Raw genomic sequence first — 115,343 nt, 5'->3', positions numbered from 1 at the left:
CAAATACCAGTTCTTCGCGTCCATGTCCAACGAGATCCAGTTTGAATACAATTATCAATCGGATCTGCTGGCCATCTCAGACTGGGGCGCCAAAAAGCTGGGTCTAAATACGCTGATCCAGCGCCCGCAGAGCAGCCAGGAGCTGGCCCAGGTCTTCTCAAGGGAAGATCTGCGGGACTTCCAGCGCCGTCTGCTGGCCGCCACACCGGAAAACCCCATCGCCAGCAATTCATACTGCCTGAACGTAATGGGCAGGAAGCGCTGGTACAAGGCCGTGTACCGGCCTCTCTGGGAAGGTGACGAAACCTGTAATATCGTGGGCGTCATAGGCAAGTTTGTGGATGATCACGAGGAGCAGATGCGGCTGGAACACCTGAAGAGAATGGCGGAACAGGATTCTCTGACCAAGCTGAACAATCACGAATCCGCCGGCAGGCAGATCCGTCAGGCGCTGACCGACAAGGATAAGCGCTACGCCATCATGCTGTTTGATCTGGACAATTTCAAGGAAGCCAACGACCGTTACGGGCACATGTTCGGCGATCAGGTCCTGAAACACGCGGCGGAACTTCTGCGAAAAAACGTCCGGGAAAGCGATATCGCCGCCCGGGTGGGCGGCGACGAATTCCTTTTGTTCATGGCGTACACGGGGGATATCGAGTCTCTGATCCGGCGGATCTTTACTTCCTTCCATGTAAAATTTCAATCCTTCTTTATCGAAGTGAGCATTGGGATCGCGCTGGTTCCTGAAAACGGATCAGATTACGAGACCCTGTTCCACGCGGCGGACCAGGCCCTGTACGCGGCTAAGAAAAACGGCAAAAACCGCTATTGCTTCTACGACGACTCCATGCGGGATCTGCTTTCCGTCCTGTCGCCCACAGATTGTTGATAAGAGGAAAAACTTGTGATTTCTTCCTGGATCTGATGGGCATTTTTCTGCCCGGCATATGATACCTTTGAAATTCTGCAGGATTTATGTTAAAATAGGTCGGCTCGTTTATGGGACCCATTCCCCCCTGCAGGCGCCGCCGGCCTGTCCGCAGCAGTCTGTCTGCCGGATCGGGCCGCAGCAGAGGTATTATGAGACGGAGGTATTATGAGGCAGTTTTTGATCAGGCGTTTTATAAAAGACTATGAAGATGTAAAGAATCCCGCAGTCCGGGAGAGCTACGGCAGGCTGGCCGGGATCGTGGGCATCGTATCAAACGTGCTGCTCTGCGGGCTTAAAATAGCCGCCGGGCTTCTATTCAGCAGCATTGCCATTCTCGCCGACGGCATCAACAATCTGGCCGACGCTTCGTCCTCACTGATCACGCTCATCGGTTTCCGTCTGGCGTCCAAACCGGCGGACGAAGACCATCCTTACGGACACGCCAGGATCGAATATATAACCGGTCTCATCGTCTCACTGCTCATCATCATCCTTGGCCTGCAGCTCCTATCCACTTCTGTGGAAAAGATCCTGCACCCGGATCCGCTGGAATTCAGCATTCTCTCCGTAGCTGTACTGATCACGGCCATCGCCGTAAAGATCTGGCAGGCGAATTTCAATATTAAAATGGGCGAAGCCATCGACTCCGCCGCACTCAAAGCTACCGGCCAGGACAGCAGAAACGACGTGATCTCCACCAGCGTCGTACTGCTGGGCATTCTGATCGGAAAGCTGGCCGGCATCCAGCTGGACGGGATCCTCGGCACCCTTGTGGCCCTGTTTATCGTGTATTCCGGATTTCAGCTCATCAAAGAGACCTCGGATCCCCTTTTGGGGCAGGCGCCGGAGCCCGCCCTGGTGGAGGCGATCCAGGCTCACGTCAAAGCGCATCCTGGAGTTTTAGGGATCCACGATCTGGTCATCCACGATTACGGTCCCGGCCGTATCTTCGCGTCGGTCCACGTGGAAGTGGACGCCCACAGAAACCTGATGGAAAGTCACGATATGATCGACAATATAGAGCGGAGCGTTGGCCGGGAGCTGCACATCCAGCTCACCATCCATATGGACCCGCTGGATACAAAGGATCCTCTCACAGGCAGGGTCAGGGATGAGCTCCTGGAAATCACTTCCGGCATGGAGGATATCCTGAGCACACACGATCTGCGCGTGGTCTCCGGATGCACCCATCACAACGTCATCTTTGATGTGGTAGTGTCGCGGGACTGCCGCATGACCGATTCTGAGATCAAGACGCGGCTGACCGAGGCGCTGAAGGCACGTAATCCCAAATACTGTACCGTCATCACCGTGGAGCATAATTTTGTCGGAGAAGCCGCTCTGAACAACGTGAAGATGCAGTAAGAATACGCCGCTTTACGGCCACGGATCGTCCGGGTCCATCCCGAAGACCTGTACCACCTCCAGAAGCGGACTGTTTGCCAGCTGCTTCGGTGTTACGACCCACCCTCCGTCGGGATCCAGATCGTAGCCAAACTGCGCGTAAGCCCTCCAGATCAGATGCGCGCACTGCGTTCCCGTGCAGGCTGCGGCCGCAGACCTGCCGGAACTGTCCAGTACCCGCTGCTTTTCACCAAAAAAACCGGCGGTGAGCCGATAGGGCACGCCCAGCAGATTTTGCTCCGCCCATTCCGCTACCTGCGCCCGTTCCTCTCTGCCGGCGCCAGCCAGACGCATAACAAGTATATTGGGATACTTTTCCCATTTCCTGAATCGCCGGATGCCGGTATCTTTTCCAATGACGATGGCCTCCAGTGTCTCTCTGTCTTCCGCGTCGATCACCAGCGCTGCGTGACCGTTTCTCCACCCAAAAACGTGGGAGGATTTCGTGATGAGAATATCTCCGTCCTGGACGCCGGTGAGATCTGTGGTCAGCACCACGCTGCCCTTTTCGTCCACCGTCTCTTCGCGGCAGCAGACTGCGTTGTCCCTGACACAGATGTAACGGGGTTCTTCAAAAAAGGTGTCCTGCAGGTTTTTCAGCTTTGCGGGCCCATCCGGCCCAGAGAGTACCTGATCCACTGCCTGCCGTCCCAGACCGGTCTGATGATACAGAAAATCGTAGTCTCTTTCGCTGAAAACGTAACTGGTCTCCAGCTTTTCTTCTTTGTCCCTCTCTGTCTCCTTCTCCCCGCAGTCAGGCCCCGTCCACGTCTCCCGAGCCTGTGCCGTCTCTGCTTCCATCCGGTTCACAGCAGCCTGCACCGCGCCTTTTTCCAACACCGGTCCCAGCGCTCTGCGGCTGTAATCCGGCGCCGTGTGCGCAAGCTTCTCCGTCAGGTGATCTGAAAGCATCAGTCCTCCCGCCGCAGCCAGGAGGATCGCCAGCAGTCCAGCCGTTATTTTCCAATAAAAAACTCCAGTCTTACTTTTATTCATAAGACTAGAGTTCCCCTCAACAGATCATATTATTCGATCGCTGCATGTCCGCCCGTCCGCTCACCTGTTCATTGCAGCGAAAAATCCTCGTCCGTGATCTCTCCCTCCGCCACGATGTTGGTAGGGCCCGTCAGGTAAAGCGCTCTCACACGATCTGGCGCTCCATCCGGTTTCTCCCCATCCAGCTCCACTGTAATGCGCAGTTCGCCGCCGGGCACCCGGACCCGAACGTCCCTGCCGCTGACGCGGCCCAGAAGCGTGAGCACCGTAACCACGCTGCCGGTGCCTGTGCCGCAGGCCAGAGTGAAATCCTCCACGCCGCGTTCGAAGGTCTTTTCCCACAATTCCTCCGGTCCGGTCTGCACAAAGAAATTTACATTGGCTCCCTTAGGAAAATCCTTATAATACCGCAGCGCCCTGCCAAGCTCCCGTAGCCGCTCTTCTTCCATGAGCTGGAATTCCGGCAGCTCCACTATGGCGTGTGGAATGCCCGGATCACCCAATTCCACATAGTAATATTCATATTTTCTGCCGTCGATCTCAGCAACATGGTCCAGTTCGATCTTTGTGGGATCGTTCAGCCGGATCTGATACATGCGCGGATCGATGCGCCTGCCCGTCACCATTCCGGCCTTCGTCTCGATCCTCTGGATCTCTCCCGCCAGCCCCTTCTCATATCCATAGCGCGCGATACATCTGGCCCCATTGCCGCACATTTCGCTCTCGCTGCCGTCGGCGTTATAAAAACGCATGCGATAGTCGCCGCCCTGCACGGGATGATCCACCGCCATGAGGCCGTCCGCTCCCAGAGAGAACCGTCTCCTGCAGAGCTGCCGGGCAACAGCGCCCAGCTTTTCTGCAGGGATCTTTTCCTCCATGTTGTTGAGAATGATAAAGTCGTTTCCAGCTCCCTGGAATTTCGAAAACTTCATTTCTTTCTCCATTCCCCCGTCTGCCGCAGCAAAACTGCACCACACGGGTTTTCAATCGATTCCCATCCGCTTTCCTTGCCTGTTCTCCGTTCCCATTCTCCGTCACAGGATCTCGTTTCTCATCATGTCCTCGTAGGTCTGCCGTTTTACCACCAGCCGGTCCTTTCCGTCCCTTACGAAAACTACTGCCGGAATGGGATTTCGGTTGTAGTTGGAGGCCATGGAAAAGCCGTAAGCTCCCGTGGAGAAAACAGCGAAAAGATCCCCGCTTTCCGGCCGCGCCACAGCGATATCCCGGATGAGAATGTCTCCCGACTCGCAGCATTTGCCGCAGACTGTCACCACTTCCTCCTTCGGCTCATCGGCTTTGTTGGCCACCACGCCGTCGTAGACCGCCTGATACAGCGCCGGTCTGATATTGTCCGTCATACCGCCGTCCACAGAGACGTACTTGCGAACATCCCGGATCTCTTTTATGCTGCCGATGGTATAGAGGGTCATGCCCGCCTCCGCCACCACGCTTCTGCCCGGCTCTATGACCACGGCAGGCCGCTTTACGCCCATTTCTTCAAAAAACGCCTCGATGCGCGCCATCATTGGCTGCAGAAAGTATGACGCCGGCTTTCTCTCTTCCGTTGTATAGGTGACGCCAAAGCCTCCGCCCAGATTTAATTCCGTCACATCAAAGCCGAACCGCTCTTTTACGTTTTTAACCACGTCCAGCATAATATCGAGGGCCTGCAGGTGGGACGTATTGTCAAACAGCTGGGAGCCCACGTGGAAGTGGAAACCCATGAAATTGATATGGGGCGCCTCGATGGCCTGCTTTACCTGAGGATAGATCACGTCTTCGTCCAGCGGAATGCCGAATTTGGAGTCCTTCTTCCCCGTTACCATATAATCGTGGGAATCGGATCTTACTCCCGGCGTGATGCGAAACAGCACATTGGCGGTCTTTCCCCTGGCAGCGCAGATCGATTCCAGCAGGGAGAGCTCCTGCAGGCTGTCCACGATAAACCGGCCCACTCCATAATCCACCGCCAGCTCCAGCTCCGACGGCTGTTTATTGTTCCCGTTGAATTCCACCCGTTCCGGGGGAAACCCCGCTTTCATCGCCGTGTAGATCTCACCTCCGGAGACCACGTCCGTGCAGATCCCCTGTTCCATGCAGAGTTTCAACATAGCCGCCGTGCAGAAAGCCTTTGACGCATAGGCCACGCGCGTATTTTCATACTTTGAGGTAAAGTCGCGTTTCAATTCTTCCAGACGGCCGATCAGTTCGTTTTCTGAATACACATACAGCGGCGTTCCGTATTTCTTCGCCAGATCCACAGTACTGCAGCCGTCAACATACAGCACATTGTTCTTCACTTCTCTTATCATCTCGTATTTCTCCTCTCCCTACCGCTGAGGCGCGGCAAAGGAAATGCTGCGGTTCACTGTATCCATCGTACAAACTGCGCCCAGAGGCAGCGTCATCATGGGGTAGTCATGACCGGACTGTATGTTGGCGAGCACAGGTATATCCAGTCCCTCCAGCGCCTCGCGGAAACAGTCCAGTTCCGTATATTCCGGCGCTTCCTTATTCGTACAGTCTGTAAACTGTCCGATCAACAGACCGGCGCACTCCTTGAATTTTCCGGAATTTCGCAGTTGATAGACCATGCGGTCCACCCGGTTCATGGTCTCCCCCACCTCTTCGATGAAAAAGATCTTACCTTTCGTGTCAACCTCATAGGGCGTTCCGATGGAAGCGGTCAAAAGCGACAGATTGCCCCCGGTGAGGATGCCTTCCGCCTTTCCGCCTTTCGAGCTGCCTTCCTTCAGCACAGAAATGTGGAAGCCTTTGGGATTTTGGAATTCATAGGGTCCTTCCGCGTTCAGCGCGTGGAAAAAGCTGTTTTTTGTCTCCTCGTCAAACTCATCCACCATATTGGACGATACCATGGGACCGTGGAAGGTGACGAAGCCGCATTGCTGTGTGAAAGCCAGATGCATGCTTGTCACATCGCTGTACCCCACAAAAATTTTCGGATTCTCTCTGATCAGTTCCAGGTCCAGATATTCCATGGCGCGGCTTCCCGCGTCTCCGCCGCGGACGCAAAACACAGCGTCCACCTGGGGATCCGCGAACATGGCATTGATCCATCGGCCCCGAACATCTCCCTTCCCCGCCATATATCCGGCATAGTTTCCGGTCAGGTTATCTGCCATTTTTACTTTGTAACCCATCCCCTCGATCACGGCCCTGCACTGCTTCGCCCGTTCCTGTGAGATGGCGGAGCTGGGGGCGATCAGTCCTATGGTCGCTCCCGCCTCTAATTTCTTTGGATATTTCATTCCATATTCCCTTTCCCATAATCTCGATTGCAATATGTCTTCCTGTCTCGTCCGCTCCCGCTGTCTGAAGGATCAGCCCCAGATAATATTTGTCACAAAACAGGCGGCCAGAAGGGAGGCCAGGTCAGCCAGCAGACCGGCCACCACGGCATGTCTTACCTTGGTCACGCCAACGCATCCGAAGTAAACGGCAATGCAGTAAAACGTGGTCTCAGTGGACCCCATGGCCACGGAGGCCATCCTGCCCACCAGAGAATCGGGCCCGTAATTGGTGAGCAGATCAGCCAGCAGCCCCTGTGCGGCTCCGCCTGAAAAAGACCGCATAATGCCCATAGGCAAAATTTCCGCCGGCATTCCGATCAGGTTCGTAACGGGGCTCAGAATGCCCACGACCCACTCCATTGCGCCGGACGCCCTGAACATGCCGATACCGCAGAGCATGCAGCATAAAAACGGAAGGATGGTCGCGGCAACAGTCAGCCCTTCTTTCGCACCGTCCACAAAAACCGCGTAGACCTTGACCTTTTTAATGATAGCATACACCGGAATGGCAAACACAACAAACGGAATCGCATAAAGAGCCAGGAAATCCATCACTTTTATAAACATATTATTTCTCCTTCTTAATTTACGCTACTTTTCTTCAGTATTCACCCTTTTTTATTTCGAAGGTTTTTTCATTATTCAGAGACCGGTCCGTCAATACTGATTCCCTTTTTCGCCGGAAGTCCCTATTGCCTGTAAAAATTCCCGTTATCACTGCGATCGCCACAAGACCGACCCAGATATAATTCATCATAAAGCGTTCCCTCCTTACAATATAATAGTATATGATTTCCCACCGTCATTTTAATTTCTGACCTGACAAGCTGCTCTCCGCCCCTTTCCTCCTTTCTGCCTGTCCTATTCGGCGCTGCCAGTCCAGATACGAATGACACCTTTGTAATCTACTAACAGCAAAAAACGTGCCAACCTTTCCCAACTGTAAAATCGACATAATTCTCCTTTTGAGTTTGAGAGCATCCTTGTTGATCGTCCTGATTTTCAGACTGATTTTCCTATAATCCGGATCAATTGGGCTTTTCACCTAAAACAACATTGAAAGACCGCCCGCTTCTTTTGGTATGGGTGTTGCAAGTATTATGACAGAAACCGCTGGATCAAAGTGAAAGACGACGAGGCGGACCGCCCGCTGCGGACCGTTCGCCGGATATACAGGAGAGACCTATGAAAACAATAGATATTATTGGAAAAGAGACGCTGAAAGCGCAGGTAGACGCCGTTCTCGGCGAGATCATCGCTATCCGCAGAGATCTTCACGCCCATCCGGAACTGTCTCAGCAGGAAGTTCGTACTTCTGCAAAAATCAGCGAATATCTGACAGAGTGGCAGATCCCGCACAGGACGGAGGTGGCCGGTCACGGCATAGTGGGACTGATCGGGGGAAAGATCTCCCGCCGATCCGGCGGCCCTGTGATCGCTGTCCGTGCGGATATGGACGCCCTGCCGATCCAGGAAAAAAACGACGTCCCCTACCGCTCGTTGAACGAGGGCGTCATGCACGCCTGCGGCCACGATATCCATACCGCCGTGCTGTTGGGCGCCGCAAAGATACTGAAGGGAATGGAGGATGAGCTGCCAGGTACAGTAAAGCTGCTCTTTCAGCCAGCCGAAGAGACAGTGGGAGGAGCCCTGCCCATGATCAGGGCCGGCTGTCTGAAAGACCCCGACGTAAACGCGGTGATCGGGCTCCACGTGGATCCGGATATCCCAGCGGGACATCTGGAATTTTGTCGGGGCAGCATGAACGCCGCTTCCAACGAGTTTACCATAACGGTCACCGGCGTTTCCTGCCATGGAGCCCATCCCCACAACGGAGTAGACGCCATCCTGGCAGCATCTCAGGTCGTGAACGCCCTGCAGAGCGTGGCAGCCCGCAGCGTTGCCGCCACAGACGCCGCCGTGGTGACCGTGGGACTGTTCCAGGCGGGCACCGCCCCCAACGTGCTGGCCGGCAAGGCTGTTCTGAAGGGTATCGTGCGTACCCTGGACCCTGCCACCCGGTCCCTGGCCGTCCGGCGCGTGGCAGAGATCGCGGAGGCCACTGCCGCTGCTTACGGCGCTGCCGCCCAGGTCGATTTTACCGAGAGCTATCCCGCTCTCATCAACGACGATCAGGTGGAGACCATCCTGGAGGGCGCAGCAGCATCTTTCTTCAATAGAGAACAGATCCATTTTCAGCCCAAGCCAAGCATGGGCGCCGAGGATTTTTCCTATTTCTGCAGCGCGGTAAAAGGCGCGTATTTCAACATCGGCACCAGGTCTTTGCCGGAGGGCCCTTCCGCGCCTCTTCACAGCGAATATTACTGTCCCGACGAGCGCTGCATCTCCGCCGGCGTCCTCATGGAGATCGCCGGCGTTCTGGCTCTGATGGAAAAACTGGATTAAAACTGGATCAACGGTATCCTGCCCCGGCAGGACCGCTGGCGTCTGAGAGTAAAACCGGAATATCCGGTATAGAAAGAGGGGAAATCTGCAGTTATGCTGTTGAGAGATACGGTGATCAAGGTCGATCTGGACGACATCGCTTACAATATGGACCTGATCCGGAAGATGGCCGGAAGCGCGGCCGTCATGCCTGTGATCAAGGCCAACGGCTACGGGCACGGCGCCGTGCCCATCGCGGCCACGCTCATGAAACACGGCGCCTCATATCTGGCCGTAGCGACGCTGACCGAGGCTCTGGAGCTGCGGGAAGCCTGGCCTGACTATCCGCTTTTTATTCTGGGCCATACGCCCGACCGCCTGCTGCCGCTGGCGGCGGAGAACCGCATCGTTTCGACGATCTTCTCCATAGAACAGGGCCGGATCCTGTCAGATCTGGCTTGTAAGACCGGCCGTTCCGTTAAAGCGCACCTGAAGGTGGACACCGGTTTTCACCGGCTGGGAGCAACGGATCTCCGCCAGATGGCCGCTGTCTGCCGCCTGCCCGGTCTCGACGTCGAAGGGATCTTCTCTCACCTGGCGCTGGCAGGAAGCGAGGAAAATGAAAAGCAGTACCGGCAGTTCTGCGCGGTGATCCAGGGACTGGAGAAAGAAGGGATCACCTTCCGCTATCATCATCTTGCCGACAGCATCTCCGCCGTGGACGATCCGAAATACCGCATGGATATGATCCGTCCCGGCGCTCTCGTCTTCGGTCTCAGGGGTTTCCACAAGGGCTTTCTCCCCGTCAGGCAGGCCCTTACCTTTGAGACGCGTATTTCGCAGATCCACCGCATCAGAAAAGGGGAAGGCGTGGGCTACGACTATCTCTGGACCGCTCCCGCTGATACCAGGATCGGCACGCTGCCCTTCGGCTACGCCGATGGATATCCCCGCAGCATGAGAGGAAAGGGCTACGTTACCATACGCGGCGTCAAATGTCCGGTGGTGGGCGTCATCTGCATGGACCAATGTATGGTCGATCTGGCCGGCGTGCCCGAAGCCCGGGAGGGCGACCGGGCCGTTATTTACGGAAATGGCCGGAACAACACCATGAGCATAGCGGAAGCCGCGGAGCTTGCTGGCACCAATAAAAATGAGATCGTCTCCCGCCTGGCGGCGCGGCCGCCGCGGGTCTATATTGCCGGAGGATCCGCTCACTCCATTCCCAGCAGCGTCAGCGCGTTTCGCACTTGAAGCTTCACGCCTGCAGCCAGGCACCGCTCGTCGATGTCAAACCGCGAGTTGTGCAGATCCACCGTTTTTTTGTCCCCCGGAGCAGCGCACCCCAGATGAAAAAAACAGGATGGACGGGCAGCCGCGAAGTAAGAAAAGTCTTCAGTCCCCATATCCGGCGCCTGCTCCAGGATCACGTTTTCTACGCCCAGTACGGTTCGGGCGTTGCGCAGTACCACATCTGTGACCTGGTCGTTATTAATGAGCGGACCATAGCTCTCTTCCACGATCAGCTCGGCCCGGGCCCCCATGGCGTCCGCCACCTGTTCGCAGACCGCTCTGATCTTATCCCGGGCAAAGCGCCGGGTCTCATGGTCCAGCGTGCGCAGGATCCCCTGCATCTCCACGCGGTCGGCGATCTGGTTGCGCACGCTGCCGCCGTGAATCGTCCCGAAGGTGCAGACCGCCGCGCCGGTGGGACAGATATTTCTGCTCACCAGAGTCTGCAGCGTATTCAGAATATTTGCCGATACGACGATCGCGTCCACACCCTCGTCCGGGTGAGCGCCGTGGGCTGATCTGCCGTACACTCTTACGGTCAGCATATCGGAAGCAGCATACATCTTTCCGTAGCGGATTCCCACCTGTCCTGCGCTGCAGCCGGGATCCACGTGCAGTCCCAGCACAAAATCCACATGAGGGTCCTCAAGACAGCCGGCTTCGATCATGCGCGCTGCGCCGCCTGTGGTCTCCTCCGCCGGCTGAAAGAAAAATTTCACCCTTCCCGCCCATTCATTTTCCATTGCCTTCAATATCCTTGCCGTGCCCAGCAGGATCGCCGTGTGAGCGTCGTGACCGCAAGCGTGCATGACGCCCGGGTTTACGGAACAATAAGGCGCAGTTTTATTTTCTTCCTCAATGGGCAGCGCGTCCATATCAGCCCGGATCCCTACTGTTTTCCTCGCCGGTCCGCGGGTCCCCGTCACCACGCCCACGACGCCGGTATCCGCCACGCCCTTCTCACAGGGGATCCCCCACTCTTCCAGCCGCCGGCAGATCTGTGCGCCGGTCCGATATTCTTCCCCGGAGAGTTCAGGATTCCTGTGCAGATCCCTTCTTATTTCCGACAACTCCCGTTCCAGATCCAATTCGCTTATCCATTCTTCCGGACTCTTCATGGTTTCTCCCTCGCCTTCTTTCCTGCCCTCTTCCGGAGATCCTTCCCGGTTTCCAAACCGTTTTTCCTGATTATCGGACACGTCTCTCTATACCGTCGGTCCGGCGTCTGAAACAGCCCCCCGCTTAATGGCATAAATGTTGCAAGCTAATATATTGATATGAGATAACCGGCCCATTGTTACAGCAGACCATGCTTCTTGCATTTTTCATAAAACACCGACTTGGAAAGGCCCAGCTCCTCCATGACCTGGCGTTTATCCCCGTTGTATTTCTGCAGCGCCGCACGCAGAATACGACATTCCTCAGCCGCCAGCCGGTCCTTCAGCGTTACGTTTTTCACCGGATCCATATCGATATCGATATGCTCTGAATAGATGAGCTCAGAGTCGCACAGCGTGATGGCCCGCTCAATGACGTTCTCCAGCTCCCGCACATTTCCCGGCCAGTCATAGGACAGCAGCCTGCGCAGCGCCTCTCCCGAAAACTGTTTGGCCCCTACGTCGTACTCCGCGCAGGCACGCTGCAGGATCTGGTTGATAAGCGGATAGAGATCGGGTTTCCGTTCCCGCAGCGGCGGGATGTGTATGGGAAACACGTTGATCCGGTAGTAGAGATCCTGACGGAAGGTCCCCTTTTCCACCTCTTCCTTCAGGTTTCGGTTCGTGGCCGCGATCACGCGGACGTCCACCTTCAGCGGCCTGGACGAGCCTACGCGGTAGATCGTCTTATTCTGCAGCACATGAAGCAGTTTGACCTGAATAGCCAGCGGTATCTCGCCGATCTCGTCCAGAAATATGGTCCCTCCGTTGGCCGCTTCAAAATACCCGGCCTTTCCACCTGTGGACGCCCCGGTGAAAGCGCCGCCCACATAGCCAAATAATTCGCTCTCAAAAAGGGTGGGTGCAATGGCGTTGCAGTTCACCTCGACGAAAGGTCCGCCGCCGCCCCGCAGGTCGTGGATCTCCCGGGCCAGCTGTGATTTCCCGGTGCCGCTCTCCCCCGTGATGATAACGTTGAATTTGGTCCGGGACGCCTTGTAGGCCAGATATTTGACCTCGCTGATGAGAGGACCGCTGCCTACGAAACCTTTGAAGGCGTCCTGGGGATAATTTTTGCCGTAAGCCGGCCGGGGCGCATTGTACTTGCGCTCCACTTCCTCTGCCAGACGGTTTCTGTCCTCCAGCAGCGCCTCCATCCGCGTGGCGTTCTGTATCATGAGAAAAACGCCGTCCACGGTGCCGTCTTCTTCCTTCCTCACGGGAAACAGGGAACAGATCACCGGCCTGCGGTTGATCTCATAGATCGCGTCGTCCACAGAGTCTTCCTCTCCCCACAGGATGCGGAAGACTCTCTCGGTGAGCTCGCCCTCTTCAAAAATATCGGACAGCGGCCTTCCGATGACAGAAAACCCGTCGCCGGGTTCTGATTCCTTCGCCAGAAAGGCCTTGCCGCGAAGCAGATAGGCCGCGTCTTCTTTCCGGACGCTGTATCCCTGCATCTGAAAAAATTTGATGGCGCCGGTGCTTCCGTCAATTGCGACCATATGCCCCACCGTGCTAAAATAATTCATGACAAATTCCCGGTCGTTGACGGAAATAGACGCGCGCCGTTCGGCAGGATCTACCGCCGCGCGGATGCGGAAGCCCAGGTAATTGGTCTCCAGCACAATTGGCCGGCGAAGCTGGTGACTGGGCATATATTTATAGACAGGCTCCATCCTGCTGTTGCGGTAGACTCCCACGCACAGCAGCACGCCTCCCCTGCCGATGTTCTTGTCATGGATATTGAGCAGCTGCAGATCCTCCGCGCTCAGGTCGCCGTCGTCGCCTCCCACGCTGTTGTCCGCGATGATCACAATATCGCCGTCCCGCAGCGTACCGGCTCCATGAGTATTGCTCCGATCAAAATCAATACCGGTGATCTCCCTGGCCTTCCGGTTATATATACTGATCTTTCCCTGTACGTCCACACCGATCAGTCCCCGGGAAAAATCATTTACCATATGTACAATGGTGTTCGTGTTCAATTCCATACGTATTACCTCCGCCTTCCGCCGACGCACTTTTATGATAACACAGTCCTTTAAAAATTTGAAAGGAGAAATCACATGTATAAAATCAGATATTACTATTCTTCTCTGTCCAAACAATTCTTCCTTATCTTTGTGATCTGGGCGCTTCTGGTCCGGTTGCTGCTGTTCTTTGCCGGCGGTTTCTATAAAGATGCTTACGTGGTCGCCACTGTGGCCGTCTATGCGCTGGCGCTGGCTCTCTGCATCTTTTTTTTCACAGGCTGGAAGTTTTTTTATTACGAATTTGACCAGACTTCGCTGACCGGCTTCAACCTTTTAACGAAAAAAAAGACTGAGCTGGATCTCGTCCCCGTTCAGCGGGCGCTTTTCTCCAAATCCGGCATCAGTCTCTTCTATGAAGGGGACCAGGGCCCCCGATATTTTATACCCTTCCGCCGTCTCGGCGTCATTTCTCCCGTAGGCGTGGAAAATTTCATGAACCTGATGAAAAACCGCGGGGTCCATGTGGAACAGCAGTACCAGGTCCTTCCCGGCCACGGAAAAGGCGCTGCCTGGATCGGAAGATGTTACACGCTGCTGGCGATCCTTGTAGCTCTCAGTTCCGTTCAATCGACGTTTCTGGTGGTCTTGATCCTGGCAGCTCCCAAATAGCCTGCCCTTATCTAGCGGCCCGCCCCGGAACACTCCCGGAACACCCGCAGGAAATTGCCAGAAGCGATCTTCTCTACATCGTCATCCGAAAAATGCTTTTCCAACGCCTCCAGAAGTCTGGGATATCCGGTGCCGTCGCTCATCTCCAGCTCACAGTCGATCCCGTCGAAATCGGATCCCATGGCCACGGCCTCCACACCGGCCTTATTTGCCATGTAAACGGCGTGCTCCACGATGCGGTCGATCGTCGTAAAGTCGCTGCCCTCCGTGAGGAATCTGGAGTAGAAGTTCACTCCGGCCACGCCTCCCGTCTCCCCGATCACCCGCAGCTGATCGTCCGTGAGATTGCGGCTGTGGTCGCACAGCGCTCTGGCGCAGGAGTGAGACGCGGCAAAAGGCTTTTTGCTGTACTTCGCAACGTCGTAAAATCCTCCTTCGGACAGGTGAGAGATATCGACGATGATCCCTCTCTCGTTCATCTTCTCCACCGCTTCGATGCCGAAGGGCTTCAGCCCCTTTGCGTGAAGCTGCGGATCGATGCTGTTGGGGTAGCCCAGAGAATTCTCGTAATTCCAGATCAGAGTGGCCATGCGCACCCCCTGGTCAGCCAGCTCGTCCACTCTCTCGATCTTTCCGTCCAGCAATACGCAGTCTTCCAGCGTCAGTATGGCGGAAAGTTTTCCTTCCTTTTCATTGCGGGCCACGTCGTCCGCCGTGTATGCGGGCAGGATCATATCCCTGTTCGCTTCCAACTCCCGCCTGTAGAGCTCATACATTTCCTGAAACAGCTCATAAGGCCCAATGGTGACTCCATCCTGTACAGCCGACTCTCCCGTGGTAAGAAATATGGCGAAACACTGTCCCGTCATACCCGCCTCTTTCATTTTTTCCAGGCTCAAATGCCCTTTCCCGCTGCGAAGTCCTGTTTTTTTCAGGTAACACTCCAGCAGCGTATCGCAGTGCATATCAATAATTCCCATGCAGATCCACTCCTTTTCTTGTGTGTCCGTATCTTTCTGTCTGTTCGGTCCCCCGCCCTGCGTTCTCTCCCCGCCAGACGGCGTTCCTCTTACCAGTATATCTCTCCGGCAAAGGGAATTCAAACCTTTTCGAATCGCACGGACACGCCGGCGGATCACTCCTGCAAAAAGGCGTAAATGCTCCCGCATGTCGGCTTCAGTGCCGGCTCCATTATGTACCTGCGCCGCGATGTTAGCTCTGGGGCAGTACAAGCAAATAGGCGAAATTTGAAAAAATTTCATCGCATCACCGAAAACAGGCAAAAATATAGGTGAGAAACGATCGTTTCACTGTTTCTCACCTATATCTGTATAGAATTCCTGAGAATATCGGCCGTTTCCCTGTGGAAATAGGTGATACCCGCTTATTTTTTGCGTTTTCGCCTATTAAGGTCTTCCTGCAGGCCTGTGGCCGTTGAGTTCAGCGTCTCAGTCGTTGGGCTCCTTATAAAACCTGCCCGCGACCTGGTCCGTCTTGATCACATTGATAAACGCCCGGGGATCGACCTGATGGGCTTTCTTCGTCACAGACTTTACCTGGTCGCTGGAGATCACGGAATAGATCATGGACTGAGGCTCCCCCTTATACAGTCCCTTTCCCCGAAACAGCGTGGCTCCGTGATGCGTTTCTTTCTTGATCACCTCGTAGATCTTCTCCGCCTCGTGAGAGACGATGAAAAGCGATACCCGCTTGTAACGCTGGTTCATCGTACGCACCACCTGGGTGGAAGCAAATTGAAAGATAATGGAATACAGCGCTTTGTCCCAGCCAAACAGCAGACCCGCCACGATGAGCATGGCCGCATTGCCGATGAGAATGTAGTTCCAGGCGTCAAAGTTCAGCTTTTCCGAGAGGGCCACGGCGATAAAATCTGTGCCGCCGCTGGTGGCCCGGCCCATGAGGCACAGACTGATGGCGAAACCGTTGATGATGCCTCCAAAAATACAGATCAAGAGAACATCGTATGTGATCGCTTTCGCCGGGATCAGGTCTGTCAGAAAGCCGGTCAGCGCGATCATCACACAGGAGTACAGCGTAAAACGCTTGCCGATGGTCCGGTAACTGATCACCGCCGGAACCGCATTCAACAGAAAGTTGATCAGCGTGAAAGGCAGGGCAATGTTGAAAAACTCCTGGGCGCTGCGCTGGATCAGCAGCGTCAGCCCGTTGAACCCGCCGGGAAACAGTCCTCCGGCCTGAACAAAACTCTTGATGTTGACAGCCATGATAGCCGACGCTGTGACGATGAACGCCAGCCGCTTGACTTCCTCTTTCCAGCGAAACTCTTTTTCGTTCGCCTCTGCGGTCTTCTTTTCCTTCATAAAAGCTTCACCTCTATTTTATCATACCACAATGATATCTGTTTATCCTAGTGTTCTTTGCTGCCGAAAGGATAGTCCGTCTGTCTGAAAATAAAAAAGTCGCCTTTAGAAACGTGATTCGCCCTGCGGAATGATACATACGGAAATATCAACGGACGATATTTCCTATGTCATCAAAAAGAAAAAGCCGCTCGATGCACCGCCGGACGATCCGGCAGTCGAGACGGCTTTTTCTCATTGTGGATATCAAACTCCGGCAAACCCTCCGATTGATTCTATTTTATACTGCGATCGAGGAGGACGCATTTCTTGGATTTGCCGTTGGGATCAGCAGATTTTTTTTCAGGGTGGTCAGTTCTTCCGCCAGCTCTTTGGGGAGGTCCGGGAATTGGGAGAAGAAGGTCTCAATGCCTGCCGCCTCATCTTTCCAGATATCCAGATTGATGGACAACAGTTTTTTCATAGTCTCCGGTGCTATATCAAGACCGGTCAGATCGATGTCCCGCGGATCGGGCTGGAAGCCGATGGGGCTCTTTACCGCCGACACCTTGTGTTCACAGCGGTCCAGCATCCACAGAAGCACCCGCAGGTTTTCTCCGAATCCCGGCCAGATGAAGGCTCCCTCCTCATCGGTACGGAACCAGTTCACGTGGAAGAACTTCGGCGGATCGGTCACCTGGCGTCCCATTTCCAGCCAGTGCCGGAAATAGTCCGCCATGTTATAACCGCAGAACGGCAGCATGGCCATGGGATCGTGTCTCACGACGCCCACCGCTCCGTTGGCGGCGGCAGTGGTCTCCGAGGACATGGACGCCCCCATGAACACTCCATGATTCCAGTTTCTGGCTTCATAGACCAGAGGTTCTGTCTTTGCCCGGCGGCCTCCGAAAACGATAGCAGAGATGGGCACGCCGGTAAGAGAATTAAACTCGCTGCTGACGCAGGGGCAGTTCTCCGCAGGAGCGGTGAACCTGGAATTGGGATGCGCCCCCTTTTCTTCCGACTCTCTTCCGTTCCAGGGACGGCCAAGCCAGTCCTCTCCGTTCACCAGAGGTTCTTTGTCCAGCCGCTCCCACCATACGGTATTGTTATCCAGATTTCTGGCAACGTTGGTAAATATCGTGCCGCGTTTTGTGGTAGCCAGGGCGTTGGGATTGGATCTGTCGTTGGTCCCGGGCGCCACGCCGAAGAAACCGTTCTCCGGGTTGACCGCCCAGAGACGGCCGTCCTCACCCACCCGCAGCCAGGCGATATCGTCGCCCACGGTCCAGACTTTATAACCCTGTTTTCTGTACAGTTCCGGCGGGATCAGCATGGCCAGATTCGTCTTTCCACAGGCGCTGGGGAAGGCTGCGCAGATATATTTCACTTCGCCCTGAGGATTCTCGATCCCAAGAATGAGCATGTGCTCCGCCATCCAGCCCTCGTTTCTTCCCATGAATGACGCAATGCGCAGGGCCAGACACTTCTTTCCCAGCAGCACGTTGCCGCCGTAGGCCGAATTAATGGACCAGATCGCGTTGTCCTCCGGGAAGTGAACGATATACTTTTCATTTTCATTCAGATCCGCCTTGGAGTGCAGGCAGCGGGTAAAGTCGGCGCCTTCCTCCAGCAGACGGACAGCGCCTGCTCCCACGCGGGTCATGATGCACATATTCAGCACCACATAGACCGAATCCGTCAGCTCGATACCGATCTTGGCAAAGGGCGATCCGGGCACTCCCATGGAAAAGGGAATGACGTACATCGTCCGGCCTTTCATGCAGCCCTGATAAAGCTTTTTCATCTTCGCATACATTTCCTGCGGATCCGTCCAGTTGTTGGTGGGACCCGCCTCTTCCCTGGTCTTTGTACAGATCAGCGTGCGTTTTTCATCCCGGGCTACGTCCTTGGGCGACGTCCTGTAATAATAACAGTCGGGCAGCAGTTCCTGATTCAGGCGGATCATCTCTCCGGTGCGCACGGCCAGCTCCCGCAGCTCTTCGATCTGTTCTTTGCTGCCGTCTATATAGACAATGCGGTCCGGACGGGTCATCTCAGCCATTTCTCCGATCCACGTCTCCACCGCCTGATTATTGATCGTCATTTTGTTTTCCTCCTTAAAATGAACTCGCTCATTTTCCTCTGCATTTAGGCGTTTACGGCCTCGATGGCCAGCTTCAGCTTTTCCGGTATCCGGGCACATTCCGTCTCCGTGATGGACGCCACCGATACGCGGACGCCCTCTCCCAGGGGAATGGTAAAAATGTCGTACTTCTGCAGTTCCTTGCCGACCGCCTCCGCATTTTCGCAGGGAACGGTCACGAAAAATCCGGAATCATAAGGACAGCAGTTCAGGCCCGCCGCCGCAGCCGCGTCCATGAAGGCCTTTCCCCTGCGTCTCAGCGCGTCCAGGAAAAACTGCCGTTCCTCCGTCACCTTGGCCAGAAGGTTCTCATCCGCAAAGATATTGGACAGCACCGTCATGGCGGCCCGGTTTCCGTTGGACCAGCTGGCCCTGCTGGCCACTGTGCAGGCGTCCTTAAATTCCTTTGCGATCTCCGCCGTAGGCGCCATGCACAGCAGCGCGCCGCAGCGCATGCCGTAAAGGGTGAATCCCTTTGACGCGCTGAATGCAACCAACGGCAGTATATTTTCCGGCAGTCCCGTGAGCTTCTTGAAAAATGCTCTGTACGCCCTGGCGTCGCCGGAAAAGTCCAGATACGCAATGTCCACCAGCAGGCGGATCTTTTTATCCGGGAATTTGCAGATCGTCTCGATCACCCGGTCCCAATCATCGGCTGTGAATGTGTAGCCGGTTGGATTGTGTGCCGGGGTGTTTATAATGATCAGTGCGCCCTCCTGCCGGTTGAGCAGATCGGTCAGGGACGCGCCGAATGCTTTGTAGTTGAACTTCCCTTCCCCGTCAAACAGGCTGTAAGTCTCCAACCTGCGGCCCTGCTCTTCCGCGATGACGCGGTAAGGGCTCCAGTGCCAGTCCCCTGTCAGCACTGCCTCCCCGGGCTTCGTATAGCAGGAGACCGCGTTTCTGAGGGCTCCCGTGCCGCCCGGCGTAAAACAGGTCTCCACAAAGGCGTCCGGCTGTTCATCCAGAAACACGGCTTTTTTCACTGTTTCGCCGTAAGAAGGTATCCCTGCAATAGGCGCATATTCGGCAAAATCTTCAGGCGCCAGCTGCCGCAGTCCCTCGATCACGGAGGACAGTACAGCCAGCTTCCCCTCGTCCGTCAGCAGGACTCCGATGGTCGCGTCGATGACGTTTTCTTTTCCGGCCTCGGCGATCCTCTGTTTCGCCAGGCTGCTCACGCCGAACAATTTGTCGGGCTTCCCGATGGTCCGCCCGTTGGCCTCCGCCATGATCATTTCATTCACCTCTTTATCTCTGATCTTACAGAATAGATCCGGGACCTCCCGGCATATCCCCAGATCTGGCGCCCAGATCCGGCAGCGCGGATAAAAAAGAATCGTCCCTTTCAGCCCCGCGCTTGCATAAGCCCTGGATTCATCTTATAATAACATTGGTACGCCCGTCTCGGACGATACGCTTGCATGGTGTGCGGCCCACGCCGGAAAGGTTTTAAATATGTACCATACAGACGATATTGACAAGAAAATACTGGCTCTGCTTTCCCGCAATTCCCGGATCTCCCTGAACCAGCTTTCCCAGCAGGTGTTTCTCACCTCCCCCGCCGTAGCGGCGCGGATCGAAAAGCTGGAGAAAAGCGGCGTCATCACCGGGTACCGCGCCGACATCGACGCGGAAAAGCTGGGTTATCCCATCACTGCATTTATTGAGCTGACCATGGATCCCGATCAGAAAAACGCTTTCGTGGATTTTATCCGTGACAGCAGAAACGTGCTGGAATGCTACCACGTAGCCGGGGCTTATTCTATGCTCCTGAAGGTCTGCTTCCCCACGCCCTCTCTTCTGGACCAGTTTGTCGGTTCGCTGCAGTCCTTTGGAAAAACCCAGACCCAGATCGTATTTTCCACCGTAGTGAGTCCACGCTCCGTCCATATTGACTAAATGGATCGATCCTCTCTCTTTTCGCCTTGATTATAGGCGTCAAATCGAGGGATTTCAACGGTTTGAACGAATACCTCAAAACAAAAAGAAAACAGGGCTTTCACTTAATTATTGTAAGTTTAAGTCCTGTTTTCTTATTTTTCTTAAGCGCCTTCGGCAGTGGATCATCCGTGGATCAGCCAAGGCGGCACGGCTGATCCATCGCCGCGCAGTAAAGCCTCCACGAGGTCTTTCGTATGAAGTCTTCAAAGACAGGAACATCTGTCTCATTGGAGGTGAAACACACCACAAAAGGCCGGTTCGCGCAGACGATCCCTACGTCGTGGGTGGTACCGTCCTCCTCTCCGGTCTTGTGCGCTACGGGAACGTTTTCTCCCATGATACCTGGGATCTTATGGTTGATCTGCTGCTGGAGGAGGATCTCCTCCAAATACGCAGAAACTTCCGGACTGATCAGCGTCCTGCGATGGATCCCTTCCAGCAGGCCGCCCAGCTCCTCCGGCACGATCCAGTTCTGGATCCCCTGTTCTTCCTTCTCAAGATCGTAGAGACAGCGGTTCATCTGCGTGCCCGAAAGCCCCAGCTCCCGAAACACCGGCTTCATCCTTTCGATCCCAAAATAGCGGGCCAGCGCGTTGGTCGCCGTATTGTCGCTGATGGTAATCATCAGCTTACACAGAGACAAGACGTCCAGCTCCGGTTCACCCGTCAGATGCTGTACCGCGCCGCAGCCGGGGATCTTTTCGTCCTCCGCGATGCGCACCTTAGCAAAGAGATCCGCCTCTCCACGGTGCGCCAGCAGTAAAATACCCGCGAAAAGCGGCAGTTTATAAACGCTGGCCGCCCGAAACTGCGCCTTTTCTTGAAACCCAGCCGTCTCCCCCGTGGCCAGATCCTTATAATAAAATCCGGTCTTTCCACTCATGTGAGAAAGCGCTTCTATCGCTTCCCCACAGATCTCTGCTGTCGTCATAAAAGTCCTCCACAAAAATCGGTCCTCATCTGGTTCCAGCACCGGCGAAGAATACGTCTGATCAAATCAGAAACATTCTGGCTACCAACAAGGCCTTCAGATCGGCGGTACGGTAACCGGCCGTGCAGGCGTCCACCGCTCTGGCGCCCGGAAACTGCGAGGCTTTTCTGGCTTCCGCATGGTTTTTGTATCGCACCGTCAGGTCGAATTCTTCAGGCAGTTTGGGACAGGTCCCTCCCTTTTCCACAGCCTCCCTGACTCCGTTCTCGATCAGCCGGACAGCTTCCGCCGGGTGAAGATTGACAGTGGCCTCCCCGCTTCCCCGCTTGACGCCTGCGGTCTTGATGCCGTACAGCGCTTCCGCTTTGCGGCAGATGGCCTCGTCGCCGCTGACGAATACGATAGGCACGCCGTACCTGGTGCAGATCAGGCTGTTCAGCTCCAGCTCCGAGCACACTTCTCCGTTCAGCCGAACTTCGACGATGCGGTCCTTGTTGATGGTATGGGCCAGTGGGTTGGCGTCGGTTCCCGCCTCCGAATGATATCCGATGCAGACCGCGCAGTCAAAGCCCTGGTCCACTTCCTCCATCATCGAATCCGGCGTACAGCCCCAGCCCCGGATCAGCCTGACGCCCTCCGGAAGCAGCGACGGATCAATATTGCGGGCGGAATCGTGGGCGTCCCGCACCCAGACCTTTTCCGCTCCGGCTGCCAGAGCTCCCCGGCAGGCCGCCGCGGCCTCCGCATTCATCTGCTTTACCGCCCTCTCATGGTCGGGAGAGTTCAGGAACGTTTCGTCCCAATCCGTCACGCCGGTTATTCCCTCGATATCCACACTGATATACACTCTTTTCCCCATTTTTTCCACCATTCCTCCTTTTCTTTTTCACTGACCGTTAATATTGATATAATACATTTGAGTAATAATCGCAATAATTGATAGTATTCTCCATATGACCACCCATGGCTCCCCCGTATGGTTCTTATTTCTGCTAAATAAAAGAACCGTGCTTTGAGGGCTTATTAAAACGAGACAGAACATAAACAGAAGTGAGAACCTGACCGCCACATCATAAAATTGTGTTTTACCCGTTATGTTGAGATAAAGAAAAACAAAGCTGAATATCCAGGATAAAAAATATAAATATTTTACATATTTTCTCTTCTTCATTATCGATCCCCCGTTTTAGCAGAAAACACGATTCTGTACAGTATCAACCAGTCTTCCGCCGCGATATTTTTTCTTCTTCCTCTCCGGTCATCAATAAAATAAACAAAAGTCACACACCTTCATCTAATACTAATTATTATAACACATACTGCGGGGTATTCTGATTGGGAGATCGCTCAATAATGAGGGACAAGCAGATGAGTTATACACAAGGCCAGAAACACACACTTGAAAAAACAAGAGAATACGTCTATCGTTGAAAAATTCCAGATCGTAAAGGATATCCGCGGAGATGTTACAGAAATAAAGGATCAGATCAAAAATCAGCCGGGATGTTAGAATACCGCCAGCCAGTTTACTGGCTGACGGCAAAATCTTATGATACATTGCTCTGCCGACGGATCGCACACCGAACTCATCTCACTTTTTCAGCTTTCCGTCAGCCCCATACAGATGGCAGTAGACGAAGTGATTTTCGTCCACGTCGATCCGTTCCGGCGCCTTTTGCTTGCAGATCTCCATACAGTGCCGGCAGCGGGGATGGAATTTGCAGCCGGACGGCGCGTTGATAGGCGAAGGGATGTTTCCCTCCAGAATGATCCGCTCCCGCTTTACCTCGGGATCCGGCACGGGTATGGCGGAAAGCAGCGCCTGGGTGTAGGGATGCAGAGGTTTTTCGTAAAGACTGTATTTATCTGCCACCTCCACAAAATTGCCCAGGTACATGACGCCCACCTTATCGCTGATATGCTCCACCACGCTCAGATCGTGTGCGATAAACAGATAGGTGAGATTCAGCTCTTTTCTCAGATCGCTGAGGAGATTCAGTACCTGAGACTGGATGGAAACGTCCAGGGCGGATACCGGCTCATCGGCGATGATCAGTTTCGGTTCCACGGCCAGAGCTCTGGCGATGCCCACCCGCTGACGCTGTCCGCCGCTGAATTCGTGGGGATAGCGTTTGGCGTGGTAGTCGTCCAGCCCCACCTGTCTCAGCAGCTGCAGTACTCTGGCGTCGATCTCCTGCGTCGTCCGGCAGAGTTTGTGGATGATGAGAGGTTCCGCGATGATATCGTGGATGGACATCCGCGGATTCAGGGACGCGTAGGGGTCCTGAAAGACCATCTGTATCTTTTTGCGCACTTCGCGCATGGCGTTTCTCTTGTACCCGCTGATGTTGCGGCCTTCAAATATAATATCGCCGGAGGTAGGCTCGATCAGCTTGCATATGGTCAGACCCATGGTGGACTTTCCGCAGCCGGACTCGCCCACGATGCCGAATACCTCGCCTTCCTTCACCTGGAAGCTCACGCCGTCCAGCGCCTTGACAAAAGTCTTTCTCTGTTCTTTTGTGCGCACCGGATAATATTGCTTCAAATCTCTGATCTCCAGTAAACAATCACTCATTGACGCCACCTCCCGCACTGGTTCTCCCGCCGCCGTCGCCGCAGTCGCCGTGGGCACCATCGCCGCTGGACCGGACGTCAGCCGCTTCCTTCTCGCACAGCCAGCAGCGGCATTTGTGTCCGCCGCCCAGATCAAACAGCGGCGGTTCCATCTGGCTGCATTTTTCAATGGCTTCCTTGCAGCGGGGCGCGAACTTGCAGCCCTTAGGCATGAATTTGGGGTTAGGCACGTTGCCCGGGATCGATTCCAGCGCTTCCACGTGTTCGCCCAGTTTGGGGATCGAAGCCAGCAGCCCTCTGGTGTAGGGATGAGCGGGGTTTTTGAAGATCGTCTTCACTTCGCCCATCTCCACGGATCTGCTGCAGTACATGACCAGCACATGATCGCAGACTTCCGCCACCACGCCCAGACTGTGGGTGATGAAGATGATGGAGGTGCCCACCTTATCCTTGAGCCTCTGCATCAGATCCAGGATCTGAGCCTGTATGGTGACGTCCAGCGCCGTGGTGGGTTCGTCGGCAATGAGTATCTTCGGATTGCAGGCCAGCGCCATGGCGATCATCACCCGCTGCCGCTGTCCTCCGGACAGCTGGAAGGGGTATTCGTCAAACATGCTCTCTACCCGGGGCAGACCGGTATCCTTGAGAAGCTGTATGGCCCGCTCCTTCGCTTCCTCCCTGGAGGCGCCCTGATGCAGGCGGATGACTTCCATGATCTGCTCCCCTGTCTTGATGACGGGATTGAGACTGGTCATGGGCTCCTGAAAGATCATGGCGATCTCATTGCCCCGGATCCGCCGGCGCTCCTCTTCGCTGAGAGGTACGATGTCTCTGCCGTCGAACAGGATCTCTCCTTCCACCACCTTACCGGTGGTTCCCTTCAGAAGACCCATGATGGCCAGAGAAGTGACGCTCTTGCCGCTGCCCGACTCTCCCACGATCCCCAGGGTAGAGCCTTCCTCCAGCACAAAATCCAGACCGTCCACCGCTTTCACCACGCCGCTGTCCATGAAGAAATACGTGCACAGATTTTTTACTTCCAATATATTTTTTGTTTCCATAATCAGCCTCACGCTCTGTCATTCAGTTTGGGGTCCAGGGCCATGCGCAGTCCGTCTCCCAGCAGGTTGAAACACAAAACGGTTATCACGATAGCCATCCCTGGGAAAAAGGCATAATGCCAGCAGGTGTAGAAATACGTCCTGGAATTAGACAGCATCAGTCCCCACTCCGGCGTGGGCGCCATGGCCCCCATGCCCAGGAAACTCAGGCTGGCCGTGGTCATGATCGAACCGCTGATGGACAGCGAATACTGTACGATGATGCTGGGGATCGCACCCGGCAGAATATGCTTGAACAGGATGCGCATATCCGAAGCCCCGATGCACTTGGCGGCTCGGACGTACACGCTGTTTTTCAGCTGCATTGTCGTGCCCCGCACCAGCCGCGCGTAAGTTGGAATGCAGAAGATGATGACGGCGATCACTACGTTTGTCAGCCCCGGTCCCAGGATCGCCACAATGGCGATGGCAAGGATCAGGCCGGGGAAAGCGTAAAGCACATCCGCCACACGCATCATAATACCGTCCAGGATCCCGCCGTAATATCCGGCGAACAGCCCGATGACGGAACCGATGATGCTGGCCACCGTCACGGTGAAGAATCCGATGGAGAGGGAGATCCTTGTGCCGCAGAGAACTCTGCTGAATATATCTCTCCCAAATTCATCCGTGCCGAACCAGTGTTTCATACTGGGGCCCTGCAAAAGCTCCGCATAATTGTATTCGTTGATGCCAAAGGGAGCCACTTTATAGCAGACGACGGCGATCACTACCAGCACCAGCAGCACGAAAGCCGCGGCCACAGCCGTTTTCTGCTTTTTAAAATTCCGGAGGAAATCGCTGAACCGGGTGTTCATATCCATCTCTTCCGTGACGATTATCTCTTTTTTCTTTTTGAACATGGTACCCCTCCTAATCCAGTCTGATTTCCGGGTTGACCACCGCGTAAAGCACGTCAACCAGGAGGTTTATCACTACAAAGTGCAGGGAAAAAATGAGTACCAGCGTCTGAAGCATTGTATAGTCACGGTAATTGATGGACTCGATCAGCAGAAGTCCCAGACCGGAATAGCCGAACACAGATTCAACCAGCACGGCGCCGCCCAGCATGACGCCGAACTGCATGCCTACGATTGTGATAACGGGTATCATCGAATTCTTTAACACGTGTTTGTAAATGACCGTTCGCTCGCGCAGGCCCTTAGCCCGCGCCGTCCTGGTATAGTCCTCCTTCAGCGCCTCGATGATGGAGGATCTGGTAAACCGCGCCACCGTGGACATCATGTACGCGCCCAGGGTAAAGGCGGGCAGTATCAATCCCCTCAGCGTGCCCGTGGGGACGATGGGGAACCATTTCAGCTTTACGCAGAATACTAAAATAAGCATAAGTCCGATCCAGAATTCCGGAACCGCCTGTCCCAGCACGGACACGGTTATCCCGGTGTAATCCTGCCATTTGGAGGCGTGGGTGCCCGACCAGATCCCGATGATCAGTCCGGCCACTACGCTCCACAGAATAGCCAGGCAGGCCAGCTTCATGGTGTTTCCGTAGCGAAGCCCGATCTCATACAGCACCGGCATTTTTGTTCTCAGGGAAGTGCCAAAGTCGCCCACGAGAACTCCCTTCATCCATATGACGTACTGCGTTACCAGCGGCTTATCCAACCCGTACTGCTGCGTGATCGCCTGGATCGCCTCCGGCGTAGCTTTCTCCCCCAGCATCAGTCTGGCCGGATCGCCCGGTATCATGCGGATGAACAGAAAGATAAAGATCGAGACCAGAAACAGCGTGATCAGGATGCCTCCCGTACGTTTTAATATGTATCGAAGCATATTGTTACCTCATTTATGGGAAAAGGCGGAGACGGGCGGACCCGCCCCCGCTTTCCCTGTCAAAATATGTCCGGCCCGAAAGCCCTCTTAAAATGTCTGATCCAAATCGCTACTCGACATATTTTGCCTTCATCAGATTGAAGCATCCCGCCGGACCGAACTGCAGTCCGTCGATATGGGAATCGTACGCCGCGCTGTAGCAGGTGGACAGCAGCGCCACTGCGGGAACGTCGTCCCAGATGATCTTCTGAGCGGTGGCGTAGGCTTCTGCCCGTACGTCCGAATCGATGGAACGGGCTCCGGCTTCAATTGCCTTGTCAAATTCCGGATTCTTGTAGAAGGAATAGTTGCCTCCCATCGGCGGCAGCGCCTTGGAAGCAAATCTTCCCACCGCCTCGTCCGGGTCCGCCGTGTCCGCGCCGTATCCTCTGATGTAGCAGTCGAACGCAGTATCCTTGGGATCTCCGCTGTAGGCGTTCACGTTATCGGTGAGGAATCCGCCCTCCTGCGGGTAGATCTTCAGCGTGATGCCGACCTTCTCCAGCTGCTGCTGAATGAATTCGCCCCGCTGAATATCCGTGGTGTCGTTCTCTTCCCAGCAGACCAGCGTCAGTCCGTCGCCGTAGCCGGCGTCCGTCAGCAGCTGCTTTGCCTTCTCGATATTGTACTCGTAAGGCGTCTGGGGCTGATAGAAATTGATGGATCCTGTCAGGAAGGAACTGGCTTTCTCATACTCTCCGCCGTATACTACGTCGTTCAGCGCGTCAATGTCGATGGCCATGGAGATCGCCTGCCGGACGCGGACGTCCTTGAACACATCCTTCTGACAGTTCAGATAGAAGTACGCCATGGAGGTCCCGACCTTCTGCAGGGTCTCCTTGCCGGCGGCTTCCACCGTGGCCTTGTTGGTGTGGGTCAGGGAGTTGATGATGTTGGCCTCTCCGGACATCAGCATGGCCACTCGGGTGGCTTCCTCGCTGACGGGACGGAGCGTGATGGTGTTGAATCCGCAGTCCGCGTCCACCAACGGCGTGCCGCCGCAGATGTCGGCGTCGTAGCCCCACCAGTCTCTGTTCAATTCATAGAGACAGTATTCCCCTACTCTTCTCTCCTTCATCGTGTACTGGCCGGTGCCTATGGGCGTAGTGTTCAGCGCCTCGTCGCCCGCTTCCAGCAGCTTGGGGCTGACCATTCCGGCCGGCTCGATGGCCAGCGCATTGAGGAAAGGAGCGTAAACTTCCTTCAGATATACCTTGACTGTGTACTCGTCTACTATCTCGGTCCGGTCGATGTTCGCATACATGAACTGACTCTTGTAACCGTGGGACTGATCCGCCATGATATCCAGATTGGCCTTGGCCGCCTCAGCGTTCCACGGGGTCCCGTCGGAGAAGGAGATCCCTTCTCTGAGGTGGAATGTGTACTCCGTACCTTCGTCGTTGGTGTCGCAGCCGGTGGCCAGCATCCAGACGTATTCCTGATTCGGATCCAGCCTGAGCAGCGGATCATAGATCCAGAACATGGGCTGAGCGTCGGAAACCGTACCCATATCCAGCGGATACAGACTGCTCATCTCAGCATAGTCCAGGATGGTGATATCCGAGTTCGCGGCCACGCCGCCGGTGTCGCCCGCGCCGCCCTGATCCGGGGTGCCTGAATCGCCGCCGCAGCCTGCCAGTGATCCCAGGATCAGTGCACAGACTGTGAGAAGTGCTAAAAATTTCTTCATGTTGTACCTCCTCCTTTTAATCGTTTATGAAAAATGGCCCTGATGGATACCATTTTAAACCTGTGGTAAAACGGTGATATACCGCGCCGGTGGATCGTCCTTTCCCAGGCCTCAGCTGCGGCCCCGGCGCAGGATCGCTCCCGCCCTCGCCCCTGTGTGAACGCCGTTTTCGGCCGTCAGCACGCCGTTTACATAGACCTGAACGATACCCTGGCAGGCGCGCTTTGGATCACTGTAGGAGGGCGTATCACGGATGGTGTCAAAGTCGAACAGCACCAGATCCGCCGCCATTCCTTCCCGGATCAGCCCTCGTCCCTGCAGTCCCAGGCGGGCGGCCGGAAGCCCCGTCATCTTGTATATGGCGGTCTCCAGGGGAAACAGCTTTCTCTCCCGGCAGTAATGGGCGATCACCCTGGGGAAAGCGCCGTACCATCTGGGATGGGGCAGCCCCGGATAATCCAGAGACGCCGCGTTGCCGTCGGAACCGATCATGGTAAAGCGCTGGGACATAATGAACTCGATGTCCTCCTCGCACATACCGTAATTTACTTCATTCACACGTCCCTTTTCTTCTATGATCAGATCGAAACAGGCGTCGGCGGGATCCACCCCGCGGATTTCCGCTATTTCTGTGATAGATTTCCCCACAGTCCAGGCATTCTTTTCGCTCTCCGCATAGGAGACGATAATGTCGCCCCATCTGCCCACGTGACTGGCGTTGCTCTCCTCCTTCAGCTTCTCACGAGTCGCCGGATCCCGCAGACGTTTCAGAAGCGCTTCCATTCCTCCTGCAAATCCCCAGGCCGGCACGTTGCTGTCCAGAGTAGTGGATGAGGCGTTGTACGGATACTGGTCCGCCGTAACGTCCAGCCCTTCCTGTCTGGCCTTCTCGATCATCGCGATGGTCGCCCTGCAGCTCACATTCCAGTGAGATCTTCGCGTCACCTTATGATGAGCGATCTGCAGCGGAACTCCCGCCGCCCAGCAGACCTCCATGGCCTCCCGCACCGACTCCACGTTGCGGGTGGCTTCATCTCTCATATGCGTCTCATAAAAAGCTCCGTAAGGCCGCAGTTCACGGGCCAGTTCCGCCAGCTCCTCTTTATCAGCATAGCACCCCGGCGGGTAGATCAGTCCGCTGGACATACAGAACGCTCCGTCCTCCATGGCCTGCCGCAGATGCGCCTTCATCAGACTCATTTCCCTGGGATCTGCCTTTCGGTCTTCATAGCCCATGACCGCCAGACGGATCGTTCCATGGCCTGCGGCTGTTCCGAAATTCGTGCTTACCCCCATCTGCTCCAACATCTCCAGATATTGGCCGATGGACGTCCAGCCGTACTCCAGATCCCCCGCGTAGTCCTTCAGCTGCTCCTTTCGCTCCGGATCTACAGGCGCCACGGATATGCCGCAGTCGCCGCCGATCTCCGTGGTGATCCCCTGCAGGATCCTGCTCTCTGCCTGGGGATAGAGGGGCAGCGTGCTGTCGCTGTGAGAATGGATATCGATAAATCCGGGACTCAGGTACCGATCCGACCCGTCTACCACGCGCTCCGCCTCACAGTCTGCCAGCATCCCTATTTTGCAGATCTTCCCGTCCCGCACCGCCACGCCGCCCCGAAACCAGGGGGCGCCTGTGCCGTCGATAATGCGGACGTTTTTAATGATCAGATCGTACATCCGTCCATCAATCCTTTCTCCATATATTCACTTAACGAGCGGATCACGGTGTCCCTCACGCCCCTGGTGGTCTTTGCGTGATACAGAGAGCTGACGATGGCCTCCTCCACCGCCTCCACCGCGGCCTCAAACACGGGATCGATGTTTTCATCGTAGAACATTTTAACGTCCAGTATGTTCCGGCTGCTGTAGTGCGGAATGCGGTTGGCCGTGGTAAAAGCGATGGCGATGTCCCCGCTGCCGTTTCCCAGGTAGGAGCCGGTCCTGCCCAGAGCGATGGTTGCCCGTTTGGCCACCCGTTTCAGCTGTCTCTCATTCAGCGGGATATCCGTCGCGATGACGATGATGATCGAACCCTGATCCTTGCATGCTTTTAACTTTGTAAGAGATCCGCCCACATGCTTTCCGCCCAGCACCAGATTCCGTCCTGAGCCGAAATTGGACATGACCAGCGAGCCGATCACATAATTTTTTCCGTCCACCTCGACCAGTCGGGAGGCGGAACCGATCCCGCCCTTTACGCCCAGACAGCACATCCCCGTTCCGGAGCCCACGGCCCCTTCCTCGAAGTCCCTGCCGGCGCTGTCGATGGCCCTTCGGACCATTTCCTCCGTCACGTGCAGACCCCGGATATCGTTGAGTCTTCCGTCATTGCATTCCGTCACGAGACAGTTAACCGTTCCTGTTGCCACTCCGATATCCTCGTTCTGTTCCAGCATATACCGTACCAGCGCGGTGGTCGCCGTGCCCACAGACAGCGTATTGGTCATGACGATGGGAGTCTCTATGGTTCCCATCTCCTCCACCTGTACCAGGCCGACGCTCTTTCCAAAACCGTTGATAACGGATACCGCCCCCATCACTTTATCCTGAAACAGATTTCCACCGTGAGGGAGGACAGCGGTCACCCCTGTGTTGATCTCTCCGTCCTGCAGCGTCACATTTCCCACCTTCACGCCGTCCACGTCCGTTATCAGGTTGTTCGGACCCTTGGGCCACTTTGTATACAGTTCAATCCCACAATTACCCGGCAAGCCCATCTGTTTTCCTCCTCACTTACGCTCTCCGCATTTTATAAACTCTATCTCTTCCACCATCGGCTCCAGACGGAACCGCAGGCCTCTCACGGCCTTATCCCGGCCCTCCCGCTCTGCCCGGTCTGCCCGGAAAAACGTCAGAGGGATCTTCATCGTATAGATATCTTCCTTTACGCCGTCCACACGGAACCGATCCTCCCCCAGCCATACGGCGGGCAGATCCTTCATGTCACGAAAATCGATGAACAGTCGGCTTTTACCTCCGCCGTCCTTATCGCCGCCGTCCTCACGGCCTTTCCGGCTGCAGCGAACGGTCAGCCGGCCGTAGCCCGGATTTTCATAGACGCCGCCGTAGTCCTCCCAGCCGGTCCTTTGCGCCGCCTCCGCTTCCCAGACGATCTTTTCTATCTCTCCCGTCAGGTCCAGCTCACAGTCGCGGTACAGATCCGGCGCCGGAGGCTCCGCCGTGTGGAACCTCTGAGCCCAGCCCACATCCGGAAGTCCCAGAGCCTGATCCAGAATAGTGTAAACTAATGTATAAAAAATCGGGACGGCAGGCGAATGCAGATTCATCAGGACCGCCACTCCGATTTTTTCATCGGGCAGATACGCCTGAATGGAACTGTAGCCGTCGATCTTTCCCGTGTGTTTCTGAAATCTTCTCTCCCGATACCGGCCGGAAGCCCAGCCCAGACCGTAGCGGTCACAGGGGAAAAAGCCTTCTCCCATCCCCGAAGAATCAGGATAGTCGATCTGACCGCGATGCAGTTCGGCGAACAATTCTTCCGATATCAGCTGCCTGCCCTCCGGCGTCCTGCCGCCTTCCAGCTGGAACTGCAGCCACCGGCCCATATCCTCCGCCGTGGAACTGACCGAAGCCGCAGGTCCCGCCAGATCCACGTTCCACACAGGAAGTCTGCGAAGAGCACCGTCTATCATCTGATAGGGGCCGGCGTGATTTGGATCCGTCCGGAGTTCCTCAGCCGTGCAGCGCGTTCTATCCATATGTAATGGTTCAAATATCAGTTCCCGCATCAGCGTCTCCCAGCTGCTTCCCGCGGCCCGTTCCGCCACGTAACCCGCCATGGCGTAAACGAGATTGCTGTACTGAAAACGGCTTCGAAAGGGCGCACTGGGCCGCAGATACCGGAGTCTTTCCGCCAGCTCCCGCCTGGAGATGGAATCGGGCCACACGCCGTCGTGGCCTCCCAGTCCCGTGCGGTGACAGAGCATATCCCGCAGCGTGGCGCTGCGCGTCGCTTCCTCGTCATAAAATTTCAATTCCTCTGCATAGCGTCGGACCGGAACGTCCAGGTCGAGCACTCCCTGGCCGCAGAGCACCGCGATCATAGCCGCCGTCATCGACTTTGAGCAGGACGCAACGCCGAACAGTGTGTCTGTCTCCGCCTTCAGCGCCGCTTCCTGATCCCGCCAGCCAAAAGCAGCCGTCTCCGGTTCTTTCCCATCCCTGACCACAGCCAGCGCCAATCCGGGAACGCTCCAATAAGCCATCTCTCTTCGAATCAGATCGACATTCTGTTCAATCAATTTCCTCATCTCCGATATCCTCCGCCACTTGCTGTACTTGATATTAGTAAAACGCAAATTTCATGCCATACATTTTTCATTAATAATTACTTTTTTTGTATATGAAACAGGCCGCATTTTTCCACATGCAGCCTTTTTATTCCAAATATATTCCTATTAATATTTATTAAAACCTATTAAATCCTTTTCACAACGTCGTCTGACACCGTCTCCTTAAATATTCCACACCTTCCGGTAAAATGCGCGATCCGCTTCGTCCTCGGCTGATCTCGATCAGCCGTTCTTCCTCCAATTCCTTCAGCACATCCCTCAGCTTGCCATCCCCCACGGCGATCTGCTCTTTTTTCAGCAGCACGGCCAGCGACGACCTGCCGATGCCGTGGTATGCCTGTGAATGATCCGCAACGATCTGCAGGATCCGGTCGCGCAGAAACGCCCGGTCGCAGACCCGATCGGCTCCGCCGGCCGCAGCCGTATCGATCCCGCCGTTCCCGCCGTTTCCGGGTCGGCTGTCAGTCCCGTTATGCCGCCGTCCGGCCTCCGCCGCGCCCCCGGCCAGCTCTCCCCGCGCCCAAGATCCTGCGGATCCCGGCTCTTCCTGCGTTTCGAAGCCAGCCGATCCCTCAGCCGGCACGCCCTCCGCCTCACGTCCTGTAAACGGAACTTCCGCGCCGGCGCGGGCCCTCTCAACGCCCGCGGCATGAAACGCCCCTTCCCGCCATTCTCCGGCATCTTCGCTCCCATATTCATCCGCGCCGCGATCCCGCGCCACGAAATCTCCCGCTGAAGTGGAGACCCTGGCGGCTGTCCGCTCCGCACCGCCGTTTCCTCCTGGATTATCTCTCAGATGCTCCGGAAAACGGGCCAGCGTTTTATAATAGATGGCCGTGCTTTCCAGCTCACGGACGTTTCCCGGCCAGCCGTATGACAGAAGGATCTCTTTCTCCTCCGACGTCACCTCCCCATACAGATTGCCCAGGAAATTCTGCAGAAGCGGCAGGATGTCTTCCCTCCGGTTTCGCAGCGGTTCTATGAAAACAGGGATCACATTGAGCCTGTAGAAGAGATCGCTGCGGAAATTTCCTCTGCGCACCTCCTCCTCAAGGTCCTTGTTGGTGGCGGCGATGACCCGGATATCTACATTGATGATTTTGTCGCTGCCGATACGCATGACCTGCTTTTCCTGTATGGTCCGCAGAAGGCGGGACTGCAGATTGGGAGAAATATCCCCCACCTCGTCCAAAAAGATCGTGCCCGTCTGCGCCTGCTCAAACAGCCCCAGCTTACCGCTTTTTCTGGCGCCGGTGAAAGATCCCCCCTCGTACCCGAAGAGCTCGCTTTCCAGAAGGGCTTCCGGCAGAGCGGCGCAGTTTACAGCGATAAAAGGCGCATTTTTTCGCTTTGAATAATTGTGGATAGACTGGGCCAGAAGTTCCTTTCCGGTTCCGCTCTCTCCCCTGATCAGAATGGTATAATCCGTCACCGCCGCTTTCTTGGCCGTGGCCAGACACTGCTTCATGGCAAAGGACTGATGAATAATGTCCTTGAACTGATATTTCGCAAACATGCCCTTCTTTCGCAGGTGGCTGCCCAGATTGATCTCCAGATCACGCAGATCCTTCTCATTTTGAAAGGTGAGACAATAGCCCACGATCTGATCCATAAGCATGATCGGAGATTTTTCAAAGAGATAGTTCTCTCCGTTTATACCCAGCAGCCGTTCCCCTTCCTCGCCGCCAAATACCGCAGCCATGGACGCGGTATCCATAAACGTCTCCAGATCCCTGTAGGCCCCGTCGGTGATGCTGAAGATGGTGTTTGCCCGGTCGTTGGAATACACCAGCTGATATTCGTCATTGGTGACCAGGATCGCAGAGGGAGAATCGTGGATCACCCGGTTCAGCATCTGGCTCTTGAGGTAGCTGTCCAGATAATTGGAGTGAAAATCCGTATTGGGCTCCACCACGGAGTGGATGTGGCGGATCAGATTCCGGTTGACCACCTCCAAATTCAGATCCAGTTTGCGCATCAGCTTCAGCAATGTGTCGAAGCTGATCTCCCGGTAGCCAATGTTTACAATTCGTCTCACATAAGGCGGGACCAGCTCTTCCTCGTCCGGCGTCACCGCAACCTCAATATGCCTGTAGACCCCGGTGTCTTCCAGAGCTTCATCGTAGGGTATAAAATTTACATGACTGATCCCCAGCTCATAAAACGCGTAGGTGGTCTGAATGGTGCTCTCATAGGAGTCGTTGACCACCAGCACATCCGTGTCCCTGGGCAGATCCAGGATCTCCGTGATATATTTGCGGTTAATGCTGCGATTCATCAAAATTACTTTGTAGAAGTTATTGATATGCTTTTTCAGCGGATACAGCATATCCTCGTTTACGACCACAAAAGCATCCGCTTCCAGCATTTCGTCCGCCGGGATCTCATTCAGAAAATAGTTCTCCACCTGAATGTAAGAGCCAAACACGCGGATCACGTTTTGTCTCAGATGTTCAATGGCCTCTGCGTTATCTCTGTTCCGGTAAATGATCGCCACCGTCTTCATGAATCCCGTCCCTCTTTCTTTCCCTGCGGCACAGCCGGCCCACGGCGGATCTGGATCCCCGTCCCGCCGTCTGCGTCCAGCCTCCAGTAATTTCTCAGTACAATTATATACGGACGAAAAAAATAATTCAAATTAATTAGTTTTAATTGGATTATTACAGGATCGGCTTTCAACCGGGCAGGAGGAAATCTCTCTTTTACTTCCGGCCTCTATCCTCGCTGTTCGGCTATACACTTCCCACTGCTTGGGCGTGTTCGGGACCTATACCCGTTTGAGCGCGCCCATGACGCACAAACATAAAAGGAAGCCCGAGGGCTTCCTTTCTCACACCGTACGATCCATGTCATTATGGATCGTCTCTTTCGCCGGCAGAACGCGTCATTTCAGTTCTTTTTGATCCTCTGTCAGCTGTCTTACCTGGTCCGCGGTGATTTCAAAAAGTCCCGCAATCTCTTCCTCCGTCATTCCTTTCGCCATCAGCTTTACAGCCAATTGGCGATAACTCTCCCTTCGACCTGCCTCTCGGCCTTCCTTTTGACCTTCCTTTCGGCCCTCTTCCAGACCTTTCTCCATGGCCTCCGCGCTCCTGCGTGCCAGCAGCGACTTCATCGTATTGATATCGTACTCGCGTTTCTTCTCCGCCTGATAACGTTCCCTCAAAATGTCTTCTTCGCTGACCTTTTTCAGTATGGTATCTGTCATCCGAATCGCACCTTCTCCCTGTGCAAGGAGCTCCTGAATGTACGCTTCTTTGCCATCCTCCGCCGCATATTTAATGTAAGCCCCCAGCCGTTCCGCTTCCGTCATCTCGGCTGCCGGCTTTCCCGTATCGATTTTTGAGAGCTCCAGAAAATGAAGACTGATGATATCTGTCAGTTCAAATCCTTCTTCTCTCTCAATATAGCGGAACTCCGTATGGCATTTCTCCGTCTCAGGAAACAGCTCCTCATCCAATATACTGATTACGATCGTTTTTTTTATTTTATCATAATCCTGCCCTTTTTCCAAGTCGTCGGAGATCATCCGGGACCCATAATATACTGTTCGGTCACGATAGATGTCTTTGACCACTACCTGGATTTCAATGTCGATCAGCTCTCCGCCGTCAGTCATGACCTTAATATCCATATTAGGTGTTTTTCCCCCTATATCCGCCGGATAGCTGATGGGATTTAAATAAATGATATCCACGATCGGATCTTCTACTCTCCCCAGGATCACGTTGAGCAGTGCGATGAGAGCGTCTCTGGATTCTTTTGTGTCCCTGCCGAATACTGCGTGAAAGACCAGATCGCTGGTTAAGGGCAGTAGGCGCTTGTGATGACCTGCCATAATATTTTCTTCCTTTCCAATTATGATCTTGCTTATTGAATTAGTATATATGCCTATGTTTTACATAATAATACATTTATCGCAACGCTGTGTCAACCTGTTTTTTACATATGTGTAAATATAAATTTTATCATCCCCCAAATAAGCGCTGCAGCCGGAGACTGACGCCAGGTCGCTGATCGCATCTTTACAGGTTTTCAGTTTTGTCTTATACTGGAACTGTGGCGTCTTCAATTTTCAATCTTTATCTTTATTTTTGAATGCGAAACGATGCCGCATTACTGAGAATTGTCCGAAAATATTCGCCCTGCCAGGACGGTTTTATCCGGGTAATTATTGCTCTTTTTCGACTATTTTTCACAGCCCTTTCTTCTCTTGCATTCGGCACAAAAAAGCGTAAAATGTCTCTATATTGAATACAAAGCAAGAGGAGTAAACAGCAATGATTCATCAGCTTATTTCTATCGCAGTTTTTCTGATCGTTATCGTAAGTATTATGACGGAGAAGGTCCACCGCTCTGTGGCGGCCGTAGCGGGAGCTGTCGTTCTGCTTCTGACACAGGTTCTCTCCGTGGAGACAAGCGTCTCCTACATCGACTTCAACACCATCGGCGTTCTGATCGGCATGATGCTCTTTGTGGCGGTGGTCCGTCAGTCCGGCGTCTTTGAATACATAGCCATACGCTCGGCGAAGCTGGCCAAGGGAGATCCCTGGCGCATCATGGTGTTGTTCGTCCTGATCACCGCGGTCCTGTCGGCCTTCCTGGACAACGTGACCACAGTCCTGCTGATCGGTCCCATGACCATCGCCATCACCCGTATGCTGGAAGTCGATCCGGTGCCCTTTCTGGTGACACAGATCCTCGCTTCCAACATCGGCGGTACGGCCACCCTAATCGGAGACCCCCCGAATATTATGATCGGAAGCGCCGCTGGTCTGAGCTTCGTTGACTTTATCACGAACACCGGTCTGGCTGTGGTGATCATTCTGGCGGTCACTCTGCTCTGTTTCCGCTTTCTGTACTACAGGTCTCTGGTGGTGACGGAGCGCGCGAAGCTGGCAGTTCTGGAACTGGACGAGAAGAAAACCATCCGGGACGCAGCTCTGATGAAAAAAAGCATCGCTATGATCGCCCTGGTAGCTCTGGGCTTTGTCCTCCACAGTACGCTCCACCTGGATTCTTCCGCCATCGCGCTGGCCGGAGCTTCCGTTATGCTCCTCATCGGCAGGCAGGACGCGGACCAGATCATAGCGGATGTGGAGTGGTCTACCATCGTGTTTTTTACCGGCCTCTTCGTCGTGGTCGGCGGCATGGTGGAGTCCGGCGTCATCAATAAGCTTGCCCAAATTCTCATGTCTGTCACGGACGGACACATGATCATCACTATGATGGTGCTCCTCTGGGCCTCCGCGCTGCTGTCCTCGGTGCTGGACAACATCCCCTTTGTTGCCACTCTGATCCCGCTGATCCTCACCATGCAGGCCGACGGCATCGACGTAACGCCTTTCTGGTGGGCCATCTCCCTGGGAGCCTGCCTGGGCGGAAACGGCACGTTGATCGGCGCTTCCGCCAACGTGGTCCTCTCCGGCATTGGAAATAAACACGGTTATCCGATCTCATTTTCCGGTTATCTGAAGGTCGGTTTTCCGCTGATGATCTTATCCGTTATTATTTCCACCATATTTCTGCTGATCAGATATGCTCTATAGTCTCTGTTCCGCAGATCATGCGCGCTTTTATCCGCGCATTTTCGCTGAGAGTGAGAGGAGGTTCTCATGAATATCAACAGTATCACAGGCGATCTGATCGAAGTCAGTCTCAGGCAGCTGGGCGCGTCAGAGATCAAAATGATCAAAAGCGATATGTTCATTGTCAATTTCGAGGTAGGCGACGGCATGATCGTTTCCTACGTGTTCAACATTACTTCCGGAGACAAATATTTTCTCCAGCGCATGCGGCCCTATGCCATCAGCCACGGTAAATTCGCAGATGAGCGGGAGATCGTATCGTTTATCACAAAAGACTTGAAAAAATTTCAGAACGCCGCCCAGAGCAGTAATTTCAGGCTCTTTGTAAAGGAGGCGGAGCAGATCAACCGTATGAACGAGTGCATCGAGCAGCTGTTCCTAAACCACAACGTGGACAGCGCGGATCTGGAAAAACTGGGCCGTGAGATCGACGGCGTCATCGACCTGATCGGTCGGATCAAAGAGGATTCGAAGACAATATAGTCTCCGCTGCACCTACGTCTTCCGTTTACCTATATCAGTCCCATTAAAAGATCCCCGTGCAGTCCACGGGGATCTTTTTTTCTTACGTCTCTTCACCGGCCTTAAGCCGGAAGGGTCTATTTCATTCCCAGAGCTTCTTCCGGGGTCTGATAGGGCCGGTTCTGTTTCAGACCGGTCTCCTCCAGCGTCAGAATGCCTTTGTAGCAGGTCAGCCCTCTCCTGAGATGTTCATTTTCCCTCAGCGCCCTGTCGATGCCCTTATCGGCGATCTCCTGAATGAGAGCGGCATACGCCTGAGGGAAGAGCCTTCCTGAAGTCCGGCCAAAGGCTGCGGGTATGTTGTCCACGGCGTAGTGCGTGATCCCTTCCTCCACAAAGAGCGGATCGGAATGAGAGGTGGACCTGACGCACGTCTCCAGCGCTCCGTCCACGTCGCAGGCCACATCTGTGATGAACAGTGTTTTTTTCGCATGCTCCCGCAGCATCTGACGGGTCACAAGATAGTCCTTGCGGTTCTTGGGCCAGGGAACGCAGTTCATCAGAAGGTCCGTGCGTTCCAGACAATCTTCTATATTGCTCTTGGTAGACAGCAGGAATTCCACGCTGGACGGCAGCAGTGCCTTCGCCGCGGTGAGCTTGTCAGGAGAAATATCAAGGACGGTGACCTGATTTCCCATACCGGCCGCCGCTTCCGCCGCGGCCACGCCGCTCCAGCCAGCTCCCAGTACCGTCACATGGGCCGTGGCACAGCCGGGCACCTTTGCCAGCATGATCCCAGGTCCTCCCTGTACGCTGGTCATATAATACGCCGCCATGATGAACGCCCCTTTTGCGGCGATGGGACTCTGCATTTTCAGCGTGGGGAATCCTCCGGATACGTCTGTGATATCCTCGTAGGCAATACCGATGACCTTGCTGTTCAGCAGAGCGTCCACCTCATCCGGATGGGAATTGGAGTGGAGACAGGTAGTCACGATGAGGTTTTCCCTGAGCAGCGGATAATGCCGTTCCTCCAGCTCTTTCACGCTGGCTACCAGCTCTGAACTGTCATAGACCTCTTTCATGGTGCCCAGGATACTGGCGCCCACAGCTACATAGTCCTCGTCCGGAAATCCGCACTGTTGGCCGGCGCCCGTCTCTACATAGACCGTGTGTCCCGATTCGACGAGTCCCTTGACGTCCGACGGGACAAGCCCCACTCTTGTTTCGTGATCCTTGATTTCCTTCGTTATGCCGATGATCATTTCAATTCCTCCTCTTGCAATTCGCAGCAGACCGCAGTTTATGACCTGATTCTATCAAACGCCTTGTAAAAAAGATAATTTGTAGATACAATAACAGTATAAGAAAAACAAATAGGGAGGATCCGAAGGTGACGATCATTCAGTGTAAGTACGCCCTGGCAGTAGAAAAATACAAAAGCTTCTCAAAAGCCGCTGAAAAGCTCTTTATCTCCCAGCCTGCTCTTTCTCTACAGATCAAAGCTCTGGAGCAGGAACTGCAGTACGTTTTGTTTATCCGCGCGCCTCACGGCGTGGCTCTCACGCCGGAAGGACGGCGATTCTGCCGCGAAGCCGCGGACGTGATGGACGCATGGGAAAAATTCCAGCGAAATGTCACCCGCCCGGATGAGACGCGCAGGCGTCAGCTGCGGATCGGCGTCGGGCCCCGGGCTCTGACCACCGGAATTTTTCACATGGTCTGCGCCTTTTTCAACGCCCAGCCGGCCGTAGAGGTCACTTTTATCACTACCGATCTGGATTACAACGCACTGGAGGCCCTCTCTCAGAAATCCATGGACTTCGCCGTGGACCGCCTGCCGCCGTCCCCCATCCGCCAGACGATGAACCTGTCGGACTATATGGTGGTGGAACTGCTCAAGGAACGTCAATGCGTACTGATGTCTCATGACGACCCGCAGAGCGATCTTCCCTTTGTCCGCTTCCGGGACCTGCAGGGCCGCGCCATTATCTCCGGACCCACAGGTTCTACCGATAATAAGGCTATGGAAGCCGTCTGCCGCAAGCACAATGTGGTCACTACCAGCGTTTACCGGGCCGACAATCTGGACGTGATGATGGATCTGATCCGAAACGGTCAGGGGATCACCATCGCGTCCGAATCCTTCGCCGACTATTATCAGGTCAGCGCCGTGCCGATCCTCCCGGAGAAATATATCTCTCTGAATCTGATGTGCCTGAAAACCACGGCCGCAGATCCCGACTTTACCGCCCTGCGGGATTATCTGATCGCCTGTCTCCGCACCGACAGCCGCGCGGCCACCGGGAATTCTCTTTTATAGCGCGGCGGCGTCTGGCCCAAGGTAAGCTCGATATCGCCAAAGAAAGGCGATATTTCCTATGTTATCAAAAAGGCGAACGCCGGAGATCTGAAGATCTTCGGCGTTCGCCTTTTTATTTTTCTCTGTCTGTTCCGCTTTCCTCCGGCGCTGGCCCCAGCCTTTTGGCCGCCTTATTTACCGATCTTCACGTGTCTGAATTCCTCGATAAACGCGGCGATGAAATCCGCCATAGCGCTCAGCATCTCTTTCCCCCACTCTTCGGTGGCGTACTTGGGATCGTCCGGACCGATCCAGCCGTTGGTCGTGTATTTCTTCACTTCCCGTGGAATGGGAACGCCTACATTCCGGAACAGGACCTTGTCAAAACCTGCGGTAGGAAAACGTTCTCCCATGTCGTCCACCAGCTCCATGGTCCGCATCTCATCAAAGTGGACCAGCCCGGGGTCTACCGCCATCATGGCCGCAGTCTCTTCCCCGCCGCCGTGCCCGCCCTTCCAGTCTGGATTCAGGTCTCCGGCAAGCTGCCACCAGTTCAGCATGACGCCTGCGGCTCCCATCCGGTCCAGATCCAGACAGACCTTTGTGATGGACGAACTGTTGCCGCCGTGTCCGTTGAGAAACAGGATCTTTCGCGCGCCGTGGCGGTACAGTCCTTCCGCGATGCGCTTTAAAAATTCGTACAGGCAATCCTCGCCCACCGACACGGTGCCGGCGTAGCCGGTCAGGTCGTCGCAGGCCCCGTAAGGACAGCTGGGAGCGATGAGGATCTCCGTCTTTTCCTCTATCATGTTCAGCAGCTTTTCAGGGATCAGGATATCAACGCCCAAAACATTGTGGCTGCCGTGGTTTTCCACGCTTCCCACAGCCATCATCACCATATCAGATGAACGGAAATAGTCTTCCGCCTGTCTGCAAGTCAAATTTGTCAGCCTCATAACATTACTGCCCTACCGTCACGTTGCGCAGGCGATGGTAACCGTTTACATCCACGGTAAAGCCCTCGACCTTGTTGCTGGCGCCCACGTTCACACTGCTGTAGTACAGCGGAGTGTACGGCGTGATATCTCCCAGCAGTTCTTCCAGCTGATCGTAATCCTTCTGACGTTCCGCCGGATCCGCCGTCTCGCGGCCCGCCATGACCAGACGATCCACGTCCTCGTTCTTCAGGAAGGCGTCGTTTCCGGGATAACCCACCTGAGAAGAGTGATAGAGGGAGTAATAGTTGTAATCCGCGTCAGCCGTTACGCAGACCCATCCGGTGTAGGAAAGGTCGTGGGAACCGGTTCCCAGTTCATCGATCCAGGTGCCGTACTCTCTTACCTGAATGCTGACGTCGATACCGATCTCTTTAAGCTGGTTCTGGATGACCTGACACACTTCCATCTTTACCGGGTCGTCGGTTACGGACAGCGTGCAGGAGAATCCGTCGGGATATCCCGCATCGACCATCAGCTGCTTCGCCTTCTCCACGTTGTGCTCATATACCTTGGACTTATCCGAATAGCCGAAGGATGAGATGGGGATCAGCGAATTGGCAGGCTGGCCGTTTCCGTACAGCATGGAATCCACGATCAGTTTCGTGTCAACTGCGTAACGGATGGCCTGCCGTACTTTCTCATTTGCAAAGTATTCCTTGGTCATATTCTGGGTCAGATAGGTAACGCTCTGAGAGGGAGCCTCGAACAGCTGGATCTCGCTGCTGTCCTTGATCCTCTGCGTGTCGTTGGCAGAGATCACGTAGGCCAGATCCGCTTCGCCTGTCTCCAGCGCGATCAGACGCTGCGACGCCTCGGGAACGACCTTCATCTGCAGGTTGGCAGTCTTCGGAGCGCCGAGGAAATAATCTTCATTGGCCGTCAGCTTCACATACTCGCCCTGCTTCCACTCGCCGAAACGGTACGCGCCGGTACCCACCGGATTCAGACGGAACGCCTCTTCGTCGGCTTCCACCACGTGTTTGGGAACGATGGCCGTGAAAGGCACGGTCAGATTGGACAGCAGCGGAGCGTACGGCTGCTTCGTTTTGATCAATACGGTGTAATCGTCTTCCGCCGTCACATCGTCGATGACGTCCACAACATAGGACACATAGGGAGACTGGATGGCGCGGTTCAGGGAGAACACCACATCCTCTGCCGTCATAGGCTCGCCGTCGTGGAATTTCACATCCTGACGCAGTTTAAGTCTCCAGGTCAGCTCGTCTACATTTTCGTAGCTCTCTGCCAGAAGCGGAGAAGGCTGATTGTTCTCATCCATGACGAGAAGCGTGTCAAAGATCTGACAGGTTACCGCTACCGCCGGCGTCTCTTTGCCGACGTGGGGATCCAGGGACGTTACGTCAGCCTGCTGCACCCACACCAGCGTGTCTTTCGCTTCCCCGCTGCCGCCGGACTGGTCGTCGCTTCCTCCGCCGCAGCCGACGGTGAACAGCAGACAAAGGGTCAAAATCAGTGCCAATGCCTTTTTCATTTTTCTTTCCTCCTTAATCGTTTGACTTATATATCTGCACCCGATCTTTTCCGCAGTGGAATGCGCAATGCGCGCGCCCCGCCGACGGGAGATACGGTTTCAGCATCAGGAATGGATCTCGTTTATCCGGGCGCAGGCCACGAAATGGCCCGGTTCATACTCGGTCAGCGGAATCTCCTCGCCCACGCAGGCCTCCGTGGCGTAGATGCAGCGGCCTGCAAAACGACAGCCCGGCTTGGGATCGATGGGAGAAGAGATCTCTCCACGCAGGATGACCCGCTCCATATGACAGTCGGGATCCGCCACCGGTATGGCGGAAAGCAGCGCCCTCGTATAGGGATGCAGGGGCTTGGCGAACAGCGCGTCTGACGAGCAGTATTCCACCATCATCCCCAAATACATGACCATGATGTCGTTTGACAGATGCTTGACCACGGACAGGTCGTGGGTGATGAACATGTAGGTCAGCCCCATCTCCTTTTGCAGATCCTGCATCAGATTCAGTATCTGCGCCTGAATAGACACGTCCAGCGCCGAGACCGGCTCGTCGCAGACGATGAACTTCGGCTGCAGGGAAAGGGCCCTGGCGATTCCGATCCTCTGCCTCCTGCCGCCGTCCAGCTCGTGGGGATAGGAATTGACGAATCTCTGCGCCAGTCCCACCAGATCCATCAGCTCGTTGACCCGTTTATCCAGAGCCGCCTTGTCCTTCTGACTGATGACCCCCTGAATGATCAGCGGAAAAGCGATGGCCTGACTCACCGTCATTCTGGGATTGAGCGAGGAAAAGGGATCCTGGAAGATCAGCTGCATATCCTTCTTGAGCTGTTTCATCTTAGCGGCTTTGTATTTCAGAATGTCCTCGCCCTGGAATATGACTTCTCCCGAGGTGGGATCCTGCAGTCTCAGGACCGCTCTTCCCAAAGTGGATTTTCCGCATCCCGATTCACCTACCACGCCCAGCGTCTTGCCTTTTTCGATGACAAAATTGATATCGTCCACGGCGTGGAGCTGACCCCGCGGCGTGGAAAAATATTTTTTCAGATGCCGGACTTCCAGCAATTTTTCATTCTGCATTTTTATCACTCTCCACTCTGAATCGGTTTCCCGCCGCTATAGCGCATGCACCTGACGATGTGTCCGCCTCCCAGATCCACCTCCGGCGGCTGCACCTGTCCGCACTCCGGCGTGGCGTACTGACACCGTGGATGGAATTTGCAGCCTTCCGGCAGATTGGCCGGATCCGGCATCATACCCTCGATGGGTCTCAGCCGGTCCACCTTTTCCGTCAGTTTCGGAATGGAGTCAAACAGTCCTTTCGTGTAGGGGTGAGCGCCCCGGTGGAACACATCCCGCAGCTCTCCGTATTCCACGATCTCTCCTGCATACATGATCGCCACATATTCGCAGTTCTGCGCCACCACCCCAAGATCGTGGGTGATGAGCAGAAGGGATGTTCCCAGTTTATCCCGCAGATTCCGTATGAGCTCCAGCACCTGAGCCTGGATCGTGACGTCCAGCGCCGTGGTGGGCTCGTCGGCGATGAGCAGCTTGGGATTGCAGGCCAGCGCGATGGCGATGACGACTCTCTGCTTCATGCCTCCGGAAAACTGATGAGGGTATTCCTCTGCACGCTGAGGGTCGATCCCTACCATCTGCAGCATTTCTTCCATCTTCTTTTTCGTGCCTTCTTCATCCAGATGCGCCTCGTGTACGCCGATCACCTCTGCGATCTGTTTTCCCACGGTCATGACCGGGTTCAGCGCGGTCATCGGATCCTGAAAGATCATGGAGATCTCTTTGCCGCGGATATTGTACATCTGCTCCTGTGTGAGTGAGACCAGATCTTTGCCCTCAAACAGGATCTCGCCGGATATGATCCGCCCCGGCGGCCACTGGATCAGCCGCATTACGGACTTGGCCAGGGTGGTCTTCCCCGCTCCGGTCTCGCCCACCAGTCCCACGGAAGCGCCCTGCTTCAGCGCCAGATTGACTGAGTTTACCGCTTTGACCAGGCCGTCCTCCGTCTCGTAGCGCACCACCAGGTCTTTGATTTCTAAAATATTATCCATCGCATTCATCCGTTCCTTTTCTATTTACCTAGCGTACTGTCCCGCTCACAAAACGGGTCGGCACACTAATTTTTCAGCTTCGGATCGAGCGCGTCGCGCAGCCCGTCTCCCACGATGTTGAGCGCCAGTATGGTCAGGAGGATCATGAGTCCCGGGAAGGCCGTGATGTGCCAGGCGTCGCGGATGTAGGCCCGCGCGTTGGTCAGCATAGCGCCCCATTCAGGAAGCGGCGGCTGAATGCCCAGTCCCAGGAAAGAAAGGCCGGCGATGGACAGGATAGCTCCCGCCATAGCCATGGTGATCTGCACGATCAGCGGAGCCAGCACATTGGGCAGGATCTGGTTGAAAATGATCACCCGGTCGGAAGCGCCCAGCGCCTTCGCCGCCTCGATAAATTCCCTCTCGCGCACCGACAGAACGGAAGCTCTGATAATGCGGGCGAATTCCGGAACATAGCCGATGGCAATGGAGATCAGCACATTGACCAGACCCGGCCCCAAAGCCGCCACGATAGCGATGGCCAGCAGCATGTACGGCAGCGCCAGCACCACGTCCATCAGACGCATGATCACATTGTCCACAATGCCGCTGTAATATCCTGAGATCGCCCCGATGATGGTCCCCACCATGGCCGCCGCCACGATGGCCGCCGCGCTCATGAAGAGAGAATATCTGGTTCCCCATAAGATGCGGAGCAGAATATCTCTTCCAAATTCGTCCAGTCCCAGAATATGCGCGCCGCTGGGTTCACCGAAGCGGTCCGTCAGGTCCTGCTTGATGATCAGGGAGTCGTAGATCGCATTGTCCGTGGCGATGTCGATGACGATCGTGCTGAGACCGATCAGCACCAGGATCATTAAAAACACCAGGCTGCAGACAGCCATTTTATTTTTCTTGAAACGTCTCCACGCGTCCATCCAGAGGGAGCGGCGCATAATCTCACTGTTCTGTACAAGTTCTTTGCTTTGTACAAGTTCTTTGCTCGTCATGTCTGCTCCTCCTAATGTTTATACTGCGCTTTGATACGCGGGTCGGCATATGCATATAAAATATCCACGATCAGGTTAACCACGGAGTACATTACCGCGAGAAACATGGCAGAACCAAGCACCATGGGCATGTCTTTCGATTTAATGGACTCGATCATGAAACGGCCCAGCCCCGGCCAGGCGAAGATCGTCTCCGTCAGAGCGGCTCCCCCAAGCAGCATGCCGAACTGCAGCCCGATAACGGTAATAATGGGGATCAGCGCGTTTTTAAACATGTGATACTTTGTTATGTAGCTTTCCTTCAGCCCCTTGGAACGGGCCGTGTCGATATAGTCCTGCCGCATGGCTTCCAGCATGCTGGACCGCGTCATCCGCATGATGCTTGCCGCACACCCGGTGCCCAGCGTCAGCGCCGGCAGGATCAGACTCTTGATCATCGGAACCAGACCCTCTCCCATACCCGAAGACGGGAGCCAGCCCAGATGGAGCGAGAACAGCATGACCAGCAGCAGGCCCAGCCAGAAATTTGGCATGGCTACCCCCACCAGTCCCAGCACCGTGGTGAGATTGTCCACCCAGCTGTATTGGCGCTTGGCCGACAGGATCCCTATGGGTACGCCGATGACCAGAGCCACCAGAATGCCCGCCACGGACAGGATCAGCGTGTTGGGAAAACGATCCAGCACCTGCATCAGCACGTCCAGCTTCGTCTTGTAGGAAGTGCCCAGGTCCCCGTGGAGAACATCCCCCATATAATGTGCGTAGCGCACGAGGACAGGATCGTCCAGGCCCATTTCATCCCGCAGAGCGTCCACGCTCTCCTGCGTGGCCTGTTCGCCCAGGATCATTCTCGCAGGATCTCCAGGGGAGACAGCCAGAATGAAAAATACCAGAAACGAAACGCCGATCAAAACCGGGATCATCATCAACAGCCGTTTCAGCACATATTTATACATGTCTTCCTTCCTCCACATCAAGCGCGATCTCTTCAAAAGCGCCCTTTGCCTTCAGCTTTTTATCCAGCATCATCAATCTTCCCTTGGCAAACACGCTGTCCACCCGCAGATCCCCGTCCAGCAGCACCATGTCCCCGTCGCTTCCCGGCAGCAGAGCGCCTTTTGCCGGATACAGATTCAGGGCCTTCGCCACATTGGCGGTGATCAGCGAGATCGCGGTCTCCATGGGTACGCCGTAGTCCACGATGAGATTGCGGATCACTTCGTAGAGCGGTTCCATGCCGCCTACCTTCACGTCGATGATCTCCCGCTTGTCGTTCCACACAGGGATGCTGCCGTTGGAGTCCGAGCTCACCGTCATTCGCTGGATCCCCGCTTTGTTGATCACATCGTACAGATCCCCGGCCTTATCGGGCTCCGCTGTGAAATCGGACCAGCCTCCCATCTGCATAAACTGGACCGCTTCTTCCAGATGATTGTCCATGTGCGTGGGCCGGAAATGCGTGATGGGGATCTCCGCCTCTTTTACGATCTCCATGATCTCCGCCAGCTTGCGGCCGATCCCTCCCAGGTGGATGTGCAGCACGCCGGGCTTGCCGGAAACAAGGGCCGCCATGCGGATATCGGAAGCCAGCCGAATGATCTCCTCTTTGGTGGGACGGGAACAGCGGTGGTCCGACGTAGCCAGCTTACATCCGATGATCTCGTCGATGTACACGATATCCTTTGCCACAGAACCGGTGACCGTCACCGGCGGATAGGCGTATGCGCCTGTCAGACAGAAGGCCGTGATCCCTTCATTTTTAAGCGCTTTGGTCTTCGCCACCAGATTTTCCACACTGCGGGTAAAGCTGTCTGTACCCAGGACCCCCACCAGCGTAGTGACGCCGGCTTTGATCACGCTGGAAAGCATCAGTTCCGGCGTCCGGGAGTGAAAACCACCCTCCCCTCCGCCGCCGGTCACGTGCACATGCTGATCCACAAAGCCGGGGACAGCTGTCTTTCCCGTTCCGTCGATCTCCCGGATCCCTGGTATCTGCGGGTCCAGATGACTTCCCACGGCGGCGATCCCGCCGTTGATGATCAGTATGTCCTGCACGCCCCGCGGCGCCGGATCGTACACCGCAACATTTCGAATTAAATACATCTATTCTCCTCCTTTATTTCAGGCCCAAGGCCAGATAGATCTGTATAAAAATATTCGTTGGTGTAGGCCGGGATCGCCTGACTTCTGAAATATCCCTCGATCTCTTTCGTCTTCTCGTTGTAATTGCGGAACCGCTCCTTGTCCTTCAGGATCAGCATGGAAGAAAGGATGTCCGCCAGCGCGACGCAGGAAGCCACCGAATTGTGAAACACCAGAGCGTCAGACCTGCACAGCAGCGTGGCCCTGGCGTTTTTTACGATGGGCGAGGTGATCTTGTCCGTAACAGCCAGCACCGTGGCCCCTACGCTGTCCAGATATTCGCCGATGGCCACGGTCTGAGCCGAATAAAACGGCAGCGTGATGAGAATAAAGACGTCTTCCTGCCTGTAGTGCGCCAGAGCTTTGAGCACGGCGCCGTAATCCGTCACATCCACCAGCACCGCGTCCGCTCCCGTGTCCCCCAGCTTATCTTCGTAAAATTTGGCGATGGTGCGGGAAACGCCGTGACCGGCGATATAGATGCGCCCCGCGTTGTCCAGCGCCTCCACAAAGGCCTCCAGCGCTCTGTAGTTCAGCTGGTCCAGCGTCTCCTCCACGCTCTCCGCGTGCAGTTTTTTCAGACTGTTGAACGTGCTTTCATCAGCGCTGTACTGGTCCGCCGACATCTCCAGCTTGTCATTCCAGAACAGACGCCTCTGCAGATACTCCTTCAGCGCGTCTCTCACGCCCGCGAAGGTCTTGTATTCCGTCTTGGCGCAGAACCCCAGGATCGTGGCTTCTGAAGCGTTCACCGTCTTTGAAAATGTTTTTAATGTATAAAAGCAGACTGCATCGGGATTACCGATGATAAACTTCGCGATCCGCTGCTGCGTCCGGCTCAATTCCGGCAGAAGTTCGCTGATTGCAGTGATTACGTCCACGTTCCCCTCCCTTTTTTCTGTTTTGCGTGAAGCCGGCCGCGGTGATCTCTGTCTTGTCCGCGCACCGGCACGTTACCCTTTCAAATAAACCTTTCCACATCCCGTCCGGAGGCAGGCCCGCCTTTCCCCCTAAAGCTCGGAAAAGACCGGCGTCTCTTCGATGAATTCCGCCGGCAGCCCTCTCTCTTCAAAGTATCTGCACATGGCCATGGGCGCAAACTTTTCCGTGGAGTAATGAGTACCCCCCATCAGGCTGATCTCCTGGGACCGCGCCACTGCGTGGGAAGAAGTGAACCAGTCCACAGACGGGGACGTCACTCCTGTAAAAAAGAGCCGGATGCCCTCCCTGTGAAGCAGCGGAAAAATGTCCGTCTCGCCGGCCCCGCCGGCCATGATGGCGATCTTTCCGTCCTGCAGCGCAGCATCCCCGTATTGGTAAAGACTGCACGGGTGTCCCAGGGTACGCTCCGCCGTCTGCCTTATGTCATGGACGGTGCGCCAGGGACCCGTACAGAAAAGTCCCATGACAGCGCCGTTCTCCTCGTAAAATACATTGTACGGCGTAGCGCCGATGGCTCTGGCCAGGCTAACGCCGGGCGAATAGGGCCCGGTCTGATCCAGCGGAAGGTGAAGGCTGAAATGACTGATCCTGTTTTCCTTCATGTAAGCCAGCTCTTCTTCTGAGAATGACCGCGGTTCCCGGCCCTCCTCACGCTGAGAGCGCGGATGATGGGTGAAAAGCAGACAGTCGCACGCGCCTCGGGCCCGCAGCTGGCCAAGGACTTCGGATCCTGCAAAAGTGGCCGTGTAGACCTTTTCTATCTCCTGGGCAAAATCCACCAGAAGGCCGTTCTGCGCCGGATCGTCATAATCCCCGGGATGAAAATAAGAATTCAGCTCGTCGCAGACCTTTTTTGCAGCCGTTTTTCCAATCATTGTATTTACCTCGTTTTTTGATATAAATTAAAGCGTTCACTTTAATTTTGTAATTTTATAAATTGTAACACGAGCTTAATATAGTTGCAATGCAATTCTTACAATATTATAAAAATTCTATTTTTAAATAGTAAAAAAATTCATGCTGACGCAGATCATAAATATGACATACTGTCGTCATGTTTTGCGTGATAGAATATCTTTAATAGAATATCATTCGCTGAAAGGATCAGATGAACCGATGCATTTTGTCAACGCCAAAGGAATTTTATCCGCCGGAAACGGCATGAATCTATATCGCGGCTGCACCCACGGATGTATCTACTGCGACAGCCGGTCCTCCTGTTATCAGATGGATCACGATTTTGAAGACATTGAAGTAAAACAAAACGCGCCCCAGCTTTTGGAGGACGCGCTGCAAAGAAAACGAAAAAAATGTATGATCGGGACGGGGGCCATGTGCGACCCATACATGCACTGCGAAGAAGACCTGCGCCTGACCCGCCGGTGCCTTGAGATCGCAGAGCGGTACGGCTTCGGGGTCGCCGTCCAGACAAAATCCAGCCGCATTCTGCAGGATCTGGATCTGCTCTGCCGCATCAACCGCAAAGCCAAGTGTGTGGTCCAGATGACGCTGACCACCTTCGACGAAGAACTGTGCAGGATCCTGGAGCCTCATGTCAGCACTACACAGGAACGTTTCGAGACGCTGACGACCCTGCGCGGTCACGGGATCCCCACGGTGGTGTGGCTGTCTCCGGTACTGCCCTTCCTCAACGATACGGAGGAAAACCTGCGGGGCATTCTGGATTACAGTTTCCGGGCCGGTGTAAAGGGGATCCTCTGCTTTGGCATTGGCACGACCATGCGTTCAGGCGACCGGGAATACTTTTATGCCGCGCTGGACCGCTCCTTCCCCGGCCTGAAGGAAAAATACATCAGGCGCTACGGCCTGTCCTACCAATGCATCAGCGACAATAATGACAAGCTGATGGAGCTTTTCCATGGGGAGTGCCGGGCCCGCGGCGTCATGCACCATGTAAACGAGATTTTCGAATACCTGCGCGCATTTCCAGCCGCAGATCCCGGGGAGCAGCTGCGCATGTTCTGATGGCTTTTGGGACGCTGGTTTTTAAAGCTCCGGCACGTCTCCCTCCAGGAAGGACGATTTGCCGCTGATATGTTCGATGTCCATACCGATGACGCCTACCGGCATACTTCCCTGGGTGTATTTCTGGATCCACTCCATGCTCACCGGATCAAACTTCTCGATGATCGCCGTCAGCGCCTCCGCTTTTTCCTCCCGATCCGTTACCATAAAAGCTTTGCCAAAAACGCAGACGGAGGAATAGCGGGTGTCCCGTTTTCCTTCCAGCAGCATGAGCCTGCCGTCCACCACCGTGTAACACACCTGAGGGTGATTCCTGATGGCCTCCAGCTTGTGCCCGTCTTTTGGAGCGCAGTGCATATAGAGCCTGCGGCCGATCAGCACGTGGTGCAGGGGCACCCCGTAACAGTAGCCGTCCGGGGACAGGGTGGAGAGCACTCCATAACAACCGTTTTTCAGCAGCTCAACAGCAGCCTCTTCCGACAACTCATATTTTTTCTTGATCATCTCAGGAAACATGATTCACCTTCTCTTTCTGTATCTGTATTGCAAAGGGACACAGGGAATCTTTCCCTGATACATTCATTTTAGGTCAGAAGACGCTCTTTTTCAAGGGTCAAGAAAAAATGGGCCGTTCAGAAGAAAGAATGCCGCGCTCTTTAAAACAGCGGCTCCGCCCCGGTCTCCCCGGCGTTTATCAGCCATGCGCGTTCGATCCCGCAGCTTCTCAAATGGTCGATCAGATTGTTTCTCTGGAGCTCGGCCAAGTCCTCATAGCCGCCGTAATGGTCCAGAATTTTTTCAGAGAGCCCTTCGATGCGCCGGCCGGATACGGGCATAGTGCAGAACCTTTCGATCGACTTGTGAAACGCATTTCCGTCTTCCGCCGTTTCATATGATTCCAGCTGGAAGGAACCGTCCGGGGATTCCACATAGGTGATCGCCGCGGGTATCACGCTCCCTCCTGCGTCCTTTACCTCTTCACCCCACACGGTATAAAGAGCGTCGTAGACCGTGGCGAACACTTTCAATTTATCTTCTTCCCGAAACGTGCCGTGCAGGCGGACGGCAGGCACCAGAAAGGCCCCGTCGCGCCGGTAATTGCTTTCCCGGTAAAGTTCTGTATCATAGACCAGTCTGAGGACCGGATCGTCTCCCTCATAAGAGTAATCCGGCAGGCGCGTCTCTCCCCCTATGTCCGGATACTGCCCGTTTAGGAACTGGAGCAGGAGAAACATCTGCGGCATATGCTTTTCCATCTCAGCCTCGCCCTTTTCTTCCAGGCGCCTCATGGCCTTTTCCTTGTACGCCTCATACCACTCCTGACCTGTGGCAGACGCCGTTTTGCCGTCCTCCCCGCAGAGCTCCCGGCAGACCTGTTCCATCAGAGCGCCTTTCAGTCCTGTCTGCCCGCCCTGTTCGAAGGCGGAAAAACAGTAGAGCAGCGCGCTGTCGCCATCGTTAACGATGGCCCGGTATGTGGCCGTATCGGCTTCAATGTACGCGGAAGGCGCGGATGAGCCCGGCGCGGCCTCCATCAGTTTTTCAAAGAGAGAATCCAACCGTGAGGAAACGTTGACCGCCTGTCCATGGGCGGATGCGCTGCCCGGCCCTGCAGGGTCCGGCAGCCCCGAAGGCTCCGCCGACGCCCGGTCGGTCAGAAGCCCCACGGAAGCGGCGGCGATCACAGCCATCACGAGAACCGCCCACCAGATCGCCGGTTTTCTGTAGTTCAATATATTTTTGATACGCCCTTTTGCATTTTTTTCGCCGAAGGCCAGCGGGCAGCCTCCCAAAAACCGTTTATTTGCAGACAGGGCCAGCAGCGAGGCGGAATACTCCTTTTTTACCTGGCTGCCCATGCGCCGGATCACACTTTCATCACAGGACAGCTCCATATCCTCGCTCATCAGAGCGAAGGCGGCCCATGCCAGAGGGTTGAACCAGTGAATGCAGACGGCCAGATACATCAGCGGCTTTACAATATGATCCAGTCTCCTGATATGCGTCCTCTCGTGTTCCAGAATGTAGCCTTTCTCCTTCCCGCCCAATCCCGGCGGCAGGTAGATCGCCGGGCGCAGGATCCCAAACACAAAGGGCGTCTCCACGGTATCCAGTTCGTAGACGCCTTCCCCTGCAGGCACAGCCATTTTAAGCTGCCTGCGGAATCGCAGGACGCTCCATGCGCTTCCGCTGAGAAGCAGCGCCACGCCGCAGACCCAGACCGCCGCGGCCAGAAACAGATAGATCTGCATGGGATTGACGCTGGCATAAGGCGTCGCCGCCGGAAGAACGGCGCTGACGGCCTGATCCACGGCGGAGATCCCGCTGTGGATCTGCGGTGTGGGCTCGAAGGCGATATGGCCGGGCACGGTCTCCGGACCCACCGGAAGCAGACTCAGCGCGCTCTGTATGGAGACGGGACAGAGCAGCCGGATGAGCACCAGCATCCAGAGGACGTGCGAATAGATCTTCGGCGCCCGCTTCAGGCACAGTCTGAGACAGATCACGGCCAGGATCACAAAGACCGCCGTGATGCTCATATTCAGGACTTTCAGAAATACCCCTTCCATCTCTATCCCTCCCTGTGTTCGTCGATCAGCTTCTGCAGTTCCTGTATCTCCTCCTCCGTCAGTTTCTGGCTCCGCGTGAACGCAGTCAGAAACCGGGGCAGAGAACCGCCGAAGGTCTTATCCACAAAGGCCTTGCTCTGCTCCGCATAAAAGCTTTCTCTGGTGGCGCACGACCGTACGACTCCCCCCTCGTTTTTGAAGATCCCCTTTTCTTCAAGCCGTCTCAGCATCGTATAGGTGGTGGACTTCTTCCAGTTCATGCGCTCCCCGCAAAGCCCCACCAGATCTGCCGACGACAGAGGCTCCCGCTCCCATATCAGGTCCGCCAGCCTCGACTCTGCTTCTGTCAGTCTTCTCTCCATAATATCCTCCCTGGTTTACATATTGTAGACCAATTTCAGTCTACAATATGTAAACCAATTTGTCAAGTTTCTTCCCCGATCATCTCTCCTGAGTTTTGTCCGCGTCATTTTAAAAGGCCGCTTCCGGATCTATCCCGGAAACGGCCTTTTAAAATACAGCTGTATAAAATCGTACAGCATATCCATATAGCGGTATGCCGTTGAGAGTACGATGTACTCATTAGCCTTGTGGTAGTCGTGTCCCTCCGGCCCAAAGAGAAGGGTGGGGATACCCAGCTGAGTGTACAGGATATTGCCGTCGCTGACGCTCTGATTCAGCCGCAGTTCCGGCCGGCTCTCATAACCGTCCTCCAGCAGCTTCAAAAGCATCCTGAGGTCCGGATGGCTGCGGTCCAGCTCATAAGAGGGATAGTACGGCACCTCCCGGCTGATGGAAAGATCCCCCTTTCCCACCCGGCGGGTATACAGTTCTCTCAGCTCTCCGATGAACGCTTCCGCTTCTTCGCCCACGTACAGCTGTTTATTCAGCAGAGCCGTGCACACCTCGGGAATGTTCAGACTGTAGCCTCCGTATTTGCTCCCGATGCGCAGAATACAGTGGGAAGCCCGCCGCCCTGCCAGATACTGCGGCGTATAGACCCTGTTGATCTCATCCAAAAAAGCCGCCGTACAGTCGATGGCGTTCACACCCGTCTCCGGGTTGGCTGCGTGGCCGGCTGTCCCCCGTATCTCCAGGGACAGAAGCACCTTCCCCGTAGCGCCCGTTACGATATTATCGTAATGCGGTTCTGCGAAAACAGCGAAGTCGGGGATCTCCTGCCGCTCATCGGATCTCTTTCTCTGAACGTAATCGTTGGCTCCGATGGAATGGCGTTCTTCATCGCAGAGAGCCGTGAATTCGATCTCGCCTGCAAAACAGGCTCCTTCGTCTATGAGTTTCTTCAGAACAGTGACCTGAGCCGCCAGACCGCCTTTCATATCGGCTGCGCCCAGACCGTAGCCCCGGTCTCCCTTTACCGTCAGCCGGAGGGGATCCGTATCCCACCCCTCTGCCGCAGAGACCGTATCGATGTGTCCGCCCAGCAAAAGTCTGCGCTGTTTCTTCTCCGCGGGACTGCCGCAGGCTTTTGGACCGCTTCCGCTCAGAGCCGCCGTCACGCTGCAGCTCTTCCCCTCCACCCGCTCAAGTCTCGCTTCCATCCCCAGGTCGTCTCTCAGCAGTCCGGCCAGAAAGGCCGCGCAGTCCTCCTCGTTCTGCGACTGGCTCGGTATCGAGACGAGACGGCTCAAGAGATCCATAAAATATTTGTTATAATCCATTTTCTTTTCCTCTGCGGTAGGCCGGGTACGCCCGTTTACTGTGGAGAAGGCCCGTGCGGACCGCCAGCTCCGCGAAGGCCGCCGCCAGAAAAGCCGGATCGAGGACCTTCACGCCGAATTCCCGCTCCAGCTGGTCGCCGTAATCCGCCATGCCCAGACAGCCCAGTACGATGGTATCTGCGCCGTCCTGCTCCACCGCTTCCCGGCAGACCTTCGCCAGATAGTTTTTCGTGGCGGCGGGATCTTCACGCAGTTCTGTGACGGGAATGTCCAGAGCCCGCACGGAAGCCATCTTGTCCCGGGCGGTTCTGTTTTTCATGAGCCGCCGGCGTGTCCGCACGATATTCCCACTGACCGTGGTGACCACGGTGAAGCGGTCGGATATCATGTCCGCCGCCGCCAGCGTCACCTCCCCGGGCCCAACTACCGGTATGGACACATTCTCTCTGGCCGCGTCCAGGGCCAGATCGCTGAAACAGTAGATGATCACCGCTTCGAAGCCCTCCTTCTCCGCCCGGATGCACTCCCGCACGATCTCCGTACCCGCCAGGACTTCGTCGGTGTTTGATTCGATAGAATCCGGACCGCTGCCAATGCAGTCCACACAGATCTCCGTGTCCGGCGACAGCGCCCGCGCCAGCATGCGCTCACGGTCGTCCAGTGTCCGCCTGTCCATGCCGCTGTTGGGTATGATCACTTTGATCCTCATAACAGCTCCCCTTTTTTTGTTTTATCCTTATACACGGTCAGGGACTCGCAGCAGCCGTCGCCCTTCAGCACATTGCGGACCGGCCGGAATTCCACGTTGTCACTGTAACCCTCGCGGAGCGCGATATCGATCAGACAGTAAATATGGCCGATCTCCGCCCAGTCTTTTTCCATCCATACATCTGCAAATGTGCAGCTGTCCGTTATATTGTGCTTCTCGTCATTTTCGTAGCTGCGGTGAACATCCCAGCCCTCCGCGATGGGAATATCATAATAGAGATCCAGGTTTTCCAGCGTCAGCGGCAGTCCGTCCGCCCTGACCTGTTCCGCGATCTTCCGTCCGCGTTCATGTCCGAAATCGATGATCGCCCGCTCAAAGGATTTTCTGGCCTCGTCTCCGAAATCTTCCAGAACGGCTTTTGTCATATAATAATACATGTTCGCCATATGCACCGACATGGCCCGGACCGCTTCTCCGATCGTATTTACGCGCATCTTTTTACCTCCAGTAGTCTTCTTTTCCAGTCTCCTTCTTATTTATACAGGTGGCATCGCACCTTATGTCCGTCCGCCGCCTCCGTCACAGAGGGCTCCTGTTTCCAGCAGATATCGCTCACGCTGTCGCAGCGGTTGGCAAAGGGACAGCAGACTCCGATCAGCGAAGTGTCGATCTCGTTTTTCAGAGCGGGTTTGTTTCGCTTGGGCAGGTCGGGATTGGTGCTGGGCGTCGCCTCCACCAGCGCCCGCGTATAAGGATGCAGCGGCCTTGCAAACAGCTCCTCCTTAGAGGCCTCCTCAAAGATGTATCCCAGATACATGACGATCACCCTGTCCGATATATGCTTTACCACGGACAGATCATGGGAGATAAAGAGATAAGAGATCCCGTATTTCTTCTGGATCTCCTCCATGTTGTTGATGATCTGAGCCTGTATGGACACATCCAGCGCAGACACCGGCTCATCGCAGATGATGATCTTGGGCTGAAGGCAGATCGCTCTTGCGATCCCGATGCGCTGCCGCTGACCGCCGCTGAACTCATGGGGGTAACGGTCTATCTGCTCCTTCTGCAGACCCACGTCCGCAAAGATCTTCTCGATATATTCGCGCTTTTCCTTTTTGCCCGTAACGATGCGGTGAATATCCAGGGCCTCCTCCACCGCCTGCCCCGCCGTCAGCCTGGGATCCAGCGACGCGTAGGAATCCTGAAAGATCATCTGAATGTTCTTCCTGATCTCAAGCTGACTCTTCCTGTCCCTGCTTCTGTCCGCGATATTTTTCCCTTCGAAAAAAATACTGCCGGAGGTGGGCTGGATCAGGTCCACGATCATCCTGCCCGTGGTGGATTTGCCGCAGCCGCTTTCGCCCACCAGGCCCAGCGTCTCCCCTTTATTTATGTGAAAGGAGACATCGTTCACGGCCTTGAACACCTTTTTTTCCTTTTTCAGAAACCCTGTTTCCTTTATAAAATGCTTTTCCAGCTTTTCCACTCTCAGAATTTCTTCCATTATGAATCCACCACCTCTCCCTGGCCGTCGTACTTCCAGCACCGCACCCGATGCCCGTCCTCCAGCCGGATCAGCTTCGGTTCCTCCTCTCTGCAGCGGTCGGTGCACTGTGTGCACCTGTTGCTGAAGCTGCATCCCTCCGGCAGCGCCAGAAGGCTGGGCACGCTGCCCGGTATGGTGGACAGCTTCTGCTGTTCGGCGTCGATGCTTGGGATCGCTTTCAGAAGCGCTTCGGTGTAGGGGTGCCTGGGATGCTTCATTACCTCGTAGGTGGAAGCGTATTCCTGTATCTTGCCGCAGTACATGACTGCCGTATTATCCGCGATCTCATTGATCACGCCCATATCGTGGGTGATGAAGATGATCGACATGTGAAGCCGGTCCCGCAGTTCCTTCAGCAGGTAGATGATCTGCTGCTGGATCGTAACGTCTAAGGCCGTGGTCGCTTCGTCCGCGATAAGGATCTTCGTATCTGTGGCCAGCGCCATGGCGATCATGACGCGCTGGCGCATTCCCCCGCTCAGATGGTGGGGATATCTGGTCAGCAGTTCTTCAGGATTGGTGATCTTGACCTGCTTCAGAAACTCGCAGGCCCTTTGGTTCGCTTCCTCCTTCGACAGACCCAGGTGCAGCCGGATCCCTTCCGTCAGCTGTCTTCCGATGGTCAGCACCGGGTTCAGAGAGGTCATGGGCTCCTGAAAGATCATCGTGATGTCCTTCCCCCGCACCTGTCCGATGGCCTGCTTATCCGCCAGCAGATCCCTTCCGCGGTAGATGATCTGCCCTTCCGCGATTTTTCCCGGCCTGGGCACGATCTGAAGAATGGACTTGACCGCTACACTTTTTCCGCTTCCGGATTCCCCGATAATTCCCAGGATCTCGCCTTCCCGCAGGCTGAAATTTACTCCGTTCACCGCTTTGGACACGCCGGCCTTCGTATAGAAATACGTATGGAGATTTTTTACATCCAAAATGTTTTCCATGTCGTCACCATTAATATTCCTTTACATCCAGAGTGTCGCGGAGACCGTCGCCCAGCAGATTGAAGCCAAGCACAGTGATAGCGATGGCGATCCCCGGAAAGATCGCGATATGCGGTTTTGTCATCAGGTACGCTCTGGCGTTGGAGAGCATTGCCCCCCACTCCGCGCTCATGGGATCCGCTCCCAGACCCAGGAAGCCCAGTCCTGAAATGATCAGGATCGCCTCGCTGAACGTGAGCGTGGCCTGTACGATGATCGGCGCCATGCCGTTGGGCAGGATATGGCGGAACAGTATTTTCATATTGCTCTGCCCCAGAACGCGGCAGGCGTCCACATATTCGTTCTTTTTCGTCTTCAGCACCGAACTTCTGACGATTCTGGCAAACCGCGGCACCGTGGCGATGCTGACGGCTACGATGGCTCCCTTCAGCCCGGTCCCGATGATGGCGATCATGAACATGGCCAGAAGAATAGACGGAAAAGCCATCAGGGTGTCGATGATACGCATGAGGACCATATCCAGTTTCCCCTCAAAGAAACCGGCCAGAATTCCGATGGCAGTTCCCACCAGCCCGCCGAACAGCAGAACGGATACGCCGATCAGCACAGAGGTCCGCGCTCCGTAAATGATCCCGCTGAAAATATCGCGCCCCATCTCGTCCGTTCCCATCAGGTGCTCCGCACTGGGGAGCGCGAGAACGTTGTAGAGATCCATTTCCGAGTAATCCTGCGTGGCGATCAGCGGGGCAAACAGGGAGGCCAGCAGGAAGATCAGGATAAAAAATATTCCGAGCACCGCCAGCTTGTTGCTCAGAAGCCGCTTTAGAAATTTCATATCACGCCGCCTCCTCTATGCATCCTTCATCTTTGGATCCAGTTTGTAGTAGGTGGAATCCACAATGAAATTCACCACCACAAACACGACTGCAAGAAGCAGGATGGACGCCTGAATGGCCGGATAATCCCGCTTCGTCAGCGAGTCTACCAGATAGCGGCCCAGCCCCGGATAAACAAACACCGTCTCTGTCAATACCGCGCCGCCCATGAGATACCCGAACTGCATGCCGATGGTGGTCACGATGGGGATCATGGCGTTCTTCAGAGCGTGTACCAAAATGACGGTCCTGCCCCTGAGCCCCTTTGCTACGGCCGTGACCATGTAATCCTCATTCAGCACCTCAAGGACGCTGGAGCGGGTCATTCTGGTGATGATGGCCATGGAGTTCATGCCGATGGTGATGGTGGGCAGTATGTAGCTGACCCACGTATCGTTGCCCGTGGCCGGAAACCATCCCATCTGGACGGAAAAGACCATGACCAGCAGCATCCCCACCCAGAAGATCGGCATGGAGATCCCAATGATGGCGATGAACATGGAGATCAGGTCGATAAACGAATTGTGCTTCAGTGCGGAGACGATCCCCAGCAGCAGTCCAAAGCCGACGGCAAACACGATCCCCAGGGCCGACAGGATAAACGTATTGTGAAATTTGTCCATTAGGACAGGCAGTATGGGCTGTTTCGTGGCCAGCGAGGTACCGAAGTCCCCCTGCAGGATCCCTCCGGCCCAGTGAATGTATTGAACGACCAGCGGTTTGTCCAGGCCCATTTCAATTCTCACGTTCTCTACCTGCTCCTGCTTCGCCCCCGCGCCTGCGTAAACCATAGCCGGATCGCCCGGAATCAGGTGAACGATGCAGAAGACGATGATCGAGGTCAGAAACACGACCACGAGAGCAGACAGCAGTCTTTTCATTACATATTTCATGTCGCTCCGCTTCCTTCATTCTCAGATCGCCGGGATGGCGCAGATCTCGTCGGTCCCGGCGGTTTTGATCCGGGGCGGGCGCCGTCTCCGGCTCTCCCGCCCCGAAAAAGTGTTATTTGATCTTACATTCCGTAAATCTCGGAAATTCGATGGGCAGAAGGGTGATCCCGCTCAGATCCGAGCGGTAGACCGCGACCTGCTGGAAGACGAAAAGCGGCATCCAGGGCGCGTCGTCCATGACGATCTTCTGCATCTGTGCGTACTCGGCCAGTCTCTCCGTATCGTCGGTGCAGCTGTAAGACAGATCGTTGAGTTTTTCAAACTCATCGTTCTCATAGAACATGGTGTTCCAGCCCACCGGAGCCCAGTTTTTCTTGGTGAACAGACTGTTGAACAGATAGGAGGCTTCGCCGGTACCGGACTCCCAGCCGAAGAAGTACATTTCTACAGTATTGTTGTCGTCCCAGGCAGTCTTGACCAGATCAAGATAGGAGGCCCAGTCGTAAACGTCGACTTTCAGGTTGATCCCCACCTCAGCCAGCTGAGATGTAACGGCCATGACCGTGGCCTTATCCTTGAAGTATCGTCCGTCGCAGGTCACCACCGTCGCATCAAAGCCGTCAGGATAGCCGGCCTGCTTCAGCAGTTCCTTTGCCTTCGCCGGATCGTAAGTGTACATATCCCCCGCGTCGCTGAAACCGTATGTCGTTTCGGCAAGCACGGATCTGGCCACCGTTCCCATCCCTCCGAGAACGCCCTCGACGATCGCTTCGCGGTCCACGGCATAATTCATCGCCTGCCGCACCAGCTTGTTATCAAAGGGCGTCTTCGTCATGTTGAAGCCCAGATGCGCCACGCGGTTGCTGTCTGCATACTGAACGGTGAATTTTTCATTGCCCTCAAATCTTGCGATATCTTCTTTCGTCACGCCTGTGATATAATCCACCTCGCCGGTCTCCAGCATATTGACTCTGGTGGACGCCTCCGTGACGGTCAGGAACTTGATCTCGGTCAGATCAGACCCCTCGCCCCAGTAATCGTCAAACTTTTCCACGGTGGCGGACTCTCCCGTCACGACCTCCTTAAGTTTAAACGGACCGGTCCCCACCGGACTCGCCGCGATCTCGTCGTTGCTGCGCTCCAGAGATTTGGCGCTCATGATCCCGCCCCCGCCGTATGCCAGTACGTTCAGCAGATTGGCCTGCACGGTGTTTGTAACGATCTTGACGGTGTAGTCGTCCAGGATCTGCACCTCTTTGATATTGTTGTACAGATACGCTCTGGTGCTTCCCTCGTTGGTCAGATAACGCTCCAGCGTGGCCTTTACGTCGGCGGCCTTAAATTCCTCCCCGTCGTGGAATTTTACTCCCTGGCGCAGCTTGAAGGTCCACTCCAGCCCGTCGTCGGACACGGACCAGGATTCCGCCAGAGAGGGATGGACCTCGTTGAACTCATCCGCCTTGACCAGCCCCTCGAAGATCGTATCCTTAACGGTCTCGCCGGGCGTGGATGAATTGACCTGCGGGTCCAGCGAAAGAATTTCCGCTGTGACGGCCACTACAATTTTGGTTTTGGCCTCGCCTGAATCGCCGGTATCGCCGCTTCCGGAACAGCCGGCCATGGAAAGAGCCAGGACTGCGGCCATCAATAATGCCAAAGACTTCTTCATCTCGCTTCCTCCTTATACAATCATTTTCTCTATAAAACCAGCTCTGTGAGCCGGGCCAATTCGCAGATCTGATACAGCGCGTCGCTGATCCTGTTGCGGTTTTTGATCAGCTGCGTCAGGACCATGCCATACTCCATGGAATCCTCCGGCAGCCCGTTCAGACGCTCTGCGTCGGCAAACAGCGGAATGGGACTGGAGAGCTTCGTATATCCGTAACTGTCCTGTTCATACTTGCCTGCATACGTCTGAAACACATCTGTCAGCAGGTGGCACACGTTTTTCATAAAGCGGTTGTAATACCCCGCTTTGTCGGCAGAACAGCCGGCTCTGCGGCTCTGAATATCCAGAATGTGTTCCCGGGCTTCCCTGAGATTCGCCTGCAGCGCCAAGAGATCCAGTTTTTCTCCGCAGATCTCCTCGATTTTGTCCACCCTGGCTTCGATCGCCCTGAATTTTCCCGTAAAATCATAGGGCAGCCACTTCGCCGACGCCAGCTTGAAGAGCAGCGCCAACGTCACTCTCGTATCCGTTTCCAGGATCGCAAGGTCGCACTTGTCGATGCCGTCCTCCTTGGTGTGGTTCCACCAGCCGAGAGTCGCTCCGTGGGCTCTGTCCATGTCCTCCTGCGTGAAGGACATTCTCTGGGTCACGGAGGGAACGCCGATGCCCATGAAGCTCTGATCTCCGATCTTCTTCAGCGCCATGGCGCGGATCTCGCCTCCGATCAGCTCCGTCACATTTTCTTCTGAAAATCCCAGCAGCTCGTCGGAGGCCTTGATCTCAAAGATCTTTGTCTGGGATACTCCCGTGGAATCGATATGCATGTAGCAGACGCACTTCTTCGTCAGAAGATCCCAGTACTTGTCAACGAACCAGGTCGAACCCGCCGCCTCCGCGATCTCATGTCCGTTCCAGAAAACGAAGTATACATCCCGATCCAGTTTGTCTCTGTATTTCGAAAAGATCCGGCAGATCTCCAGCGCGGTGGAGTTCCCGGTGGCGTTGCACGTGACGCCCGGCTTCCACGCGTCCAGATGGGAACAGACCAGAAGAAACTCATCGGACGTCCCGTTTCCTCTGAGGATGCCTTTGGGCTGATGCACCTTGCTCCACGTCCGGGTAGCCACCGCCGTGATCCGGAGTCTGACCGGCGCTCCGGAGAGACACAGCTCCTTCAGTCTGAGACCCGAAAGTCTCGTGATGCCCACGCCGATGATATCCGGTATGTCCGGAAACGTCTCTTCCGTCGGGTTGCCCCACACGGCTTTCAGCCCTCTGTGACAGATCACCTCCTCGTCGTTTCCCCAGTTCATGCAGATCATTCCCGCCGCCCCCATCTCGCAGGCTATCCTTCCTTTCTCCGGGACAGGAGGGGCGTAGGAGACCTCCACCAGCACCATCTTTCCTCTGACGTCCAGCCCCTCGTACGCTTCATAGGATCCCGTTCCTACGTACACCAGATCGAATTCCTCTCCCCGGGGGTCCGTCGACTTGATGTGCGCGCACGGCAGGCTTTCGATCACCATGGGTTCAGGTGATAAAACTTCCACTTTTGAGTACTGCGGATCGCTGTTGTACGTATAGAACTCCTCGTTTTCAACCTCCAGACCATACTCTCTCATCCGCTGGCAGACATACTCGGAGGCCCGCCTCTCGTCCTCGCTTCCTGCCAGACGGTACGGCGTATTCTCCACCATCCACCGGACCGTCTTATCCATCTCACCGCGGCTCACTTCACTCAGCATCTTTTCCAGTACTTCCATGTTTCATCCTTTCCGGGCCATGAGTTTGTTCACTTGGTCACCCACTTATAGGAAAAAATAATGGCGCGCTCCGCTGCGCCCCAAGTCAGAATTATCTGACTTATCTTTCGTTTATTTTACGTCTGAACATCCGGAATGTCAATCTTTTTTTATAACACAGGAACTATCGCCGCTGATCTATCCGTTTGTTCCAAAAAGCTTCGCTGTGAGAACGGTCCCGCGGGGAGCGTACGGCTCCGAAGGGAACTCTTTTATCTCAGCATTTCGATCGTGTCCTGAATATGGTCGAACATCCGCTTCTTTGCCAGCTCCAGATCCCGCTGTTCCACAGCTTCGATGATTTTCCAGTGGGAGCGCAGCTCCTTCTCTGTTTCATGAGTCGTCATGATATCCCGAAACGTCGTGCTCATCATATCCAGAATAGCGGAAAAGACCAGATCCAGCGTCTGTTCCATGAATTGACTGCCTGTCTTTTTGGCATACAAACGATGGAGGTCAAATTCACCTGCCGTCGTATGGGTTTCCGAGAACTTCTTTTCCAGTCTTTTGTAGCCGTCTTTCAAGTCTTCGATATCGCTCTCATCCGCGTTGCGTATGATGAGCTCCACCGCCTTGACCTCCAGGACCTGCCGTACCTCGTAAGCCTCCATCAGAGAATAACGCTCCAGATTCTTGGACATGTTGTGATATTTAGCGCTGACGTTTTCGTCCCGGGGGAGCGCTCTCAGATACCGGCCGCTTCCCTGGCGCGATACGATGATCCCGCGGCTCTCCAATACGTGAAACGCCTCCCGCAGAACGTTTCGGCTGATGCCAAGATTCTCGGTCAGCTCCCGCTCCGACGGCAGCTTGTCCCCTGGCTGCAGACTGCTCTGATCGATTATCTTGTAGAGTTCGCCCACTACCTCCTCATACAGCAGCGGTCTGCTGATGCGGTTTTTCACCCTCATATTTCCACCCTCCTTCCCCCTTAGATTAAGTGATTCTAACTTTTTTGTCAACAAATACTGTTGCGGAGATATTTCAAGCCGTTCAAAGCCCCCTTTTTGTCCCTGTGTTTACATTCCGCTTAAATTATCTTATAATTTTAGAAAAGCATACGGGGCTGGTTGGAAGTGTTTTTCCGCTTGAAAGGGTGACATTATTGAAAAAAACGATTATTGCGGACGACGAAAAACTTGCCAGAGAATTGATCAAAAACCTACTGCGCTTAAACGGCGCGCCTGTTGAGATCGTGGGAGAGGCGGCTACGGGAGACGCGGCACTGGTCCTGATCCTGGAAAAAAAGCCCGACATCGTGTTCATCGATATCAAGATGCCAGGCATGAGCGGGCTCGAAGTGATAGAGCGGACGAGAGAGCGGTACCATGAGGATATCAGCTTCATTGTGATCACCGCCTACGGATATTTTGAATATGCGCAGAACGCCCTGCGCCTGGGCGCCAAGGACATCCTTCTGAAACCTGTCGACCCCACTCAGTTCGTGGAGGCCACCGAGAAGCTTCTGGGACAGAATTACACGCGAAATATTCTTTTCAACAAGATCCTCCGGTACATCGGCGAACATTACATGGAAAATATCAGCCTGAATCAGTGCGCAGAATCCTTCTTCACCAGCTCCAGCAATGTGGCGCACCTGTTCCGCCAGCACTGCCGCACCACATTTACACAGTACGTCAACCAGACGCGGATCCGCAAGGCGGAGGAGCTCCTCCTGCTGACGGACCTGTCCGCCGACCAGATCGCGGAAAAGGTCGGATACAACAACCCCAATTACTTCTATAAAAAATTCAAAGAGGCCACGGGAAAAACGCCCGCTCAATACCGAAACCGCGATAACTGGTATTGACGCCGCCGGAAGAAAAGAGGCCGCCATGGAGCATCCGAAAAAACAATATCTGGAGTGGGGCGAGACGGAGTGGATCTACGAGCCCAGGACCGAAAATATAATCAGCGTGGGCATCGGCAGACTGTTTCCCGGCAAAGTGATGGAGGAGCATCTCCACATCGGCGATGATCAGCTTCTTTACATCCTTTCCGGCCGCGGCAAACAGTATGTCAACGATACGGTGACTTACCTCATCCCCCAGAACACCTATGTGCTGAAGGCCGGCATCACCCATAAGATCGTAAACTGCAGCCCGGAGGTCTTTGAGTATATCATCGTCTCTATTCCGGAAGAGGTCCGCTCGGACTCCATCTCTGATTTTGTGGACGCCGCGGAGGATATCAGCATCGACAAACTGCTGCGGCCCGGCGAGGAGATGGATCTCATCTTTGAACGGTTGGGAAGCTCCTATCAGATGCCCGTCACCGTTTTCGATCTGGAGGAGAACGTCGTAGTCCGGGGCAGAAATTTTCCCAAGTTCTGCGTGGAGAAATGCGCGTTTCAGACGGATCCCTACGCCTGTGAGGTCTATGCAAAGCAGTGCCGCTGCGATCGAAAGTACGATCATGGTTTCTGTCTTTCCGTGTGCCGTTACGGATACACGGTCTTTTCCGTGCCTGTGCGCTTTGAAGACCGCGAGATCGGCAAGATCCAGGGCGGTCCCGTCGGAAGCGGCGGCGACCTTCCCGACAGCCGCGTCAACGCCATCTTTTACAATCTGGAAAAGCTGTCCAAAAACATTGTAGATTATCTGATCCTGCAGAAAAACAATCTGGAGCTTCAGAAGAACAAAGCGCTGACCAGCAGTCTGTCCCGCAGCAATACCGCTCTGGAGCGGACCCTGAAATTCAGTCAGGATTTTTATCTCAGCAGCCGCATCAACACGCATTTCCTCTTCAACACGCTGAACTCGATCGGCTCTCTGGCGCTGCGCGAAAACGCCGGGCAGACCTATGGCGCGATCCTGAACCTTGCCAATCTTCTGCGCCACAATCTGAAGGTCAACACGAAATTTGTCAAGCTCAGCGAGGAGATCTCATCGGTCAAAAACTATCTCGATCTGGAAATGCTGAAACTGGAAGAGATCCCATGTTTTCATATCGACATTCAGCCGGAAGCCCGGGAGAGCTTCGTCCCCTTCAACTGTCTGCAGCCCATCGTTGAGAACGTTTTCATCCACGGCTATTCCAACAGACCGGACCTGCCGGTCATGCTCTCTCTCTGTGCGCGGAAATGCGGAAATTATGTGAAAATCACCGTGCGCGACAGAGGACGCGGCGTTTCTCCGGAGAAGCTGAACGAGCTCCGCAGTCTGATGGACCACTACAAAACAGACCACCATCTGCTGGATATCAATTATTCCAGCGGTCTGATGATGATCTGTTCCAAGCTGAGTCTGTATTATGGAAAAGATTTTCAGTTTGACATCGACAGCGCACCGGGCTCCGGGACCACAGTCAGCATGAGCCTGCCCGTCAGATCTTCGGCTGAATAGTGATCTTGCCGGGGCCATACGTCCGATCATACTTAGGGGGACCGGATGGATCCGGCCCCCCCTTTTCGTTACGCGTGTGATCCCTCAGCCAGCGACTCTATCTCTACACACCCAGCTCCTGTCCGATGGTCCTGAAGGCGTCCAGGCATTGATCCAGCTGGTCCTCGGTGTGGCCGGCGGTTACGATGCAGCGGACCCGGGCCTGCCCCCGCGGCACTACGGGGAAGGTAATGGAGGATGCCAGCACGCCTTTTTTCTGAAGCTCCTGGCTGAAACGGACCGCCTTTTCCTCCGCTCCCAGGATAACGGGCACGATAGGGGTCTTGCTGCGTCCTGTGGAAAATCCCAGCTCACGGAGCTTTTCCTTGAAGTAGATCGTATTCTCCCACAGCCGGTCTACCAGCTGGGTGGACTCCATCAGCAGCCGAATGGCCGCCGCGGCTGCGCCCAGCGCCGCCGGGGGCAGGCTGGTACTGAACAGGATGGGCCGGGCGTTTCGCACGACCCAGTCCCGCATCTCGCTGCTGCCGGAAAGATAGGCTCCAACGGCGGGAATGGCCTTCGACAGTGTTCCCAGCGTAAAATCCACCTGTCCGGTCAGGCCGAAATGATCCACCGTTCCCCGGCCGCCGCGGCCAAGAATTCCTGTGCCGTGGGCGTCATCGGCGTAGACCATAGCCTCATACTTCCGGGCCAGCCCCACCATATCGGGCAACGGCGCGATATCCCCATCCATGCTGAAAACGGTATCTGTCACGATCATGGCCCTGCGGCAGCTTCCACGGCGCTCCTTCAGCGCCTCCTCCAGGCTGCTCATGTCCAGATGGCGGTAGATCTTTTTTTCCGCTCTGCTCTGTCTCATCCCGTCGATAATGCTGGCATGGTTCAGCTCGTCGGAAAAGATGAGATCTCCTTCACCCATTATTGCGGGGATGGCTCCCAGATTGCAGTTATATCCGGACTGGGACACTACAGCGGCTTCCTCGTTTTTAAACTCTGCGATCAACTGTTCCAGCTCTTCGTACAGCCTTGTATTTCCAATGATATTTCGAGCCGATCCGGCCCCCACTCCATATTTTTCTAAAGCTTCGGCCGCAGCTTTTTTCAGCGCCGGATGGTCGATCAGTCCCAGATAATTATTGGAGCACAGGTTGATCATGTTCCTGCCTCCGATACTGACCACCGCGCTGTTGGCGCCCTCCAGACGGATCAGTTCCCTGTACGTGCCCTTCCCTTTCTCCGCCGCTAGTTTCTCTGCAAATAAGGACTTCGCCTGCGCCTGGGTCATAGCTGCTCCTCCCTCATCATCGTTACATCCGGGTACAGCACGATCTTTCCGCTGTTTCCCTCCTTCATCAGCTCAAAAGCCTGCTGAAAATCCTCCATTGCGAACCGGTGAGTCACCGCCGGCGCCAGGTCGAGGCCGCCAGACTGAAGGAGTCCCTTTGCCGCATACCACGTTTCAAACAGCCTTCTGCCTGTGATCCCTTTTATAGTGATCCCCTTGCCGATCACGTCGTTGTCCAGATCGAGGGTTACTTCCTTTGAAGAAAGTCCCAGAAGAGAGATCCTTCCGCCGGGTCGGATATATTTAAACGCCTGCTGTGTCGCGGATACATTTCCGCTCATCTCGGCCACTACCTCCACGCCTTTGCCATCCGTCTCTTCCATGATCCGGCTGATCGTGTCTTCCTTTGAAGGGTCGATCACCACGTGAGCTCCCAGCCTGCGGGCCAGCGAACCGCGGTAGGCGTTCGGCTCTACGGCGATGAGTCTGGCAGGGCTCATCGCCCTGGCCACCGCCACGCCGAGAATGCCGATAGGGCCGCAGCCCACCACCGCCACGGTCTTTCCCGTCACCTCGCCCGCCATCAGCGTGTGCACGGCGTTTCCCAGAGGCTCCTGTATGGCCAGCAGAGCCGGATCCACATTCCTGTCATTCAGCCAGGCGCTGGCCTCGGGAATGACTGCGTATTCCGCAAAGGCTCCGTTTACGTTGATCCCGAGGATCACAGTGTTCTCACATATGTGCCCGTTTCCCGTCTTGCACTGATCGCATCTGCCGCAGACAAAATGTGTTTCAGAGGAAACGTGATCTCCTACCTGAAAAGCCCTGACCTCTTCCCCGACCTCCACGATCTCTCCGGCAAACTCGTGGCCCATGATTACAGGCGGTTTTACCCGCTGCTGGGACCAGACGTCCCAGCTGTAGACATGGTAGTCTGAGCCGCAGATCGAAGCGGCGGTGATTTTGACCAGTATCTCATTTTTCCCCGGCTTTGGTATATCCACTTCCTCGATCCGCACGCAGCCGGGCGCGGCGTCGTACTTTACCAGTGCCTTCATCTTGCCATCCATTTGCTTACCTTCCTTTCCCGCTTATCAATTGATTGGTCCTGCAAGGTTTCCCGTCCGGTCCTTTATACTGCAGCCCCCAGCTGGTCAGCGCAGCCACCAGCATGACGATCACCAGCATCCAGCCGTGGAAAGCGGTAAACCACACTTCTCCGGTGGTCATTTTGGGAATAAAATCGTAGGTGGAGGTCAGTCCGTTGATCGTCGAGACGCCCAGCAAAATGCCGCCGCTCCAGGGGAGGACGAAGCCGCCGGCAGCCGTGATGGCGTCCAACATGTTCGCTCTCCTGTAGGGATGAATATTGAAGGTCTTTCCGATGCTGTTGACAAAGGGCGCCGCCGTGATCTCCGCCGCCGCGTTGACGCTCATCATGGAGTTGAGCAGGGCCACGAGACCCCAGATCGCCAGCTCCGCCTTCTTCACAGAGCTTCCCACCCTGCTGAGGATAGCGTTTTCCAGCATAGCCATCAGATTTCCAACGGTTATGAGATATCCTCCCGCCATGATCAGCATGATCAGCACCGCCATGTTCAGATACCCTCCGATGCCGTTTACCACAGCGCCTTCCAGCACGCCTTCTTCCACATTGAAATACAGAATATCCTTCACCGTGCCCAGCCCTGCGATGAGGATCACTGCAATAGCCGTAATGATCCCCCACGAGATCGAGTAGATCAGGTTCTTGCCCCGGAAAGCCAAGACCAGAACCAGGACAAAGGGGATCAGCAATATCAGCCCCTTCGGATTGACATAGGCATCGATCAGCGCCATGGATTCCGCCGAGTTGGTCACATCGACCCCGGTTCCTCCAAACACCATAAACAGCACGCAGGCCGGGATCGCAGCGATGATGCAATACTTGAACCTGGACCGCACCACGCCCATGATATCCGTCTCCTGGGTGGCGGCGGAGATGATCGTCGTATCCGATACCGGCGCCAGATTGTCTCCAAAAGCCGAGCCGCTGAGGATGGCTCCCAGCAATACCACCGGATGGGCTCCCATAAGGACGCCGGCGGGATACATGAGCATGCTGAACGCCACCAGCGTCCCGTAGCCCGTCCCCACTGCCGTGCCGAACACCGCGGATAGAATAAAGGTGATGGTGGTGAACAGCGCGCCGCTTACTCCCGTGGAAACGCCCAGCCAGACAAGCCCCTGGACCAGTCCTCCCACTTGAAGAATAGAAGCGAAGGTGCCCGCCCAGAACCAAGCCACGATCGCGATGGCCGCAATGGACTGGGTCATCCCCTTCGTCAGCGCTTCCAGATATTCGTCCGCAGAATTTTTACAGAGAAAGAGTCCGATGGCGAGCCCGATCACCGCGCCGACGATCAGGCTCTGTTCCGTAGAAATGTTGATAAAACTGCACCCGATCGCCCACACGATAAAAAACAGGATCGGGACGGCGGACCCGACGGGGCCGATGTAAAATTCCAGCCGCTTACCCTTGTTTTCCTCCTCCGGCGCCGCAATGCCCTGGCCAGTGTCTTTCTTTTCCATAATGTACCTCCCTCTTTCATCTCCTAAGTGACGGCTTCTATCTCGATTATATCGGGTTCATTTTTTCTCCAATATGAACTAAACTGCCCATTTACTAAACTAAATTGAATTTTTATCGGAATAGTCTGAATATTTACCGTCCGTTTTGCCGACGCGGCGAAAGAAAGCCGGGGGTAACCAAAAAACAGAAAAGCCGCCTGGATTTCAGGCAGCTTCTCTGCGTTGTGTTCGTTATAAGTATGGAATCGGACAGGCTGCATCATGCCGGAGGCGCTTCTTTCTGCGCCGCCTCGCATCGTCTATTTACGGTAAGCCCGGTCCACATAAGCGCTGGTAAAGGCCTTCAGCATACCGCCGTAGCCCAGCTCAAAGGAGATGGTGTCTCCCACCTTGTACTGGTCTCCGGCTTCGGTGACGTCCACGATGGTGTGGTCGGAGCTTCCGCCCAGGATCACCAGTCGTTCGTCCACCGGCGTCATGCTGTCCAGGGTGATATCCTGCTGTCCCACAGCCACGATGGCCCGCTTACGGACGCCTCTGTCCTCGTAGACCGGCTTCTGTCCGAAGGCGTCCACGCCGGTCTCGCCGATGGGCAGGGACTGTTTGCTCTTCAGCTCGATGATCTCCGCCTCCAGAATAAGGGCGTCGGAACAGGTCCCGGGGATCTTTGTCCCGTAAGCCGTGTCGTTGCCCAGAATGAAGCACTCGCCCAGACGCAGATTGTTGATTCCCTCCGGCAGCTCTCTGCTCTTCAGCACGTCGTTGCCGCCCAGCAGATAGATGGAGCTGGAGTTTCCTCCCGACACCATGGCCAGCTTCACGCCGAATTTTGCCTCGATCTTTTTGGCAATGTCCACAAGAATAGACAGATTGTCGTTCTTGGGGATCACCGCGCCGTAGCAGGTCAGGTTTACGCCGATGCCGTACAGGTTGATATTAGCCAGCTTCAGGATCTCGGACACCGTCTCCATGATGGTGTCCTCTTCCTGAAAGAAGATCCCCTCCCTCAGATCGCCCAGGTCGATCATCAGCAGGATATTGTGCTTTTTTCCGGCCTTTCCGGCGGCTTCGTCCAGCAGACGGATGGTCGCAAGCTCAGAGTTGAAGCTCAGGTCTACGTATTTTACCACCTCGTCCACTTCTGTTCCCATGGGCAGGCGCAGAAGGACGGTCTCCTTGCCGTTCTGGTGAGCCAGGTCGGCGTAGGCAGCTATATTCTTGATTCTGGAGTCGGCCAGAAAGTCCACGCCGGGATGTTTGGCGATCTCCGCCACGATCTTCTCGTCGGCGCAGAAGCCCTTGGTGACGATCATCATGGAGCAGTTCCCGCCGTGGGTGATCCTGCTCACCGCGTCCAGGTTCTGATTTACCTTGCTCAGGTCTACATTTACTCTTGGATACATCGTGTTTCCTCTCTTAACTATGATGCGGCTGGAGCCGGCTTCTTGCCGCCGGCGCGCTAGCAGCGTTCTCTCTCAAACGCGCACTTGACCGGTCTGTCGTCCGCCTCTTCCAGCTGCTTCTCTTCCTCTGTCAGCTTTTTGCGGTACTGGCCGTCCACGCACTCCCAGCCCTCTTCTTCCAGATGCTTTCTGTGCTCTTCTTCGATCCGTTCCTTTTCCAGACGTTCCGCTTCCAGACGCTCCAGCTCCGCCAGATAAGCGGGCTTTCCTCTGTTGGCCCTCTCCTCCTCGCTGGGAAACTTGAAATTCAGGCTCTGTTCCAGCAGGCGGATGGCGCCTTCCCTATATTTGCGGGAAAGCACGCCCAAGGATGCCATAATATAATCATTGTCCACCAGGATCTGCGCGCTTTCACTGGGGAAGAGCAGCAGACCGGTCTCGTTGTGCTTTGCGATCTCCTCCATGATCTCCACCCGATGAGGAAGCCTCGTGAGCGCTCCGCCCGTGCCGATGATGTATTTTACCTGTGTCAGGTCCTTGCCCTCAGCCACAGTGCTGCGGCCCGAGGGACCATAGATATAGCGGATCTGACCCGCGTGGCGTTCCACCGAACGGATGACGGCTTCCTTTGTGAGACGTTCCACATAGGCCCGCTCCTGATCGTTCTTGGGGATCGCCTTGTACTCAGCCATCACCTTATCCAGATCCACGCCGGGCAGATCTTCCTCCAGTTCTTCTCTGCCGATGATCTCGACTATATTTTTCTGGTTGACGTAGACGCCCAGATCCCCTTCAACGGTACGCTTTGCCTTCGGTTCGGGGCTGGTCATGATCCGTGCCACCAGATCGGATTCCTCGCATACGGAATGCACGTCTGTGGTCGCGCCGCCTACGTCGATGGTCACCACGTCTCCGATGCAGTCGTTGAGGAGTTTCGTACACTCCATCACCGCGCCGGGCGTGGGAATAATAGGCCCGTTTACCATGTCGCGGACGTGTTCCATCCCCGGCGCGTGGATAATATGGTCTTCAAAAGCGCCCTGGATCACTTCACGGGCCGGCTCTACGTTCAGATCGTCGATCTTGGGATAGACGTTCTCCACCAGATAGAGCCTGCTACCGCTCTCCTCGTCGAAGATCAGCTTCATCTCATCCTGATTTTCCACATTTCCCGCATAGATGACAGGTACGCCCAGATTCAGGGAGCGGATCATCTCCGCATTGTAAATGGCCGTGTCCCTCTCGCCGAAATCCACGCCTCCCGCGATGAGGATCAGATTGGGCCTGATATCTTTGATCTTCTGCAGATCGGTGCGGCGAAGTCTGCCGGCAGTGATGTAGTGGATGATGCCGCCGGCCCCCAGCGCTGCTTCCTTCGCGGCTTTCGCAGTCATATCATAGACCAGTCCGTGCACCGTCATCTTCAGACCGCCGGCCGCCGATGAGGTGGCCAGCATCTCGTTGTACTCCAAAGACTCGATGCCCATCTTTTGGCACAGGTCGTCGATGGCGCCCTGCAGACCGATGCGCACATCTCCGTCCATGACAGAAGTGGGAGCCTGCCCCTGCGCCCAGAACACCGGATGATCCGTGTTGATGTCCTGGAACGCATTCACTACAGTCGTAGTGGAACCGATCTCGGCAACTAATACGTCAACTTTCATATAGTTATTCCTTTCCTCTGCCAAACCCCTTTTCCGATCAAAAAGAGGGCCGGGCATACGCCCTAGCCCTCTTTATTTTTCAATCTGCGGTCAGCAGCTTCTTTTTACTCGCGCTCGCCTCTTCTGCGCTGTCTCTCCTCAGCCAGGAAGGTGGCAACGTCGATACCGTGAGAGTTTCTTCCGAAGCCCATGTCGATACCGGTCTTCACCGCTTCCTCGGGAATGACCTGCGTTCCGCCGGCACAGATGATTACCTTGTCGCGGATACCCTTCTCTACGCAGAGATCATTGATACGCTTCATATTCTTATAATGGATGTTGTCGTGAGAAATGATGGTGGAAGCCAGGATCGCCTCGGCGTCCTCCTCGATGGCCGCGTCCACCAGCTTTTCAACGGGAACGGAGGTGCCGAGATAGACGCATTCAATGCCCCACTTCTCGATGCCGCCGTGCTTGATGTTCATGATCTCACGCAGACCAACGGAGTGCTCATCCTCGCCCACGGTAGCGCACACGACCTTCATGTGCTTCACCTGCTCGAACTCGTGATACAGCTCGTCGTTGCTCAGATAATGCGGTTCGGGCGGAATCTCCAGCTTGTCGATATCGATGTCGAAGGCCACCTTGCCCTTCAGCTCGATTCTAGTGCCCTCGGCCTCCTGCATGATCTCGCGGCTGATGACCTCGGGATCCACCAGGCCCAGGCGCTTGCCGATCTCAACAGCGGCAGCCTCCGCAGCTCTCTTGTAGGTGGGCAGGCACATGGTGAGCATGATGGTACCGTCTCCGCACCATTCCATCTCAGGCTTGATGGTGTGTCCGTCTCTGTACTTGGCAACCTCGGCAAGTCTGTTGGCCACGTTGTCGAAGTCGTCCAGCTCGTCGATGAAGACGATCTTGCTTCTGTCCTCGAAGGTACAGCCGCCGATCAGAGCCGACGGGTTCTCCGGATCTCCGCCGTACTGCTCAACATTGTTGTAGCCGTAGTGCGCGGTAACAGGAGCCATGTAATCCTCATCTCTGGGGAAGATCATGCCGTAGCCGATGCCGCCCTCGATCTTACGGGCGATACCGTCGCCGTTTCTCTCGGGATATTCAGCGGAGTCAACGAAGAATCCTTCCTGAACAGCCTGGAAGTAACCGCCTACTTCAACGATCTCTTCCATAAACAGGCAAGCCTTCTCCTTCAGCTCTCTGACTTTGTCTCTCAGCGGGCCGTCCTTCTTCAGCTCGACCATCTCCATGAGGCCGTCCAGACCGATCAGCGTCTGCTTCGCGGTGTCGCAGGCTTCCATGTTGTAGATGTGCCAGGGAACGTTTCTTCCCTCGTCCGGCGTGATGGTGGACTGGATATCCGCGCTGGTGAGCTTGGAAATAAACATGTTCATTACGTGGGTCACCGTCGCTTCACGGGCGGAGGAGTCGATGTACTTGGTGTTCATCTGAGCTCTCATCTTGTAGCGATTCAGCATCTCACGCAGCGCCACGGCATAGGGCAGGTCCATGTACATACAGGGAGCCGGCGTAGCGGTAGGCGGTACGGTGGAAAGGCTGATATTCTCCGGCTTGATTCCCACTCTCTCGGAGAATCTGGAGTTGATCGCGTGCTGTACGATCAGCTCAGGCATGACCTTCCACGCTTCTCTGGCGGTAGCGTTGGCATTGTGCGCGCCGTCGATCTGCAGAATTTCAGCCCACTGCAGAATCTTCTTGGATTCGCAGGCGTCTACAAAAGAACGTACGCAGTTGATATCTCTGTAAAGTACGTTGTACTGGGGATCCTGATGCGCTCCGTTGATGCCTTCCTCGGCAAACATAACGGCTACGTCAGGGCCGGCAACGCCGGAAACATAGGAATGATAGTTGATCGGACGGCCAACCTCATCCTCGATCATGTCCAGAGCCTTTCTCTGAGCGCGAACCTGTTTTCTGGTTACCGGAACGCCGCCGATACCCTGCGGAGTACCTTCCATCAGGCCGTCGATGTGGGACTGTCCCATGTGACGGATTACCATGATGTGGTCTGCGCCGTGCCATGCGGCCATTCTCATTCTGCGGATATCGTCCTCGAACCGGCCGGAAGCGATCTCAGTGGTGATGGTCGGCGTCGGCTGCGGGTCGATATTCTCGAAGTATTTTGCCGGCGGAAGGGGCACGCCGTTCTTCATGGGCTCGGACGCGTCTTTGTACTCAAAGGGACCCATCTTCAGTCCGGGCGCCGGCTTTCTCCAGGTCCAGCCTCTGCGTCTGGGAGCATATTTGTCAAGGTCTTTCAGCAGCTCTACTATATCCAGCTTTTCATTGGGCTTCAATACATCTGTCATTTTTATTTACCTCCCTTGAACGCGTCTACGACCACATCCCAGCCCTCGCCGTTAGCCAGCATGGTGCCGGCTTCGGGAATGCTGATGTTGTTGGCCTTCGATAATTTGTACACGCAGTGGCCGCAGCCTTTTCCCATGAGACCGTGGTCCATGCAGTTATTTACGATTTTCTGCGTTTCCAGAGAGGAAATTCCCATTCTCAGCAGAACGGCACGTTCAACAGAAGGGGTAGTATTTTTCTTTCCCAGGTCGAGAAGGGGATCTACAACTTTATCGGTGAGCTCCCAAAATCTTGCATACAGCTCTTCGTCGGAAAGATTCGCGATATGCTTTCTTCTTTCCTGAAAATCATCTGCTCTTTTCATCTTTTTCTCCTTCATCCATCTAATTGCTTCACACTAACGGACAATTTTCCGGCCGGAATCTCCGATCGGAAAATTGTCTTGATTTTATGACGGTATCTCTGCTCTCAGATCTACAGCGTCTCTAATACCTTCTGTACGAAAGCGATGTCGCTCTTGGTCTCTTCCGCCAGGAACTGAAGGTCGGCGTCGGTCAGCTTGCTCTTGTCCGGGCAGTGCGCCTTTACGGACTTCTTGATCAGAGAAGCTCTGAAGTGCTCCAGATCAGCGTTCTTGCACTTGATGTATCCCGGATCCTTGGGCAGGATGATGTTTACGCCCGGCTTATCTTCTGCGGCGGGATCGCCGAAGTGGATGTCGATGCCGTTCTTTCTCGCAAAGGCCAGCTGCGGCTGAACGTGCTTTCCTGCGCCGGTGTACTCGGTCTCACTGATAACGATGACCGCGTCCTCGGGCAGCTCCTGAGCCAGAGAGAAAGCAGCCGCCAGAGCGGTATTTCCTGCAGGTCCTCTCTCCAGACCTTCCAGATTCGCCAGAGCTTCCGTCATGTACATGACTTCGCCCTGTGTAACGGTCACATAACGGTCCATGTAGCGCAGCGGTCTGGCAGCGCTTCTGGGAACGTCGGAGTGATCCGGATCCGTCGCGTAAGGCACGCCGAACCCAGTGTGTCCGGTGGTGCAGGCCTTCAGGTTGAACTGCTTGTCGGAAGCCATGTGCAGACCGGTCAGATCGATGGAGGCGGCTACCATCTTGGTGCCTGTCGCTCCGGCCTTCAGCAGGCCGCGGGCAGTACCAGTCATCATTCCGCCGCCGGCGTTGGTGCAGACTACCATCTCCGGATCTTTGCCCAGCAGCTCTCTGCACTGCATCGCGATCTCATATCCCAGAGTCTCGATTCCGGCGATGCCGAAAGGCGAATACAGGGAAGCGTTGAAGTATCCCGTGTCTTCCAGTACGGACAGGAAGGTGTAGAACAGCTCGGGTCCTACGGTCAGCTGAAGGACCTCTGCACCGTAAGCTTCACAGGCTCTGGCCTTCTCGATGATCTCCGGCTGGCCCACGCCGTGGGAGTCGAAGCACTCCTGAACGATGATGCACTGCAGGCCCTGCATAGCAGCCTGAGACGCCACCGCAGCGCCGTAGTTTCCGGAAGTGGACGCCATAACGCCCTTGTAGCCCAGCTTCTTGGCGTGAGCTACAGCGCAGGCCGCTCTTCTGGCTTTGAAACTTCCGGAAGCGTTGGCCATCTCGTCCTTCGCAAAAATTCTTGCGCCGTATCCCGGCTTCGCATATTTTCTGGACAGAGCGGAGAGGTTTCTCAGCTCTAACAGCGGCGTATTGCCCACGCCTGTTCTGCTCTGGATCCTGTTGATCTCTTCCAGGGTATAGCCCGTTGCTCTCATGAGCGCTTCGTAATCGAAGGCGACGGAACCGGATTCAAACTGTTTGTAGTCAAATCCCAGCGCTTCCTTCATAATATCGTTGGATCTTCCCATTACGGAATCATAATCTTTTGCCAGCGCCATTATTTGTCACCTCCAAAGTTCATAATCTCTCTCAGCTGCTTGTCGATCTGCACCAGCTCGGGAACAAACTCGCCGTAGCTGTGCTTCCAATACGGATTGACCTCGACCAGCTCGCCTTTTTCAAGGCGGCCGCAAGCAGTCTGGACGGTGACCTGGGCGCCGATCTCAGCGTCTTCCTGAAGGAATCCCTTCGTCCACATTTCCAGATCGCATTTTTTTGTATCCTCCGGGATCTTGCCGGTTCTCTCATCTGCGTGAAGTACTATTGAGTGAATGCGCACCCAATCGCCTTTTTTAGCCATTTCTTCTACTCCTCTATCATTTATCATTAACACTCACATGACACGATATACCAACTTGTTTGAGAGGACGATTTATTAAAATCGCCCTCTCGTCTGAAAAACTTATTTATGCCTCTGCGCAATTTGGGATAGGTCTCTCGCCGTAGCCTGCTGCGCAAATTGGGATAGGTCTCCCTATTTTACGATCTTCTTGTCGGGGCAGATGCGGTCTCTCATGTCGCCCATGATCGCCCGGGGTACGGGGAGGGTCAGCATGGTGTGCAGTCCCGGCTCAGCGTTGATGACCTGCGGGATCATGTTTACGCACATTGCGATGGTTCCGATTCCGCCTTCGATCTCAGGGCTGTTGACCATGTTCACGTTGGGGGTTCCCTTGATGATTACATAGTCGCCGGTCTGTACGCCTACCTGCTCCGGCTCGATCTGCTGCGGGTGATCCATCTCGATCATCAGCTCGCCTTTTCTGTATCCAAAGGCCTTCATCGCTACGCCGGCAACGTTTCCAGCTTTTGCGAAGCCATAGGGGGATTTTCTGTCAACATCGGTAACGATGGGATCCATGCTCTGCTTGAACTCGTCGATCTCCCAGCCGATTCCGTCCGCGATCATGCCCATGGACTCTGCAAATCCAACGTGGCCAGCCAGGTGGCCGTTCTTGAACTCATCAACGGTCACGCCGATTCCCTGCTCTTCCATAACAGCCGGTCCGAACGGGGACAGGGAGTTAACACGGCGGGAAACGATGTGCTCTACGTCTTCCATGCAGCCGGTCCAGATCAGTACCAGCAGGTCCATGATGAGACCCGGGTTGATGCCGGTGCCCAGGCAGGATACGCCGTTGGCCTTCGCGATCTCGTCCAGCTTCGCAGCCAGATCCGGGTTCTGAGCCTGCGGATAAGCCATCTCCTCAGCGGAGGTGATAACGTTCAGCTTCTGCTCCATGATGAACTTTAATTTATCGTAAGCGTTCTTTGTGAAGGAATCTGTGCAGAGCAGAACGATGTCCGCAGCGCCCGGCTTGATCACGTCTTCGGCTGCGCCGATCAGGACTTCCGGTCTGTCGCCTTTTTCGGTCTTTATGTAATCGTACATGCTTTTGCCGATCTTGGCTCCGCGGCCTACTGCGCCGACGATGTCAACGCCCTTTTTCTTCAGAAGCATATCAGCCATGCCGCCGCCCATTGCGCCAAGTCCCCAAATGATTACTTTTACATTTTCCATCTTTTTCTCCTCCATTTTCTTGTCCCGCTGCCTGTCCTTTTCACCGTCCAGCCGGCGGGCGCTTTAAATAACTTATAAAGTGTAGACTGTTTTATGTGCGGATCCAGATCCGCCTGTTGTGTAACTGCGCCCTGCGGCGCACGTCTTAATATATACGCAAGTACCATGCCAACGCACAATATTTCAGACAATTACGGCAATCTTGGCATTTTACTGAGTATTCCTTCTGTTTATATAAAAATACGCCGGAGATCTTTCGGCGTATTTTTTTTCGTTGGTGAAACGTGTCACAAAACGATCATGTTTTTCACTTAATTTCGACACTTGGAAGCAAAAATATTTGCATCAATTGCAAATATTTTTGCGCTTATTTTATTTTTTCCCTTGTTTTTCCGTTTCCATTTTATACTTCTTTATTTTGTGCTGAAGGGTCTGACGCTTGATTTTCAAGCTTTCAGCGGCTTTTGAAATATTCCCCCCCTGAGCGACCAAAGCGTTTTCTATCATGCTTTTTTCTATTTTTTCTAAATATTCGTCCAAGCCCCCGTCCTTCAGCTCATAGATGTCCTGCTGAGGCAGGGCCTTCCGGCGGTTGACGATGAGGTGCTTGTCTGTGAGCACGTGCTCGTCCTCAAGGGCCATGGACACTGCGGACATGATGATATTTTCCAGTTCCCGCACGTTCCCCGGGTAATCGTAATCCAGCAGTTTTTCCTTGGCCTTTTCCGAGAGCATCCAGACTTCCTTATTATATTTTTTGTTGTGCTTCTCCAGAAACTTATCCGCCAGCAGCAAAATATCGTCAGGCCGTTCCCGCAGAGGAGGTATGTCGATCTGTATGATATTCAGACGGTAATAGAGGTCCTTCCGCAGCTTCCCGCTCTGGATCAGCTCCTCCGCCGGCTCGTTGATGGTGGCGATGATCCGCACGTCGATGGGAATATCCTTAGTTCCTCCCACCCTCCGGATGTAATCCTCCTGCAGGACCCGCAGCAGCTTTCCCTGCAGTTCGTAGGGCATGGAATTGATCTCGTCCAGAAGCAGCGTGCCGCCGTCGGCCTGCTCAAACAGCCCTTCCCGGTCCACCGCCCCTGTAAATCCGCCCTTGCTGGTACCAAACAGGATGCCTTCCAGCAGACTGCCGGGCAGCGCCGCGCAGTTCTGCGCAAGAAAGGGCTTGCTCTGACGGTCGCTGTCAAAGTGGATGCTCTGTGAGATCAGCTCCTTTCCCGTTCCCGTCTCGCCGTAGATCAGAACGGAAGCCGAGCTTCTGGCCGCGCGCCTTGCCAGCGTGATCGTATCCAGAAACTTTTCACTCTCGCCGAACAGGTTATCAAAATTGTATTTCTTAATGCGGTGTTCCTTTGCCACCTGGGGACAGTCGATCTCCTTGCGCAGTTCCAGAATGGTATTGGACATCTTCTGGATATCCGTGATGTTTTTTGCGATCTCGATAGCCGCTACCAGTTCGCCGTCCTTGACCACGGGGACAGTGGTGTTTACCGTAGTGATCTCCCTGCCGTCTTTGTTCAGATAAGTCTGCTCCTTTTTCAGTGTGGTCTTACGGAATTCCAGAGCCTGCATCAGCGTGCTCTCTCCGTCCTCGAAGTTTTTGAATACCTCGGTAAAGGGTTTGCGCAGTACATCCTGGCTCTCCATTTTCTCCAAACGGGCCATAGCCTTGTTGTATATGATACTGTTCCCTTCCGGATCGACAACGTGAACGCCTTCGTCCATTATCTGCAAAATTCTTTGCAGTACTAATATGTATTCCTTGTTCTTCATAACACCGCCGACTTTCTCTTCTTCTCTCTCGTTTCTTACAATATCATCTTCTTCCATTTTATACTGTTTTACCATTTTAAATCAATGCCATAATCTTTTATTTTTTTATATAGGTTTTTCCGGGCCAGATTCAGCTCAAGGGCGGTCCTCGTCACATTCCACTCGTTGTGATCTAAAGCCCGGAGGATATACTGCTTTTCAAACTCTCTGCGGGCCGTAGCCAGGTCGGCGCCCTCCATTCCCCTGACCGCTTCTTTGAAGCCCGGCCACGCGGAGGCCGGATCCATCACCGCATTGATCATGGAATGGGATCCGGTGGTCTCAAGCAGGATCATATCCTCCTCGATCACATCTCTGTCCGTAAGTACGACGATCCGTTCAATAATATTGCGCAGTTCGCGCACATTGCCCGGCCAGTCGTAGCGGCAGAGTTTTTCCAGAGCCCTCTCGCTCAGGCGTATCCGCGGTTTTTTCACGTCGCTGCAGATCCTCATGATAAAATACTCCGCCAGCAGACGAATATCGTCCTTTCTCTCCCTCAGAGGCGGTATGTGGATGGGCACCACATTGATCCTGTAAAACAGGTCTTCCCTGAATCTTCGGTTCTCGATCTCCCTGCGCAGGTCCCGGTTGGTGGCCGCGATCAGACGAAAATCCGTCTTGATGGTAGAAGAGCCTCCCACCCGCTCAAATTCCTTCTCCTGCAGCACCCGCAGCAGCTTGGCCTGAGTGCCCGGCGGCAGCTCTCCGATCTCGTCCAGAAGCAGCGTTCCCCTGTTGGCCATCTCAAAACGGCCCTTCCGCGTGCGGTCAGCCCCTGTAAAGGCTCCTTTTTCGTGGCCGAAGAGCTCGCTTTCCAGCAGATTTTCGCTGAGTGCCGCACAGTTTACCCTCACAAAAGGCTGGGGCGCCCGCCGGCTCTGATAGTGGATCATGTTGGCCAGGATCTCTTTTCCCGTGCCGCTCTCCCCTGTGATCAGCACAGTGCTGTCCAGGGGCGCCACGATCCTCACCTGATTGCGGATATCTTCCATCTTGATATTGTTTCCGATCAGAGGTTCCCGCTCAGACAGTTCGCTGATGTGCTCCCTGAGCAGAGAATTTTCTTCCCGAATAGCAAAGATATCGTAAGCCCTTCTGACGTTGAACAACAGCTCGTCGATATTGACGGGTTTCACCATATAGGTGAAGGCCCCCTGATGGACAGCGTCCACCGCTCCGGAGACGGAACCCTCGGCAGTCAGCATGATGACCTCGATAGCCGGCTTTTCATTTTTGATCTCCCGCAGGAGCTGCATACCGTCCATCCGGGGCATGATAATATCGGAGATGACCACCGCCACCGTGCTCCTGCGGATCGCCTGCAGCGCCTCCATGCTGTCCGAATAGGCGAGCACGTTAAAATGATTTACTTCGAAAATCTTTTTGTAAACCTTCAGCAGATTGACGTCGTCGTCTATGATCAAGATCGGATTTGTATTATTCATTTCGATTTCTCCAAATCTTTTTTAACCGGCAGGGAGACGGTAAAGGTCGTTCCCTGCCCGACGCGGCTTTCCACATGGATCTCCGCTCCTATTTTATCGGCCAGCATCTTTGTGATCCAGAGCCCCAGCCCTGTGCCCTTCTCCTCTTTCCCACGAGAGAAAAACGGCGTGAAGATCTTTCCCAGATCTTCCTCCGGTATACCGCTTCCATCATCCTCCACAGAAAGCAAAAGGCGGACCCCATTCTGTCTTTTGAGATAGCTCCCCTTTATCTTTACCGTACCGCCCGGGGCGATGGCTTCCAGGGCGTTGTTGATCAGGTTCTGCAGAATATTTTTCAGCGGTTCCGCGGCGCCGTACCAGATCAATGGATCCGGGCTGAATTCTTTTACAACGCTGATCTCGTCGCGGATGCGGTCGCGGTTGGTCAGGATCAAAAGCTGATTGATGATCTTGGTGATATCTACAGAGCAGTCCTCGTCTCCGGACTGGCTGGAGAAATCCAGCAGACTGGTGATGACGCGCTCTGCGTTAGCCGTAGCCTCCGAGATGGTATCCAGGGTCTCATCCACATTTTCATCCCTTTCCGGCTGCGTATAAATGCGAAGCAGGTACAGCGCCCCTTCTATGACCGCCAGTGGATTCTTGAGTTCGTGGGCCACGGCGGAGGATATCTGGCCGATCCCTGCCAGCTTTTCCGACTGCTGCAGCTCCTTTTCGATGAGGATGTTCTCCGTGATAGGCTGCGCAAAGAGAACGACGCCCTCCACCTTATTATCCTCGCCGAAGATCGGATAGTAAGTGTTGCGGTAGATCTCATCCCCCACCAGTTTCTGTCTGGCGGCTCCTGTCTCTCTGGCCTCCGCGATGGCGTCCAGCGGACATTCGGCGCAGCGCTGGTCCCGGCCTCCAAAGATCTGATAACATTTTTCTGTGGGCCGGCCATTTTTTTGCATTCCGTCTATGAGAAGCTGTCCCTCCCGGTTCACCGTGCGGATGCTGCCGTCCTTGGCGATGATCATGAGCACGCCTGAGATGCTGTTAAAGATACTCTCGATCTCATTGGTCTTCTTCTGCAGTCTCGTGGTGTATGTATTCAGCTTATCGCTCATAAGGCAAAACGCCTCCGAGAGGATCTCGATCTCACTGAAGCCCTCGATAAAGCTGGTCTTGCTGAAATCGCCTTCCGCCACGCCCTGAGCCTGGGCCACCAGATCATTCATCGGCCTTGAGTATCTGCGGTACAGGATCACGGCGAACACGATCAATGCCAGAGTAGTAGACAGAAGGAAGGTGATCATATTGTTGGTCTTCAGACGGTTTACCGCCTGATATTCGCTGTTGTTGATCTCCACCACCAGCGTCCAGGGCTGCCCCTCGATGGGCGCGTAGGCCAGCGTCTTTTTCGTTACGTTCCGCCCGTCTTCCTGATCATAGCAGGAGACCACCCCCCTGCCCTTGTCCAGAAGGCCTTTCATGACGGTCCGCATCCCGGAGGAAAGCTTGTCGTCGTCAAATATATTTTCCATATAGAGCTCTCCGCCGGCGCCTGTCTTTGTCACATAATCGGGATGATAGATGATATCCCCCGTGTTTTCGATCAGATAGATCTTTGCCGACTCGCCCAGAGAAAAATCTACAAAAAACTTCTGGCGCAGCGTCTCAATATTGATGTCGGCGCTGACGATGCCCAGAAGCCGGTCTTTGTCGTACACGGGATGAGAGCAGGATATGGTCCAGCCCGTTCCCAGATAGTCCACATAAGGCCGGGTCCAGACCGTCTTTCGCTGGGGATTGTGTTCCGCGTCAGCCATCACATAAAATGTATCAGTCTTCTGCTGGTGGTTCGGGTCGAACACTTCCATGGAAGGGTGAGGAGCGCAGCGCAGCAGGCCCTCCTCGGTGGAGATGTACACCCACTGGGTCAGAGGCTGCCGCTCTTTAAACGTCTCAAACAGCGGATCCAGATGAGCGGTGGCGTTGATCTCGTGTATCACCTGCTCCGTCACTTCAACGTTGGCGGGGAAAAAGATCCCGCTGCCCGCGGAGTCCCCGCCCTGGGGCTGTATCCGATACAGGATCCCATTGGCGGCGCGCTGATATTCCTCCGACAGTTCGTCCGGCGTGTCCTCCGACTCTAGCAGATAATACCTGGCCCACGACGCCAGATTTTCAGTCTCATAGGAAAAAGTAGTCAGCGTCAGGGAGATGACATTGGCTTTCTCAAAAGCGATCTCCTTGATGCTGGCCTCCGTGCTTTTCTGGGCGGCCTCCCTGTCCTGGTAAAATACGTACGCGGCAAAGACGAAAAGGGATGTCAGATTAAAGAGTATAAAAACGACCAGAATATTAATGACCAGTGAGCTTCTGCCCAAATACTTCATATCACTTCTCCATACCGGCTCATTCCTCAGATCTTTATCCATGTCTTTTACCCTTTATTATACCACGATGGCCTAAGGCCATCGTGGTATAATCCGCGCGTGCGTGTGCTGCGCACCGAATCAAAAGAAAAGGGGAGAAAGGGTCTGCGCTTTTTCTGACGTCGCCGTGGCCCCGCTCCCCTTTCTCAATTAAATTTATTTCTGGTTGTCCGGAGAAATGATCAATGCGCTCCAGTTTTCAGGATCTGTCTTCTGCTTATGTCTGGCGTACATCCAGAAAGGCACGCCCAGAGCCAGATACAGGCCCAGCACCACCCAGGCGCCGGCGTCCATAGCCATTACGGACGAATAAATGACCCAGATCGTAAAGATGAGCGAGATCACGCCAAACAATCCGGCTGCCTTCACCTCATATGGTCTCTCCCAATCAGGCCTGGATTTACGCAGTTTCATAAAGGACAGAGTGACCATTAAATAGATGACGCCCGCCGCTACGCCGTAGATCGCATAGATATAGTTGATCCAGGCTTCCGGGGCGAAGACGGTGAAATACAGCGACAGGATGCCCACCACCACGTTGGCGCGGAACGGCTGGCCCGCGTCGTTCAGCGCGGAGAAAAACGGCGTGAACTGTCTCTGTTTGGAAGCGCCGTAAAGCGTTCTGGAGGCGCACAGCCAGAAGGAAGACAGGGTCGTCAGACAGGTCAAAGTACCCATGACGACGATGACGATGCCCAGCCAGTGCATGCCGATGATATCCGCCACTCTGGGATCCACGATGTCTGTCTCCGCCACCCACTCGTTGGATACGATACCGCCGACTCCGATGACAGCCATGCTGTAGATCAGTACGGTAAAGAACAGCGAACCCACGAATGCGATCCACAGCTTCTTCTTGGGGAAATTGGACTCTTCGGAGAGCTGGGGGATCAGATCGAAACCTACAAATTTCATGATCAGCAGGCCTACCGCCGCGCCGTATCCGGAAAAGCCGTTAGGGAACCAGGGGCTCAGATGTTCAAAGCTCCACTGCTTGCTGCAGATAAAGATGCAGGATGCGACCAGTGAGACCACCAGCGTGCTCCAAAAGAAGATAGACTGCATTCGGGCCAGCAGCTTTAATTCCCGATTCGTCAGGAAAAACCAGATCACAAGAATGACGGCCGCCACGATCTTGGTCTGTACGAAGGTGACCGGATAGAGATAGCCGATCATGCTTGCGATACCGTAAGCCACGGTCGGCATGGCCATCACGTACAGGAGCATGACCCCCCAGCAGGAGAACCAGCCCGCGTTCCAGCCAAAAGCGTTGGATACCCAGATATTTTCACCGCCCGCGTAGGGCAGCATGCTGGTCATCTCCGAATAGATCAGACACAGCGGCAAAACCAACAGTCCACAGGTTATCAATGAAAAAATTGCGCCCGGTCCGGATAGCTCGAACCAGAATTTGATCTCCACCATCCAGGCGGCGATCATGCCGCCTGCCGCCATGGAGATCAGGTTTGTCAGCTTCAATTCTCGTTTTAATGTATTTTCAGGCATGACTTACCTCCCTATTATTATGTAACGATGATACGGTTCCTACGAGTATTTCTCGATCAGCTCAATGGTCTCATCCGTGCTCATCACGTCGCAGTAGATAACGCTCATGATCTTAAGCTCCGCATCATGCAGCTCCATGCTCCCCGCCGCGCAGGCGTCCTCCACGCAGATGACCTTGAACCCGTCGTCCGCCAGCCCTCTCACAGTAGAAGCCACGCACTGGTCTGTCACGATGCCTGTGACAACCACGGTCTCGATTCCCATAAACCGCAGCAGGGTCAGGTAGTTCGTTCCTGTGGTCACGCTGTCCGTCGTCTTGTTTACCACGATCTCCCCAGGCAGCGGCGTCAGCTGATCGATCATCTGGGCTGCAAAGCTGTCCACAGGAAGCAGCATGCCGTTCCAACCCTCAGATTTCTGCACCGGCGAGCGGTCCTCTCCATCTGGACGCAGACAGGCGATCCTGCCGAATGTGACTGTCATGCCGTGGTCTCTGAAATACTTCAGCAGCTTTTGATTGTTGGGGATCGTGGTGTTGTCCAGCCGGTCGTGGAATGGGATCCACCGTTCCCACTCTCCCGCTTCCTGAAACGCCAGCGCCTCTCCAAAATTCCGCAGCACGAATTCATTCTGCATATCTACGATCAAAAGGGCCGTTTTCTTTGGATCCAGCACCGTCTCCTGATGGTCCGTTACCGTCTCGTAATAAAAGTTTACATATTTGTCCTTCGGTTTCATCTTCTACCTCCGTCATTTTACTGAGAACGCGGCCGCATTCTTCTGCTTGATCACGTCTCTATATAATCGCAAATAAAATGCCAAAAAATAAAATAGTCTGAAAAAATAATTTTTTCAGAGCTCAGATGTTGCAATTTAAACATTTCATTTTTTTCAGCAGGCAAAATCAAGGATACTTTTCCCAGGAAAAGTTAGAATCTGTATTGTTTCTAAAAGGTAACACTTTGACCGCCTCTGTTACGTTTTCGTAACGGGTCTTGGACAAAAAAATATTTTAATTCAATGTCGAAATATGGTTATCTTTGTGTTATACTGGACAAAGTATCGTTTATTGCTTATATACCTTCAGTTGACAAAAACACCCGCGGTCATCAGAGACGGATCCCGTTCAACGGGACGCTTTGAAAAATGCAGACTCTGACCAGACGTGCGCGTATCTGCCCGCTGAAGACAATGCGGAGCGACAGGCCCATCCGTTGGCTTTCAGATCGCCGCCGCTGCCCGTAACTGACAAAGGAGGCTTCCATGAGACTGAGAAAAGAATCCGACGACATGCAAGAAGAAGAAATACTGCTGGTGGCCAGAGTATCCGACGCTCTGGCCCACCCCGCCAGAGTTAAAATATTCCGCTTTATTTACGTGGCAAACAGAAACCGGGAGACCGTCTGCAATAAAGACGTCGTGGCCGCGTTCAATTACTCCCAGGCCACCATCTCGCAGCACATCAAAAAGCTGGTGGAGTCTCAGCTGATCCAGGTGAAGAAAAATGATAAATTCTCTATCTACTATGTGAACATCGGCATTCTGGGCAAATATATGGATGCGGTGAAGAAGTTTCAGTAACAGCCCCCTATTCGCCCTACGGGCTCACTTTCACAAGGTAAACTTTTTTGAAACATACGGAAATATCAGCGAACGATATTTCCTATGTTATGTGAATCCCCCCTTTATCCTCGTTCAAAGTAAACAGCAGATCCCCGCATGATCGATTATAACGCCTGCGCATACTCTGGTTTTCATCATTCCTGCTCATTTACCTGCCTGCAGGCGCAGGCTTTTTGGTAAATACGAGGATCGCCCGGACACAGGAGCGGACTTTTTTCTTTTTTCGTGCTTCCAGCACCTGAAAAAGAAAAAAACGGCCGGCGCAATCGGCGTTTTAATTATTTCTCCTGTCGTTTTATGTCGCTTTTTTCTTTTTCAATATGATTTTGCGTTAAAAACGAAAAGTATTTTCTATATTTACTATGTAAAGTATATATTATCCATTTTCTTTTCGTTTTTGAGCCTCTTTTTTCGGCAAAAAGAAAAAATCGGGTAAAACGATCTGCATGCTTTCCTTTTTAGGCCGGCCCCGATCACTGCCTCGCCCATATTTCAGTGTTCAGAAGATCTTTGCCCAAATTCGTTTGTTTACGCCCAGGAAAAATCCAAAATGTCTGACGGAAGTTCCGATCTCAAAGGACTGTCGTTCTACAGGAATCAGCCAGAAGCGGCAGCCTGTGGAGAGTTTTTTCCATTGGCTGAACGAGAAGATTGTTGAGTCCCACATTGTGTGTTAGACTGAAGTTTATTTAAATCTAACAAGAGGTGGGAAATACTATGAACTATTTGAACAGCAAACTTCTGAATCCCTTCACACGGCAAGCATCTGCAGCGATCGCCTCAATACTCCGCGTTCCGGTGGACATCACCACCGTCGGACGCGCATCCCTCCGGGTCATGCGGCGTCGGTCCGCGCTTTCTGCGGAAGATCTGCTTATACCTATTATGCTGGAAAATCAGAACATAGGCGTGATCGCCCTTTACGCCGTCACAGACGAACAAAAAAAGATCCTTGCGGAAAACCGTTCTGTCTACACGGAATTTCTCAAGCTTCTGGCGGAGCTGCTGGCTGCAAAATTGGAATGCACCCTCCGCGCGGAACAGCCGGCACGCTTGGAAAAGACCGGGCATCCGTCCGATTTGGGTCTCGCCTTTGAAGATATCCTGGGAAACAGTCAGGAACTCATCCGCTGTATCGAAATTGCAAAAAAAATATCCGGATCCCGCTCCTCCGTGCTCATCTCAGTCGAAAGCGGTACCGGAAAAGAGATGTTTGCCCAGGCCATCCACAACGCGGGCAGCCGCTCGAAGAAAAACTTTGTGGCGATCAATTGCAGCGCCATCCCCGACGCATTGCTTGAAAGCGAGCTGTTCGGCTACGAGGGCGGTTCCTTCACAGGCGCAAAAAAAGAAGGCCGCTCCGGCAAATTCGAGGCAGCCAACGGCGGTACTCTGTTTTTAGATGAAGTCGGGGACATGCCCATACAGTTGCAGGCCAAGCTGCTGCGGGTCCTTCAGGAGAGAACGGTGGTACACCTGGGCAGCTCCCGGCCCATCCCCGTAGACGTCCGGATCATCGCGGCCACCAATCAGGATCTGGAAGAACTGATCTCCGAAAACCGGTTTCGCAAAGATCTCTACTACCGGCTCCACGTGATCCCCATCCGCATCCCCCCTCTTCGGGAGCGAAAGTCCGATATTCCCATGGTGGCCAGATATCTTTTGAGCAAGCAATGCCTGCTTCTGAATAAAAACATCACACAGCTGGCGCCCACAGTCCTGGATCTTTTTCTGAAGTACAACTGGCCCGGAAATGTGAGGGAGCTTGAAAATGTCATCGAATATGCCGTCAATATGGAGCCCGGGACAGTGATAAGCGATCAGAGCCTGCCGTCCTACCTGACCGCAGACCGCACAGAACCCGTCTCGGAGATAGTTCCTGTCCCCTCCGCCCTGCCGTCCCTGCAAGATTCTATAAAAGATCGCTCCCGTGCGCTGGAGCAAAAAGAACTGTACGACGCCCTGTGCATTTTTGGACGCAGCACAAGCGGAAAGAAACAGTGCGCAAAATATTTAAACATATCTTTGAGTACGCTTTACCGCAAGCTGCGTCAATACGGACTGAACTGACGGCCCCTCTTCCACAAAGCGGACGTTTCACAGTTAAACTTTATCATCAGGCAGTACACGGATCTCCACCGCCTCTCCTGCTTGCAGGACGGCGCTCTCATGTTCTTCAGCCCCACACGCAGACCTGTGTACAGAGCAAAAAAATTTATATGTATAGCCCGCTGCGTAGATCTGGCTGCCATTAGAAGGATTTCTACCATATCAACCATATTAACAATCTGTACGGTCAGGGGAGAGCGCAAGAAACCATTACATGTTCTTGCTACTAGGTATTTGAAGCTCCACACATATTGGTTTGTTTGGAAGTACAAGCACAAGAACATGTCCTCCAATATACGTGGCAAACTGTTGCTTTTAGATAGCTTTTCAAGTAGAATCATCTATGCACAAGATGTTCCGCAATACTGTGGCTATTTAAGTGGTATTTTGCTTTAAGGGAGCAACACCAGCATATTCAGAATATCAATATTAGTATTGGAGGTTTTATGGATTATAAAAGAAGTTATCTGGTTTTGAAAATCTGCGTAATTGGTGGTGCTATCATATCATTTATTGGGTGTAGCCTTTCAATGAAAATTGGGTTATTCGGAGCCATAGTTGGTGGCATTGGACTTGCTGGCATGGTGTATGGGTTGATACAAGCGGTTATCTTCTATAAATGTCCAAAGTGTGGAAAGCCGTTCAATATAAGAGGGCGCAGACCGGATTATTGCCCTTGCTGTGGTCATAAACTTGAGCAAGAAATTAAGCCATAGTTTATGAAATCGCTTTCGTGCAGTAATCTCAGGTATTTTACAGAAATTTTTTTTGATATTTTCTCACCTATGTCTCCTGACAAGACACGATCCACTTTCCCTTTTTCGTGGATCCTTCCCGGTGCAGCACACCTTTCTGCTGTAGGCTTTTCATAATTTTTCTGATCCATGCTTTTGAATATCCCAGCTTATCTGCCGCTTCCTGCTGAGTGATTCCCGGCTGTTGTATTAAAAGCTGGATCAATCTCTCCTCTGCATTTCCTGTGCTGCTTTCCGTGCTATCTTCTGTGCTACTAGTGTGGGTTTCTGTGCTAGTTTCTGTGCTACCAGCATGCATTTCTGTGCTATCTTCTGTGTCACGGGGCTTATTTCTATAAAGCGTAATTCGGAATCCATTTCCAAATTCTTCTATTCCCGGCTCTTTCAAACCGTACTCCTGACAGCTTTTCCGGATCCTGCCCAACCCTGTGCCCCATGCTTCGATCATGCCCATATAATAAGAAGCCTCTGAGACAGCTGCATTTCTGCACTTTGATTTACCCGCAAGCGCGGCTTGCATATCCAGTCCGCCATATAACATGCCGGGGGACAGGACTTCTATTCTGTCATCAAAGATAGAGACCTGAATGCAGGACAAATTGATATGTCTCGTTGACAGGAGTCGCTGCACCGCCGCGTCCGAAGCAAAAAGAAAAAGATCCGCAGTCGATTCTCTCAATCGCCCGGGATCTTTCTCTTGTGTGGAGGCTGCAAAACCTGTGGGGGATCCTGCAGCTTATCTATATATTCGGATCATCCTTTCCATCTGTGTGGGCAGACAAAAAGGTCCGGATATATCTGCTTTATCGTTTATCGTTGTGCCCGGCCCGGCATCAGGCCGCCCTCTGTCTCCAGGCATCCTTCGTACTTTCTCAGCAGCGACGCCATGCTGATTCCCAGATTGTTCTTTACCTCAGTCATCTTTCCCGCCCGAAGTCCTTCCGCTGCGTAGGTATCCCGCAGCACGCTGCAGGTCAGATCTTCGATCCCTGCCTCCCGGCCCTGATCCCTCAGATATTTCTGGTATCTCCGCGGCTCAAAGAAGGTCTCGAACTCCGGGTCCCCGTTCAGCACAAAGCCCTGACCGCGGCCCTCCCCGCCTCCTTTCAGCGCCTTGCAGCTGCCGCCCAGCTCTTTCACAAGCACCGGCGTCAGGGTGACTGTCCGCGGCGACGACGCTTCAAACAGCGTTACCTCCGTTTTTCGCCTCTCCTCTTCCTCCAGCCCCCCGCGCTTCTTTCCCTGCCCGGAAGTACTCTGTGAGGCGGACACCCGCTGCAGGATGCGCTCGATGCGCAGTTCTCCCCGCTCCAGCGACACGTCCTCCCAGCGGAGTCCCAAAAGCTCCCCGATCTTCAGTCCTGTATGTAAAATGATCAGCGCCCCCAGATCCGCTGTCCCCGGTCTTGCCGACCGCTCCAGTCTCTTCTGTTCTTTTCCTGTCAGGATACGGATCTCCGGTTCCCTCTTCTGCTTTGTCATCAGGCGAATGCGCGACAGCCGGCAGGGGTTCTGCTCCGCCAGCCCGCACTGCACCGCCACGCTCAGCGCCGCTCCCAGCACGGTCACGTACTGATCCACCGCTCCCGGGGCCGCCCCCTCCCTCACTCTTGCCGCTATGTAGTCGTCGATGTCCTTTCCTGAGAGACTGCGCACCGGCAGTTCCCCCATGGACGGGGGAATGTGATCCCGCGCCACCCGCAGGTAGAGATCCGCCGTGGATCTTGCCGCGGTCTGTTCCACATACTCCGTGTACCACAGATCCAGCCAGTCTCCCAGCGTCATCCACAGCTCTCCCGAGATCCGCTCCCGCAGGTTCCGAACCGCTTCCTCTGTTTTCTTCTGCTTTTCTGCCATCTCCGCCTCCCTTCCGCTGCTGTCCGCAGCGGCTATTCTCTTCCGCCGCGGACGGCGGCGCGTCTCCGGTCCTCACATGTATGCTCCTCAGAGCGCACATGTCAAAACGGAGAAATGTGATCTCTTCTGACGTTTCCTGATCCATCCCACATAAGGGCCCGGATCGATTCCCCCCTGAAGGGGGGCGGGGCCGGAATTTTCCGGCTCCCGCTTTTTCTTCTGGTCAGCGCCTGGCGGCTCCGATTACTCGTTTCTGCCTTCTGCTATTTTCCAGCCGCGGCCTTGATGTTGCTGTAGGCCCAGTGGCTCTCCGGTACGTCCGTAAAGCTCATCTGCCCCGCTCCCGGCTCCAGACCGATGATCGAGTTGATGATGGTCACCGCCTCCGCCCTGGTGATGGGGTTGTTGGGACGGAAGGTACCGTCCAGATATCCTGTGGCATACCCCTTCTCCGCCGCCGACTTCACGTACTCCGCATACCAGTCTGCATCGCTCATGTCCTTAAAGCTCTTTCCGCTGTTTACCACGCGGTCGATCTTCATGGCCATGGTCACAAACTCCGCTCTCGTGATGTTGCTGTTAGGCTTGAAGGTCCCGTCCTTGTACCCTGCGATCACTCCCAGGGAGGCCACGAAACCGATGTCGTCCGCGTACCACTCGCTTCTCGCCACATCGCCGAAGGGCGTGTTGGTGTAGGACTTGCCCTCTTCCTTCTCGTAATTGATGGTCTTGGCTACGATAGCCGCCACTTCCGCTCTGGTAATGGCGTTGTCCGGACGGAAGGTCCCGTCCTGATAGCCATTCACGTAACCGCCGCTGATCTCTTCCTTTGAAACCTGCAGGAACCGCAGATCCTCGGGCACGGAATCCGGAATGACGATCTTGTCGTCCTTCTCGTAGACCGCGATGAGCTTCATGGCTCCGGTCACCTTGACGTCCTTCAGGTCGATGACGGTCTTGCCGTCTTTGCTCCAGCCCGCGAAGACCCAGCCCTCGTCCGCCGTCACTTTAACGCCCTTGGGCGATTTGTCTTTCTCCACCTGCTCGGTCTTTTCCGTGATGGTTCCGTGATCTCCCGCATCGTAGGTCACGGTGTACTTCGTCGTCTCAACGGAACCGCCGCCTCCGCCACCGCCGCCGGGGCGTTTGCCTGGGGTGGTCGCTTCCGGCTTGGCCTTCGCCGTGACAGCCGCCGTGGTTCCAATCACGTTTCGCGCATAGACCTCCAGCGTGTATTCCACTCCGTTGGTCAGGCCGCTGAAGACCTTGCTCGTATCTGCTGTACTTCCACTGTCTTTCTCTTTGATTCCGCCTCCGCTGGTATACGGATCTGCCGTCCTGCTCAGCACCTTGTATGCTGTCCCGGTGGTCACTCCCGTTCCAAGGGGATTGTACCAGTCGATTCCCGCCGGCGAAGCGAAAATGTAGTCCGCCACCGCAGAATCGGTCACCACGGCCGCGCCCGTCGCTCCGCCGCTGCTCGTCTCATAGACATACCTTGTCCGGGCGATCGTCGTTCCCGGATCGTTAAAGGTCAGCTTGTAATGATAGGTGACGGGATCGCCGTTTGCTCTGGCGCTCCACGTTCCCGTAGCGCTGCCGTTGCCCGGGGCCAGCGATGCGGTCATGCTGTCCGGCGCCTCCGGCGTTACATGCTTTCCTGCCGCCGTCACGGTTCCAGTGTAATCGCTGCTGGGGAGAGCCGTGGCGATGGCCGTGATCGTCGTTCCCAGATCCGGCTGCTGGATCGCGTAGGTGCTGGTGTTTGCTCCCGCGATCACGGTTCCGTTTCTCAGCCACTGATAGCTCAGATCCGCGTAGGTCACCCTTCCGCTGTTGAGTCCGCTGATGTCCAGACCCAGCGCGCTTCCCGAGATCGCCGATCCGCTGATAGTCAGCGTTCCGCTCAGTGCCACCCGGCCCGGTACCTGCGTGCCGGATACCAGAGCGGCGTCCGTCTTGTAATTGGACCCGGACTTCGCCTTCACACTGACGCTGATATTCTGGTCCAGATCAGCCGCTGTCACGGTGTAGGTCTCTCCCGTAGCTCCGGAGATGGTGCTCCCGTTTCTCAGCCACTGAATGTCCAGATCTCTGGCGATATCCAGATTCACCGCCGTCATGCTGCCCATGGTGATGGTGTAGACGTCGTTTACCTGAGCCGCTCCGTCGCTGTTTGCGTCGTAGGTCATCGTGAATTCAGGATTTCCTGCAATGGCCAGCTTCTCGATGGCGCCGTTAATGGTCACTCCGCCGGTGGTCAGCGTGTAGTTTCCAGCCTTTGCTCCTGTGAGGGTCACGGCGCTTATCGCCGCCGCGGAGCTACTGTGCACATCCGCTGTGCGGAAGGTTCCCGTCAGCGTTCCGATGGAGACGTCGTCGCCGTCCATCTTGCCACTGAGTGTATAGCCTGTTTCCAGAGCCCCCAGAGTCAGAGTGTTGTTCCCGTCGTAGACCTTCTTCGCACTGGCGTTTACGGTCAGGGCCTTGGGCGACACGTTGACGGTGTAGCTTGCGCTGCCGCCTGCATACATGCCTACTGCCGGGGCGCTGGCTGTGATCGTCGCGGTTCCCACGCCTACAATTTTGATGGTTCCGCTGCTGTTGACCGAGACAACATCAGCATTACTCGATCCATAGGTGATCGTCTGCGTCTGACCGATGGCCTGCGGCGAGATCGTCGCCTGATAGGCGGACGTTCCATCTCCATACACCGCGTTCACCGGATCGGTCAATCCCGCGAAGGTGATGGTCTGCGCCGTCAGATCTTTGGTCGCCAAAGCAGCGGATTCCGCCGATTCATTGGACTCGTCATAATTCACCGAGTAATTCGTTCCGCCATTCGCGCCGTCAGGCACGAACTTCAGCTTCACTTTGTAGTTGTGATTCTGGGTCAGACCGGAAATGCTCCAGCCAGTGAGATCGGTCCAGCTGCTATACGCTCCGACGGATGTAGTACCGACCACGCCCTGATCCTGGATCTGATACTGGACCTTTGCTCCGGTGGGAACCGCCTGCTCATTCAGCTTCAGGATATTCTGTGTGGTACCGCTGGCCGCCAGTGTGGCCGCTGCCGGGGCAGCAAACTTGGCCTTCGCGGGCGTCACCGAAGCTGTGGAATCCACCCAGACAGAATCGCCCTTGGCTGCGCCATCCAGCGCGATGGCGCTGACGCTTGCGGTGTATGACTTGTCCGCGTCAATGGTTCCCGTCTCAAGGGGTACGCTGAACGTAAGACCGCCGGAGGTGGGCACTTCCACCGTCTTCTTTTTGACGCCGCCCTGATAGATGTCGACCACATAATGGTCGATCATGCTCGTCACTGCGGCTCCGGTGGCTGTGATCGTTCCGGTGAAGCCGCCGTAGGTGGTGTTTGCGGCCGCTACCGCGGTCAGTGCAAGGCTCTGCGGCGGATCCATGGGATCCTTGGCCAGATTGCCGTTGGCATCAAGAGCGAAAGTAAAGCCATAATAGTTTGCTTCGTTACCGCTTCCTGTTGTAGACGATGCACTCCACAAAAGAATAAAATATTTCTCTGCCTGCTTTGGCAGCGGATTATCTGTCCAAGTTAAAGTTACCGTCGTGTTTGTCGCCGCAGCCTCGGCGAATGTCCAATAATCTTGTATTACATAATCATTTGGGTCTCCATTCCCCACAAGATCTATCGTTCCAAACCCGAACCCATCTGTGGGATCTGTTTTACTTCCTTGATAAGACAACAGATCATCTACACTAGTAGCAGTCGCGGCATCCCATTGGTCTTTTGGTACAATGATACCTGCAATTAGATTGTTATTATTGTGCAGCGCTGTTACTGCAACTGAAATATTCGGGGTCACCCCGCTGCCTGACGGTGTAGTACCTGTTATCTCCACGTCAGTTATATAATTATAATTGGGATTTAATAATTCGGTACTTTGTGCAAAAACGCTTAAAGGACACAAACTTAAAATGAGTGCCATCGTGATTGCAAAAGAAATTCCCTTTCGATGCTTTACGAACATCTTTTCCTCCTTTTTAATGTCTCTGTTTTATTACAGGCGTTCGCCATGTGATTCCAATGCCGTCTTTACCTGCTGAATGGTTGTTAAGAATTCTCCGTTATTTAATACAATTGCTTTGTCCAGATAATCATATAAAATCTGCATCTGAGCATATACGGCTGCATTGGGATTTGTTGATGGAATTGTAACATCCGAAGAAAATTGGAGGTCAATAATTTCCTGAAGTTCTTCTTTTTCAAACAATTTGTCCGCACCCATACCATAAGAGGCAAGTAATATTTTATAACGATCTTTTCCCATTCCATCTTTCCATGTCAAACCAACATCCTGAACAACGGTGTAGGCTCCTATACCTGTTGTCCACTCTGCTGAAGTCGTTCCATTTTTCAAACGATCGTTTTGCGCAGCAGCACGCTTGGAAATAGAATGCAACGCACCTAAAACAATATAGCTGTCTAATGAGGTGCCTCCTTCATTGCCTTTTTGATTAGAAAAGGTTTTGTCTTGCGACATACTTCCAGCCATAGAAATATTGCTTCCATACAAATCAACAATGGTAAACTGTATATCTGTTGTCGATTTTGGTATAACTACTCTCCCAACCGCAACATCGCTATTCGCCAAATCAATCTGGAATGTAATCTGCACTCCATTCAATGTGTAAACAGCCCTTAACGCGGGTTTTTTAAGCCTACGGACACCTAAACCATTGTTTACCCGCTCCGCTGTGACTGCAATGCTTATGTTTCCGCTATTTACATTTGTCGAGTTTCCATACATATCTCCTTCAAAATATGTCATCAAATACTGAGCACTGACTCCTGATATCTGGCACCACGCATTCTCCACATACCCCGCCTTCAGTACGATGTTTCCCCAGCTTCCGCCATTGGGACCGGCTTCATACTTCCATCGAGCCGCGTTAAAGCTTCCTTCCGGATAACTTCCGTCCGTCTCCGGCGTTTCGCCCAGTGTCTCATAGGCGGTAAACGCCTCTGTCAACGGCTCCGATCCTTCTTTGCCGTCCGCCCGCACCCAGCCCGCGAAGTTGTAGCCCTTCTTGTAGGTCAGTGGGAACGCGGCGTTGTCCACGTAGCTTTCGTTGGCTAGATCCGCCGGAAATTCTGTGGGCTTCTCCCCTCCGCCGGTCACGGCGTACTGGCTCTGGCTGAAGGCCGTCAGCGCCTCTTTGATCTCCTCCTCTCCCGCTGTTTTTGAGATGATGCTGTTTCCCAGCATGGTCTCGTCCCAGTCGTAGAAGCTGAGGACGGCGACGTCTCCCGTTCCGCCCCCCGCCGCCTGCTGGGTCTCGCCCTCCACGATGGAAGCACCGAAGTTCACCGCCAGCTTTTGGCCGGCCAACGTCGGATCTTCCTGCGCGTTTCCGCTTCCGTCATCCCTCAGGGCACCGTTGTAGTAGAAGGCGTTTCCGGTGTGGTACAATCCCACATGTTTGATCCGGGATGTGTAGGCAACCTTCTTGCCCTCGGATAGACCGCTGCCTTCGGCTCCCGCCAAATCCAGGCCCACATCTGCGAAGGACGCCGCCGGGGTAATGGCCCCGCCCGTCCCCACAGAATCTCCTGTGTACTGGAACTTCACCGTCACGATCTGCCGCGCCGTGGGCAGGGAGTAGGGATATTCCGTGTTGGCCTGCAGCAGCAGATAGCCTTTTCCCGCTGCACCCACACCCGTTCCATCCCCTGGGTCATAGACCTGGGCCGTTCCGCTGTTGATCCAGGTGGGCGTGTAGACCGCCAGGGACTTCCAATCCTCCTGTCCCGCCACGACGGCGGTGGAGGAGGTCGTGATGGCTTCGCCCGACACATTGGTGGTCTGACTCTCCACGGTCTGCCAGCCCGGCTGCCAGTCCATGGGCGTCAGCCTGCTCCTGTCGTACTCCAGCACCAGACCCACGGACTGAAACAGGGGCTGATCCGGGCCTCCGACCTGAATGCCCACCTCCAGCGTGTCCGTGTTCTTCACGTTCACGCCGACAACGGTGATGGCCGGTCCGGACGCCGTGTCCCCGGCGCTCCCGCCCCCGTCGCTTCCGCCTGCCGTGTCCGCGTACACGCCGCTCTCTCCATCTGCAGGCCCGCCAAACACGCCGCCCCAGTTCACCGGAGAGAGCGCCAGCAGCAGGGCCAGCCCCAGAAGCAGGGCTTTCCTGCTCCGGCTCCTCTTCCGCAGGTTCGTCTCGTTTTTCTTCACCCTCATCTCCTATCAATCCCCCTCTCCGGTACTGGCCGGTATCCCAATCGTACGGCCGCCCTTTCCATAGTTGTACGGGCTCATCAATAGGTTCAGATCCGCCAACGTCACCGCCCCGTCTCCATTTAGATCGCACAACGCCAACGGATCTGCCGGATCCGGTTCAACGCCGCCTGAAGTGCCGCCGGCTTCCCCGTCTCCAAAGGCGGCTCCGCTAACGGTCTTCCCGTAATACGCCGGGCTCATGAGCACGTTCTTATCCTCCAGCGTGATCCGCCCGTCTCCGGTCACATCCCCTGCCGCCAGCTGGATCCGGCCTTCTGCCGCCAGCCGCAGCTCGGGTACAGCGGAGGTTTCCGCCTTTCCCTCATATGCCTTTTTCAGCAGTTCGTTCAGGCTGACCGCCTCGCCGCTCAGGTTGTCCGCAGATACTTCCACGCCAGTGATCTTCAGAGTCCCGTGGGCCGCCTTGGTGAACTCCACCTCACAGGTCTGACCCGCAGGCAGTGACGCCTCGAATCTGTATTCCCGCAGGCCGAAGGGGTATGATCCGGACGCGGCCGGTCTCTCGCTGACCACCGCCTCCGTGACCTCGCCTCCCGACAGGATCGCCACCCCCGGCATCCACGCCGCTGTCAGCGCGGGATGCCAGGCCCAAAAGGTTCCGGTCAGCTTCAGCAGGGTACTCCGGTCCACCAGCTTCGTTCGGTTCCACAGCTCGCCCCAGTTGTAGTCGTAAATGACATTGAGATTCCTGCCGGCTTCCCCGTCGTTTTCCACCATTGCGATCTGCTTGGCGGCAGAATAGCCCGCCGCGTTGCTGAGGAAGAAGGTCAGCACAGCCGTATCTTCCTCAAAGACTGCTCCGCCTTCTGTCAGCCCCTTTTTCGGCGCCAGGGTCACGGACAGGCGCAAAGCGCTTTCTGCGCTCTCCGCCCCGGTTCCGTCCTCTGAGCCGCCCATTCCGCCGGATGGCGCCGCCTCATACTGCACGCCGGCGATCTCCAGCCGCTCCAGCCCGCTTCCCGTCAACACGATTCCGCCGGCCGTCATATAGCTGGACGGCTCTCCGCCTGCAGCGAAGGGTACTCCATTTTCATCGGTCAGCTCCATCCCGTCCAGCAGATCCAGCGTGAAACGCGCTCCTCCCAGCGTGGTTTTTCTCAGCTTCACCGTCACCTGGGCCGTGTCCGTTCCCTCCCGCCGCACCAGTTCCAGCTTCGTGACCGGGTCCCCACTCTCCGCGGCCGCCCGGTGCAGGTGGATGGTACAGGTCTCCGAGGTCGTCATACCGTCGGGCCCCGTGTAGGTGATGGTGAAGACCACGGGGTCCATGCCCTCTCCGCTTTGGGATACGGGCAGGGTCACCGGCGAGATCCTCTGAAACTCCTTGCCCGCCTCTGCGGGCAGCTGCCGCACCTCCACATCCTTCTGGTTCCCGTAGGAATACCGGACGGAGAAGTTCTCGTCGAAGATCCAGGGCTGAAACGTCGCTTCCGTCTCTGTGGAAAGCAGGTACAGGTCATATTCCTTCACGCTGCCCGTAAATCCAAACCGCGGCGCCTCTGCTTCCACTCCGCTGCCGGAGGTCCGCCGCACCAGCTGCCGCCCCGCAGGCGTCTCCACCGTCAGCTTGGCCAGACTCAGAGACTCATACGCATTATCGCCGGACGCCGATGTGAGGACCGCCTCCACGGAATAGCCCAGAAGCGGCAGATACACGTGCTCACCGCTGAGGATCACGGAATCGCCCGCGGCCAGACCGGCCAAAATCTGCAGGCATTCCTCCTGTGAGCCGGCTTCCACCGCGATGGAGGACGCCTGGGACGCCCCCCGTTCGAGGGACGCGCTCAGGCCCAATGATCCACTCTGATCCAGAGAGGCATTGCGGGCACTTCCCAGCTTTGTCACCCGGATCCCCAACAGCCGGTTCCCCGCCGAAGCCTCCGCCGCCGCCCGCGCCACCGTGCTCGCGGGGATCCCGCTCAGATCGGCAAAAGGCGTTCCGTCCGCCGCCGTCAGCGTCAGCGTTCCCTTTCCCGTCTCCAGTAACAGCGCTCCCGACGAGGTCAGCTTCAGCTCCGTTCCTTCTTCCCCCATCTGGGGAAACAGATGGGGCAGCGCCGTCTCCGGTAGATACGTCAGCTGTTCAAAGACCGCGATCAACTCCCGATCCGCTTCCAGTGTAAAGGTGTAGACTGCTTCCGTGGCCGCCCACCCCTGCGTGGACGCCCCCGCAGATGCAGTCCCGTCAGCATTCGGCTCCTCAGCCGCACTTTCGGTCCCGCTTCCAGTCTCAGCCTTCTCCCGCCATCCGGCAAAGATCCAGCCCTCCGCAGGCTGCGCCCTCACCGTCACCTCTGTCCCCGCATCGTAACTTCCGCTCTGCTCCTGATTGTTGGGATCGGGACTCACGCTCACCGTTCCCCCCTCCGTGGGCTCCGCGCTCACCGAGAGCCTCACCGGAATGATCTGCGTGAAGTCCGCCTGCACGCGCTTGGACCGGCTCATGTAGATCGTGGCCGTCTTCGATGCTTTCTGCGAATCCGGCACGTCCCCCCTCCAGCCCGCAAATCTCCAGCCGCCGTGGGCCGCAGCCAGGAGCGTCACCGCCTGGCCTTTTTCATAGCTGTCCAGTCCCGGGCTGGCCGTGACCGTTCCGCCCCTTTCGTCATGGGCGGATACCGACAGCGTGATCTCCGTATCGCTGTCCCGCACACCCGCAAACAGCAGCCGCGGCGAAGTCCCCGCCGCAGGCACAAAGCCCGTCTCCGATGTGATCCGGGAGTACATCGCTCCCCCCGCCCGCAGCATGGGCTGCGTCTTTTCCAGCACCTTGACCCGCACACGGTCGAACTCCTGCTCTCCTTCAAACCCGTAGATGCCCTCCGGCTCCTGCATGTACAGGGCCAGATAAAAGTCCCGGTATACCTCCTGGGCGCTCTTTCCCGCGAAGCCGGGAATCTGATGCAGGATCGCTTCCAGCGCCGTTCCCTCCGTCTCATAGTCCGTATAGAAGGCCGTATTCCAGTGGGAGATCCCCGCCGCTTCCGCCTGTGTCCGCACATACTGGAAAAACAGATAGGTCAGCGCGTAGTCGTCCACGGCAGCCCTGCTGCCCCACCGCCCCAGGGCCGTCTGACCCGTGGGAATGGTCGCCGAGTTGTTGAACTGGCTGATCCGGCTGCTCAGGACTCCATATCGCTCCTGTTCCGCCGCCATGGACAGCCCCTCGTTGATCCAGGTGGGCGTGTATCTCTGTTGATTGGCCACAGTCAGGGTGATCCCCCGCCGCTTCACATCCGAGGCGAAGGCCAGATGCTGGCCCTCGTGGACGATGGTGGACAGGACCGCATCCAGTTTCGGATTCGTCTTGCTTCCCATGGTGGGCCAGGTGTCCAGATGCAGCACATCCCGGTCGTTTCCCTCCGGATAAAACAACTCGCCCGCGTTGAACACCCCCTGGTAATACCCGGTCTGGCCATTCACCCCGTAGTTGTCCTGAATGTCGTAGAGCAGGATGTCCAGCTTTCCGTTTCCGTCCTTGTCGTCGAGAGTCCCAAACCGCTGTGTCAGGTATTGGTAATTGGTCTCGCTCTCTTCTCTCAGTCTGGTAAGCTGTTCGTCGCTGAGGGCCCCGATGCTTTCATTTCCTTTCTCGCCCCACAGGTTCACATGGGCGCTGTTTCCCAGAAACACAAAGGTCACGGGCTTGTACCTCACCACGCTTCCCGTCAGGTCCAGGGTCTGAAAGCGCCGCTCCTCCCCCCCTGTGGGAGGGCCTTCCGCCGCCCCGCCTCCCTCTTCCCTTGCAGAAAGGCGCAGGGGCTCTCCTCTGTCCAGCGTCGGCTCAAAGCGCAGAACCTGGGAGCCCGGCAGCGTGCCGTCGTCCATCACCTGTCTGGAGAGGCCGTCCGGCGATCCGTCGGTTTCTCCTTCCGATCCCGGGCCCTCCTCCAGGGACGCGCCGATCCCCAGCTCCTCGGAGAAAGCCACCCCCGTCCCCCCTATGAAGACAGACGCGCTCTCATCCTTTCCGTACGCGCTCCCGTCCTCTTTGTACGGGTCGCTCACCGTCAGCAGCACGTCCCCTCCGTAAGGCTCCGCCGTATCCAGCACATAACCCTGTCCAGAGGTCTGGTCCCCCTGCTGAAACAGCTTCTCCAGCCCGGAGAAGGACGCCATGTCCGGCGATCCGCTGGTAAACCTCGGAACGCCCGCCGATCCGGTGGGCTGGCTGCAGCTGATCCCGGACTGGGGCGTCACATTGCTCCGATTGACGGCCAGTGTAAGCGTCTTCCGGTCAAAGGCCGTGCTCTCTTCCCGGATCTGAAAAAAGATCCGAAACAGAGGCTGCCCCTCTGCTGTAACAAAGGAAGGCAGGCTTGACGCTATTTTTCCAAAAGGCAGGATCAGAATGCCATTGGTGTTATCCACCTGCCAGGTGGAAAGGGGTTCAAATACCCCGCTCAGGTCCCCGTTCATATCCAGAAATCCTTCGGCCAGGTTCCAGATGGCAGAATACAGGTCATCTCCCGGTCCCATGGGATCAAACGTGGTCCCGTTTACCACGGCCAGCTTGTCCGGATCGAACTGCAGCGCCATCTGAAAATTGTCCAGAGAAAAGACGCCGTCCGCCACGCAGTCGATGTAAAAGCCCCGTTTCCCGTTGTCCTTCCACTCCGCCTCGGACACGGAAAGGGTGAAGGACGCCTCTGTGCGGTAGATCACCAGACCATATTCCTTTACCGTCAGCCCGTCCCAGGCAACGGACCGGATCGTGTACTCCTGCAGCTCTCCCACCCCTATGGCCATGGGTTCGGAAGGGGCGGAAATGGGCAGCGCCTGCCCGCCCTCGGGCAGCCCTTCCCCCTCAAGGGTTATGGTAGGCGCATAGGCCGTACTGGTCTGTTTGGGCCGCACGATCAGCGCCACGCGCTCCGCATCCCGCGGGACCGTCAGCTCATACCGATTATTTCTCCACGTCACGGTTCCCACCGCAGCGTCCACTTCCTCCAGCGCCGCGTCTCCGTCCGAGCTGGAGCCTTCCGGGTCCAGCCCCATGGAGCGCAGCACCGCCAGGGGCACGTCTACCTCTTCATCGATTCGTTCTTCCGCCTGGATCTCCAAAGCCGCCTCAGAAGACGCCGGATTCACCCGGCGCCCTCCCTCCTCATCCGCCTGTGCATAGCACAGTCCCGATGCTGCAGATAGGGCCGTCAATAGCAGGGATAACGCGATACACAGAAAGAATCTGATGCCCTGTCCTTTATGTCTGTTGTTCCTCAAACGAATCCTCCTTTTGTATCGGCATGTCCGGTCCCGCTGCCTAATCCGCCGTCGCCAGCAGCTTTTCCACGATCACAGCCATCTCCGCCCGGGTCACCTGCTGCTGCGGACGGAAGCTCCCGTCCTCGTAGCCTCCGATGATCCCTTTTTCCCGCGCTGCCTTGACCGCTTCCACCGCCCAGTCCGAGATGCCCGACTGGTCGGTAAACGCCGGCTGCACGTCTCCCGCAACGGTCCAGCCCCTGGCCTTGACCACCATCACCGTCAGCTCTTCTCTCGTGATCCCCAGATCCGGCGAGAAGGTCCGCGGTCCCGTTCCTCCTGCGATCCCCAAGGAGTGCACGGCTCCGATGTAGCCGTTGGCCCAGTGCCGGGACACGTCGTCAAAGCCGCTCTCCGGCGTAGGCGTGTAGCCCAGCGCCTTGGTCAGCACCACGCAGAACTCCGCCCGGGTCAGCGTGTCTTCCGGCCGGACTGTCTGGTCCGGATAGCCGCTGATCAGCCCCTTCTCGATCAGGCTGGTCAGGCTGGCCTGGGCCCAGTGGCCCTGCAGATCGGTGTAGGACGCCGCGTTCCCGCCGCTGCCCGTTCCTGCGGCCGCCTGCCCGCCTCCCGTCTGGGCGCCGGAACCAGTCTGACTCCCGCTTCCCGGGGTTGCGGAACCGGGCGTACCTGTCCCGCTCCCGCCGGCGCCGGTGGATCCTCCGGAACCGCTTCCCGATCCGCCGTCCGGCTCTTCCCACTCGATGTCTCCCCCTTCTCCGCTTCCGCCGCTGTATTCCTCTTCATAGGTGTTTCCATCTGTTTGGTTGATGGTTCCCACTTCCGGCAGGATCACGTCCGCCAGTCCGGGATCCCGGTATCCGATGATCCCTCCCTTCGGATGGTACGCCGACAAAAGAAGGCCCGTATCCTTACCCGAGGGCGCCAGGCGCAGACTGTCTTCTCCCAGCGTTCCCGTCACCGTGAACCAGATCTGAAGCAGATCCACTCCCCCGTCTCCCGCTTCGATAAACTTGGCCCCTCCGTCGTTGGTCACCATCTTTTCGTCCTTTGTGGCCTGATTCACACTGATCAGGAACCGAAGCTCTCCCTCTCCCGCAAGCGACGCCGCCTGTCCGGCGGAGACGGCTGCGAAGGTACCCGCGTCGATCCAGCCTCCTCCACGGGCCGAGTAGAAGGGCTCCAGGAACGTGACCGGACTTCCCGCCTGACGAAGGGCCAGCCCCTCCACCGTTCCCTCGATCTCCTCTCCCGTTTCCGGACTGCACAGTGCAAGCACGGCGGGATCATACCGCAGGTGAAACTGCATGGCGTTGAAGGTCAGATCCGACACACGAAGGGTCACCGCCAGCTTTCCCTCCTGCTCGATTCCCTCCAGCGTTACCCTTGGCCGCGACGCCCCGTAACTCACGGGCAGCGACGCCCAAAGCAGGCACAGCAGCGCCAGCATGCTCACCAGCGCCCGCCCCAGTCTCCTCGTCTTTTCCCCGGCCCCACAGGCCGCGTTTCTGTCTCTGTTTTTGTTTTCCTTCATTTCTTTCGTTCCCCTCGTTTTGCAAATTGGTACGAAAAGCGAAAGAGTCTGATCCCCTTTCCGCTTTCCACTGGCTTCCGATGTCTGCCGTCTGCTTTTCCCCTATGGAAATAAGCCGGTACTCCTTCCCTGTTCCAAAGAGTTCCGGCCCAAAGAGGGCGTCGGAAGCCCCTCGATCTCCGCTCCTCTCCTGCCAGAAAGGCCGCCTGTCCGGCCGGGATCTCCCCTTTCTCTTCGGGTCCCCGGCCATACAGGCCGCATTTCTGCGTTCTCTTTTCTGTCCCGTTCCCTCTTTTAAAAAATGGTACGGAAAGCGGAAGAGTCCGTCCCTCTCTTCCGCTTTCCACTTCCTGCCTCCCTCTTCCTTTTCCGAAGAAAGATGCTGAAACCCGTTCCTCTTACTCGCTGGTCCTTCCATAGTTGGCCAGCAGCGCTCCCATGTCGAACACGTCGATGATCCCATCGTTATTGAAGTCTGCAAACACGTCCTGCGTTCCGTCGTTGGCGCTCTCGCCCGGCGTCACCTCGCTGTTGAGCACGCTCAGCAGCAGGTCTCTGTCGTCCACGTCGATCGTTCCGTCTCCGTTCAGATCCCCCGCCAGCAGCATCATCGCATCCAGACGCGTGTTGCTTGCCACGCCGTTCACGTTCTTGACCATGGTCAGGTAGCCGTCCGCCGTCACCGTGAACCGGTAATCGCTTCCCACTCCCTTAAACATCATCAGGCCGTATTCGTTCAGCGCTCCGTCCGGTACCCGCACCTGCTCGCTGGCCGCACGTCTCATATCCTCTACTTGATAGCGGGCTCTCGCAATGGCCTTCTGCGGCATCTGCACGAAGCCGCCGATCTGATACATATCCGCCACTCTCTTCTCCAGCAGCGTGGTGTTTACCGTCAGATCCAGCTCGTTGAACCGCTGGTCGTACACTCTGGCGATGGACGGCGCCGTGACGTCGATTCCCTCCGCCAGCAGCTGTTCCACTGTCTTGGCGTCGATGCCCCCCGTCGTGGTCTGATTCAGATAGAACTTGATCAGTCCCGCCGCGTTGGCGTTGGTCACCAGCGCCTTGTCGTCCGGCGTTTTCAGCGTCAGTTCCAGATACGTTCCGTCGTCGTTCACCGTCATCTTTGAAATTTCCACACCCTCTGTAAAGAGTCCGTAGTAGTTGTCTCCGTTTCCGCCCAGGTCCATGCCTCCCTGACTGGTCAGCACATTCTTTCCAATATCCGAGAAGTGGAAGATGCCTGCCGGCAGATTGATGCCCAGGCGCAGTCCTGTAAATTCCGCGTTCTGGATCTTCACCGACAGATCCGCTCTCGTTCCGCCCTTGCTGGCGTCCAGCTCCAGCGTGATCTTCGGATCCTGATCCGGGGTCAATACGTGGGCCTTCACCTCATAGGTGCTGGTGATCCCTCCTCTGGAGGCTGTGATCTGGATCGTCTGTCCGTCTGTGATGCTGGAAACGGTGGTCTTGCCCACATAGGGCGCCTCCACGCCTGCCGCCGTGGTGTCGTCGATGGCAAGGGGCGTACCGTCTACCGCAATATCCGTATCCCCAAAGAGACTGCCTACTACCAGGCCAATCTCCGGCGTCTCATTGCTGGTGAAGTATACCTCGTACTTCAGATTCTGGCTGTTGAAGCCCGCCGTTCCATTTTCCTGGATCAGCGCCCTGTCGGCCGGCGACAGGATCCCCAGATAGTCCAGGGTCGCTCCCGCCGGGGAGGTGGATACGCTGGTCATGGGTTCGAAGACCGCCTCGTAGATGGCCGCTTCTTCTACGCTGACCGTCATGGGGTTCTCCGTGGAGGTCGTTCCCGTTCCCATCTGCTCGAAGCTTCCGTTCATCAGGCTTCCCGTCGGCATCACCGCCAGTCTCTTCCACTCCTTGAACTTCATGCCCGCAGCCGGCTTTGCGGTCAGCTTCACGTACATGCCCACTCTGACCTCTGCGAAGTCGATGGGCGTTCCATCCGCTCTGGTGATGGTGATGGCTCCCTGTGTGACGGCCGGCTGTACGATCTGGATCGGCGCCGGATCCCCTGCCACAGGGGTTCCCTCGCAGGTCAGCGTCTGCGCTTCCAGCAGATCGGCAAAGGTCACCTTTACTTCGATGCGGTAGGTCTCCCCGTTTGTCATCTGCTTTACAGTGGTAGCGGTGGCCGTTCCCATGTCTTTGCTGTCAAAATCGCGGAAGATCTGACCCTTGCTGTCCCGGATGGTCAGCGCATAGCCGCTCACCGGTACGCCGTTGGTCTGAGGCGCGTTCCAGCTGATGGCCAGTTCTTCAAAGCCCGCCGCCGCTCTCACGCTGCCCGGCGCTGTGACCTGCGCGGTGAAGGCGGTGGGGTTGATGACGATGGTCTTTGCTTCGCTGGTTTCGGTCACCTTGTAGTCCTTGTCGATGTTCGCCTCTTCCTGTCCGTCGCTGGGCTCGGTCCCCTTGGAGACCTCTACGGTAAAGCTGTAGCTGCCCGCCGTTCCCGGACGGTTCTCATAGGTTCCCGCTGCTGCTGCCGAAAAGGTGCCGTTCACGACAGTCGTGATCCCGCTGTCCAGTCCCAGTCCGGCAACGACGCTTTCTACATAAGCCTTCAGTGCCGCCGCACTGTTTTTGTCCGCCATGTTCACGGTCTCATAGGCCGCTCCTTCGATGGATGCGATGGCCGCCTTGACCGCCGCTTCATTCTGCGCCTTCTTTGAGGCCGCCTTGGCCACGATGGGTTTTCCCGTCAGAGTCACGGTGTCCGTGGCGCTTCCCTTGGTCAGGGTAATGGTCACACTGTAGCTTCCGTTGGTTCCATTGGGAGACGCGCTGGTTCCCGGTACCGCCGCCTGGCTGATCGTCGGATCTCCCGCTGTGGCGGTAACCCCGTTGAGACTCAGTGCATCCAGTTTCGCCTGCACGGCGCTCTTGATATCCGCCGCGGTGGTGGCGTCTGTCATAGCGTCGCCGCTGCCGTTTACCTTCTGGTTCACGGAGAAGTCCGCCCCTTCCACGACGGTCTTTGCCTCTGCCACCAGCTCCGCCGCTGTCTTGTCGGTGGCCGGGAAGGCGGCTTCAAAGTACAGCTTCGCGCCCTGCTCCTGCACCGCCGTATTGGCGATGGTGGCGCCGGCCACGGTGACGTCGGAATTGCTCAGAGACGATGCGAAGAGATAGCCGGTCTTTGCCGTCAGCGTCACTTTCGCTGTGTAGGCTGTGGAGCCGGCAAAGCTGCCTTCCGTGGCCGGATCCCATCCGATGGTCCCTGTGTACTGTGCCGTCTCCGTTATTGTTGTAGCCGGCGTCTCGCCTGCTGCCGGCGCTGCGATGGAAGCCGTCACAGCGCTGATGGACTGCAGGACGGATACTTTTACGGTCGTCGCAGAAGTCGTTACTGCGGTCGATCCATCGTCTGCCTTTGTATTCTTCACTACGACATAATAGTAGGTATCCGTCGTGGGGCTGACCGTGAAGGTCGTTCCCGCCTGAAAGTCCGTCACCAGCGCACCGCCGGACGTGCTGTCCGTTGTATTGGAATACAGCGCATAGCTCAGCGTTCCGCCGTCGGCGGGCGCATCCGCTCCTGCTGTGATGGTGGCGGTCCCACCGCTCACGATCTGGGTCGGGTCGACCGATACCGTTACATTGGTAGGAGCTGCCGCCGGGGCCGGGAAGCCGGCGTAGTAGAGATTGCTGTACTTTTCACCTGTACCCGCTATTGCCTGAACTCCCGAGGGATAACTGCCTGTCGTATCCAGTATCGTTGAGGGATGAATCGTAACAGGCGTTACCTCGCTGGCCGAATGCCCGTCTTTGATATGGAAATACAGCTTCATCCATCCATATCCGTTTCCGGTTGTATTGACCAGCACATTTCCGCCGCTGTCAATCCCTTCCCAAAATTCATACATATCTTTGTTGGCTACATTTAGTCCTGTATTGACTAAATAAGTTCCATCTGCAACGTTCAATGATTTGGTCACTACCTGCATAAACCCGCCGTTCGTGCTATCCATAATATTGGTATTAGTTCCGTCATAATCGTGTTCAAAACCCGTTATAACGTTATTGACCGTAGAAGGCTTTGCCGGAGCGTCTGCCGCTGGATTCCACATCTCAAGCACATCCGTATCCCATTCCAGCGACGCGTAAAGTGCATTGGCCTGAATGCCATACAGATAGTAATTAATCGTAAACACACCATTTCCGTCGACTGCGGACCGTTCGATTACAACGCCCTCAAAGGAAGCAAGCGAGTCCTTTACATACTCCTCTGGCGGTGTGTTGGTGGGAGCAGCCGCATAAGCGGCTGTCCCGATTCCACAAAGCTGAACAACCATACAGATTGTAATCAGCATAGATAAGAACCTTTTTTTCATAGCACAATCTCCTCTCATGAGATTACTCTCGTCTCACCAGGACGAGTTCAATAGGAATAAATATTGGCCGTCTTGTCAAACTGTGAGGTCAGTACGGAGTAATCACTCAGCATGACGAAGTTGTTATCATCCAGATCACTGTCAGGATCTGCGTTTCCAAACGCAGACGTCAGTTTGGAATAATCCGACAACTTAATGAGATTGTCCCCATCCAGATCCCCTGCAAGCATTACCATATTCTGTCCCAGTGCAACCTCCGCCTCCGCGACGATCACACCGTTCATGGTGGCTGTCGTATGATTCTTCTTGTAGGTGACGACCTTGTACGTTCCAGCGCTTACCGTATTCAGCGTAAATTCATACGCCTGTGCGTTCAGGCTGGCGGCCTTCAGATTGAGACTGATGCTGCTCAGGTCTGCGTTCTGCTCCGCGCTGGTGTCATAAATGGTTACGGACGCCGCGGCCTTGCTTTCTCCAGTCTTCGTTACCGCAAAGGTCGCGTAGTTCTGATTATTCTTGGCGTCGGTTCCTTCTGTCACGCTCAGCGTGTAATCGCCAACGGTGGTTCCGTCGGCCGCCGCGTTGATCGTAAGACCCTCCGCTGCTGTCAGCGCGTCGATCTGCGCCACTTTACCGGCTCCGAAGCTCATGGTTCCGCTCACAGACACGCCGGCCGGCTTCTCCGTCACCGTGAAGGATACGCGGAAGCTTCCGCTTACGCCCTTGTCTCCGCTGACGATTACGTTGGCCGAGTAGGTTCCCACGGTCAGTCCGGTCTTCGGCGTTACGGTGAAGATCGCCGTTCCGCTCACTGCGATGGAGGTCGGATCGATGCTGCTCACTGTGAAGTTCGCCGCCCCTTCTCCGCTCAGCTCCACCTTCAGACCGGTCACGGTTCCCGTCCCCGTATTGGTTACGGTCACGGTAGTGGACGCCGCGTTGATATACCCTTCTGCGGCCGGCGTCATAATAACTTCGCCTTCATTGTCTAGGGTGATGCCGTAGCCCAGTGTGGTCACGGCCAGCGCTTCGCTGACTGCTCCTGCCTCCTGGGTCTGGGTCGCTGCCACACGGGTGTAGAACTCGTACCGCGTTCCGGTGGTCAGGTTTTCAAACAGACCGCTGGTCTGCCATTCGCCCGTCTCGCCCTGGCGGTATTCCTGTCCTTCCACTGTGAGCAGTGTGACAGTGGTATCCGTCACTCCGTCCGCTGCAAGCTGCGGCTTCGCCGGCGCTTGCGTCGGACCGGCCGCCTTGCCGACCGCTTCTGTGGCCGCGCTCAGTTCTCCTGTAAAGGCATCCTTTCCGATTATCTTCAGAGTGATGACTTTATCGATATCCTCAGCGCCCAATGTATAGGTTTCTGTTGTTCCTACCGCCTCCTCCGTTCCCTGTCTGTACCATTTGATGTCGTAAGCTGCGTCTGGCGTGGTGATCCCGCTCACATTGGCGGTCAGCGTCTCGCCGTATTTCGCCGTACCGTCGATGGCCACGGTCCCCGCCAATACCGTTCTTCCGTCGTTTACGGTAACGGTCATCGGTTCGGAGGGATTCATGGTCTCAGTTTCCGCAAAGCGTACATAGTAGACGCCTGCGGTCAGTCCGGTGATCTCCGTGCTGCCTGCGGCAGCCGCGGTGTAGATCTCAGCCGTGTTCAGCTTGTACTCGTAGCGCTTGCCTGCATCCAGGCCGGTGATCTTTCCGTCGCTTGCTCCTGCTGTAGTGGGAGACTGAGCGGTCAGACCGGCAGGCGCATCCTGTGTCTTCTTTCCGATCTCCACAGCTTCGGATGACAATTCGCCGGTGAAATCTCTGGTACCTGTCACGGTCACCGTGATCTTCTTGCCTGCGTCAGCCGCTGTAGTCTGATACGTGGCGGACGCAGCGTTTTGGATCGCTTCTGTTCCGCGTTTCCACGCATAGCTCAGAGTCGCCCCTGACGGGGTCACTTTGCTCACATTGGCAGTGAGAGTCTGGCCCACTGCTGTGTCTCCATCGATCGTGACTGTTCCGCCGACAGCGGTTTTCTCTGTGGTGATGGCCTCGGAAGCCACTGCCGCCGATGCGTCATAGCCCGGCTTCGCCGCTGTTCTCGCCCACACGTAGTAGGTGGTATTGCGGGTCAGTCCGGTGAAGGTTCCATCGGCTTTATAGCCGTCGGTCGGTGCGGTGGTATTGTCGCTTCCAATGGCGTATTCCACTCCGCTCTCCGTGTTCATCGTGATCGTAGTATCGCTCTTGGATTTCATCGTCGGCTTGGCCGGCGGGTTCTGTATGTTGCTTTCTACTGCAGCGGTCTCAGAGCTGGTCACAGATCCCTGGAAATCTCCGCTGCCTGTGGCCGTTACTTTGATCTTCTGGCCTGCGTCGGCTGTGGTCAGCTTATATGTGCTGTCTGTGGCTCCGCTGATCGCTGTGGTCCCTCTGTACCACTGATACGTGGCCGTGGCTCCGGAAGGCTCTACTGTGGCAGTCAGCGTCTGATCTACCTTCGCCGTTCCGCCGATGGTCACTCCTGCCAGATCGGTCTTGTTTGTCGTGATGGCCTCGGAAGCCACTGCCGCCGATGCCTCATAGCCCGGCTTCGCCGCTGTTCTTGCCCACACGTAGTAGGTGGTATTGCGGGTCAGTCCGGTGAAGATTCCATCGGTTTTATAGCCGTCCGTCGGCTCGGTGGTATTGTCGCTTCCGATGGCGTATTCCACTCCGCTTGTGATGTTCACCAAGATAGTGGTGTCGCTCTTGGATTTCACCGTGGCCTTCTCAGGCGCGGTCTGACTTCCGTTTGCCACTGTAACTGTGGTTGCGCTGGCCAGGCTTCCTTCAAAGGTGCCTGCTCCCACTAGCTGCAGACGGACATATTTGCCTGCCTGGCTGATTGTGATCTCAAAGCTTTCACTCTGCGCCCCCTGAATATTACTCCATATTTTGTTGTCCGCCGATTCCTGCCACTGATAGGTATATGTGGCCGCTGCCGGCAGCACTCCTGACACATCCGACGTCAGCGTGCTTCCCACTTTGTAATCGCCGCTTACTGTCACAGTTCCCTGCAGTTCATCCTTTTCAGGCTGATTTGTGTCGAGAGAAGGATAGCTGTTGAGATCTGCAAGTGTCCAGACACGCTCTGTTCCCGTCCTCGTTCCGTTGAGGACAGCGACTGTCTCCCAGCTTTTCAGTTCTGCCTCTGTTCTTGCTTCATACTGGCCCTCGACATCTGCATTGCTTCCATAACCACCGTCATTTCCGCTCTTGTAGTAGCAGTTGATCAGGGTGGGCGTTCCGTTCTTTACAATTCCGCTGTTTTTAACTCTCCCACCTCCATGGTAGCAATTTTCTATGGTTCCGTTGCCCGTGTATGCAATACCGCCGTAGCCGCCTGACGGGCAATATACGCTGATTGTGCTATAGCAGTCCTTGATCAGTGTACCGGCACTCTGTTCATACGCGATACCGCCTCCGGCCAGCAGTTCGCGTCCCATACCTGCCAACATGGAACAGCGCTCTATGGTTCCACTGGCCAGCGTATACACGATTCCGCCCGCGCGGCTCGCCCATCCACTGTTAACCGTTATATCGCTCTTGACGCTGCAATCTCTAATGATACCATCTCCATCCAGTGTCAAGACAAGCCCTGCGGCCTTTCGACTGCTGCCGATGGTATCGTTTACGGTCGCATTGCTCACACAGTTTTCCAGTACGCCGCCGTTCATGGTATAGATCAGCGAGCTGA

General features: G+C 55.3%; 84 protein-coding genes (1 of these 84 running past the window's edge). 15 read left to right on the top strand and 69 right to left on the bottom strand.

Annotation, left to right across the window (positions count from 1 at the left end; translation table 11 throughout):
* Positions 1–892, top strand: the 3' portion of a protein-coding gene (locus tag E0E37_RS07175) for a bifunctional diguanylate cyclase/phosphohydrolase (RefSeq protein ID WP_130862365.1). It extends 1,154 nt beyond the left edge of the window; 892 of the gene's 2,046 nt are visible here — the last part of the coding sequence; its start codon lies beyond the left edge, outside the window; it ends in the stop codon at positions 890–892.
* A gap of 207 nt (positions 893–1,099) precedes the next feature.
* Complete coding sequence (locus E0E37_RS07170; protein WP_130862364.1) at positions 1,100–2,299, top strand: cation diffusion facilitator family transporter; 1,200 nt, start codon at positions 1,100–1,102, stop codon at positions 2,297–2,299.
* Positions 2,300–2,311: 12 nt separating this feature from the next.
* On the opposite strand, the gene E0E37_RS07165 is transcribed toward E0E37_RS07170, so the two are convergent.
* The 5 genes from E0E37_RS07165 to E0E37_RS07145 form a co-directional block, all read right to left on the bottom strand.
* Positions 2,312–3,334 (bottom strand): hypothetical protein, encoded by a 1,023-nt coding sequence (locus tag E0E37_RS07165; RefSeq protein WP_130862363.1) that lies wholly within the window; start codon positions 3,332–3,334, stop codon positions 2,312–2,314.
* Positions 3,335–3,402: 68 nt separating this feature from the next.
* Positions 3,403–4,266 (bottom strand): diaminopimelate epimerase, encoded by an 864-nt coding sequence (gene dapF, locus E0E37_RS07160; protein WP_130862362.1) that lies wholly within the window; start codon positions 4,264–4,266, stop codon positions 3,403–3,405.
* A gap of 102 nt (positions 4,267–4,368) precedes the next feature.
* Complete coding sequence (gene lysA, locus E0E37_RS07155) at positions 4,369–5,649, bottom strand: diaminopimelate decarboxylase (protein ID WP_130862361.1); 1,281 nt, start codon at positions 5,647–5,649, stop codon at positions 4,369–4,371.
* 18 nt (positions 5,650–5,667) lie between these two features.
* Positions 5,668–6,606 (bottom strand): S66 peptidase family protein, encoded by a 939-nt coding sequence (locus tag E0E37_RS07150; RefSeq protein ID WP_130862360.1) that lies wholly within the window; start codon positions 6,604–6,606, stop codon positions 5,668–5,670.
* 72 nt (positions 6,607–6,678) lie between these two features.
* Positions 6,679–7,215 (bottom strand): spore maturation protein, encoded by a 537-nt coding sequence (locus E0E37_RS07145; protein WP_130862359.1) that lies wholly within the window; start codon positions 7,213–7,215, stop codon positions 6,679–6,681.
* Between the two features lie 618 nt (positions 7,216–7,833).
* Between E0E37_RS07145 and E0E37_RS07140 the strand changes: the two genes are divergently transcribed.
* Together E0E37_RS07140 and alr are read left to right on the top strand one after the other, a co-directional pair.
* Complete coding sequence (locus E0E37_RS07140; RefSeq protein ID WP_130862358.1) at positions 7,834–9,054, top strand: M20 metallopeptidase family protein; 1,221 nt, start codon at positions 7,834–7,836, stop codon at positions 9,052–9,054.
* Between the two features lie 93 nt (positions 9,055–9,147).
* Positions 9,148–10,287: an alanine racemase gene (alr, locus tag E0E37_RS07135; protein WP_130862357.1), complete on the top strand. Its 1,140-nt coding sequence runs from the start codon at positions 9,148–9,150 to the stop codon at positions 10,285–10,287.
* Here alr and E0E37_RS07130 read toward each other — a convergent pair.
* On the bottom strand, positions 10,248–11,444 hold the full coding sequence (locus E0E37_RS07130) for a M20 metallopeptidase family protein (RefSeq protein ID WP_130862356.1): 1,197 nt from the start codon (positions 11,442–11,444) through the stop codon (positions 10,248–10,250). The genes alr and E0E37_RS07130 overlap by 40 nt on opposite strands.
* A gap of 179 nt (positions 11,445–11,623) precedes the next feature.
* Positions 11,624–13,477 (bottom strand): sigma-54 interaction domain-containing protein, encoded by a 1,854-nt coding sequence (locus E0E37_RS07125; protein ID WP_130862355.1) that lies wholly within the window; start codon positions 13,475–13,477, stop codon positions 11,624–11,626.
* Positions 13,478–13,552: 75 nt separating this feature from the next.
* On the opposite strand from E0E37_RS07125, the gene E0E37_RS07120 reads away from it, so the two are divergent.
* Positions 13,553–14,128, top strand: coding sequence for a hypothetical protein (locus tag E0E37_RS07120; protein WP_130862354.1), 576 nt, complete (start codon positions 13,553–13,555; stop codon positions 14,126–14,128).
* Between the two features lie 11 nt (positions 14,129–14,139).
* Here the strand turns inward: E0E37_RS07120 and E0E37_RS07115 are convergent, their stop codons facing one another.
* The 4 genes from E0E37_RS07115 to E0E37_RS07100 all read right to left on the bottom strand — a co-directional run bounded on the left by E0E37_RS07115 (position 14,140) and on the right by E0E37_RS07100 (position 19,833).
* Positions 14,140–15,108, bottom strand: coding sequence for a dipeptidase (locus E0E37_RS07115; protein ID WP_165445255.1), 969 nt, complete (start codon positions 15,106–15,108; stop codon positions 14,140–14,142).
* A gap of 468 nt (positions 15,109–15,576) precedes the next feature.
* On the bottom strand, positions 15,577–16,470 hold the full coding sequence (locus tag E0E37_RS07110) for a YitT family protein (RefSeq protein ID WP_130862352.1): 894 nt from the start codon (positions 16,468–16,470) through the stop codon (positions 15,577–15,579).
* Positions 16,471–16,750: 280 nt separating this feature from the next.
* On the bottom strand, positions 16,751–18,655 hold the full coding sequence (locus E0E37_RS07105) for a phosphoenolpyruvate carboxykinase (GTP) (protein ID WP_281275517.1): 1,905 nt from the start codon (positions 18,653–18,655) through the stop codon (positions 16,751–16,753).
* Positions 18,601–19,833, bottom strand: coding sequence for an aminotransferase class I/II-fold pyridoxal phosphate-dependent enzyme (locus tag E0E37_RS07100; protein WP_246019680.1), 1,233 nt, complete (start codon positions 19,831–19,833; stop codon positions 18,601–18,603). The genes E0E37_RS07105 and E0E37_RS07100 overlap by 55 nt, the downstream gene beginning before the upstream one ends.
* Before the next feature lie 220 nt (positions 19,834–20,053).
* Here E0E37_RS07100 and E0E37_RS07095 point away from each other — a divergent pair, with 220 nt between their 5' ends.
* Positions 20,054–20,497 (top strand): Lrp/AsnC family transcriptional regulator, encoded by a 444-nt coding sequence (locus E0E37_RS07095; protein ID WP_130862349.1) that lies wholly within the window; start codon positions 20,054–20,056, stop codon positions 20,495–20,497.
* 175 nt (positions 20,498–20,672) lie between these two features.
* Here E0E37_RS07095 and E0E37_RS07090 read toward each other — a convergent pair whose 3' ends face one another.
* From E0E37_RS07090 to E0E37_RS07035, 12 genes are all read right to left on the bottom strand, one after another.
* Complete coding sequence (locus E0E37_RS07090; RefSeq protein ID WP_130862348.1) at positions 20,673–21,470, bottom strand: serine hydrolase; 798 nt, start codon at positions 21,468–21,470, stop codon at positions 20,673–20,675.
* 61 nt (positions 21,471–21,531) lie between these two features.
* Positions 21,532–22,329 (bottom strand): M55 family metallopeptidase, encoded by a 798-nt coding sequence (locus E0E37_RS07085; protein ID WP_165445254.1) that lies wholly within the window; start codon positions 22,327–22,329, stop codon positions 21,532–21,534.
* Between the two features lie 732 nt (positions 22,330–23,061).
* On the bottom strand, positions 23,062–24,048 hold the full coding sequence (locus E0E37_RS07080) for an ABC transporter ATP-binding protein (protein ID WP_130862346.1): 987 nt from the start codon (positions 24,046–24,048) through the stop codon (positions 23,062–23,064).
* Positions 24,041–25,108: an ABC transporter ATP-binding protein gene (locus E0E37_RS07075; protein ID WP_130862345.1), complete on the bottom strand. Its 1,068-nt coding sequence runs from the start codon at positions 25,106–25,108 to the stop codon at positions 24,041–24,043. The genes E0E37_RS07080 and E0E37_RS07075 overlap by 8 nt, the downstream gene beginning before the upstream one ends.
* 8 nt (positions 25,109–25,116) lie before the next feature.
* Complete coding sequence (locus tag E0E37_RS07070) at positions 25,117–26,010, bottom strand: ABC transporter permease (protein WP_130862344.1); 894 nt, start codon at positions 26,008–26,010, stop codon at positions 25,117–25,119.
* 10 nt (positions 26,011–26,020) lie between these two features.
* On the bottom strand, positions 26,021–26,941 hold the full coding sequence (locus E0E37_RS07065) for an ABC transporter permease (RefSeq protein WP_130862343.1): 921 nt from the start codon (positions 26,939–26,941) through the stop codon (positions 26,021–26,023).
* Positions 26,942–27,050: 109 nt separating this feature from the next.
* Complete coding sequence (locus tag E0E37_RS07060) at positions 27,051–28,670, bottom strand: ABC transporter substrate-binding protein (RefSeq protein ID WP_130862342.1); 1,620 nt, start codon at positions 28,668–28,670, stop codon at positions 27,051–27,053.
* Positions 28,671–28,781: 111 nt separating this feature from the next.
* Positions 28,782–30,350, bottom strand: a complete 1,569-nt coding sequence (locus E0E37_RS07055; RefSeq protein ID WP_130862341.1) for an N-acyl-D-amino-acid deacylase family protein — start codon at positions 30,348–30,350, stop codon at positions 28,782–28,784.
* Positions 30,338–31,390: a DmpA family aminopeptidase gene (locus E0E37_RS07050; RefSeq protein ID WP_130862340.1), complete on the bottom strand. Its 1,053-nt coding sequence runs from the start codon at positions 31,388–31,390 to the stop codon at positions 30,338–30,340. The genes E0E37_RS07055 and E0E37_RS07050 overlap by 13 nt, the downstream gene beginning before the upstream one ends.
* 12 nt (positions 31,391–31,402) lie before the next feature.
* Positions 31,403–32,944 (bottom strand): serine hydrolase domain-containing protein, encoded by a 1,542-nt coding sequence (locus tag E0E37_RS07045; protein WP_130862339.1) that lies wholly within the window; start codon positions 32,942–32,944, stop codon positions 31,403–31,405.
* Positions 32,945–33,122: 178 nt separating this feature from the next.
* Positions 33,123–35,492 (bottom strand): sigma-54 interaction domain-containing protein, encoded by a 2,370-nt coding sequence (locus E0E37_RS07040; protein ID WP_130862338.1) that lies wholly within the window; start codon positions 35,490–35,492, stop codon positions 33,123–33,125.
* A gap of 378 nt (positions 35,493–35,870) precedes the next feature.
* The gene (locus E0E37_RS07035) at positions 35,871–36,824 is read right to left on the bottom strand and encodes an Rpn family recombination-promoting nuclease/putative transposase (protein ID WP_130862337.1); all 954 of its coding nucleotides are present in this window, start codon (positions 36,822–36,824) and stop codon (positions 35,871–35,873) included.
* A gap of 442 nt (positions 36,825–37,266) precedes the next feature.
* Here E0E37_RS07035 and E0E37_RS07030 point away from each other — a divergent pair, with 442 nt between their 5' ends.
* The gene (locus E0E37_RS07030; protein WP_130862336.1) at positions 37,267–38,535 is read left to right on the top strand and encodes an ArsB/NhaD family transporter; all 1,269 of its coding nucleotides are present in this window, start codon (positions 37,267–37,269) and stop codon (positions 38,533–38,535) included.
* A gap of 66 nt (positions 38,536–38,601) precedes the next feature.
* Positions 38,602–39,057, top strand: a complete 456-nt coding sequence (locus E0E37_RS07025; RefSeq protein ID WP_130862335.1) for a hypothetical protein — start codon at positions 38,602–38,604, stop codon at positions 39,055–39,057.
* A gap of 116 nt (positions 39,058–39,173) precedes the next feature.
* Here E0E37_RS07025 and E0E37_RS07020 read toward each other — a convergent pair whose 3' ends face one another.
* On the bottom strand, positions 39,174–40,301 hold the full coding sequence (locus tag E0E37_RS07020; RefSeq protein WP_130862334.1) for an alanine dehydrogenase: 1,128 nt from the start codon (positions 40,299–40,301) through the stop codon (positions 39,174–39,176).
* A 128-nt stretch (positions 40,302–40,429) separates the two neighbouring features.
* Between E0E37_RS07020 and E0E37_RS07015 the strand changes: the two genes are divergently transcribed.
* Positions 40,430–41,359 (top strand): LysR family transcriptional regulator, encoded by a 930-nt coding sequence (locus E0E37_RS07015; protein WP_130862333.1) that lies wholly within the window; start codon positions 40,430–40,432, stop codon positions 41,357–41,359.
* A 170-nt stretch (positions 41,360–41,529) separates the two neighbouring features.
* Here E0E37_RS07015 and E0E37_RS07010 read toward each other — a convergent pair whose 3' ends face one another.
* From E0E37_RS07010 to E0E37_RS06970, 9 genes are all read right to left on the bottom strand, one after another.
* Positions 41,530–42,279: a creatininase family protein gene (locus tag E0E37_RS07010; protein WP_246019656.1), complete on the bottom strand. Its 750-nt coding sequence runs from the start codon at positions 42,277–42,279 to the stop codon at positions 41,530–41,532.
* A gap of 19 nt (positions 42,280–42,298) precedes the next feature.
* Positions 42,299–43,828 (bottom strand): ABC transporter substrate-binding protein, encoded by a 1,530-nt coding sequence (locus E0E37_RS07005; protein ID WP_130862331.1) that lies wholly within the window; start codon positions 43,826–43,828, stop codon positions 42,299–42,301.
* Between the two features lie 105 nt (positions 43,829–43,933).
* The gene (locus E0E37_RS07000; RefSeq protein ID WP_130862330.1) at positions 43,934–44,905 is read right to left on the bottom strand and encodes an ABC transporter ATP-binding protein; all 972 of its coding nucleotides are present in this window, start codon (positions 44,903–44,905) and stop codon (positions 43,934–43,936) included.
* A 5-nt stretch (positions 44,906–44,910) separates the two neighbouring features.
* Positions 44,911–45,900 (bottom strand): ABC transporter ATP-binding protein, encoded by a 990-nt coding sequence (locus E0E37_RS06995; RefSeq protein WP_330548555.1) that lies wholly within the window; start codon positions 45,898–45,900, stop codon positions 44,911–44,913.
* 65 nt (positions 45,901–45,965) lie between these two features.
* Positions 45,966–46,889 carry an ABC transporter permease gene (locus E0E37_RS06990; protein WP_130862328.1) on the bottom strand — a complete coding sequence of 308 codons (924 nt, stop codon included), beginning with the start codon at positions 46,887–46,889 and terminating at the stop codon, positions 45,966–45,968.
* Between the two features lie 11 nt (positions 46,890–46,900).
* The gene (gene nikB, locus E0E37_RS06985) at positions 46,901–47,845 is read right to left on the bottom strand and encodes a nickel ABC transporter permease (protein WP_130862327.1); all 945 of its coding nucleotides are present in this window, start codon (positions 47,843–47,845) and stop codon (positions 46,901–46,903) included.
* Entirely contained in the window at positions 47,838–48,992 is a 1,155-nt protein-coding gene (gene iadA / locus E0E37_RS06980) for a beta-aspartyl-peptidase (protein ID WP_130862326.1), read from the bottom strand. The genes nikB and iadA overlap by 8 nt, the downstream gene beginning before the upstream one ends.
* On the bottom strand, positions 48,983–49,912 hold the full coding sequence (locus tag E0E37_RS06975) for a MurR/RpiR family transcriptional regulator (RefSeq protein WP_130862325.1): 930 nt from the start codon (positions 49,910–49,912) through the stop codon (positions 48,983–48,985). The genes iadA and E0E37_RS06975 overlap by 10 nt, the downstream gene beginning before the upstream one ends.
* A 129-nt stretch (positions 49,913–50,041) precedes the next feature.
* Positions 50,042–50,848: a Nif3-like dinuclear metal center hexameric protein gene (locus tag E0E37_RS06970; RefSeq protein ID WP_130862324.1), complete on the bottom strand. Its 807-nt coding sequence runs from the start codon at positions 50,846–50,848 to the stop codon at positions 50,042–50,044.
* A gap of 286 nt (positions 50,849–51,134) precedes the next feature.
* Between E0E37_RS06970 and E0E37_RS06965 the strand changes: the two genes are divergently transcribed.
* Positions 51,135–51,959, top strand: coding sequence for an SPL family radical SAM protein (locus E0E37_RS06965; RefSeq protein WP_330548554.1), 825 nt, complete (start codon positions 51,135–51,137; stop codon positions 51,957–51,959).
* Between the two features lie 21 nt (positions 51,960–51,980).
* Here E0E37_RS06965 and E0E37_RS06960 read toward each other — a convergent pair whose 3' ends face one another.
* From E0E37_RS06960 to E0E37_RS06900, 13 genes are all read right to left on the bottom strand, one after another.
* Positions 51,981–52,475, bottom strand: coding sequence for a pyridoxamine 5'-phosphate oxidase family protein (locus E0E37_RS06960; protein ID WP_130862322.1), 495 nt, complete (start codon positions 52,473–52,475; stop codon positions 51,981–51,983).
* A 140-nt stretch (positions 52,476–52,615) separates the two neighbouring features.
* Complete coding sequence (locus tag E0E37_RS06955) at positions 52,616–54,529, bottom strand: M56 family metallopeptidase (protein ID WP_130862321.1); 1,914 nt, start codon at positions 54,527–54,529, stop codon at positions 52,616–52,618.
* A gap of 2 nt (positions 54,530–54,531) precedes the next feature.
* Entirely contained in the window at positions 54,532–54,891 is a 360-nt protein-coding gene (locus tag E0E37_RS06950; protein WP_130862320.1) for a BlaI/MecI/CopY family transcriptional regulator, read from the bottom strand.
* A 129-nt stretch (positions 54,892–55,020) separates the two neighbouring features.
* Positions 55,021–56,211 (bottom strand): M20 family metallopeptidase, encoded by a 1,191-nt coding sequence (locus E0E37_RS06945; protein WP_130862319.1) that lies wholly within the window; start codon positions 56,209–56,211, stop codon positions 55,021–55,023.
* Entirely contained in the window at positions 56,201–56,920 is a 720-nt protein-coding gene (locus tag E0E37_RS06940; RefSeq protein WP_130862318.1) for an aspartate/glutamate racemase family protein, read from the bottom strand. Before E0E37_RS06940 ends, E0E37_RS06945 begins: the two co-directional genes overlap by 11 nt.
* Positions 56,917–57,414 carry an L-2-amino-thiazoline-4-carboxylic acid hydrolase gene (locus tag E0E37_RS06935; protein ID WP_130862317.1) on the bottom strand — a complete coding sequence of 166 codons (498 nt, stop codon included), beginning with the start codon at positions 57,412–57,414 and terminating at the stop codon, positions 56,917–56,919. Before E0E37_RS06935 ends, E0E37_RS06940 begins: the two co-directional genes overlap by 4 nt.
* 38 nt (positions 57,415–57,452) lie before the next feature.
* On the bottom strand, positions 57,453–58,427 hold the full coding sequence (locus tag E0E37_RS06930) for an ABC transporter ATP-binding protein (RefSeq protein ID WP_130862316.1): 975 nt from the start codon (positions 58,425–58,427) through the stop codon (positions 57,453–57,455).
* Positions 58,427–59,410, bottom strand: a complete 984-nt coding sequence (locus tag E0E37_RS06925) for an ABC transporter ATP-binding protein (RefSeq protein WP_130862315.1) — start codon at positions 59,408–59,410, stop codon at positions 58,427–58,429. The genes E0E37_RS06930 and E0E37_RS06925 overlap by 1 nt, the downstream gene beginning before the upstream one ends.
* Before the next feature lie 10 nt (positions 59,411–59,420).
* Positions 59,421–60,245 carry an ABC transporter permease gene (locus E0E37_RS06920; protein ID WP_130862314.1) on the bottom strand — a complete coding sequence of 275 codons (825 nt, stop codon included), beginning with the start codon at positions 60,243–60,245 and terminating at the stop codon, positions 59,421–59,423.
* Between the two features lie 15 nt (positions 60,246–60,260).
* A complete protein-coding gene (locus E0E37_RS06915) occupies positions 60,261–61,178 on the bottom strand; it encodes an ABC transporter permease (RefSeq protein WP_130862313.1) in 918 nt (305 codons plus the stop codon).
* Between the two features lie 112 nt (positions 61,179–61,290).
* On the bottom strand, positions 61,291–62,847 hold the full coding sequence (locus tag E0E37_RS06910; RefSeq protein ID WP_130862312.1) for an ABC transporter substrate-binding protein: 1,557 nt from the start codon (positions 62,845–62,847) through the stop codon (positions 61,291–61,293).
* A 29-nt stretch (positions 62,848–62,876) separates the two neighbouring features.
* Positions 62,877–64,610 carry a M28 family metallopeptidase gene (locus E0E37_RS06905; protein WP_130862311.1) on the bottom strand — a complete coding sequence of 578 codons (1,734 nt, stop codon included), beginning with the start codon at positions 64,608–64,610 and terminating at the stop codon, positions 62,877–62,879.
* A gap of 251 nt (positions 64,611–64,861) precedes the next feature.
* On the bottom strand, positions 64,862–65,560 hold the full coding sequence (locus tag E0E37_RS06900; protein WP_130862310.1) for a FadR/GntR family transcriptional regulator: 699 nt from the start codon (positions 65,558–65,560) through the stop codon (positions 64,862–64,864).
* 194 nt (positions 65,561–65,754) lie between these two features.
* Here E0E37_RS06900 and E0E37_RS06895 point away from each other — a divergent pair, with 194 nt between their 5' ends.
* Complete coding sequence (locus tag E0E37_RS06895; RefSeq protein ID WP_165445253.1) at positions 65,755–66,459, top strand: response regulator transcription factor; 705 nt, start codon at positions 65,755–65,757, stop codon at positions 66,457–66,459.
* 25 nt (positions 66,460–66,484) lie between these two features.
* Entirely contained in the window at positions 66,485–67,993 is a 1,509-nt protein-coding gene (locus tag E0E37_RS06890) for a histidine kinase (protein ID WP_130862308.1), read from the top strand.
* A gap of 103 nt (positions 67,994–68,096) precedes the next feature.
* On the opposite strand, the gene E0E37_RS06885 is transcribed toward E0E37_RS06890, so the two are convergent.
* From E0E37_RS06885 to E0E37_RS06815, 15 genes are all read right to left on the bottom strand, one after another.
* Positions 68,097–69,281, bottom strand: a complete 1,185-nt coding sequence (locus tag E0E37_RS06885) for an aminotransferase class I/II-fold pyridoxal phosphate-dependent enzyme (RefSeq protein ID WP_130862307.1) — start codon at positions 69,279–69,281, stop codon at positions 68,097–68,099.
* On the bottom strand, positions 69,278–70,351 hold the full coding sequence (tdh, locus tag E0E37_RS06880; protein WP_130862306.1) for an L-threonine 3-dehydrogenase: 1,074 nt from the start codon (positions 70,349–70,351) through the stop codon (positions 69,278–69,280). Before tdh ends, E0E37_RS06885 begins: the two co-directional genes overlap by 4 nt.
* A gap of 4 nt (positions 70,352–70,355) precedes the next feature.
* Positions 70,356–71,852 (bottom strand): Na+/H+ antiporter NhaC family protein, encoded by a 1,497-nt coding sequence (locus E0E37_RS06875; RefSeq protein ID WP_130862305.1) that lies wholly within the window; start codon positions 71,850–71,852, stop codon positions 70,356–70,358.
* 299 nt (positions 71,853–72,151) lie between these two features.
* Entirely contained in the window at positions 72,152–73,255 is a 1,104-nt protein-coding gene (gene orr / locus E0E37_RS06870) for an ornithine racemase Orr (RefSeq protein ID WP_130862304.1), read from the bottom strand.
* A 56-nt stretch (positions 73,256–73,311) separates the two neighbouring features.
* Entirely contained in the window at positions 73,312–74,919 is a 1,608-nt protein-coding gene (locus E0E37_RS06865) for a GlmL-related ornithine degradation protein (RefSeq protein WP_130862303.1), read from the bottom strand.
* Positions 74,920–75,023: 104 nt separating this feature from the next.
* Positions 75,024–77,243: a D-ornithine 4,5-aminomutase subunit OraE gene (gene oraE / locus E0E37_RS06860; protein WP_130862302.1), complete on the bottom strand. Its 2,220-nt coding sequence runs from the start codon at positions 77,241–77,243 to the stop codon at positions 75,024–75,026.
* A 2-nt stretch (positions 77,244–77,245) separates the two neighbouring features.
* Positions 77,246–77,608 carry an ornithine aminomutase subunit alpha gene (locus E0E37_RS06855; RefSeq protein ID WP_130862301.1) on the bottom strand — a complete coding sequence of 121 codons (363 nt, stop codon included), beginning with the start codon at positions 77,606–77,608 and terminating at the stop codon, positions 77,246–77,248.
* A 110-nt stretch (positions 77,609–77,718) separates the two neighbouring features.
* Complete coding sequence (gene ortB / locus E0E37_RS06850; RefSeq protein ID WP_130862300.1) at positions 77,719–79,134, bottom strand: 2-amino-4-oxopentanoate thiolase subunit OrtB; 1,416 nt, start codon at positions 79,132–79,134, stop codon at positions 77,719–77,721.
* On the bottom strand, positions 79,134–79,436 hold the full coding sequence (gene ortA / locus E0E37_RS06845; RefSeq protein ID WP_130862299.1) for a 2-amino-4-oxopentanoate thiolase subunit OrtA: 303 nt from the start codon (positions 79,434–79,436) through the stop codon (positions 79,134–79,136). Before ortA ends, ortB begins: the two co-directional genes overlap by 1 nt.
* 174 nt (positions 79,437–79,610) lie before the next feature.
* Positions 79,611–80,657, bottom strand: a complete 1,047-nt coding sequence (ord, locus tag E0E37_RS06840) for a 2,4-diaminopentanoate dehydrogenase (RefSeq protein ID WP_130862298.1) — start codon at positions 80,655–80,657, stop codon at positions 79,611–79,613.
* Between the two features lie 372 nt (positions 80,658–81,029).
* Positions 81,030–82,517: a sigma-54 interaction domain-containing protein gene (locus E0E37_RS06835; protein ID WP_330548553.1), complete on the bottom strand. Its 1,488-nt coding sequence runs from the start codon at positions 82,515–82,517 to the stop codon at positions 81,030–81,032.
* Positions 82,511–83,929: a sigma-54-dependent transcriptional regulator gene (locus E0E37_RS06830; protein WP_130862297.1), complete on the bottom strand. Its 1,419-nt coding sequence runs from the start codon at positions 83,927–83,929 to the stop codon at positions 82,511–82,513. Before E0E37_RS06830 ends, E0E37_RS06835 begins: the two co-directional genes overlap by 7 nt.
* Positions 83,926–86,313, bottom strand: coding sequence for an ATP-binding protein (locus E0E37_RS06825; protein WP_165445252.1), 2,388 nt, complete (start codon positions 86,311–86,313; stop codon positions 83,926–83,928). The genes E0E37_RS06830 and E0E37_RS06825 overlap by 4 nt, the downstream gene beginning before the upstream one ends.
* Before the next feature lie 195 nt (positions 86,314–86,508).
* Positions 86,509–87,858, bottom strand: a complete 1,350-nt coding sequence (locus E0E37_RS06820; protein WP_130862295.1) for an APC family permease — start codon at positions 87,856–87,858, stop codon at positions 86,509–86,511.
* Positions 87,859–87,897: 39 nt separating this feature from the next.
* Positions 87,898–88,596 (bottom strand): cysteine hydrolase family protein, encoded by a 699-nt coding sequence (locus E0E37_RS06815; protein WP_130862294.1) that lies wholly within the window; start codon positions 88,594–88,596, stop codon positions 87,898–87,900.
* A gap of 525 nt (positions 88,597–89,121) precedes the next feature.
* On the opposite strand from E0E37_RS06815, the gene E0E37_RS06810 reads away from it, so the two are divergent.
* The 3 genes from E0E37_RS06810 (at position 89,122) to E0E37_RS06800 (ending at position 92,306) form a co-directional block, all read left to right on the top strand.
* Complete coding sequence (locus E0E37_RS06810) at positions 89,122–89,439, top strand: ArsR/SmtB family transcription factor (RefSeq protein ID WP_130862293.1); 318 nt, start codon at positions 89,122–89,124, stop codon at positions 89,437–89,439.
* 759 nt (positions 89,440–90,198) lie between these two features.
* Positions 90,199–91,551, top strand: a complete 1,353-nt coding sequence (locus E0E37_RS06805; protein WP_130862842.1) for a sigma-54 interaction domain-containing protein — start codon at positions 90,199–90,201, stop codon at positions 91,549–91,551.
* A gap of 485 nt (positions 91,552–92,036) precedes the next feature.
* Entirely contained in the window at positions 92,037–92,306 is a 270-nt protein-coding gene (locus tag E0E37_RS06800) for a hypothetical protein (RefSeq protein ID WP_130862292.1), read from the top strand.
* 67 nt (positions 92,307–92,373) lie between these two features.
* On the opposite strand, the gene E0E37_RS18530 is transcribed toward E0E37_RS06800, so the two are convergent.
* The 8 genes from E0E37_RS18530 to E0E37_RS18525 all read right to left on the bottom strand — a co-directional run.
* The gene (locus E0E37_RS18530) at positions 92,374–93,024 is read right to left on the bottom strand and encodes an ATP-binding protein (protein WP_165445251.1); all 651 of its coding nucleotides are present in this window, start codon (positions 93,022–93,024) and stop codon (positions 92,374–92,376) included.
* A gap of 131 nt (positions 93,025–93,155) precedes the next feature.
* The gene (locus E0E37_RS06790; RefSeq protein ID WP_130862291.1) at positions 93,156–94,202 is read right to left on the bottom strand and encodes a tyrosine-type recombinase/integrase; all 1,047 of its coding nucleotides are present in this window, start codon (positions 94,200–94,202) and stop codon (positions 93,156–93,158) included.
* A 263-nt stretch (positions 94,203–94,465) separates the two neighbouring features.
* On the bottom strand, positions 94,466–97,720 hold the full coding sequence (locus E0E37_RS06785) for an S-layer homology domain-containing protein (protein ID WP_165445250.1): 3,255 nt from the start codon (positions 97,718–97,720) through the stop codon (positions 94,466–94,468).
* Positions 97,721–98,236: 516 nt separating this feature from the next.
* Positions 98,237–100,420 (bottom strand): hypothetical protein, encoded by a 2,184-nt coding sequence (locus tag E0E37_RS06780; RefSeq protein WP_130862289.1) that lies wholly within the window; start codon positions 100,418–100,420, stop codon positions 98,237–98,239.
* Between the two features lie 12 nt (positions 100,421–100,432).
* A complete protein-coding gene (locus E0E37_RS06775) occupies positions 100,433–105,709 on the bottom strand; it encodes an InlB B-repeat-containing protein (RefSeq protein WP_130862288.1) in 5,277 nt (1,758 codons plus the stop codon).
* Positions 105,710–105,749: 40 nt separating this feature from the next.
* Positions 105,750–107,246 carry an S-layer homology domain-containing protein gene (locus E0E37_RS06770; RefSeq protein ID WP_130862287.1) on the bottom strand — a complete coding sequence of 499 codons (1,497 nt, stop codon included), beginning with the start codon at positions 107,244–107,246 and terminating at the stop codon, positions 105,750–105,752.
* Positions 107,247–107,644: 398 nt separating this feature from the next.
* Positions 107,645–111,592 (bottom strand): hypothetical protein, encoded by a 3,948-nt coding sequence (locus E0E37_RS06765; RefSeq protein ID WP_130862286.1) that lies wholly within the window; start codon positions 111,590–111,592, stop codon positions 107,645–107,647.
* A gap of 68 nt (positions 111,593–111,660) precedes the next feature.
* Positions 111,661–115,343: hypothetical protein (locus tag E0E37_RS18525; protein ID WP_165445249.1), on the bottom strand; the 3,683-nt coding region annotated here is incomplete at its 5' end.

Source organism: Bacilliculturomica massiliensis, from assembly GCF_900605495.1.
Lineage (GTDB): Bacteria > Bacillota > Clostridia > Peptostreptococcales > Anaerovoracaceae > Bacilliculturomica > Bacilliculturomica massiliensis.
This window is presented reverse-complemented; position numbering and strand designations above follow the sequence as displayed.

Coding starts and splice junctions, on each gene's coding strand:
- E0E37_RS06990 (WP_130862328.1), bottom strand. CDS start 46,889: ATGACGAGCAAAGAACTTGTACAAAGCAAAGAACTTGTACAGAACAGT.
- E0E37_RS07035 (WP_130862337.1), bottom strand. CDS start 36,824: ATGGCAGGTCATCACAAGCGCCTACTGCCCTTAACCAGCGATCTGGTC.
- E0E37_RS06790 (WP_130862291.1), bottom strand. CDS start 94,202: ATGGCAGAAAAGCAGAAGAAAACAGAGGAAGCGGTTCGGAACCTGCGG.
- E0E37_RS07045 (WP_130862339.1), bottom strand. CDS start 32,944: ATGAGGAAATTGATTGAACAGAATGTCGATCTGATTCGAAGAGAGATG.
- E0E37_RS06935 (WP_130862317.1), bottom strand. CDS start 57,414: ATGCGCGTAAATACGATCGGAGAAGCGGTCCGGGCCATGTCGGTGCAT.
- E0E37_RS06930 (WP_130862316.1), bottom strand. CDS start 58,427: ATGGAAGAAATTCTGAGAGTGGAAAAGCTGGAAAAGCATTTTATAAAG.
- oraE (WP_130862302.1), bottom strand. CDS start 77,243: ATGACAGATGTATTGAAGCCCAATGAAAAGCTGGATATAGTAGAGCTG.
- dapF (WP_130862362.1), bottom strand. CDS start 4,266: ATGAAGTTTTCGAAATTCCAGGGAGCTGGAAACGACTTTATCATTCTC.
- E0E37_RS06800 (WP_130862292.1), top strand. CDS start 92,037: ATGGATTATAAAAGAAGTTATCTGGTTTTGAAAATCTGCGTAATTGGT.
- E0E37_RS06955 (WP_130862321.1), bottom strand. CDS start 54,529: ATGGAAGGGGTATTTCTGAAAGTCCTGAATATGAGCATCACGGCGGTC.
- E0E37_RS07125 (WP_130862355.1), bottom strand. CDS start 13,477: ATGGAATTGAACACGAACACCATTGTACATATGGTAAATGATTTTTCC.
- E0E37_RS06960 (WP_130862322.1), bottom strand. CDS start 52,475: ATGTTTCCTGAGATGATCAAGAAAAAATATGAGTTGTCGGAAGAGGCT.
- E0E37_RS06950 (WP_130862320.1), bottom strand. CDS start 54,891: ATGGAGAGAAGACTGACAGAAGCAGAGTCGAGGCTGGCGGACCTGATA.
- E0E37_RS07100 (WP_246019680.1), bottom strand. CDS start 19,833: ATGATCATGGCGGAGGCCAACGGGCGGACCATCGGGAAGCCCGACAAA.
- lysA (WP_130862361.1), bottom strand. CDS start 5,649: ATGATAAGAGAAGTGAAGAACAATGTGCTGTATGTTGACGGCTGCAGT.
- orr (WP_130862304.1), bottom strand. CDS start 73,255: ATGTATCCAAGAGTAAATGTAGACCTGAGCAAGGTAAATCAGAACCTG.
- E0E37_RS06830 (WP_130862297.1), bottom strand. CDS start 83,929: ATGAATAATACAAATCCGATCTTGATCATAGACGACGACGTCAATCTG.
- E0E37_RS06940 (WP_130862318.1), bottom strand. CDS start 56,920: ATGAGGATCAAAGTGATCATACCCAACAGCGGCATGGACAGGCGGACA.
- E0E37_RS07085 (WP_165445254.1), bottom strand. CDS start 22,329: ATGGGGAAAAGAGTGTATATCAGTGTGGATATCGAGGGAATAACCGGC.
- E0E37_RS06805 (WP_130862842.1), top strand. CDS start 90,199: ATGAACTATTTGAACAGCAAACTTCTGAATCCCTTCACACGGCAAGCA.
- E0E37_RS06820 (WP_130862295.1), bottom strand. CDS start 87,858: ATGCCTGAAAATACATTAAAACGAGAATTGAAGCTGACAAACCTGATC.
- E0E37_RS07110 (WP_130862352.1), bottom strand. CDS start 16,470: ATGAAGGAAAAGAAGACCGCAGAGGCGAACGAAAAAGAGTTTCGCTGG.
- E0E37_RS06835 (WP_330548553.1), bottom strand. CDS start 82,517: ATGGTAAAACAGTATAAAATGGAAGAAGATGATATTGTAAGAAACGAG.
- ord (WP_130862298.1), bottom strand. CDS start 80,657: ATGGAAAATGTAAAAGTAATCATTTGGGGACTTGGCGCAATGGGCGGC.
- E0E37_RS07080 (WP_130862346.1), bottom strand. CDS start 24,048: ATGAGTGATTGTTTACTGGAGATCAGAGATTTGAAGCAATATTATCCG.
- E0E37_RS06810 (WP_130862293.1), top strand. CDS start 89,122: ATGAGACTGAGAAAAGAATCCGACGACATGCAAGAAGAAGAAATACTG.
- E0E37_RS07130 (WP_130862356.1), bottom strand. CDS start 11,444: ATGAAGAGTCCGGAAGAATGGATAAGCGAATTGGATCTGGAACGGGAG.
- E0E37_RS07145 (WP_130862359.1), bottom strand. CDS start 7,215: ATGTTTATAAAAGTGATGGATTTCCTGGCTCTTTATGCGATTCCGTTT.
- E0E37_RS07165 (WP_130862363.1), bottom strand. CDS start 3,334: ATGAATAAAAGTAAGACTGGAGTTTTTTATTGGAAAATAACGGCTGGA.
- E0E37_RS07050 (WP_130862340.1), bottom strand. CDS start 31,390: ATGGGCTTGCCGGGTAATTGTGGGATTGAACTGTATACAAAGTGGCCC.
- E0E37_RS07020 (WP_130862334.1), bottom strand. CDS start 40,301: ATGATCATCGGCATAACGAAGGAAATCAAGGATCACGAAACAAGAGTG.
- E0E37_RS07150 (WP_130862360.1), bottom strand. CDS start 6,606: ATGAAATATCCAAAGAAATTAGAGGCGGGAGCGACCATAGGACTGATC.
- E0E37_RS06855 (WP_130862301.1), bottom strand. CDS start 77,608: ATGAAAAGAGCAGATGATTTTCAGGAAAGAAGAAAGCATATCGCGAAT.
- E0E37_RS06890 (WP_130862308.1), top strand. CDS start 66,485: ATGGAGCATCCGAAAAAACAATATCTGGAGTGGGGCGAGACGGAGTGG.
- E0E37_RS07170 (WP_130862364.1), top strand. CDS start 1,100: ATGAGGCAGTTTTTGATCAGGCGTTTTATAAAAGACTATGAAGATGTA.
- E0E37_RS07105 (WP_281275517.1), bottom strand. CDS start 18,655: ATGTGCCCGGATACCGGAAAAGCTGAAGCTGGCCATCGAGGCCGTAAA.
- ortA (WP_130862299.1), bottom strand. CDS start 79,436: ATGGCTAAAAAAGGCGATTGGGTGCGCATTCACTCAATAGTACTTCAC.
- E0E37_RS06965 (WP_330548554.1), top strand. CDS start 51,135: ATGAATCTATATCGCGGCTGCACCCACGGATGTATCTACTGCGACAGC.
- E0E37_RS06905 (WP_130862311.1), bottom strand. CDS start 64,610: ATGGAAGTACTGGAAAAGATGCTGAGTGAAGTGAGCCGCGGTGAGATG.
- tdh (WP_130862306.1), bottom strand. CDS start 70,351: ATGGATGGCAAGATGAAGGCACTGGTAAAGTACGACGCCGCGCCCGGC.
- alr (WP_130862357.1), top strand. CDS start 9,148: ATGCTGTTGAGAGATACGGTGATCAAGGTCGATCTGGACGACATCGCT.
- E0E37_RS06945 (WP_130862319.1), bottom strand. CDS start 56,211: ATGGATTATAACAAATATTTTATGGATCTCTTGAGCCGTCTCGTCTCG.
- E0E37_RS06920 (WP_130862314.1), bottom strand. CDS start 60,245: ATGAAATTTCTAAAGCGGCTTCTGAGCAACAAGCTGGCGGTGCTCGGA.
- E0E37_RS07090 (WP_130862348.1), bottom strand. CDS start 21,470: ATGACGACAGCAGAGATCTGTGGGGAAGCGATAGAAGCGCTTTCTCAC.
- E0E37_RS06865 (WP_130862303.1), bottom strand. CDS start 74,919: ATGAAAGTTGACGTATTAGTTGCCGAGATCGGTTCCACTACGACTGTA.
- E0E37_RS07000 (WP_130862330.1), bottom strand. CDS start 44,905: ATGCAGAATGAAAAATTGCTGGAAGTCCGGCATCTGAAAAAATATTTT.
- nikB (WP_130862327.1), bottom strand. CDS start 47,845: ATGTATAAATATGTGCTGAAACGGCTGTTGATGATGATCCCGGTTTTG.
- E0E37_RS06770 (WP_130862287.1), bottom strand. CDS start 107,246: ATGAAGGAAAACAAAAACAGAGACAGAAACGCGGCCTGTGGGGCCGGG.
- E0E37_RS07060 (WP_130862342.1), bottom strand. CDS start 28,670: ATGAAGAAATTTTTAGCACTTCTCACAGTCTGTGCACTGATCCTGGGA.
- E0E37_RS06900 (WP_130862310.1), bottom strand. CDS start 65,560: ATGAGGGTGAAAAACCGCATCAGCAGACCGCTGCTGTATGAGGAGGTA.
- E0E37_RS07140 (WP_130862358.1), top strand. CDS start 7,834: ATGAAAACAATAGATATTATTGGAAAAGAGACGCTGAAAGCGCAGGTA.
- E0E37_RS07095 (WP_130862349.1), top strand. CDS start 20,054: ATGTACCATACAGACGATATTGACAAGAAAATACTGGCTCTGCTTTCC.
- E0E37_RS06925 (WP_130862315.1), bottom strand. CDS start 59,410: ATGGAAAACATTTTGGATGTAAAAAATCTCCATACGTATTTCTATACG.
- E0E37_RS06915 (WP_130862313.1), bottom strand. CDS start 61,178: ATGAAATATGTAATGAAAAGACTGCTGTCTGCTCTCGTGGTCGTGTTT.
- E0E37_RS06995 (WP_330548555.1), bottom strand. CDS start 45,900: ATGGATAATATTTTAGAAATCAAAGACCTGGTGGTGCGCTACGAGACG.
- E0E37_RS07120 (WP_130862354.1), top strand. CDS start 13,553: ATGTATAAAATCAGATATTACTATTCTTCTCTGTCCAAACAATTCTTC.
- E0E37_RS06875 (WP_130862305.1), bottom strand. CDS start 71,852: ATGGAAAAGAAAGACACTGGCCAGGGCATTGCGGCGCCGGAGGAGGAA.
- E0E37_RS06885 (WP_130862307.1), bottom strand. CDS start 69,281: ATGACCCAGGCGCAGGCGAAGTCCTTATTTGCAGAGAAACTAGCGGCG.
- E0E37_RS06825 (WP_165445252.1), bottom strand. CDS start 86,313: ATGAAGTATTTGGGCAGAAGCTCACTGGTCATTAATATTCTGGTCGTT.
- E0E37_RS07030 (WP_130862336.1), top strand. CDS start 37,267: ATGATTCATCAGCTTATTTCTATCGCAGTTTTTCTGATCGTTATCGTA.
- E0E37_RS07005 (WP_130862331.1), bottom strand. CDS start 43,828: ATGAAAAAGGCATTGGCACTGATTTTGACCCTTTGTCTGCTGTTCACC.
- E0E37_RS06815 (WP_130862294.1), bottom strand. CDS start 88,596: ATGAAACCGAAGGACAAATATGTAAACTTTTATTACGAGACGGTAACG.
- E0E37_RS06765 (WP_130862286.1), bottom strand. CDS start 111,592: ATGCTGATTACAATCTGTATGGTTGTTCAGCTTTGTGGAATCGGGACA.
- ortB (WP_130862300.1), bottom strand. CDS start 79,134: ATGGCGCTGGCAAAAGATTATGATTCCGTAATGGGAAGATCCAACGAT.
- E0E37_RS07070 (WP_130862344.1), bottom strand. CDS start 26,010: ATGTTCAAAAAGAAAAAAGAGATAATCGTCACGGAAGAGATGGATATG.
- E0E37_RS06970 (WP_130862324.1), bottom strand. CDS start 50,848: ATGATTGGAAAAACGGCTGCAAAAAAGGTCTGCGACGAGCTGAATTCT.
- E0E37_RS07075 (WP_130862345.1), bottom strand. CDS start 25,108: ATGGAAACAAAAAATATATTGGAAGTAAAAAATCTGTGCACGTATTTC.
- E0E37_RS07065 (WP_130862343.1), bottom strand. CDS start 26,941: ATGCTTCGATACATATTAAAACGTACGGGAGGCATCCTGATCACGCTG.
- iadA (WP_130862326.1), bottom strand. CDS start 48,992: ATGTATTTAATTCGAAATGTTGCGGTGTACGATCCGGCGCCGCGGGGC.
- E0E37_RS07115 (WP_165445255.1), bottom strand. CDS start 15,108: ATGGGAATTATTGATATGCACTGCGATACGCTGCTGGAGTGTTACCTG.
- E0E37_RS07055 (WP_130862341.1), bottom strand. CDS start 30,350: ATGTACGATCTGATCATTAAAAACGTCCGCATTATCGACGGCACAGGC.
- E0E37_RS07025 (WP_130862335.1), top strand. CDS start 38,602: ATGAATATCAACAGTATCACAGGCGATCTGATCGAAGTCAGTCTCAGG.
- E0E37_RS07040 (WP_130862338.1), bottom strand. CDS start 35,492: ATGAAGACGGTGGCGATCATTTACCGGAACAGAGATAACGCAGAGGCC.
- E0E37_RS06910 (WP_130862312.1), bottom strand. CDS start 62,847: ATGAAGAAGTCTTTGGCATTATTGATGGCCGCAGTCCTGGCTCTTTCC.